103 protein-coding genes and 1 pseudogene (2 of these 104 only partly in view) are annotated in these 114,401 nt (G+C 71.4%); 61 read left to right on the top strand and 43 right to left on the bottom strand.

Annotated features, from left to right (window positions below):
• The 3 genes in view from AB0B57_RS01600 to AB0B57_RS01590 are tightly spaced (at most 11 nt apart) and all read left to right on the top strand, a layout consistent with a single transcriptional unit that may run on beyond the window.
• Window positions 1-351: the 3' end of a S8 family serine peptidase gene (locus AB0B57_RS01600; protein ID WP_357063948.1), read on the top strand. The gene continues 792 nt to the left of window position 1, outside the view; 351 of the gene's 1,143 nt are visible here — the last part of the coding sequence; its start codon lies off the left edge, out of view; it ends in the stop codon at window positions 349-351.
• Window positions 352-362: 11 nt separating this feature from the next.
• Window positions 363-947, top strand: a complete 585-nt coding sequence (locus AB0B57_RS01595) for a sigma-70 family RNA polymerase sigma factor (RefSeq protein WP_357063944.1) — start codon at window positions 363-365, stop codon at window positions 945-947.
• Window positions 944-1,447: a hypothetical protein gene (locus AB0B57_RS01590; RefSeq protein ID WP_357063941.1), complete on the top strand. Its 504-nt coding sequence runs from the start codon at window positions 944-946 to the stop codon at window positions 1,445-1,447. Before AB0B57_RS01595 ends, AB0B57_RS01590 begins: the two co-directional genes overlap by 4 nt.
• Window positions 1,448-1,540: 93 nt before the next feature.
• Here the strand turns inward: AB0B57_RS01590 and AB0B57_RS01585 are convergent, their stop codons facing one another.
• Together AB0B57_RS01585 and AB0B57_RS01580 are read right to left on the bottom strand one after the other, a co-directional pair.
• Complete coding sequence (locus AB0B57_RS01585; RefSeq protein ID WP_357063939.1) at window positions 1,541-1,945, bottom strand: transposase; 405 nt, start codon at window positions 1,943-1,945, stop codon at window positions 1,541-1,543.
• On the bottom strand, window positions 1,909-2,229 hold the full coding sequence (locus tag AB0B57_RS01580) for a transposase (protein ID WP_357063937.1): 321 nt from the start codon (window positions 2,227-2,229) through the stop codon (window positions 1,909-1,911). Before AB0B57_RS01580 ends, AB0B57_RS01585 begins: the two co-directional genes overlap by 37 nt.
• 50 nt (window positions 2,230-2,279) lie before the next feature.
• Between AB0B57_RS01580 and AB0B57_RS01575 the strand changes: the two genes are divergently transcribed.
• Together AB0B57_RS01575 and AB0B57_RS01570 are read left to right on the top strand one after the other, a co-directional pair.
• The gene (locus AB0B57_RS01575) at window positions 2,280-3,152 is read left to right on the top strand and encodes an LLM class F420-dependent oxidoreductase (protein WP_357063935.1); all 873 of its coding nucleotides are present in this window, start codon (window positions 2,280-2,282) and stop codon (window positions 3,150-3,152) included.
• A gap of 56 nt (window positions 3,153-3,208) precedes the next feature.
• Window positions 3,209-3,610, top strand: a complete 402-nt coding sequence (locus AB0B57_RS01570; protein WP_357063932.1) for a hypothetical protein — start codon at window positions 3,209-3,211, stop codon at window positions 3,608-3,610.
• A gap of 119 nt (window positions 3,611-3,729) precedes the next feature.
• Here AB0B57_RS01570 and AB0B57_RS01565 read toward each other — a convergent pair.
• Together AB0B57_RS01565 and AB0B57_RS01560 are read right to left on the bottom strand one after the other, a co-directional pair.
• Window positions 3,730-3,831: pseudogene (locus tag AB0B57_RS01565) on the bottom strand (IS5/IS1182 family transposase); the annotation flags it as partial.
• A gap of 177 nt (window positions 3,832-4,008) precedes the next feature.
• Window positions 4,009-4,401 (bottom strand): hypothetical protein, encoded by a 393-nt coding sequence (locus tag AB0B57_RS01560; RefSeq protein ID WP_357063929.1) that lies wholly within the window; start codon window positions 4,399-4,401, stop codon window positions 4,009-4,011.
• A 388-nt stretch (window positions 4,402-4,789) separates the two neighbouring features.
• On the opposite strand from AB0B57_RS01560, the gene AB0B57_RS01555 reads away from it, so the two are divergent.
• Window positions 4,790-5,032 (top strand): ricin-type beta-trefoil lectin domain protein, encoded by a 243-nt coding sequence (locus tag AB0B57_RS01555; protein WP_357063926.1) that lies wholly within the window; start codon window positions 4,790-4,792, stop codon window positions 5,030-5,032.
• An 84-nt stretch (window positions 5,033-5,116) separates the two neighbouring features.
• Here the strand turns inward: AB0B57_RS01555 and AB0B57_RS01550 are convergent, their stop codons facing one another.
• Entirely contained in the window at window positions 5,117-7,378 is a 2,262-nt protein-coding gene (locus tag AB0B57_RS01550; protein ID WP_357063923.1) for a catalase, read from the bottom strand.
• 183 nt (window positions 7,379-7,561) lie between these two features.
• On the opposite strand from AB0B57_RS01550, the gene AB0B57_RS01545 reads away from it, so the two are divergent.
• From AB0B57_RS01545 to AB0B57_RS01495, 11 genes are all read left to right on the top strand, one after another.
• On the top strand, window positions 7,562-8,452 hold the full coding sequence (locus tag AB0B57_RS01545; protein WP_357063920.1) for an alpha/beta hydrolase: 891 nt from the start codon (window positions 7,562-7,564) through the stop codon (window positions 8,450-8,452).
• 136 nt (window positions 8,453-8,588) lie between these two features.
• Entirely contained in the window at window positions 8,589-9,377 is a 789-nt protein-coding gene (locus AB0B57_RS01540; RefSeq protein ID WP_357063918.1) for an ATP-binding cassette domain-containing protein, read from the top strand.
• Window positions 9,374-10,096, top strand: coding sequence for an ABC transporter ATP-binding protein (locus AB0B57_RS01535; RefSeq protein ID WP_357063915.1), 723 nt, complete (start codon window positions 9,374-9,376; stop codon window positions 10,094-10,096). Before AB0B57_RS01540 ends, AB0B57_RS01535 begins: the two co-directional genes overlap by 4 nt.
• A 30-nt stretch (window positions 10,097-10,126) precedes the next feature.
• Window positions 10,127-11,005 (top strand): branched-chain amino acid ABC transporter permease, encoded by an 879-nt coding sequence (locus tag AB0B57_RS01530; RefSeq protein ID WP_357063912.1) that lies wholly within the window; start codon window positions 10,127-10,129, stop codon window positions 11,003-11,005.
• Entirely contained in the window at window positions 11,002-12,099 is a 1,098-nt protein-coding gene (locus AB0B57_RS01525; RefSeq protein WP_357063909.1) for a branched-chain amino acid ABC transporter permease, read from the top strand. The genes AB0B57_RS01530 and AB0B57_RS01525 overlap by 4 nt, the downstream gene beginning before the upstream one ends.
• A gap of 84 nt (window positions 12,100-12,183) precedes the next feature.
• Complete coding sequence (locus AB0B57_RS01520; RefSeq protein ID WP_357063907.1) at window positions 12,184-13,470, top strand: ABC transporter substrate-binding protein; 1,287 nt, start codon at window positions 12,184-12,186, stop codon at window positions 13,468-13,470.
• Window positions 13,471-13,774: 304 nt separating this feature from the next.
• Window positions 13,775-14,386, top strand: a complete 612-nt coding sequence (locus tag AB0B57_RS01515; protein ID WP_357063905.1) for a TetR/AcrR family transcriptional regulator — start codon at window positions 13,775-13,777, stop codon at window positions 14,384-14,386.
• A gap of 64 nt (window positions 14,387-14,450) precedes the next feature.
• Entirely contained in the window at window positions 14,451-17,276 is a 2,826-nt protein-coding gene (locus AB0B57_RS01510) for an AAA family ATPase (RefSeq protein WP_357063903.1), read from the top strand.
• Between the two features lie 10 nt (window positions 17,277-17,286).
• Complete coding sequence (locus AB0B57_RS01505; protein WP_357063900.1) at window positions 17,287-18,435, top strand: acyl-CoA dehydrogenase family protein; 1,149 nt, start codon at window positions 17,287-17,289, stop codon at window positions 18,433-18,435.
• A gap of 17 nt (window positions 18,436-18,452) precedes the next feature.
• Window positions 18,453-18,914 carry a MaoC family dehydratase gene (locus tag AB0B57_RS01500; RefSeq protein ID WP_357063897.1) on the top strand — a complete coding sequence of 154 codons (462 nt, stop codon included), beginning with the start codon at window positions 18,453-18,455 and terminating at the stop codon, window positions 18,912-18,914.
• 355 nt (window positions 18,915-19,269) lie between these two features.
• On the top strand, window positions 19,270-20,697 hold the full coding sequence (locus AB0B57_RS01495; protein ID WP_357063894.1) for an endo-1,4-beta-xylanase: 1,428 nt from the start codon (window positions 19,270-19,272) through the stop codon (window positions 20,695-20,697).
• Between the two features lie 84 nt (window positions 20,698-20,781).
• Here the strand turns inward: AB0B57_RS01495 and AB0B57_RS01490 are convergent, their stop codons facing one another.
• The 5 genes from AB0B57_RS01490 to AB0B57_RS01470 form a co-directional block, all read right to left on the bottom strand.
• Window positions 20,782-22,008 carry a sigma-70 family RNA polymerase sigma factor gene (locus tag AB0B57_RS01490; RefSeq protein WP_357063891.1) on the bottom strand — a complete coding sequence of 409 codons (1,227 nt, stop codon included), beginning with the start codon at window positions 22,006-22,008 and terminating at the stop codon, window positions 20,782-20,784.
• Window positions 22,008-22,394, bottom strand: a complete 387-nt coding sequence (locus tag AB0B57_RS01485; protein WP_357063888.1) for a YciI family protein — start codon at window positions 22,392-22,394, stop codon at window positions 22,008-22,010. Before AB0B57_RS01485 ends, AB0B57_RS01490 begins: the two co-directional genes overlap by 1 nt.
• A gap of 171 nt (window positions 22,395-22,565) precedes the next feature.
• Entirely contained in the window at window positions 22,566-23,636 is a 1,071-nt protein-coding gene (locus tag AB0B57_RS01480) for a cellulose binding domain-containing protein (protein WP_357064496.1), read from the bottom strand.
• A 391-nt stretch (window positions 23,637-24,027) separates the two neighbouring features.
• Entirely contained in the window at window positions 24,028-25,035 is a 1,008-nt protein-coding gene (locus tag AB0B57_RS01475) for an acetylxylan esterase (protein ID WP_357063885.1), read from the bottom strand.
• Window positions 25,036-25,057: 22 nt separating this feature from the next.
• Window positions 25,058-26,113 carry a substrate-binding domain-containing protein gene (locus AB0B57_RS01470; RefSeq protein WP_357063883.1) on the bottom strand — a complete coding sequence of 352 codons (1,056 nt, stop codon included), beginning with the start codon at window positions 26,111-26,113 and terminating at the stop codon, window positions 25,058-25,060.
• A 318-nt stretch (window positions 26,114-26,431) separates the two neighbouring features.
• On the opposite strand from AB0B57_RS01470, the gene AB0B57_RS01465 reads away from it, so the two are divergent.
• From AB0B57_RS01465 to AB0B57_RS01435, 7 genes are all read left to right on the top strand, one after another.
• Complete coding sequence (locus AB0B57_RS01465; protein WP_357063881.1) at window positions 26,432-28,807, top strand: glycoside hydrolase family 3 N-terminal domain-containing protein; 2,376 nt, start codon at window positions 26,432-26,434, stop codon at window positions 28,805-28,807.
• A 10-nt stretch (window positions 28,808-28,817) separates the two neighbouring features.
• A complete protein-coding gene (locus AB0B57_RS01460; protein ID WP_357063878.1) occupies window positions 28,818-29,807 on the top strand; it encodes an ABC transporter permease subunit in 990 nt (329 codons plus the stop codon).
• Window positions 29,808-29,848: 41 nt separating this feature from the next.
• Window positions 29,849-30,712, top strand: a complete 864-nt coding sequence (locus tag AB0B57_RS01455; RefSeq protein WP_357063876.1) for a carbohydrate ABC transporter permease — start codon at window positions 29,849-29,851, stop codon at window positions 30,710-30,712.
• A 53-nt stretch (window positions 30,713-30,765) separates the two neighbouring features.
• On the top strand, window positions 30,766-32,403 hold the full coding sequence (locus tag AB0B57_RS01450; RefSeq protein ID WP_357063873.1) for an extracellular solute-binding protein: 1,638 nt from the start codon (window positions 30,766-30,768) through the stop codon (window positions 32,401-32,403).
• A gap of 115 nt (window positions 32,404-32,518) precedes the next feature.
• The gene (locus AB0B57_RS01445; protein ID WP_357063871.1) at window positions 32,519-33,205 is read left to right on the top strand and encodes a DUF624 domain-containing protein; all 687 of its coding nucleotides are present in this window, start codon (window positions 32,519-32,521) and stop codon (window positions 33,203-33,205) included.
• Window positions 33,202-33,423 (top strand): hypothetical protein, encoded by a 222-nt coding sequence (locus AB0B57_RS01440; protein ID WP_357063868.1) that lies wholly within the window; start codon window positions 33,202-33,204, stop codon window positions 33,421-33,423. The genes AB0B57_RS01445 and AB0B57_RS01440 overlap by 4 nt, the downstream gene beginning before the upstream one ends.
• Window positions 33,420-35,558 carry an alpha-glucuronidase gene (locus tag AB0B57_RS01435; RefSeq protein ID WP_357063866.1) on the top strand — a complete coding sequence of 713 codons (2,139 nt, stop codon included), beginning with the start codon at window positions 33,420-33,422 and terminating at the stop codon, window positions 35,556-35,558. The genes AB0B57_RS01440 and AB0B57_RS01435 overlap by 4 nt, the downstream gene beginning before the upstream one ends.
• Window positions 35,559-35,598: 40 nt before the next feature.
• On the opposite strand, the gene manD is transcribed toward AB0B57_RS01435, so the two are convergent.
• Complete coding sequence (manD, locus tag AB0B57_RS01430) at window positions 35,599-36,807, bottom strand: D-mannonate dehydratase ManD (RefSeq protein WP_357063864.1); 1,209 nt, start codon at window positions 36,805-36,807, stop codon at window positions 35,599-35,601.
• A gap of 318 nt (window positions 36,808-37,125) precedes the next feature.
• Here manD and AB0B57_RS01425 point away from each other — a divergent pair, with 318 nt between their 5' ends.
• Together AB0B57_RS01425 and AB0B57_RS01420 are read left to right on the top strand one after the other, a co-directional pair.
• A complete protein-coding gene (locus AB0B57_RS01425; protein WP_357063861.1) occupies window positions 37,126-38,502 on the top strand; it encodes a PHB depolymerase family esterase in 1,377 nt (458 codons plus the stop codon).
• Window positions 38,503-38,611: 109 nt separating this feature from the next.
• Window positions 38,612-39,934 (top strand): endo-1,4-beta-xylanase, encoded by a 1,323-nt coding sequence (locus AB0B57_RS01420; protein ID WP_357064495.1) that lies wholly within the window; start codon window positions 38,612-38,614, stop codon window positions 39,932-39,934.
• Window positions 39,935-40,066: 132 nt separating this feature from the next.
• Here the strand turns inward: AB0B57_RS01420 and AB0B57_RS01415 are convergent, their stop codons facing one another.
• Both AB0B57_RS01415 and AB0B57_RS01410 read right to left on the bottom strand, forming a co-directional pair.
• On the bottom strand, window positions 40,067-40,510 hold the full coding sequence (locus AB0B57_RS01415) for a hypothetical protein (protein WP_357063859.1): 444 nt from the start codon (window positions 40,508-40,510) through the stop codon (window positions 40,067-40,069).
• Window positions 40,511-40,610: 100 nt separating this feature from the next.
• Window positions 40,611-41,306, bottom strand: coding sequence for a methyltransferase domain-containing protein (locus AB0B57_RS01410; RefSeq protein ID WP_357063856.1), 696 nt, complete (start codon window positions 41,304-41,306; stop codon window positions 40,611-40,613).
• 43 nt (window positions 41,307-41,349) lie between these two features.
• On the opposite strand from AB0B57_RS01410, the gene AB0B57_RS01405 reads away from it, so the two are divergent.
• Entirely contained in the window at window positions 41,350-41,739 is a 390-nt protein-coding gene (locus tag AB0B57_RS01405) for a MerR family transcriptional regulator (RefSeq protein WP_357063853.1), read from the top strand.
• On the opposite strand, the gene sthA is transcribed toward AB0B57_RS01405, so the two are convergent.
• From sthA to AB0B57_RS01385, 4 genes are read right to left on the bottom strand one after another with little or no spacing between them, the layout of a single operon-like run.
• Entirely contained in the window at window positions 41,736-43,139 is a 1,404-nt protein-coding gene (gene sthA, locus AB0B57_RS01400) for a Si-specific NAD(P)(+) transhydrogenase (RefSeq protein WP_357063851.1), read from the bottom strand. The two genes, AB0B57_RS01405 and sthA, sit on opposite strands and share 4 nt — an antisense overlap.
• 53 nt (window positions 43,140-43,192) lie before the next feature.
• The gene (locus AB0B57_RS01395; RefSeq protein ID WP_357063848.1) at window positions 43,193-44,257 is read right to left on the bottom strand and encodes a cellulose binding domain-containing protein; all 1,065 of its coding nucleotides are present in this window, start codon (window positions 44,255-44,257) and stop codon (window positions 43,193-43,195) included.
• A gap of 46 nt (window positions 44,258-44,303) precedes the next feature.
• A complete protein-coding gene (locus AB0B57_RS01390) occupies window positions 44,304-44,942 on the bottom strand; it encodes a response regulator transcription factor (RefSeq protein ID WP_357063846.1) in 639 nt (212 codons plus the stop codon).
• Entirely contained in the window at window positions 44,939-46,132 is a 1,194-nt protein-coding gene (locus AB0B57_RS01385) for a histidine kinase (RefSeq protein WP_357063844.1), read from the bottom strand. The genes AB0B57_RS01390 and AB0B57_RS01385 overlap by 4 nt, the downstream gene beginning before the upstream one ends.
• 174 nt (window positions 46,133-46,306) lie before the next feature.
• Between AB0B57_RS01385 and AB0B57_RS01380 the strand changes: the two genes are divergently transcribed.
• Together AB0B57_RS01380 and AB0B57_RS01375 are read left to right on the top strand one after the other, a co-directional pair.
• Window positions 46,307-47,065: an ABC transporter ATP-binding protein gene (locus tag AB0B57_RS01380; RefSeq protein ID WP_357063842.1), complete on the top strand. Its 759-nt coding sequence runs from the start codon at window positions 46,307-46,309 to the stop codon at window positions 47,063-47,065.
• A complete protein-coding gene (locus tag AB0B57_RS01375) occupies window positions 47,062-49,593 on the top strand; it encodes an ABC transporter permease (RefSeq protein WP_357063839.1) in 2,532 nt (843 codons plus the stop codon). The genes AB0B57_RS01380 and AB0B57_RS01375 overlap by 4 nt, the downstream gene beginning before the upstream one ends.
• Before the next feature lie 56 nt (window positions 49,594-49,649).
• Here AB0B57_RS01375 and AB0B57_RS01370 read toward each other — a convergent pair whose 3' ends face one another.
• Window positions 49,650-51,260 carry a ricin-type beta-trefoil lectin domain protein gene (locus AB0B57_RS01370; protein ID WP_357063837.1) on the bottom strand — a complete coding sequence of 537 codons (1,611 nt, stop codon included), beginning with the start codon at window positions 51,258-51,260 and terminating at the stop codon, window positions 49,650-49,652.
• A 164-nt stretch (window positions 51,261-51,424) separates the two neighbouring features.
• Window positions 51,425-52,258, bottom strand: a complete 834-nt coding sequence (locus AB0B57_RS01365; protein WP_357063834.1) for a helix-turn-helix transcriptional regulator — start codon at window positions 52,256-52,258, stop codon at window positions 51,425-51,427.
• 212 nt (window positions 52,259-52,470) lie between these two features.
• Between AB0B57_RS01365 and AB0B57_RS01360 the strand changes: the two genes are divergently transcribed.
• The gene (locus AB0B57_RS01360) at window positions 52,471-53,721 is read left to right on the top strand and encodes a DUF222 domain-containing protein (protein WP_357063831.1); all 1,251 of its coding nucleotides are present in this window, start codon (window positions 52,471-52,473) and stop codon (window positions 53,719-53,721) included.
• Between the two features lie 315 nt (window positions 53,722-54,036).
• On the opposite strand, the gene AB0B57_RS01355 is transcribed toward AB0B57_RS01360, so the two are convergent.
• Window positions 54,037-54,768, bottom strand: coding sequence for an SDR family oxidoreductase (locus AB0B57_RS01355; protein WP_357063828.1), 732 nt, complete (start codon window positions 54,766-54,768; stop codon window positions 54,037-54,039).
• A gap of 139 nt (window positions 54,769-54,907) precedes the next feature.
• Here AB0B57_RS01355 and AB0B57_RS01350 point away from each other — a divergent pair, with 139 nt between their 5' ends.
• The gene (locus tag AB0B57_RS01350; RefSeq protein WP_357063826.1) at window positions 54,908-55,756 is read left to right on the top strand and encodes a LysR family transcriptional regulator; all 849 of its coding nucleotides are present in this window, start codon (window positions 54,908-54,910) and stop codon (window positions 55,754-55,756) included.
• Window positions 55,757-55,967: 211 nt separating this feature from the next.
• On the top strand, window positions 55,968-57,548 hold the full coding sequence (locus AB0B57_RS01345) for a DHA2 family efflux MFS transporter permease subunit (protein ID WP_357063823.1): 1,581 nt from the start codon (window positions 55,968-55,970) through the stop codon (window positions 57,546-57,548).
• A gap of 54 nt (window positions 57,549-57,602) precedes the next feature.
• Here the strand turns inward: AB0B57_RS01345 and AB0B57_RS01340 are convergent, their stop codons facing one another.
• The 3 genes from AB0B57_RS01340 to AB0B57_RS01330 form a co-directional block, all read right to left on the bottom strand.
• Entirely contained in the window at window positions 57,603-58,064 is a 462-nt protein-coding gene (locus AB0B57_RS01340) for a DUF5709 domain-containing protein (RefSeq protein WP_357063820.1), read from the bottom strand.
• 111 nt (window positions 58,065-58,175) lie between these two features.
• Complete coding sequence (locus AB0B57_RS01335; protein ID WP_357063817.1) at window positions 58,176-59,060, bottom strand: alpha/beta hydrolase; 885 nt, start codon at window positions 59,058-59,060, stop codon at window positions 58,176-58,178.
• 113 nt (window positions 59,061-59,173) lie between these two features.
• Complete coding sequence (locus AB0B57_RS01330; RefSeq protein WP_357063815.1) at window positions 59,174-60,097, bottom strand: sigma-70 family RNA polymerase sigma factor; 924 nt, start codon at window positions 60,095-60,097, stop codon at window positions 59,174-59,176.
• A 245-nt stretch (window positions 60,098-60,342) separates the two neighbouring features.
• Between AB0B57_RS01330 and AB0B57_RS01325 the strand changes: the two genes are divergently transcribed.
• Together AB0B57_RS01325 and AB0B57_RS01320 are read left to right on the top strand one after the other, a co-directional pair.
• On the top strand, window positions 60,343-61,593 hold the full coding sequence (locus AB0B57_RS01325; RefSeq protein WP_357063812.1) for a winged helix DNA-binding domain-containing protein: 1,251 nt from the start codon (window positions 60,343-60,345) through the stop codon (window positions 61,591-61,593).
• Between the two features lie 14 nt (window positions 61,594-61,607).
• A complete protein-coding gene (locus tag AB0B57_RS01320) occupies window positions 61,608-62,351 on the top strand; it encodes a DUF2071 domain-containing protein (RefSeq protein WP_357063810.1) in 744 nt (247 codons plus the stop codon).
• A gap of 23 nt (window positions 62,352-62,374) precedes the next feature.
• On the opposite strand, the gene AB0B57_RS01315 is transcribed toward AB0B57_RS01320, so the two are convergent.
• Window positions 62,375-63,352 carry an aldo/keto reductase gene (locus AB0B57_RS01315; protein WP_357063807.1) on the bottom strand — a complete coding sequence of 326 codons (978 nt, stop codon included), beginning with the start codon at window positions 63,350-63,352 and terminating at the stop codon, window positions 62,375-62,377.
• A gap of 109 nt (window positions 63,353-63,461) precedes the next feature.
• Here AB0B57_RS01315 and AB0B57_RS01310 point away from each other — a divergent pair, with 109 nt between their 5' ends.
• Window positions 63,462-64,073 carry a dihydrofolate reductase family protein gene (locus AB0B57_RS01310; protein WP_357063804.1) on the top strand — a complete coding sequence of 204 codons (612 nt, stop codon included), beginning with the start codon at window positions 63,462-63,464 and terminating at the stop codon, window positions 64,071-64,073.
• Between the two features lie 42 nt (window positions 64,074-64,115).
• Here the strand turns inward: AB0B57_RS01310 and AB0B57_RS01305 are convergent, their stop codons facing one another.
• Window positions 64,116-67,385 (bottom strand): BTAD domain-containing putative transcriptional regulator, encoded by a 3,270-nt coding sequence (locus AB0B57_RS01305; RefSeq protein ID WP_357063801.1) that lies wholly within the window; start codon window positions 67,383-67,385, stop codon window positions 64,116-64,118.
• Between the two features lie 182 nt (window positions 67,386-67,567).
• On the opposite strand from AB0B57_RS01305, the gene AB0B57_RS01300 reads away from it, so the two are divergent.
• The 13 genes from AB0B57_RS01300 to AB0B57_RS01240 all read left to right on the top strand — a co-directional run bounded on the left by AB0B57_RS01300 (window position 67,568) and on the right by AB0B57_RS01240 (window position 83,884).
• Window positions 67,568-68,836 (top strand): SGNH/GDSL hydrolase family protein, encoded by a 1,269-nt coding sequence (locus tag AB0B57_RS01300; RefSeq protein ID WP_357063799.1) that lies wholly within the window; start codon window positions 67,568-67,570, stop codon window positions 68,834-68,836.
• A 31-nt stretch (window positions 68,837-68,867) separates the two neighbouring features.
• Window positions 68,868-69,215, top strand: coding sequence for a DUF1801 domain-containing protein (locus AB0B57_RS01295; protein WP_357063797.1), 348 nt, complete (start codon window positions 68,868-68,870; stop codon window positions 69,213-69,215).
• A 129-nt stretch (window positions 69,216-69,344) separates the two neighbouring features.
• Window positions 69,345-69,947, top strand: a complete 603-nt coding sequence (locus AB0B57_RS01290; protein WP_357063794.1) for a dihydrofolate reductase family protein — start codon at window positions 69,345-69,347, stop codon at window positions 69,945-69,947.
• 189 nt (window positions 69,948-70,136) lie between these two features.
• The gene (locus AB0B57_RS01285; protein ID WP_357063792.1) at window positions 70,137-71,516 is read left to right on the top strand and encodes a hypothetical protein; all 1,380 of its coding nucleotides are present in this window, start codon (window positions 70,137-70,139) and stop codon (window positions 71,514-71,516) included.
• Window positions 71,517-71,572: 56 nt separating this feature from the next.
• A complete protein-coding gene (locus tag AB0B57_RS01280; protein WP_357063789.1) occupies window positions 71,573-72,799 on the top strand; it encodes a MoxR family ATPase in 1,227 nt (408 codons plus the stop codon).
• Window positions 72,796-74,028 carry a VWA-like domain-containing protein gene (locus AB0B57_RS01275; RefSeq protein WP_357063786.1) on the top strand — a complete coding sequence of 411 codons (1,233 nt, stop codon included), beginning with the start codon at window positions 72,796-72,798 and terminating at the stop codon, window positions 74,026-74,028. The genes AB0B57_RS01280 and AB0B57_RS01275 overlap by 4 nt, the downstream gene beginning before the upstream one ends.
• Window positions 74,029-74,179: 151 nt before the next feature.
• A complete protein-coding gene (locus AB0B57_RS01270; protein WP_357063784.1) occupies window positions 74,180-75,568 on the top strand; it encodes a cellulase family glycosylhydrolase in 1,389 nt (462 codons plus the stop codon).
• Window positions 75,569-75,580: 12 nt separating this feature from the next.
• Window positions 75,581-76,216: an aminotransferase class IV gene (locus AB0B57_RS01265; protein WP_357063782.1), complete on the top strand. Its 636-nt coding sequence runs from the start codon at window positions 75,581-75,583 to the stop codon at window positions 76,214-76,216.
• Between the two features lie 81 nt (window positions 76,217-76,297).
• Entirely contained in the window at window positions 76,298-78,967 is a 2,670-nt protein-coding gene (locus tag AB0B57_RS01260) for a carboxylate--amine ligase/circularly permuted type 2 ATP-grasp protein (RefSeq protein WP_357063779.1), read from the top strand.
• Window positions 78,968-79,066: 99 nt separating this feature from the next.
• Window positions 79,067-80,845 (top strand): N-acetylglutaminylglutamine amidotransferase, encoded by a 1,779-nt coding sequence (locus AB0B57_RS01255; RefSeq protein ID WP_357063776.1) that lies wholly within the window; start codon window positions 79,067-79,069, stop codon window positions 80,843-80,845.
• Complete coding sequence (locus tag AB0B57_RS01250; RefSeq protein ID WP_357063773.1) at window positions 80,846-82,690, top strand: prolyl oligopeptidase family serine peptidase; 1,845 nt, start codon at window positions 80,846-80,848, stop codon at window positions 82,688-82,690.
• Window positions 82,691-82,707: 17 nt separating this feature from the next.
• Window positions 82,708-83,268, top strand: coding sequence for a hypothetical protein (locus AB0B57_RS01245; protein ID WP_357063770.1), 561 nt, complete (start codon window positions 82,708-82,710; stop codon window positions 83,266-83,268).
• 61 nt (window positions 83,269-83,329) lie between these two features.
• The gene (locus AB0B57_RS01240; RefSeq protein ID WP_357063767.1) at window positions 83,330-83,884 is read left to right on the top strand and encodes a dihydrofolate reductase family protein; all 555 of its coding nucleotides are present in this window, start codon (window positions 83,330-83,332) and stop codon (window positions 83,882-83,884) included.
• A gap of 7 nt (window positions 83,885-83,891) precedes the next feature.
• Here AB0B57_RS01240 and AB0B57_RS01235 read toward each other — a convergent pair whose 3' ends face one another.
• Entirely contained in the window at window positions 83,892-86,933 is a 3,042-nt protein-coding gene (locus tag AB0B57_RS01235; RefSeq protein ID WP_357063763.1) for a BTAD domain-containing putative transcriptional regulator, read from the bottom strand.
• Window positions 86,934-86,992: 59 nt separating this feature from the next.
• Between AB0B57_RS01235 and AB0B57_RS01230 the strand changes: the two genes are divergently transcribed.
• Window positions 86,993-87,748 (top strand): alpha/beta fold hydrolase, encoded by a 756-nt coding sequence (locus AB0B57_RS01230; RefSeq protein ID WP_357063760.1) that lies wholly within the window; start codon window positions 86,993-86,995, stop codon window positions 87,746-87,748.
• Window positions 87,749-87,898: 150 nt separating this feature from the next.
• Here the strand turns inward: AB0B57_RS01230 and AB0B57_RS01225 are convergent, their stop codons facing one another.
• Entirely contained in the window at window positions 87,899-88,357 is a 459-nt protein-coding gene (locus AB0B57_RS01225) for a hypothetical protein (RefSeq protein ID WP_357063758.1), read from the bottom strand.
• 175 nt (window positions 88,358-88,532) lie between these two features.
• Here AB0B57_RS01225 and AB0B57_RS01220 point away from each other — a divergent pair, with 175 nt between their 5' ends.
• From AB0B57_RS01220 to AB0B57_RS01200, 5 genes are all read left to right on the top strand, one after another.
• A complete protein-coding gene (locus tag AB0B57_RS01220) occupies window positions 88,533-90,386 on the top strand; it encodes an adenylyl cyclase (protein ID WP_357063755.1) in 1,854 nt (617 codons plus the stop codon).
• A gap of 192 nt (window positions 90,387-90,578) precedes the next feature.
• Entirely contained in the window at window positions 90,579-90,725 is a 147-nt protein-coding gene (locus tag AB0B57_RS01215; protein ID WP_354822298.1) for a hypothetical protein, read from the top strand.
• On the top strand, window positions 90,725-91,960 hold the full coding sequence (locus AB0B57_RS01210) for a putative sulfate exporter family transporter (RefSeq protein WP_357063751.1): 1,236 nt from the start codon (window positions 90,725-90,727) through the stop codon (window positions 91,958-91,960). The genes AB0B57_RS01215 and AB0B57_RS01210 overlap by 1 nt, the downstream gene beginning before the upstream one ends.
• A 159-nt stretch (window positions 91,961-92,119) precedes the next feature.
• Window positions 92,120-94,165 (top strand): discoidin domain-containing protein, encoded by a 2,046-nt coding sequence (locus tag AB0B57_RS01205; RefSeq protein WP_357063748.1) that lies wholly within the window; start codon window positions 92,120-92,122, stop codon window positions 94,163-94,165.
• Window positions 94,152-94,502 (top strand): discoidin domain-containing protein, encoded by a 351-nt coding sequence (locus AB0B57_RS01200; RefSeq protein ID WP_357063745.1) that lies wholly within the window; start codon window positions 94,152-94,154, stop codon window positions 94,500-94,502. The genes AB0B57_RS01205 and AB0B57_RS01200 overlap by 14 nt, the downstream gene beginning before the upstream one ends.
• Before the next feature lie 467 nt (window positions 94,503-94,969).
• On the opposite strand, the gene AB0B57_RS01195 is transcribed toward AB0B57_RS01200, so the two are convergent.
• The 4 genes from AB0B57_RS01195 to AB0B57_RS01180 all read right to left on the bottom strand — a co-directional run bounded on the left by AB0B57_RS01195 (window position 94,970) and on the right by AB0B57_RS01180 (window position 99,044).
• On the bottom strand, window positions 94,970-95,866 hold the full coding sequence (locus tag AB0B57_RS01195) for a Kiwa anti-phage protein KwaB-like domain-containing protein (RefSeq protein WP_357063742.1): 897 nt from the start codon (window positions 95,864-95,866) through the stop codon (window positions 94,970-94,972).
• A gap of 46 nt (window positions 95,867-95,912) precedes the next feature.
• Window positions 95,913-96,434 (bottom strand): hypothetical protein, encoded by a 522-nt coding sequence (locus AB0B57_RS01190; protein WP_357063739.1) that lies wholly within the window; start codon window positions 96,432-96,434, stop codon window positions 95,913-95,915.
• A gap of 649 nt (window positions 96,435-97,083) precedes the next feature.
• On the bottom strand, window positions 97,084-97,644 hold the full coding sequence (locus AB0B57_RS01185; RefSeq protein WP_357063736.1) for an NUDIX hydrolase: 561 nt from the start codon (window positions 97,642-97,644) through the stop codon (window positions 97,084-97,086).
• 41 nt (window positions 97,645-97,685) lie between these two features.
• Window positions 97,686-99,044, bottom strand: a complete 1,359-nt coding sequence (locus tag AB0B57_RS01180) for a hypothetical protein (protein WP_357063733.1) — start codon at window positions 99,042-99,044, stop codon at window positions 97,686-97,688.
• 193 nt (window positions 99,045-99,237) lie between these two features.
• Here AB0B57_RS01180 and AB0B57_RS01175 point away from each other — a divergent pair, with 193 nt between their 5' ends.
• The 3 genes from AB0B57_RS01175 to AB0B57_RS01165 all read left to right on the top strand — a co-directional run bounded on the left by AB0B57_RS01175 (window position 99,238) and on the right by AB0B57_RS01165 (window position 101,322).
• Window positions 99,238-99,399: a hypothetical protein gene (locus AB0B57_RS01175; protein WP_357063731.1), complete on the top strand. Its 162-nt coding sequence runs from the start codon at window positions 99,238-99,240 to the stop codon at window positions 99,397-99,399.
• Window positions 99,386-100,537, top strand: coding sequence for a helix-turn-helix domain-containing protein (locus AB0B57_RS01170; RefSeq protein ID WP_357063728.1), 1,152 nt, complete (start codon window positions 99,386-99,388; stop codon window positions 100,535-100,537). Before AB0B57_RS01175 ends, AB0B57_RS01170 begins: the two co-directional genes overlap by 14 nt.
• 404 nt (window positions 100,538-100,941) lie before the next feature.
• On the top strand, window positions 100,942-101,322 hold the full coding sequence (locus tag AB0B57_RS01165; protein ID WP_357063725.1) for a hypothetical protein: 381 nt from the start codon (window positions 100,942-100,944) through the stop codon (window positions 101,320-101,322).
• A gap of 755 nt (window positions 101,323-102,077) precedes the next feature.
• Here AB0B57_RS01165 and AB0B57_RS01160 read toward each other — a convergent pair.
• The 3 genes from AB0B57_RS01160 to AB0B57_RS01150 all read right to left on the bottom strand — a co-directional run bounded on the left by AB0B57_RS01160 (window position 102,078) and on the right by AB0B57_RS01150 (window position 103,616).
• The gene (locus AB0B57_RS01160; protein WP_357063722.1) at window positions 102,078-102,944 is read right to left on the bottom strand and encodes a metallophosphoesterase; all 867 of its coding nucleotides are present in this window, start codon (window positions 102,942-102,944) and stop codon (window positions 102,078-102,080) included.
• A 70-nt stretch (window positions 102,945-103,014) separates the two neighbouring features.
• Window positions 103,015-103,302, bottom strand: a complete 288-nt coding sequence (locus tag AB0B57_RS01155; RefSeq protein WP_357063719.1) for a hypothetical protein — start codon at window positions 103,300-103,302, stop codon at window positions 103,015-103,017.
• Window positions 103,296-103,616, bottom strand: coding sequence for a hypothetical protein (locus tag AB0B57_RS01150; protein ID WP_357063716.1), 321 nt, complete (start codon window positions 103,614-103,616; stop codon window positions 103,296-103,298). Before AB0B57_RS01150 ends, AB0B57_RS01155 begins: the two co-directional genes overlap by 7 nt.
• Window positions 103,617-103,796: 180 nt before the next feature.
• On the opposite strand from AB0B57_RS01150, the gene AB0B57_RS01145 reads away from it, so the two are divergent.
• Window positions 103,797-104,648, top strand: a complete 852-nt coding sequence (locus tag AB0B57_RS01145; RefSeq protein WP_357063713.1) for an alpha/beta hydrolase — start codon at window positions 103,797-103,799, stop codon at window positions 104,646-104,648.
• Window positions 104,649-104,737: 89 nt separating this feature from the next.
• On the opposite strand, the gene AB0B57_RS01140 is transcribed toward AB0B57_RS01145, so the two are convergent.
• The 7 genes from AB0B57_RS01140 to AB0B57_RS01110 form a co-directional block, all read right to left on the bottom strand.
• Window positions 104,738-105,754 carry a methyltransferase gene (locus AB0B57_RS01140; RefSeq protein ID WP_357063711.1) on the bottom strand — a complete coding sequence of 339 codons (1,017 nt, stop codon included), beginning with the start codon at window positions 105,752-105,754 and terminating at the stop codon, window positions 104,738-104,740.
• Between the two features lie 53 nt (window positions 105,755-105,807).
• Window positions 105,808-106,314 carry a hypothetical protein gene (locus AB0B57_RS01135; protein ID WP_357063708.1) on the bottom strand — a complete coding sequence of 169 codons (507 nt, stop codon included), beginning with the start codon at window positions 106,312-106,314 and terminating at the stop codon, window positions 105,808-105,810.
• 146 nt (window positions 106,315-106,460) lie between these two features.
• Window positions 106,461-107,090, bottom strand: coding sequence for a hypothetical protein (locus tag AB0B57_RS01130; protein ID WP_357063706.1), 630 nt, complete (start codon window positions 107,088-107,090; stop codon window positions 106,461-106,463).
• Window positions 107,087-108,493 (bottom strand): selenium-binding family protein, encoded by a 1,407-nt coding sequence (locus AB0B57_RS01125; RefSeq protein WP_357063702.1) that lies wholly within the window; start codon window positions 108,491-108,493, stop codon window positions 107,087-107,089. Before AB0B57_RS01125 ends, AB0B57_RS01130 begins: the two co-directional genes overlap by 4 nt.
• A 14-nt stretch (window positions 108,494-108,507) precedes the next feature.
• On the bottom strand, window positions 108,508-109,239 hold the full coding sequence (locus AB0B57_RS01120; RefSeq protein WP_357063699.1) for an ABC transporter ATP-binding protein: 732 nt from the start codon (window positions 109,237-109,239) through the stop codon (window positions 108,508-108,510).
• On the bottom strand, window positions 109,212-110,045 hold the full coding sequence (locus AB0B57_RS01115; protein ID WP_357063697.1) for an ABC transporter permease: 834 nt from the start codon (window positions 110,043-110,045) through the stop codon (window positions 109,212-109,214). Before AB0B57_RS01115 ends, AB0B57_RS01120 begins: the two co-directional genes overlap by 28 nt.
• Entirely contained in the window at window positions 110,042-111,019 is a 978-nt protein-coding gene (locus AB0B57_RS01110; protein WP_357063695.1) for an aliphatic sulfonate ABC transporter substrate-binding protein, read from the bottom strand. The genes AB0B57_RS01115 and AB0B57_RS01110 overlap by 4 nt, the downstream gene beginning before the upstream one ends.
• Before the next feature lie 170 nt (window positions 111,020-111,189).
• Here AB0B57_RS01110 and AB0B57_RS01105 point away from each other — a divergent pair, with 170 nt between their 5' ends.
• Window positions 111,190-112,359 carry an LLM class flavin-dependent oxidoreductase gene (locus tag AB0B57_RS01105; protein ID WP_357063692.1) on the top strand — a complete coding sequence of 390 codons (1,170 nt, stop codon included), beginning with the start codon at window positions 111,190-111,192 and terminating at the stop codon, window positions 112,357-112,359.
• 40 nt (window positions 112,360-112,399) lie between these two features.
• Here AB0B57_RS01105 and AB0B57_RS01100 read toward each other — a convergent pair whose 3' ends face one another.
• Together AB0B57_RS01100 and AB0B57_RS01095 are read right to left on the bottom strand one after the other, a co-directional pair.
• A complete protein-coding gene (locus tag AB0B57_RS01100; RefSeq protein WP_357063689.1) occupies window positions 112,400-112,804 on the bottom strand; it encodes a hypothetical protein in 405 nt (134 codons plus the stop codon).
• A gap of 56 nt (window positions 112,805-112,860) precedes the next feature.
• On the bottom strand, window positions 112,861-113,667 hold the full coding sequence (locus AB0B57_RS01095) for a hypothetical protein (RefSeq protein ID WP_357063687.1): 807 nt from the start codon (window positions 113,665-113,667) through the stop codon (window positions 112,861-112,863).
• 326 nt (window positions 113,668-113,993) lie between these two features.
• Between AB0B57_RS01095 and AB0B57_RS01090 the strand changes: the two genes are divergently transcribed.
• A complete protein-coding gene (locus AB0B57_RS01090; protein WP_355029767.1) occupies window positions 113,994-114,296 on the top strand; it encodes an urease subunit gamma in 303 nt (100 codons plus the stop codon).
• A protein-coding gene (locus AB0B57_RS01085; RefSeq protein WP_357063684.1) for an urease subunit beta crosses the window boundary here: on the top strand, window positions 114,293-114,401 show its 5' end (the start). It continues 227 nt past the right edge of the window; the window shows 109 of its 336 coding nt (coding positions 1-109); its start codon is at window positions 114,293-114,295; the stop codon falls past the right edge of the window. The genes AB0B57_RS01090 and AB0B57_RS01085 overlap by 4 nt, the downstream gene beginning before the upstream one ends.

The raw sequence follows: 114,401 nt of genomic DNA, 5'->3' as shown, positions 1-114,401 counted from the left end.
CCCACCTGGCCGGCGGCGCTACCGGGTGTCGTCGCGGTCGCGGCGCTGCGCACGGACGCCCTGCTCGGCCAGGTGCCGACCGAATACAGCAACTTCGGACCCTGGGTCGACCTGTGTGCCATCGGCGGACATCAAGGACCATACGTCACCGGTCTGCTCGCCCCGCCCGACCAGAGACCATTGTCCTTCGACGGTTTCGCAACCTGGTACGGAACCTCGTTCGCGGTTCCGTACGCCATCGGTCGGATGGCCAAGCTGGTCACCAACCTCGGCATCAGCCCGCAGGCCGCCGCCGCCTCGCTGTGCGCCGGACCCAAGCCGTACGCCGGATACGGCGCCGTAGTGCCGTGAGCGGTAAACAGGTGACGCACGTCGATCTGGACGCCACCGTCCGGGCGGCCGCCGGCGGGGACCGGCGGGCATGGGAGGAGCTGGTGACCCACCTGATGCCCATGATCGTCGCGACCATCGAGGAGTGCGGGCTGACCGGCCCGGACGCCGCCGAGGTCAACCAGACAGTGTGGCTGCGCGTGGTGGAGTGGCTGGAGCATCTGCGTCACCCGGCAGCGCTGCCGAAGTGGATCGACACCACCACCCGGCGGGAGTGCCTGCGCGTGCAACGCACCGCGGGCCAGCACGCGCACCTCGTCGGCAGCGAAGACGAGCTGATGAGCCGGGAGACCGAGCCCTTGGACCCGATGGAGGCTGCGCTGCGCGAGGAGCAGTACGCCGCGCTGCGTACCGGCTTCGCCCAACTGCCGGACCGATGCCGTGAGCTGTTGAGCATGCTGCTCGGCGAGCCGCCGATGAGCTACCGCGACATCGTGACAAGGACCGGCATGCGTATCGGCAGCATCGGGCCCACCCAACGCCGGTGCCTTGACAAGCTCCGCGCGAGCCCGACGGTGGCCGCGCAACTCGAGCGTGGCCGGACGGTGACGAGGTGAACGGGCGGCGGTGGGATGACGACCGCTGGTTGGTCACCGATCTGCATACGGCCCTGTCTCCCGGCGGGCTGTCATCAGAACTGCTCCGGCAGCAGGCGTTTTCCGCATTCGACATCGGCCGCACCCACGGCCAGGCCATCCTCGCGGAGCTGGTGTTCGACTCAGCCTGCGATCCCGAGCCAGCCGGTCCGATCCGGGCGGTCGGTTCCGCGCGCCTCCTGGCGTTCCGCACCGACCGACTCGCGATCGACATCGAAGTCACCGAATCCGGCTTGGTCGGACAGGTTTACACCATCGACGGCACCGACCCGGCTGCCCCCGACGAGCCTCTCCTCGAGGTGGTCGGCGAGACCCCCCAAGGCGTCTTCGGCCACTCCCCACTCGCCGAGTTGGGCGGGTTTGAGTTGCCACTGCCTGCGCCAGGGCCGGTGCGGCTGCGGGCGATACTCGCCGAAGGAACCATGGTGACGAGCTGGCTTGTCCTGCGTTATCCGCGCTGACTGACCTGACCTCCCCACCTCGACGATCATCGCGGTCGGCGTGGGGATCTTCCCAGCAGGTCTGGGGCTGTCTCGCTGACGGCACCTCTCTTGTCAACCCGCCGGCAGCAGAGAGGTCTCCGTGTCTTTGATCATGGTGCGATAGACGACGTCGGCCAGGCGCCGTTTCAGGCAGCGCATGGCTTCCTTGTGGGTTTTGCCTGCGGCTCGGTTGCGCTGGTAGTAGTCCCTGCCTGGAGTCGCTCGTTTGATCTGGGCCATGGCCATGACATGCAGCGCGTAGTTCAGTTGCCGGTTGCCGGCACGCGATAGGCGGTGCCGTTGGACGTCACCGGATGACACTTCTATCGGCGCGACGCCGCAGTACGAGGCGAACGCGGACTCCGATCGGAACCTGTTGACGACTCCGGAGCGGGCGAGGATCTTCGCGGCGGTGACGTCGCCGATGCCGTGCAGATCGGTCAGGGTGGTGCCGGACGCCGCGACGGCGGCGGACAACGTTGCTGTTGCATCGGCGAGGTGCGCCGATCGAGGCGGCGCACCTCGCCGAGAAGGTCCACGGCGTGCCCGACCCGTTCGCGTACATATGCCAGGTGCGCGGTGTTGATGCCGTCGGCGAGCCGGCCGGCACAGCCCATGTACTGCCGTTTCACCCCGCACGTCGCGGTGCCCGCCTTCTGCTGACCGGTCTCGTCCAGCGCGGCGATCCGTAGTCCCCGCCGCCGGCGGCGTGCCGCTACCGTGTCCAGACCCGCCACCACGAACCGGCGCACGCCACTCATCGCGGCTGGCGTGTCCCGCTGCCGTACTAGGCTCGTTGCGGAGGTGCCACATGAAGCTTGGGCTGCACTACTGGAACTACTCGACCCCGGCCGACCCGGCCGCGATCGCACCGACCCTGGCGCAGGCGGCGACCACTGCCGAGCAGGCCGGCGTCGCGTCGTTCACGGTGATGGACCACTTCTTCCAGATGGACGCGGTGTTCACGGCCGAGGAGCCGATGCTGGAGGCGTACACCACGCTGGGCTACGTCGCGGCGAAGACCCAGCGGATGACGTTGGGCGTGCTGGTCACCGGTGTGATGTACCGGTACCCGGGGTTGCTGGCCAAGACCGTGACGACCCTCGACGTGCTCTCCGGCGGCCGGGCCCGCCTCGGCATCGGCGCCTCCTGGTACGAGCGCGAGCAGCTCGGGCTGGGCGTGCCGGTGGTGCCGGTGGCCGAGCGGTTCGAGCGGCTGGAGGAGACGCTGCGCATCTGCCTGCAGATGTGGAGTGCCGACGACGGCCCGTTCGACGGGCAGCACTACCAGCTCGCCGAGACCATCAACTCGCCGCAGCCGTTGAGCCGCCCACACCCACCCATCATGATCGGTGGCGGGGGCGAGAAGAAGACCCTGCTGCTGGTGGCGCGCTACGCCGACGCCTGCAACCTGTTCGGCCGTGCCGGCACCGACGACGTGGCGCGCAAGCTGGACGTGCTGCGCGGGCACTGCGCCGCCGAGGGCCGCGACTACGACACCATCGAGAAGACGGTGGTCGCCGCCCGGTCACCGCTGGACGACACCGACGCGTTCCTCGCCGAGGTCACCGACTACGCGGCGCTCGGGGTGACCGAGGTGCAGGTGACGCCGGATCGGCACCCGGTCGAGTTCGCCCAGCGGCTCGGCGACGAGGTGCTGCCGCGGCTGGCCGACATCGGCTGATCCCGCTGCGCGAAATTCGGTGGTCGTAGGCTGTCCGCGGTCTAGCGTGGCCCGCCGTGCTCACCAACGAACAGATCATCGGACAGGCCCTGGATCGGATCGAGGCAGGGTACGTCTTTCCTGCGAAGGTCGTGGACATCGACGCCGCGATCCGGCGCCGTCTCGCGGCGGGCGAGTACGACGGCCTGGCTGGACCAGCGCTCTGCGAGACGGTGATCGCGCACCTTCAAGAGGCGTGCCCGGACAAGCATCTGCGGTTGCTGTGGTCCGACCAGCCGCAGTCGCTGGATCCAGCGGACGAGGACGGAGGACGGGCCGCCTTCCTCGCACTGCTCCGGGCGGAGAACCAGGGCATCCGCCGGGTCGAGCACCTGACGTTGCGCAGCGCTTCAAAGGTCGTCTTGAGCAGGGAGTTCCCGCGTTCGCCAATGGCGCGGACCGCGTTGTGGCCTTGTTGAACTGCTGCTGTACGTCGGTGCAGGCATGGTTGCGTGGCTTCTTGAACGCCACCGTGATGGTGTCGGCCTCGCCTTCGCGGCCAGCAACACCGAGTGCAGGCCGGGCGCTTGGGCGGCGAGCACGGTAAAGCCCTGAACCTGGAGTCCGTGCCGAGCCGTTGCCATTCGGCGTGCAGGAGGCCGGACAGAAACGACACGGTCGCCTCGCGTACGGGCAGGATGGCGGCATATGTGTCGCTCGTAGCGACGCAGAACCTCGATGACGGTGATTCCGGGAAGGACCACCTTCATGCCGAGGTTCTGCGTCTTCTCGTTGCACCGCAACGGATCCGGGCGCGTCCGGCCCGCCGATCGAGCCAGCTACTCCAAGTCCTTGGTCGGAAAGGCCCAGTGGAGGATCAGCAGGGGGTCAGCTGCCAGGTCACCTTCGTCACGTTGACCGGTATATACAGGTCGCCCCCGGTCCCGCCGGCAGGAGCACAGTTTTTGAAGGGAGTCGAGGAGCCGAAAGCGAACCCGGATATTACGGCGTCGCGGCCTGTGCCGTTGTAGAAGTTGAATCCCTGGATGCTGCCGGTCCACTCGCTGTTGGTCGTCAGAGACGGCGTCTCCACGGGACCCTGCGGCGGGTGGTTCCAGTTGGGCCAGATGCAGAGCATGCCCTGCGGGCAGTTCCCGGACCCCCAGCTTTGTATCGACACTCCGGGTGCTGCCGCCGAGGCGGTGGGGGCGGCGGCCAGCACGCCCGCGACGGACGCGGCGATGGCGATGGCGATGGATTTCAACAGCACGGATCACCTGCTTTAGATAGATTCTTGTAGATGCAAATTTAAACTACCGGCGGAAAATTGACACGTCAAGCACCTGAAGCGACGTAGTCCGGCGGGTCAATCGGAAGCCGGCGTACCCTCCCGCCGATCTCGTGGTCTCTCTACCGGGACGGCACCGGGTTCGCCGTGTCGGCGCCACGCGACTGGCGGGTCGTCCGGCACGGCCAGCAAGTCGAGTTGACGCCCGAGGCCACCTGGGCGGCCGGGGTGGAGGCGTTTCGGGGAGGTCACCGCGGGCTTCCGGCCGGGGTCGGCGCCGGGCGACGCCACCCCGTCGGCCAGGCCCGACCTCAGCGTGTCGCCGACGCCGAGCGCACCTGCGGCCCGGTCGGGCCACCGGCTCGTCGGGGTGACGAGCAACAGGTGCCTGGACATCGCGGCGCCGGACTCACCGGATCCGGTCCGGCTCCAGCTCACCACCTGCAACACGACACCGGCCCAGCGGTTCACCCTCGACGAGGACCAGCACCTGGTCAACGCCCACAGCGGGATGTGCCTGGGTGCGGTCGGCCAGAGCACCGCGAGCGGGGCGCTGATCGAGCAGCGGAGCTGTGACGCCGGCACGGACCACCTGCGGTGGACCCGGAGATGACAGCCTGAGCACGGACGAGGGCTGTCCTCCCGTACTGCGGAGGACAGCCCTCGCCGGTGATCGGTCAGGCGACTCGGTGACGGGTCAGGCGACCGAGGCCGGGAACCGCTCCCACACCCGGTGCGCGGCCATCAACTGCTGCACCGCCGCCAGAGCCTCCGGACCGGAACCCGCCGCCACGATGCCGGGGGTGCCGGCCACGCCGGCCTGCTCCAGCACGGTGACGCCGGCGCCCCAGGCGCCCACGGCCTTGGCGTGCCGCCAGGACTCCTCGACGAGGAGCAGCACGCGGGGATCGACGGCGGTCGGCGCCGGCGTACCCGCCTTGGCGTCGCGGGCCGGGACGGCATCCGGCGCGGGCGCCGGCGCTCCGGCGAGCAGGACCGCGTCGAACTCGACGGACCGGCCGGTGGCGAAGGTGCGCTGCACCGGCAGGTCACCGACCAGGCCGCCGTGCGGGGCGATCAGCAGCGGCACCATGCCGGCCGCGAACACGGCCCGCCGGACCTCGTCGACGCCGTCCAGGTCGCCGGCGGGGTCGACGACGATGCCGACGGTACGACCGTCACTCGGCCACTCCCGGCCGACCTGCGACAGCGCCGGGCTGGGCGTGACGTCGGCGAGCGGTACCGTCGGCTGCGGGGCGGGCAGGCCCAGACCGGTGGCGACCTGCTCGCAGAGCACCGGGTCGATGTTGGCGAGGCTCTGGAGCTGGCGTTCCTTGATCGCCTGGTGGTAGCACTTGCTCAGCTCGAAGGTGTACGCCCGGATGATGTGCTCCTTCTCGACCGGCGACATGCTCAGCCAGAACAGGCGCACCTGGCTGTAGTGGTCGTCGAACGAGGCCGGGTTGGCGCGTACCTTCGGCGCCTCGGCCACCGTGACCGGCACGTCGACGAAGGCGTGCTCGGCGTCCCCGGCCGGGAACGGGTTGCCGCCGTCGAGCGAGTTCGGCCGGTACGGCGCCACGCCCGCGTGCACGGCATGCTGGTGGAAGCCGTCGCGCAGCATGTCGTTGACGGCCGCGTGCGGGCGGTTGATCGGGATCTGCGTGAAGTTGGGCCCGCCCAGTCGGGTGAGCTGCGTGTCGACGTACGAGAAGAGTCGGCCCTGCAACAGCGGGTCGTTCGTCACGTCGATGCCCGGCGGCAGGTGGCCCAGGTGGAAGGCGACCTGCTCGGTCTCGGCGAAGAAGTTCGTCGGCGTCCGGTTGAGCACCAGCCGGCCGATCGGCTGAACCTCGGCCAGCTCCTCCGGCACGATCTTCGTCGGGTCCAGCAGGTCGATGCCGGCGAAGGTCTCCTCCGGGGTGTCCGGGAAGACCTGGATGCCCAGCTCCCACTCGGGGTACGCGCCGGCCTCGATGGCGTCGTAGAGGTCCCGCCGGTGGAAGTCCGGGTCGAGGCCGCCGAGCAGCTGCGCCTCCTCCCAGGTCAGGGAGTGCACACCCAGCTTGGGCTTCCAGTGGAACTTCGCCAGCACCGTCTCCCCGGCCTCGTTGACGAGGCGGAAGGTGTGCACACCGAAACCCTCCATCGTCCGGTACGAGCGCGGGATGCCCCGGTCGGACATGTTCCAGATGGTGTGGTGCTGTGCCTCGGTGTGCAGCGACACGAAGTCCCAGAAGGTGTCGTGCGCGCTCTGCGCCTGGGGGATCTCCCGGTCGGGGTGCGGTTTGCCGGCGTGGATGATGTCGGGAAACTTGATCGCGTCCTGGATGAAGAAGACCGGCATGTTGTTGCCGACCAGGTCGAAGGTGCCCTCGTCGGTGTAGAACTTCGTCGCGAAGCCCCGGGTGTCCCGGACCGTGTCGGCCGAGCCCCGCGAACCGAGCACGGTGGAGAACCGCACGAAGACGTCGGTCTCGCGCCCCTTCTTGAGGAAGCCGGCCCGGGTGACCGCCTCGGCGGTGCCGTACGCGGTGAACACGCCGTGTGCGCCGGCACCCCGCGCGTGCACCACGCGCTCCGGGATGCGTTCGTGGTCGAAGTGCGTGATCTTCTCGCGCAGGTGGTGGTCCTGGAGCAGCACCGGCCCCCGTGGGCCGGCCTTGAGTGAGTGGTCCGTGTCGCGCAGCCGGGCGCCGTTCGCGGTCGTGAGGTAGGCGCCCTGCTGACCGTTCGCGGTGCTCGGTGCGCCGGTCTCGGCTCCGGTCGGCGTCCGCGTCTGCGGAGCGCCCTGTTCCGGCTTGGGTGGCAGCGGGTCGTGTGGCGTCGTCGGCTCCTCGACGCTCGGCGGCGCGCTACCCGGTGCGCCGGGGACATCTGGGGTCAGGGCGTCGGCGATCTTGTCCGAGGCCGTCTTCACGGCGTTCTTGACCGCCTCGGCGGGCTTGCTCTTTTCCACTGAACGGACCTCTCGATGGAGCTGTACGGGCAGGCGAGTGCCCTGCTACCCCTGGTCAGGGCGTCGAAACGCGACAGGTGTCGGCAACCTGCGGCGGGACTGGTGATTTCGCCGATGCGCGGATCGGTGGAGAGGAAAAAACTGACTTACGTCGATATCCCTCGACCCTAGGGAGTGCCCGACGTGTCCTCACCAACCACCACCCGTCCCCGTTCCGTGGTAGCCCGTCTCGCGGTGGCCGCCGTCCTGGTCGCCGGCGGCGTCCTCTCCGGCCCGACCGGCGCCGCGCAGGCCGCGGGCCCGTACGAGCGGGGCCCCGCCCCGACCACCGCGATCCTGGAGGCCAGCCGCGGCCCGTTCGCCACGGCGTCGCAGAGCGTGTCGTCACTGAGCGTCACCGGCTTCGGCGGCGGCGTCATCTACTACCCGACAAGCACCAGCGAGGGCACCTTCGGCGCCATCGCCATCTCGCCCGGCTACACCGCCGCCTGGTCCAGCATCAGCTGGCTGGGGCCCCGGATCGCCTCGCACGGTTTCGTGGTGATCGGCATCGAGACCAACACCCGGCTGGACCAGCCGGACAGCCGGGGCCGGCAGTTGCTCGCCGCGCTGGACTACCTCACCCAGCGCAGCTCGGTCCGCACCCGGATCGACAGCAGTCGACTCGCGGTGGCCGGGCACTCGATGGGTGGCGGTGGCACCCTGGAGGCGGCCTCGTCGCGGCCGTCGTTGCAGGCCGCGGTGCCGCTCGCGCCGTGGAACCTGGACAAGAGCTGGTCCGAGCTGCGGGTGCCCACGCTGATCATCGGTGGCGAGAGCGACACCGTCGCGCCTGTCGCGTCGCACTCGGTGCCGTTCTACAACAGCATCCCGGCCTCCGCCGAGAAGGCGTACCTGGAGCTGAACGGGGCGAGCCACTTCTTCCCGCAGACGACGAACACGCCCACCGCCCGGCAGATGGTGGCCTGGTTGAAGCGGTTCGTCGACGACGACACCCGCTACGAGCAGTTCCTCTGTCCGGGCCCGAGCGGTTCGCAGATCGAGGAGTACCGCAACACCTGTCCCAGCGCCTGACGGCGGTCTCGGGGCGGTCGCCACTGGCGGCCGCCCCGTCCACGTGCACTTACCAGCATCGAAGGTCTTGACGCCAAACCCGAGAAACGTACACTGCGAGTGTAAATAAACACCCGCCACGACAGAGGGATGGGTGATGGAGCGCGGCCTCGAACTGCACCACATCGGCGTCCGTTTCGGCGGCCTCACCGCCCTCGACGACGTCTCACTGCGGGTGCCGCCCAACCGGGTGGTGGGCGTGATCGGGCCCAACGGCGCCGGCAAGACCACGCTGTTCAACGTGATCTGCGGGTTCGTCGCTCCGGAGACGGGTTCGCTCACCCTCGACGGCCGACCGCTGCGGCCCCGGCCGCACCAGCTGACCCGGCTGGGCATCGCCCGGACCCTGCAGGGCACCGGGCTCTTCGCCGGTCTGACCGTGCTGGAGAACGTGCTGACCGGCGCCACCCACACCGCCCGTGCAGGTTTCTTCCCGGCCCTGCTCGGGCTGCCGGCCAGCGACCGCGACGAGCGCCGGCTGCGCCGTGACGCCCTGGACCTCCTCGACGACCTGGGGATCGCCGACCACGCCGAGGCCGCACCCACCACGCTGCCCTTCGCCGTACGCCAGCGGGTCGCCCTGGCCCGCGCGCTCGCCGCCCGGCCCCGGCTGCTGCTGCTCGACGAGCCCGCCGGTGGTCTCGGCGCCGACGACATCGCCGAACTGGCCGAGCTGATCCGGCACCTGCCCCGGCGCGACGACAACCCCTGCGCGGTGCTGCTCGTCGAGCACCACATGGACCTGGTGATGGCGGTCTGCGACGAGTTGGTGGTGCTCGACTTCGGCCGGGTGATCGCCGCCGGCACCCCGGACGAGATCCGCGACGACCCGGCGGTCACCGACGCCTACCTCGGAGCCGCCGTCGAGGAAGAGGTGTCCCCATGAGCGGCACCGATCTGCTCGTCGTGCGGGGGTTGGTCGCCGGTTACGGTGCCGCGCCCGTGTTGCGGGCCATCGACCTCACCGTCCCGGCCGGCACGATCGCCGCGGTCGTCGGCGCCAACGGCGCCGGCAAGACCACCCTGCTGCGGGCGCTCTCCGGGATGATCCGCCCGGCCGCCGGCCAGGTGCTCCTCGCCGGGGAGGACCTGCGGGGTACGCCGGTGGAGCAGCTCGTCCGGCGTGGCATGGCGCACGTGCCGGAGGGGCGGGGCGTGATCAGCGAGTTGACCGTCGACGAGAACCTGCGGCTCGGCGGGTTGTGGCGGCGCGACCGGGCCGACGCCGGTCGGGCCCTCGACGAGGTCTACCAGCTCTTCGAGCCGCTGGCCCGTCGCCGGCGGCACCTCGGCCACCAGCTCTCCGGCGGTGAGCGGCAGATGCTCGCACTCGGCCGGGCGCTGGTCGGCCGACCACGACTGCTGCTGCTCGACGAGCCGTCGCTGGGCCTGGCGCCGCGGGTGGTCGCCCGGACCATGGCCCTGCTCCGTCAGCTACGCGACCGCACCGGCCTGACCGTCCTGCTGGTCGAGCAGAACGTGCGCAGCGCACTCGCCGTCGCCGACCAGGGCGTCGTGATGTCCCTCGGTCGGGTGGTGATCGCCGCGCCCGCGGCGGAGCTGCGCGACGACGTCGACCTGCGCCACGCGTACCTCGGTTTCTGACCACCACCTCGTCCCCCGGAGGGAGGACTGTTGGACCGCTTCGTCTTCCTCACCGTCGACGGCCTGTCCCGGGGCGCGGTGTACGCCGCGTTCGCGCTGGCCCTGGTGCTCATCTGGCGGGCGGCGCGGGTCGTCAACTTCGCCCAGGGGGCGATGGCCGTCGCCGCCGCGTACGTCGCCTACACCGTTTCGACCGCGACCGGCTCCTACTGGCTGGGTTTCGTGGTCGCGATCGTCGCCGGCCTGCTGCTCGGCGCGCTCGTGGACCGGGTCGTGATGCGCCACGTCGACCACGCCTCGCCGCTCAACCCCGTGATCGTCGCGCTCGGCCTGGTGCTGCTGATCCAGGCCGTGCTGGGCATGCTGTACGGCAACGAGTTCCGCCCGGCCGAGGCGCCGTTCGACAGGTCCGCGCTCACCGTGGGCGGGGTGGCCGTGCTGTCGCCGTACGACCTGTTCGTCTTCGCCACGATCGGGGTGGTGGTCAGCGGCCTGGCCTGGATGTTCGCGCGTACCCCGGTGGGGTTGCGGATGCGCGCGGCGGCCTTCGCTCCCGAGGTGTCCCGGCTGCTCGGGGTCAACGTCGGTGGCATGTTGACCCTCGGGTGGGCGCTCGCGTCCGGGGTGGGCGCGCTGGCCGCCATGCTGGTCCTGCCGACCGAGTTGGGCCTGCACCCGCACGCGATGGACCTGGTGTTCGTGTCGGCGTTCACCGCGGCGGTGGTGGGTGGGTTGGACAGTCCACCGGGGGCGGTGGTCGGTGGCCTGGTGGTGGGTCTACTGCTCTCCTACGTGAGCGGTTACGCCGGCAGTGACCTCACGCCGCTCGCGGTGCTGGTCCTGCTGCTGGCGGTGCTGCTGGTCCGGCCCGGTGGGCTGTTCGCCCCGGTGGCGGCGAGGCGGGTGTGAGCGCCACGAGGGCGGCCCTGCCGCCGAAACAGCAGCTCGTCGACGCGGGCCGACCCGTCGACCGGCGACGCGGTTCGACCCTGCTGCGCCACCTCGCGGTGGTGCTCGCCGCCGGGCTGCTGCTGGTGGCGGTCAGCTACGCCGTCGAGCCGTTCCGCAACTTCCAGCTCGCCACCGTGGCCGCCTACCTCTGCGCGACCGCCGGGCTGACCGTCCTCACCGGGCTCAACGGTCAACTGTCCCTCGGGCACGGCGCGTTGATGGCCACCGGGGCGTACACCGTGGCGTTGTGCCAGAACGCGTTCGCCGACCGGGGGATGACCGGTGGCTGGCTGCTGCCGCTCTCGTTGGGCGCGGCGATCGTCGGCACGGTCGCGGTCGGCGCGGTGGTCGGTGTGGCGGCGGCCCGGTTGCGCGGCCCCTACCTGGCCGGGGTGACCCTGGCCGTGGCCGTCGTCGTGCCGGCGCTGGCTGTCACCTTCGACGGCGTGTTCAACGGCGAGCAGGGGCTGTCGGTGCCGGTGGAGCCGCCGCCGTTGTCGCTCGGCCCGTACTTCCCCTACGAGCGGTGGCAGCTCTGGCTCACCGGCGCGGCCACCCTGCTCGCGATGCTGCTGCTGGCGAACCTGATCCGCAGCCGGTACGGGCGCACCTTCCGGGCGGTCCGCGACGACGAGGTGGCGGCCCGTCTGGCCGGCATCCACGTGGCCCGCACCCAGGTTCTCGCGTTCGTGGTCAGTGCCGCCACCGCCGGGCTCGGCGGGGCGTTGCTGGCGGTGCTCGCGCAGAGCGTCTCACCCGGGGCGTTCTCGCTGACCCTGTCGCTGTTCCTGCTGATGGCCGTGGTGATCGGCGGTCTCGGCCGGCTCACCGGGGCGCTGTGGGGGGCCGTCCTGCTGGTCGCCCTGCCCGACCTCACCCACTCCGCGACCGAGTTGCTCACGCTCTCGCCCGCGGTGGCGCAGCGGCTGGAGGGAAACCTGCCGCTGGCGATCTTCGGCCTCACCCTGATCGTCGTCATGATCGCCGCACCCGGTGGCATCCAGGGGCTGTTGTCCCGTCTTGGTCGGCGCCTGCGGGCCCGGCGTTCCTGAGCTGCTGCGCGCCCGGCCCTCGGCCGGGAGTACCACCACCCACACCGTTCCCCCGAACCGGACCGAGAAAGGTCGGTGTTCTCCATGCACCGTTTGGCACAACGTGGTCTCGCGATCGCCAGCACCATCGCCCTGTTGGCCGCCGCCGCTGGCTGCAGCGGTGACGACGGCTCCGGTTCCGGCGGCGCGTCGGTGCCGGGCGTCACCGACACCGAGATCGTCGTCGGCACCCACATGCCGCTTACCGGGCCGGCCGCGGCCGGCTACTCGAAGATCGCCCCGGCGACGAAGGCGTACTTCGACTACGTCAACGCCAACGGCGGTGTGCACGGTCGGAAGATCACCTACAAGATCATGGACGACGGCTACAACCCGGCGAACACCCAGCAGGTGGTCCGCCAGCTCGTCCTGCAGGACAAGGTCTTCGCCGTCCTCAACGGTCTGGGCACGCCGACGCACAGCGGGGTGCTCGACTTCCTGAAGAGCAACCGGGTGCCAGACCTGTTCGTCGCCTCCGGCAGCCGCAGCTGGGACCAGCCGGACAAGTATCCGGGCACGTTCGGGTTCAACCCGGACTACACGGTCGAGGGCAAGATCCTGGCCAACTACGCCAAGACGAACCTGGCCGGCCAGAAGGTCTGCTTCCTCGGTCAGGACGACGACTTCGGCCGGGACAGCCTGGCCGGTGTGGAGAAGGTGCTCGGTGCCGGGGCGGTGGCGGTCAAGCAGACCTACGTCACCAGCAACACCAACGTGGCGCCGCAGATCGGCGCGTTCAAGGCGGCCGGTTGCCAGGTCGTCGTGCTCGCCACCGTGCCCGGCTTCACCGCGCTGTCCGTCGGCACCGCCGCGCGGCTGGGTTTCAAGCCGCAGTGGCTGGTCTCCAACGTCGGCGCCGACCACCCGACGCTGGCCAAGCAGCTCGACAAGGCCGCCCCGTTGCTGGAGGGCATGGTCGGCACCAACTACCTGCCGATGCAGCACGACACCGCGAACCCGTGGATCCAGCTCTTCACGAAGGTCAACAAGGAGCACAACGGGGACGCGCCGTTCGACGGCAACACCGTCTACGGCATGTCGGTCGGCTACCTCTTCGTTCAGACGTTGCTCGCCGCCGGCAAGGGCCTCACCCGGGAGAAGGTGCTGGAGGCGGTGCAGAAGGGCGGCTTCCAGGGCCCCGGGCTGGTGCCGCTGCGCTTCTCCGCCAAGGACCACTCCGGGTACGGCGGGCAGCGGCTGAACCGGGTGACCGGGGGAGTGCAGACCTACTTCGGGCCGGCGTACGAGACCGACGAGGCGGACGGCCCGGTCAACGAGTACACCGCCACCCCGCCCGCGCCCCCGGCAAACGGACTACCAACCGCCTCCTGAGCGTCCCCAACCCTTCCTCCCCTCCGCGATCTTGCACTTGCTCTACGGGGCATAACGGCGACAGAAAGTGCAAGATCGGCGCGAACCTGGCTGGTGGCGTCCGGCCGGGCGTGGTCACACGTGACCACGCCCGGCCGGATGTCTGTACGACGTTGACCGAGGCCGATTCGTGCTCCTACTATCTGCATCGTGAGTGCAGATTATGGATGACCGCGCCGGTGGTCGGTCCGGGGCCGCTGATCACCCTCTGTCTAGACTCGGCGGTGCGTCGGGGGACGCCACGGGAGCGAAGGGGCGGGGGCGGATGGACGGGGTCGACGTCGTGGGCCGGGTCGACGGACGCACGGCCCGGGCCGAGCGCACCCGCGCGGCCATCGTCGAGGCGCACCTCGCGCTTATCAACGAGGGTGACCTGCGCCCGACCGGAGAACGCATCGCCGAGCGGGCCGGCATCTCGCTGCGAACGCTCTGGACCAACTTCAAGGACATGGAGACGCTCTTCGAGGCCAGCGGCGCGGAGGTGCTCCGGCAACAGGACGCCGCCCACCGGCGTATCTCACCCGGGCTGCCGCTGGCCAAGCGGGTCGACGCGTACTGCCGGCAGCGGGCCCGGTTGCTCCAGCTCATCGCGGCGTCGGCGCGGGCCGCCCAGATGCGCGAGCCGGTCTCCGAGCAGCTGCACCGCAACCGTCTCAAGCACATCGAGCGGGTCCGCGACGAGGTCGAGGAGCTCTTCGCCGTCGAGCTGGCCGCGGCCGGGTCGGGGCGGGAGCAGCTGCTGCACGCCCTGGTGGCGGCGAGCACGTGGCAGGCCTGGTCGATGCTGCGTTACGGCCTCGGGCTGGGCGTGGACCAGGCCCGCGCCGTGATGACCCGGACGGTGGGCGCCCTGCTGGTCGAGGTCGCGGTCGACTGATTCCCGGCTCGGCCCGATATCGCCAACTCTTTCCATTCGGTTACCAATAGGTGACACTTCATGCATGGTTGCTGCATCGAGAGTGCAACTAACCGTGCTGCATGGCCGGGACGACGAATGCCGCGCCGTCCGGTGCCTGCTCGACGGCGTGACCAACGGTGGGGGTGCCCTGCTGCTGCACGGCGAATCGGGCTCGGGCCGCACCGCGCTGCTGGCCCACGCCCACCGCCACGCCACGGGCTGCACCGTGCTCGCCGCGAGCGGCCTGGCCGAGGAGGCCGCGCTGCCGTACGCGGGTCTGCAACGACTGCTCGACCCGGTGTCGCACCACGCCGCGGCCCTGCCCACGCAACAGCGCGACCTGCTGCGGCGGGCGCTGGGCGGAAACGGCAGCCCGGCCCACCGTCGGCTCGCCCTGTCCATGGCCGTGCTCGGCCTGCTCGCCGACGTGGCACGGGACCGCCCGCTGCTCGTCACCATGGACGACGTCGACCGCGGTGACCCCCTGACCGCGCAGGTGCTGGCCGTCGTGGCGCGCCGGCTGCGCAACCTACCGGTCGTCGTCCTGCTCACCGCGGACGTCGCGGTCACTGTCGACGGGATCCCGGCACACCGCCTCCGGTCGCTCGACCAGGGCGCCAGCGTCGCCGTCCTCACCGACCGGCTACCCGAGCGGCCCGCCGCGTCGGTCGTGACCGCGCTGGCGACGGTCGGAGGCGGCAATCCGCAGGCCCTGGTGGACCTCGCCGAGGTGCTCAGCCCCGCCCAGTGGCGCGGCGAGGAGGCGCTGCCCGCCGAGCCACCAGCGGACGGCGCGTTGGGCCGCGCGTACCGGGCCCGTCTGGACCGGTTGTCGCCGGACACCCGGCGGATGCTGCTGCTCGCCGCGCTCGACGCCGACGGTACGCCGGGCACGCTCATCCGCGCCGCCGCAGCCGCCGGCACCGGGGTCGAGGCGCTCGCCCCGGCGGAGGTCGCCGGCCTGGTCCGCGTCGAGCCGCAGGGCGTCACCTTCCCCCAGCCGCTGGTGCGCACGCTGATCGCGGCCAGCGCGCCACTCGCCGAGCGCCGGGCCGCACACCGTCTTCTCGCCGGGGTGCTTGTCGCGGACGGGCAGCGGCTGCGCCGGGCGATGCACCTCGCCGCCGCCACGGCGGGTGCCGATCCGGCCCTGGCCGCGGAGTTGGAGGAGGCGGCCTCGGGTGGAGCCGGCGGCTGGCCCGTGGCCTCGGCGGCGCTGCGCCGGGCTGCCGAACTCAGCGATCATCCGGCCCAGACGGCCGCCCGGCTGCTGAGCGCCGCCGACTACGCCTGGGTCGGCGGGCAACCCGAGGTGGTCCGGCTGCTGCTCGACCGCCTGCGCACCGTGTCCACGGACCCGGTCGTGCGGGGCCGCGCCGACCTGCTGCGCGGTGAGGTGGAGCTGCGCTGCGGTGCGGCGTCGGACGCGTCGGCGAGGCTGCTGAGCGCTGCCGAAGCGGTGGCCGACAGTGATCGGGCCCTGGCGTTGTCCGGGTTGGTCCGAGCCGGCGAGGCCGTCTGCTTCGCCGGCGACCAGTACCGGTACGCCGAGGTCGGCCGGCGGGCGCTGGCCGTGCGGCGGCCGACCGACCCGCCGGCGATGGAGCTGATGAGCAGTCTGGTCGCCGGGGTGGCGGCGACCCTGCGCGGCGACCATGAGCGCGCCGGTCCCACGCTGCGCCGCGCCGTCGTGCTGGGCGGCCGGCTGAGCGGGTCGGCGGTGACCCCCACCGCGCTCACCTGCGCCGCGGCGGCCGGCCTCGTGGTGGCCGTGGACGGCGCGGCGCACCGGCTCGCCGAGCGTGCCGTCGCGCTGGCCCGGGACCGGGGCGAGGTGTCCATGCTGCCCCGGGCACTGGAGTTGCGGGCGATCGCCGAGTACTGGCAGGGCCGGCACGAGGCGGCGGCGGAGACCTCCCGCGACGGGTTACGGGTCGCCCGTGCCACGGCTCAGGTCAACTACGCCAACGTCCATCTGGGCCTGCTCGCCGTGCTCGCCGCGATCCGGGCCGACCGCGACACCAGCCTGCGGCAGATCCGGGAGATCGGCGAGTCGCCGACGCCGGGCAGCCGTCCGCACGCGCTCGCCGGGTGGGCGCTGGCGGTGCTCGACCTCATCGAGGGTCGGCACGCCAAGGCCGCGGACCGGCTGGCGTCGTTGGCTCGGCTCGGGACGGGCCGAGGCCAGGTTCTCGTGCAGGTGATGGCGACGCCCTACCTGGTGGAGGCGGCGGCGCACCTGGCACACCGACCGGCGGCCGAAGCCGCGCTCGCCGTGTTCGACAGGTGGGCCAGCAGCACGGCGAGCCCGTTGCGCCGGGCCCTGTCCGCCCGGTGTCACGCGCTTCTCGCACCTCGGGGCAGTGCCGAGGCGGAACGGAACTTCCAGGCGGCGCTGCGGCTGCACCCGATGGAGGCCGGCACGTTCGAGCTGGCCCGTACCGAGCTGCTCTTCGGTCAGGAGCTGCGGCGCAGCCGACGCCCGCGCGACGCGCGTACGCACCTGCACCAGGCCCGGGAGATGTTCAGCCTGCTCGGGGTGGCGTGCTGGGCCGAGCGGGCCACCACCGAGCTGCGGGCAGCGGGGGAGTCGGTCGGTCCGCCGGACCTGCCGGCGGCACGGTTGCTGACCGGCCAGCAACTGCGGATCGCGGAGCTGGTCGCGGAGGGCGCCACCAACCGGGAGATCGCCGTCCGGATGTTCCTCTCGATCCGTACGGTCGACCACCACCTGCGCAACGTGTTCCACCGTCTCGGCATCCGCTCGCGGACCGAGCTGGTCCGCGCCTTCGCGAGCGAGCGGCACGCCGGGCTGGCTCCGACAGGTGACCCGGGGGCCGGTCTGGACGACTTAAACTATCACCGCTAGTTTGATGGTCATGGACCTCACCCTCTCCGCCGAGCAGGCCGCGGTCCGCCAGCTGGCCGCCGAGTTCGCCGACCGCGAGCTGGTGCCGCACGCCGCCGCCTGGGACCGACGCGAGTCGGTCGACCCGGCCATCGTCGGCCTGCTCGGCGACCTGGGCTTCCTGGGGCTGACCATCGCCGAGGCCGACGGCGGCTCCGGCGGCGACCACCTGGCGTACTGCCTGGTCCTGGAGGAGCTCGGCCGGGGCGACTCGGCGGTGCGCGGCATCGTCTCGGTCTCCCTCGGCCTGGTCGCGAAGTCGATCGCCGCCCACGGCACGGCCGAGCAGCGGGCCGAGTGGCTGCCCCGGCTCTGCGCCGGCACCGCTCTCGGCTGTTTCGCGCTGACCGAGCCGGACAGCGGCTCGGACGCGGCCGCGCTGCGGACCCGCGCGGTCCGCGACGGCACCGACTGGCTGCTCACCGGCACGAAGACGTTCATCACCAACGGCACCACCGCCGATGTCGCGCTGGTCTTCGCCCGCACCGGCGGTCCGGGACACCGGGGCGTCACCGCGTTCCTGGTGCCCACCGACAGCCCGGGGCTGGCCCGCCGGGAGATCCACGGCAAGCTGGGCCTGCGCGGCCAGGCCACCGGCGAGTTGCGCCTCGACGAGGTACGCGTGCCCGACGCGGCCCGCCTCGGCGCCGAGGGCGGCGGGTTCCGGCTGGCCCTGGCCACCCTCGCCAAGGGCCGGATGTCGGTGGCCGCCGGGTGTGTCGGCATCGCCCAGGGCTGCCTGGACGCGGCGGTCGGTTACGCCGGGCAGCGGACCCAGTTCGGCAAACCCATCGCGGGGCACCAACTCGTCCAGCAACTGCTCGCCGCCATCGCCGTGGACACCGCCGCCGCCCGGCTGCTGGTGTGGCAGGTGGCCGATCTGATCGACCGGGACCAGCCGTACGCCACCGAGGCGTCGATGGCCAAGCTCTTCGCCAGCGAGGCCGCCGTCCGCGCGGCCAACAACGCGGTCCAGGTCTTCGGCGGGTACGGCTACATCGACGAGTATCCGGTCGGCAAGTACCTGCGGGACGCGCGGGTCGCCACCCTCTACGAGGGCACCAGCCAGATCCAGCAACTCCTCATCGGACGCGCGCTCACCGGCGTCAACGCCTTCTAGTGTCAAGGAGACCTGCCGTGCGAGTCTTCACCTCGTTCGACGAGTTGACCGCCGCCGTCGGCGAGACCCTCGGGCCCGGTCCGTGGGAACGGATCGAGCAGAGCCGCGTCGACCTCTTCGCCGACGCCACCGACGACCACCAGTGGATCCACGTCGATCCGGTCCGGGCCGCGTCGGGGCCGTACGGCGGGACCATCGCGCACGGGTACCTGACGTTGTCGCTGCTGCCGGCGCTGGCCGGCCGGCTCTACCGGGTGCAGGGCGTGGCGATGGGGGTCAACTACGGGCTGAACCGGGTGCGCTTCCCCGCCCCGGTGTCGGTCGGCGCCGCGGTCCGGGCCACGGCCACCATCGCCGAGGTGTCCCCGGTGACCGGCGGCGTACAGGTGGTCGCGACGGTCACCGTGCAGAGCGACGGCGGCGGCAAGCCCGTCTGTGTGGCCGAGACCGTCAGCCGGCTCTACCTCGCGACGAGTTGACGGCGGTCCAGCCCGGCTCTGCCTTGCGGAGAAGTTCCGGAATTTGCGGTCCTTCCAGCGCCGCGGCTCCGCCGCGCTCGTCGGCTCCCGACACCGTGCACCTGCCGAATGGCCGCCCACCTGGACGGCTGCGTCTTCGGCTGCTGAACGGCGCCCCTGGGGTCTCGTAAAACTTCCGGAAATTGTTGCTCGTCGATCAGCGGCGCTGACATACTCCACATCCATCGGAGTCGATGATCGAGGGCATGTGCCTCTTCCCGGGCACCCCTTTCGTGCGTGGTCTCGACCCGATACCCCACCACCCACCGGGGTGCCGCGTCAGACACCCCGTCCGGGTCCACCGGAAGGAAGAGACATGACCGAGAGGTGCCACGGGGACACCCGCCCACCGGCGGGCCCACGAGCGCGTACGGCTATCGTCCTCGCCGCCGCGGCTCTGCTCGCCGCGACAGGTGCCGCGTTCCTGCCGAGCACGGCGAGCGCCGGAACCACCCTGGGCGCGTCCGCCGCCGAGAAGGGTCGCTACTTTGGCACCGCGGTGGCCGCGAGCCGGTTGAGCGACAACGCGTACACCACGATCCTGAACCGTGAGTTCAACATGGTCACGGCCGAGAACGAGATGAAGATGAACGCCACCGAGCCGCAGCAGGGCCGGTTCAGCTACGGGGCGGCGGAGCAGATCGTCAACCACGCGCGCAGCCGCGGCATGAGCGTGCGGGGCCACACCCTTGCCTGGCACTCGCAGCAGCCGGGCTGGATGGAGAGCATGAGTGGCAGTGCGTTGCGGCAGGCGATGCTCAACCACGTGACGCAGGTGGCCACGCACTTCCGGGGTCAGGTCGTGGCGTGGGACGTGGTGAACGAGGCGTTCGCCGACGGCAGCTCCGGGGGTCGCCGCGACTCGAACCTGCAGCGCACCGGCAATGACTGGATCGAGGCGGCGTTCCGGGCGGCCGACGCCGCCGATCCGACCGCGAAGCTCTGCTACAACGACTACAACACCGACAACTGGACGCACGCGAAGACCCAGGGTGTCTACAACATGGTGCGGGACTTCAAGGCCCGTGGCGTGCCGATCGACTGCGTCGGTTTCCAGTCGCACTTCAACAACAACTCGCCGTACGTGAGCAACTACCGCACCACGTTGTCCAGCTTCGCGGCGCTGGGCGTGGACGTGCAGATCACCGAGCTGGACATCCAGGGCGCTCCGGCGAACACCTACCGCAGCGTGGTGGAGGACTGCATGGCCGTGCCCCGCTGCAACGGCATCACGGTCTGGGGCATCCGCGACAGCGACTCGTGGCTGGCCTCGCAGACGCCGCTGCTGTTCAACAGCAACGGTTCCAAGAAGGCCGCGTACGACGCCGTGCTCGCCGCGCTGAACAACGGCACCCCGGTCCCGACGACGGCGCCGCCGACAAGCGTCCCGCCGACCTCCGTCCCGCCGACCTCCGTCCCGCCCACCTCGGCGCCGCCGACCACGGCGCCGCCCACCACGCCTCCGCCCGGCGGCGACTGCACCGCGACCCTGCAGGACAGCACCCGGTGGGGCGACCGGTTCAACAGTCAGGTGACAGTCAGCGGGGCGAGCAACTGGAGCGTCGTGGTGGCCGTCACCCCGCCACAGAAGGTGTCCGCCACCTGGAACGGCAGCCCCAGCTGGGACAGCAGCGGAAACGTCATGACGATGCGGTCGAACGGCAGCGGCAACGTCTTCGGCTTCACCACCATGGCCAACGGCAACTGGACACGCCCACAGGTGCTCTCCTGCACCGCCTCCTGAGCACCACCGCACGCTGACGGGGCGGCGACGGGATCCCGTCGCCGCCCCTCCTTCCTCAACGGATCGGGCCGACGGCTGGCGACGTCAGCTCAGCGCCGCCGCCTTGCCCAGGAGCACCGCGCGTTCGCGCTGGTTGGCGCAGAGCCGGGCGGCCAGCTCCAGTTCGGTGCGCGCCTCCGTTCGCCGGCCGAGGCGGGTCAGTAGCTCACCGCGTACGGTCGGGACCAGATGCGAGCCGGGGAGCCGGTTCGCGGCGATCAGCTCGTCCACGATGGCCAGGGCCCGAGCTGGACCCGAGGCCATGGCCACGGCGACGGCCCGGTTGAGCTCGACCACCGGTGAGGGCGTGGCCCGGCCGAGTGCCTCGTAGAGCACCACGATCCGGTCCCAGTCGGTCTCCGTGACCGACGGGGCCGACGCGTGGGTGGCGGCGATCGCGGCCTGTAGGCCGTACGGGCCGAGGCCGCGAGCCGATGCCCTGGACAGCGCGGTCAGCCCACGGCGGATCGCCGAGGAGTCCCACAACCGGCGGTCCTGATCCGCGAGCAGGACCGGCGCACCGTCCGGGCCGGTCCGGGCCGGGAAGCGTGCGGCCGTCAGCTCACACAACGCGAGAAGGCCGTGCACCTCCGGTTCGTCCGGCTGCAACGCGGCGAGCGTGCGGGTCAGCCGGACCGCCTCGTACGCCACGTCGGGGCGCAACAGTCGGTCGCCCGAGGTGGCCGTCGACCCTTCGGTGAAGATCACATAGAGGACGCTGAGCACACCGGCCAGACGGTCCCGGCGCTCGCCGGCCGGCGGCAGCTCGAACGGCACCCCGGCCGCCGCGATCGTCTTCTTGGCCCGGGTGATGCGGGCCTGCACGGTCGGCACCGGGACCAGGAACGCGCGGGCGACCTCCTCGCTGGACAGGCCGCCGACCACGCGCAGGGTCAGCGCCACCCGGCCCTGCGGGGAGAGCACCGGGTGGCAGCTGACGAACATCAGCGCCAGGACGTCGTCGTCGATCCGGTCGAGATCGACGTCCCTGTCGAGCACCGAGTGGACCGCCGGGTCGGCCGCCAGCAGGGCGTACCGGTCGTGCAGGGCGACCCGGCGGCGAATCGCGTCGATCGCCCGCCGCCGGGCGGTGGCCATCAGCCAGCCGGCCGGGTTGGCCGGAGAAGCACGCGGCCACGACACCAGCGCCTCGGCCACCGCCTCCTGGGCCGCGTCCTCGGCCAGCTCGAAATCGCCGGTGAACCGGGTCAGCGCGGCGACGATCCGGGCCGACTCGACCCGCCAGACGGCCTCGACGTCGGCCGTACCCATCAGATCTGGCCGTTGCTCTCGCTGCCCGGCGGAACCTCGTCGGCCTCGGCCACCCGCCGGACCTCGATCTTGGACCCGCGGACCGCCGGGAACCGGGTGGCCCACTCGACGGCCTCCTGTTTCGTGGCGACATCGAGCAGGAAGTAGCCACCGAACAGTTCCCGGGTCTCGCCGTACGGCCCGTCGGTGACCACCGGGGCCTCGCCGCTGAAGTCGACCACGACGCCCCGGCCCGGGTCGTCCAGCCCCTCGGCCGCGACGAGCACACCGGCCCCCATCATCTCCTCGATGAACCGGCCGGTCGCGGCCATCGCCTCGTCGATGGTGGCCATCATGGCCGCGTTCGTCTCGTCGGTGCCCCGCATGATCAGCATGTACTTCGACATCGTGTTCTCCTCGTCCGGCGGGGCCGCCTCCGGGCCCGCACACCCCCATGTCGAACGAGCGGCGCGCGGATCGACACGGCCGGTCAATAATCTCCCGCCGTGACGCGGGCCTGTGCTCTGGACGAGGGGCGCGGTGCCGGGCCCGTGCGGCCCGGCACCGCGACAGAACCGTCAGGCGACCGCGCAGGCGGTGCCGTTGAGGGTGAACGCGGACGGTCGGCCGGCGTTCCCGGTGTGGGTGGCCTGGAAGCCGATGTCGACCGAGGTGCTCGGCGCGATCGTCGAGTTGTAGGAGACGTTACGGGCGGTCACCGCCCCGCTCGACGGGGAGTAGTCGGCGTTCCAGCCGCCGGTGATGGTCTGCCCGCCCGGCAGCGTGAACGCCAGTGCCCAACCGTTGACCGGCGTGCTGCCCGTGTTGGCCACCGAGACCGCCGCGGTGAGCCCGTTGCCCCAGGCGTTGACCGTGTACGTGACGCGGCACCCGCCGGACGGCGGCGGCGTGGTCGGAGGCGGTGTGGTCGGAGGCGGCGTGGTGGGCGGGGGCGTGGTGGGCGGCGGCGTGGTCGGTGGGGGAGTGGTCGGTGGCGGGTCGCCGCCGATGCTGCCGGGCACCGTCCGCAGGGCGTCGTACCAGGCCACGGCCATCTTCCGATAGCCGGTGGCATTGGGGTGCACCCCGTCGGCCAGGTCGCTGAGGGTCAGGGCGCGGTACATGTCGACCAGGTGGACGCGTTTGCCGGCGGCGGCCCTGGTCTGCACGATCCCGGGGATCGCCGCGTTGTATCCCCGGACCTGGTTGTCCGCGCCCGACTTCGGGATGATCGTCGCGACGAACACGTCCGCGTTCGGGACGGTGTTGGTGATCCGGTCGACAAGGGTGGCCAGTCGGCCCGGGGCGCCGGAGGTGTCGCCGTACATGTCGTTGGTGCCGATGTGCAGCAGCACGGTCCGGGGATTCGTGGCCCGCAACCAGTTGACCACGTTGGCGTCGATCTGGGCGATGGTCCATCCGGAGTGGCCCTGGTGGTCGTGGTCGCCGAGGCTGGCCGGGCCGTTGAACTGGGAGCCGACGAAGTCGATCCGGTAGCCGCCGGCGATGAACCGCTGCCAGAGCTCGATCCGGTAGCCGCCCGCGACGTTGAACCCGTCGGTGATCGAGTCACCGAGGGGCATCACGCGTACGCCGCCGTTGGATTCGGCGCTCGCCGGCGTGGTCGCGATGGGTACGGCCGCGGCCATGGCCGCGGCAGCGGCCAGCGCCGCCCACCACCGGCGGGCTCGCCGGGGCCTCGGCGTCGTCGCGGTGGGTGTCGGAGGGACGGGGTGGCCGAGCGGTGCACTGCTCATGGGACATCCTCTGGTGGTGAGGGCGCGCGACAACGGCGACCACCAGGAGACGGCCGCCGCCAGGACGCGGTAGGCGGGCTGCGCGCAACGACCAGGAACCCGGACGTCGACACTGGTGGTCGTGGCGCTGCGGCTGGCACGGGTCATCGAGGGTCGGAGCCGACAGACCGATGATCCGTGGCGGAAGTGTGCCCTGCACCTCGCCTGACGCACCCTAACGTGTTATCGCTAACATCGGCAATAGATCGGCGTCCGGCTATGCATCATGCCCCGGACGGCGCGCCTACCCGCGGGAGGGGACAGCCGGGTGCAGCGTCGAGTCGAGCCAGCGCAGCTGACGCCGGACGTGCACGGCCTCGCCGCCCTCGTGACCGTTGAACGGGTAGACGTGCATCTCGCGCGCGGGCGGCACCGGGAGCCGGGCCGCCGCCCCGTACTGGTTGTAGGCGGCGAAGCCGGTGCTCGGTGGGCACACGGTGTCCCGCAGCCCGATCCCGAAGTGTGCCGGCGCGGTCGCCCGCCGGGCGAAGCTGACGCCGTCGACGTAGGACAGGGTGCGCCAGACCGCGTCCTCCGCCTCCCGGTGCACGGCCAGGTACCGGGCGATCTCGCCGTACGGCGCGGGTTCGCTGAACTGGACGGCCCGCCGCATGTCGCACAGGAACGGGGCGGTGCTCAACACCGCGCGAAGGTCGCCGACCAGGCCGGCCACCGCCAGGGCCACGCCGCCGCCCTGGCTGTTGCCGACCACGGCGACCCGGGCGCCGTCGACCCCCGGCAGGGCGCGGACGGCCTCGACCGCCCGGACCGCGTCGGTGATCAGACGCCGGTAGTGGTAGTCGCGGGGGTCGAGGATCCCCCAGGTAACCGGCCAGGGCCCGCCGGGTGCGCCGTGCGGGTCGGGGGTGTCCCCGGCGCCGTACTGGCCCGCCTGGCCCCGGTTGTCCATCAGCAGGTGGGCGTACCCGGCCGTGGGCCAGGTCAGCCGCTCGTGGGGCAGGCCGCGACCACGGCCGTAGCCGGCGTACTCGACGACGGCGGGCAGTGGCCCCGCCACCCCGGCGGGGCGGGTGTACCAGGCCCGGACCGGGTCGCCGCCGAAGCCCGCGAACGTGACGTCCCAGGAGTCGAGCAGGCGCAGGTCGGTCGGCTCGGGACGGACGTCGACGAGCACCGGTCGGCTGGCCGCCTCGGTGAGGGTGTCGCGCCAGAACTCGTCGAAGTCGTCGGGTTCCACGATCTCGGGCGCGTACCGCTGGAGGTCGTCGAGCAGGGCGGCGGAGTGGGGCACGGGTCCTCGCAGGGGGCTCGGGTCAGTGCGGGCTGGCGGGGGGTGCGGTGCTGGCGGGGGGTGCGGTGCTCTCCCGGACGACCAACTCGGTCACCAGGTCGATCCGGCTGGTCGCCGGCTCGTTGCCCCTGGTCAGGTCGAGCAACATCTGGGTGGCGATGCCCGCCATGTCCCGCAACGGCTGGTTGATCGTGGTGAGGGCCGGGTCGGTCCAGGTGGAGACCGGGAGGTTGTCGTACCCGATCACCGACAGGTCCTCGGGCACCCGCAGGCCGCACTGGCGGGCGGCCCGGAGCACCCCCATGGCCTGGATGTCGGAACCGGCGAAGATCGCCGTGGGGCGAACCGGCCGGCGGAGCAGTTCCAGCCCGTGGGCGTGCCCGGCGCCCGCGGAGAAGCTGCCGTAGCGGATCAGCTCGCGGTCGACGGTGAGCCCGGCCTCGTCGTGGGCCGACTGGAAGCCGGCGGCGCGGGCACGACTGCAGAGCACGTCGGGCGGCCCGGAGATGATGGCGATCCGTCGGTGCCCCAACTCGAGGAGGTGCCGGGCGGCGAGCAGTCCACCGTTCCAGTTGTTCGAACCGACGGTGGGTACGGAGGCCGAGGTCGCGCTGTCGGTGTCGACGACGACGAACGGAATGCCCTGACGCCGCAGGTGTTGTTGTTGGGCCTCGGCCAGGTGGGAGAGGACGAACACCACGCCCAACGGGCGGTCGGCGAGAATCGTGTCCAGCCATCGGGCCGGGGGGCGGTGCGCGCCGTCGAGCTGGGCGACCGACATCCCGACGCCGGCCGCGGTGGTCACCGCCTCCACGCCGCGCAGGATCTCCATGGCCCACCCGGTGTCGAACTCGTGGAACACGAGATGGATCCGCCCCCCGCTGGTCGAGGGTCGCCGGACACGGCGCTGGTACTGGTGGCGATCGAGGCTCGCCTCCACCCGTGCTCTGGTGCCCGGAGCGACATCGCCACGTCCGTTGAGGACCTTGGAGACCGTGGCGACCGAGACGCCGACATCGTGGGCGATTGTCGCGATGGTGGTGGAGGCGGGTGGGTCGAGCGGGCGGTGCTCTGTCATCGCGGCCCCATACGACATCCGAAAATTTCGGGAGACCCTAACACGATTGGCCGATCGCGCCAGCCGTTGCGGCAGTCGACCCGTCCGTTTCGCGGACCATTCTGCCCCCGGTTCGCGACAGAGTGCCGATGGTGGAGTCACCGTGTGCGCCGAGCGACCGCCGGAGTCCAGTTGGGACTCTTGACACCCATCGATGGGGCACTTAGGTTGCCGAAAAGGTCGCGCAGGCTTCCGGAAAGTTTCGGATCGGGTAAACGTCCGCCACCGAACTGGTTCCACCAGGGCACGGGGATGTGGCCGGAGCTAAGGGGTCATGGCATGAGAAGTCAGTTGCCCGTGGACAACGACGGCGCGCCGTGGCGCGATCCCCAGCTGTCGCCGACCGAACGGGCCGAGGCGCTCCTGCCGTTGATGACACTCGAGGAGAAGATCGCGCAACTCATCGGAGTCTGGGTCGGCGCGGACGCCTCCGGCGAGGGTGTCGCCCCACACCAGTCCGACATGATCAGTGAACTCCCGCCGTGGAGCACCGTCATCCAGTACGGGTTGGGCCAGCTCACCCGACCGTTCGGCACCGCGCCCGTCGACCCGGTGCTCGGTGCCCGGTCGCTCGCCGCCTCCCAGGCGCAGATCGTCGCCGCCAGCCGGTTCGGCATTCCGGCGCAGGTGCACGAGGAGTGCCTCACCGGGTTCGCGGCCTGGCGGGCCACCGTCTACCCGACCCCGCTGAGCTGGGGCGCGTCCTTCGATCCGGAGCTGGTCGAGGTGATGGCCGACCGGATCGGGCGCTCCATGCGCGCCGCGGGTGTGCACCAGGGGCTCGCGCCGGTGCTCGACGTCACCCGCGACTACCGCTGGGGCCGCACCGAGGAGACGATCGGTGAGGACCCCTACCTGGTGGGGACCACCGGCGCCGCGTACGTGCGGGGGCTGGAGGGCGCCGGTGTCGTCGCCACCCTCAAGCACTTCGCCGGCTACTCCGCCTCCCGGGGCGGGCGCAACCACGCGCCGGTGCCGATGGGTCGTCGGGAGCTGACCGACGTGATCCTGCCGCCGTTCGAGATGGCCCTGCGCCTCGGCGGCGCCCGGTCGGTGATGAACTCCTACGCCGAGATCGACGGCCTGCCCGTCGCCGCCGACGAGGCACTGCTGACCGGCCTGCTGCGCGACGAGTGGGGCTTCACCGGCATCGTGGTCGCCGACTACTTCGCCGTCCGATTCCTGCAGACCCTGCACGGTGTCGCCGGCGACGCCGCCGACGCGGCCCGGCTCGCCCTGCGCGCCGGGATCGACGTCGAGCTGCCCACCGTGGACACCTTCGGCACCCCGCTGGTCGAGGCCGTCCGCCGCGGCGACGTCGACGAGGCGCTGATCGACCGGGCACTGCGGCGGGTGCTGATCCAGAAGATCGAGATCGGCCTGCTCGACGCGGACTGGCAGGAGCTGCCCGACGACGTGGCGGCCCTGCGGTTCGACGACGAGGTCAGCCAGGACGTGGCCGTGCGCCTGGCCCGGGAGTCCGTCGTCCTGCTGCGCAACGGCGGCGTCCTCCCGCTGCCCGCCGGCAGCCGGGTCGCCCTGGTCGGCCCGGTCGCCGACGACCCGATGGCCATGCTCGGCTGCTACTCGTTCCCCAACCACGTGGGCATCCACCACAGCGAGCACGGGCTCGGCCTGGAGATCCCCTCGCTGCGCGACGAGCTGGCCCGACGCGTCCCGCTGCTCACCCACGAGCCGGGCTGCACCATCACCGGCGAGGACACCTCCGGCATCCCGGCCGCGGTCGCCGCGGCGGCCGCCGCCGACCTGTGCGTGCTCGCCGTCGGTGACCGCGCGGGCATGTTCGGCCGGGGCACCTCCGGTGAGGGCTGCGACGCCGTCGACCTGCGGCTGCCCGGTGTGCAGGCCGATCTCGTCCGGGCCGTCCTCGCCACCGGCACCCCGGTCGTCCTGGTGCTGATGACCGGCCGCCCCTACGCGCTCGGCCCGGAGTTCGACAGCGCGGCGGCAGTGGTGCAGGCGTTCTTCCTCGGGCAGCTCGGCGGGCAGGCGCTCGCCGAGGTGCTCACCGGTGCCGTGAACCCGTCCGGGCGGTTGCCGGTCAGCGTTCCCCGACATGCCGGCGGGTTGCCGGGCACCTACCTGTCGCCGCCGCTCGGGCGCCGCACCAAGGTCTCCTCGGTCGACCCGACCCCGGCGTACCCGTTCGGTCACGGGCTGAGCTACACCACCTTCGAGTGGTCCGACGCCGCCGTGGTCGACCCGGCGGGCGAGACGCGGGACGAGCCGGCGGCGTGGCCGGTCGACGGCGAGGTGCGGGTGCGGATCACCGTCACCAACACCGGTGACCGGGCCGGCACCGAGGTGGTGCAGCTCTACCTGCACGACCCGGTCGCGCAGACCACCCGCCCGGTGGTCCGGCTGGTCGGCTACACCCGACTGCCGCTGGAGCCCGGCGAGGCGGCGCACGTGACGTTCGGCGTACCGGCCGACCTGGCCTCGTTCAGCGGGCTGTCCGGCCGGCGGGTCGTCGAGCCCGGCGAGGTGGAGCTGCGGTTCGGCCGGTCGAGCGGCGACGCGGTGGCGACCCTGCCACTGCGGCTGACCGGCGTCGAGCGCCAGGTCGGCCACCAGCGGGACCTGCTCACGTCGGTGCGGGTGGAGCCCCTCGTGGCCGTCCCGCATCCCGCCTAGGAGACCGAGGATGACATCGACCCTACGGCCACCGCCGCCGGCACCGCCCCAGTCTCCGACGGAGGCCTCCGGCCCCGCCCCGAGAGCACCGCGCCGGCGGCGGAGCTGGCGGCAGGCCCTGCGCCGGGACTGGCAGCTTTACTCGTTGGCCGTCCTGCCGCTGCTGTTCTTCCTGGTCTTCCGCTATCTGCCGATGCTCGGCAACATCATCGCGTTCCGCCGCTTCAAGCCCGGCGGCAACATCTTCGGTGAGTACTGGGTCGGCCTGCGGTACTTCCGGATGTTCCTCACCGACCCGACGTTCTGGGAGGTCTTCACCAACACGCTCGTGCTCGGGACGCTGACCCTGCTGTTCTGCTTCCCGCTGCCGATCGTGCTGGCGCTGATGCTCAACGAGGTGCGCGCCCGCCGGTTCAAGCGGTTCGTCCAGTCGGTGTCCTACCTGCCGCACTTCCTGTCGATCGTGATCGTGGCGGCGATGGTCATGCAACTGACCTCGGTCGGTGGCGCGGCCAACCAGCTCGTCGGCCTGTTCGGCGGGGAGCCGGTGGCATTCCTGCAGAAATCGGAGTGGTTCCGCACCATCTACGTCTCGTCCGAGGTCTGGCAGACCGTCGGCTGGGGGACGATCCTCTACCTCGCCGCGCTCACCACTGTCGACGAGGACCTGTACGAGGCGGCCCGGATCGACGGCGCCAGCCGGTGGCGGCAGACCTGGCACGTGACGTTGCCGGGGATCCGGCCGACGATGATGACGCTGCTGATCCTCAACATCGGCAACTTCCTGGCAGTCGGGTTCGAGAAGATCCTGCTGCTCTACAACCCGCTGACGTACCCGACCGCGGACGTGGTCTCCACCTATCTGTTCCGGATGGGCTTCCAGTCCAGCAACTTCAGCTACGCCGCCGCCATCGGCCTCTTCGAGGCGGTGATCGGGTTGATCCTGGTCCTGACGGCGAACCTCATCTCGCGGCGCACGGTGGGGACCAGCCTGTGGTGATCCTCGGTACGAAAAGCGACGCCCCGAAGACGCGGGGTCCGGTGGACAGCCGGGGCTACCGGATCTTCCGGATCGTCAACACGGTCGTCCTGATCGGCGTCGTGGTCGTGACGCTGTTCCCGTTCCTCAACATCGTGGCCCGCTCGCTCAGCGAAGAGGCGTACATCATCACGGGGAAGGTGAGCATCGTCCCGCGCGGGTTCGACCTGACCGCGTACAAGCTGTTGATGTCCGACGGGTTGTTCTGGACGAACTACCGCAACACGGTGGTATACACGGTGGTCGCCACGCTCATCTCGATCGTGCTGACCACCTGTTACGCGTACGTGCTGTCGAAACCGCAGCTCAAGGGGCGCGGTGTCCTGGTCGGCATCGCGCTGTTCACCATGTTCTTCTCCGGCGGCCTGATCCCCAACTACGTGCTGGTCACCAGCCTGGGGATGAAGAACACCATCTGGGCCGTGGTGGTCCCCAACGCCATCAGCGTGTTCAACCTGCTGGTCATGAAGGCGTTCTTCGAGAGCCTGCCGAGCGAGCTCGAGGAGGCCGCCGCCGTCGACGGGCTGAACACGTACGGCATCCTGCTGCGGATCGTGCTGCCGCTCTCGAAGGCGATCATCGCGACGATGGTGCTCTTCTACGCGGTGTCCTTCTGGAACTCGTGGTTCACCGCGTTCCTCTACATCGACCGGCAGGACCTGCTGCCGGTCACGGTCTATCTGCGCAACCTCATCGCGGGCGCCACCAGCGCCGAGTCCGCCGCCGCCGACGCCGACAAGGTCCAGGCCGCGGCCACCCTCGAGGCCGTGACGATCGTGCTCACCACCCTGCCGATCCTGGCGGTCTACCCCTTCGTCCAGCGGTACTTCGTCCGCGGCGTGATGCTCGGCGCGGTCAAGGGGTGACGCCGGCGCTGCACCGTCCCACCTTCGAATCCCCACCACCGAAAGGACGAGCCATGCTCCACAAGACGTGGCGCCGGGTGGCGATAGCCACCGCGGGTCTGCTCGCGCTCACTCTCAGCACCGCCTGTTCCGAGGACCCCGGCGAGTCGACGGACCTCTCGGAGAACAAGGTCGGGGCGATGGCCACCTACGGCGTCGGCGACCAGTTCAAGGCCACCGAGGCGCTCTCCTTCTCCACCCTCTACAACAACCACACCTTCTATCCGCTCAAGGAGGACTGGGCGTTCTGGTCGGAGCTGACCAAGCGGACCAACGTCAAGATCGAGCCGGTGGCCGTGCCGCTGAGCGACTACGAGCAGAAGCGCAGCCTGTTGATCGGCGCCGGGGACGCCCCGCTGATCATCCCCAAGACGTACCACCCGCAGGAGGACGCGTTCGTGGCCTCCGGGGCGATCCTCCCGGTGAGCGACTACCTGGATCTGATGCCCAACCTCAAGGACAAGATCGCCAAGTGGAACCTCAAGCCGGAGATCGACAACCTGCGGCAGGCCGACGGTAAGTTCTACCTGCTGCCCGGCCTGCACGAGAAGCCCACGCAGGACTACACGGTGCTGGTGCGCACCGACATCATGCAGGAGCTCAACCTCCCCGTCCCGAAGACCTGGGACGACCTGTACACCGTGCTCAAGGCCATGAAGGCGAAGTACCCGAACGTCTACCCGTACTCCGACCTCTTCAGCAAGCCCAACCCGACCGGCGCCCTGCTGAACCTCCTCGGCTCGGCCCACGGCACCTACGCGGGCTGGGACTTCCAGCACGCCACCTGGAACCCGGCGGAGAAGAAGTTCACCTACACCGGCTCGTCCGAGCAGTACAAGCAGATGGTCACGTTCCTGCACAAGCTCGTCGCCGAGGGCCTGCTCGACCCGGAGAGCTTCACCCAGACCGACGACCAGGCCCGCCAGAAGCTCGCCAACGGCAAGTCCTTCGTGGTCACCGGCAACGCGCAGACGCTTGTCAACAACCACCGGCCCGACCTGGCCAAGACCCTGCCGAACGCGAAGATGGCCAAGATCCCGCTGCCGATCGGCCCGGCCGGCGAGGTCAACCCGTTCCCCCGCCTGGAGAACGGCATCATGATCTCCTCGAAGGCCCGAGAGAGCAAGAACTTCGTGGCCATGATGCAGTTCATCGACTGGTTGTGGTATTCGGACGCAGGTTTGGAGTTCGCCCGCTGGGGCGTCGAGGGCACCACCTTCACCAAGGACGCGTCCGGCAAGCGCACGCTCGTCCCTGACGTCAGTTTCCTGGGGCTCAACCCGAAGGCGACCAAGCACCTGCAGAAGGACTTCGGCTTCCAGAACGGCGTCTTCGCCTACGGCGGCGGCCCCGACCTGGTCCGTGGGTTCTTCTCCCCGGAGGAGTTGGAGTTCCAGAAGGTGATGGACGCCCGCAAGCCGCGGGAGGTCCCCCCGCCGCACCCGTTCACCGACGAGGAACGCGAGCAGGTGTCGCTCTGGGAGACCCCGCTGAAGGACTTCGTCACCCAGAACACGCTCAAGTTCGCCCTCGGCCAGCGGCCCCTCAGCGAGTGGGACGCCTACGTGGCCGAGCTGAAGGCCAAGAACTCCGAGCAGTACATCGACGTGGTCAACAAGGCGTACGAGCGGTTCCAGAAGGACAACGGCTGATCAGCGGGGAGTCCGGGCGGGCGGTCCAGCGGGGCCCCCGACCGGACTCCCCGACGACCACCAGCCCGGGGCGGCGCCGCGTCGGCCCCGGCCGTCGCGATCGGAGGGGACAGCGGTGAGCGCTGCGCGCACCTGGCGACAGTTCGGCGACGGACCGCTGTCGCGGATCACCTCGCGTGTCTACATCCTGCTCGTCGTCGAGTTGCTGCTCCTGCTCACCACCCTGCCCGGCCTGCTCCCGCTGCTGCTGCTGGGCCGCGACCCCAGCAACCTGCCGCTGGCCGCCCTCCTCCTGGTGCCGCTCGGGCCGGCGCTCTCCGCTGCCCTGTACGCCCTGCACCACCAGCGCACCGACCTGACCGACCTGCGGCCCGCCAGCGTGTTCTGGCGCGGGTACCGGGCCAACCTGTCCGGCGCGCTGCGCGTCTGGGTGCCGACGCTGCTGTGGCTGACCGTGCTCGCCGTGAACCTCGCCTACCGGGGTGCGGTCGGCCTGCCCGGTTGGTGGGCGGCGCCGCTGGTCCTGCTCGGAGTGGGTGTGACGCTCTGCGCGGCGAACGCCCTGGTGATCACCTCGCTGTTCGACTTCCGCACCCGCGACGTCCTTCGGCTGGCCGTGCACTTCCTCGTGCGTACCCCCGGGGTCACCGTCGGCACCGCGCTGCTGCTGGCCGCGGCGGCCGGGATCACCGCGGTCCTCTCCGAGGCGGTGCTGGCGATGTTCGGTTCGGTCGCGGTCCTGGCGCTCCTGCGCGTCAGCGACCCGATGGTGCGGCTGACCCGGCAGGAGTTCACCCGATGAGCCTGCCCGTCACCGCCGAGATGCCCGCCCGGGGCGACCACAACCCGCAACGGCCGCCTGAAGATCCATTGAAGTGGGGCTATCCTCTCTTCGACACCGTCCGGATCGACCTGGTCGCCATCGGCGTCTTCGACCGGGCGCTGTCCCGCTACGACGTGGCCGGTGCTTCGCAACGACCGCCGTCGTACGGCGTCGTCGTGCTGAAGGAGGATCGGTGAACGCCGAAGAGTCGGTGGAGTTGGAGCAACTGATGTTCGTCGACGAGCCGCTGGAGGGCGACGAGCCGCGCGTGCACGCGGCCTGGCTGCCACCGGAGGCGTTCCGGGCCCTCGGTGCACGGCGCGTTCTCGTCCACGGTGACGGGTTGCTCGTCGACACCGTCCTCGACGAGGTGTCGCGGGCCTGTGCGCGCTACGGCGGGCGGGTCTGGCATTCCCCCTCCTGGGACGTCGACGTCGACCTGGTGCTCGTCCTGCGGGGCGCGAGCGAGTTGCCCAGCCCGGCGGTGCAGGCGGCGCGGTCGGCGGCCGAGGCGGCGCTCGTCGAGCTCGGCGACGGCGGGACGCTCGGCGACGAGGGGTTCCTGCTGGCCCGCGCCGACCAGGTCACCGTGGTGCTGGCCGACGCGCCGGCCGGGTTGCTGTACGGGCTCTTCCACGTGGTCCGGCTCTGCGCGGGGGCCTTCGACCCGGCCCGTCCGCCGGAGCGGCACCGGCCCGCGCTGCGCCGCCGGATGCTCAACCACTGGGACAACGTGGCCGTGCACCCGGTGATGGGCCAGGTCGAACGGGGATACGCCGGCGGCTCGATCTTCTGGCAGGACGGCTGTCCGCGCGGCGACCTGGCCCGGATCCGGGAGTACGGGCGACTGTTGGCCGCCAGCGGCGTCAACGCCATCTCGGTGAACAACGTCAACGTGGCCCGTACCGAGGCGCTGCTGCTCACCGACCGGATCGGCGACGTGGCCGAGATCGCGGACGTGCTGCGCCCGTACGGCATCCGGGTGCACCTGTCGGTCAGCTTCGCCGCACCCGTGGTCCTGGGTGGCCTGCCGACCGCCGACCCCCTCGACGAGACGGTGCGAGCCTGGTGGGCCGCGACCACCAGGCGGGTGTACGAGCGCATCCCCGACTTCGGCGGCTATCTGGTCAAGGCCGACTCGGAGGGGCAACCCGGCCCGTTCACCTACGGGCGCGACCACGCCGACGGGGCGAACCTGCTCGCCGAGGCCCTCGCCCCGCACGGGGGAGTGGTGCACTGGCGGGCGTTCGTCTACAACCACCACCAGGACTGGCGGGACCGGTCCACCGACCGGGCCCGCGCCGCGTACGACCACTTCGCCCCGCTCGACGGGCGGTTCCGCACCAACGTCGTCGTGCAGGTGAAGCACGGTCCGGTGGACTTCCAGACCCGCGAGCCGGTGTCACCGGTGCTCGCGGCGATGCCGGCGACCCGGTTGGCGGTGGAGTTGCAGGTCACCCAGGAGTACACGGGTCAACAGCGGCACGTCTGCCACCTCGGCCCGTGGTGGAGTGAGGTGCTGAGCTTCGCGCCCTGGGGGCCGGGTGGCCGGACGATCGCCGACGTGGTCACGGGAGAGTCGGCGGCGGGCGGTGGGCTGGTCGCCGTCGCCAACGTGGGCGACGACCTCTTCTGGACCGGGCATCCGTTGGCGCAGGCCAACCTGTACGCGTTCGGCCGGCTCGCCTGGGATCCCCGAGCGGACCCGACGACGGTCCTCGACGAGTGGATGACGCTGACCTTCCCGCCGTCGGCCACCGCCGAACCGGAGCTGGTGCGGCGGACACTGCACGAGATCATGGACGACTCGTGGCGCACCTACGAGCGGTACACCGCCCCGCTGGGCGTCGGCTTCATGGTCAACCCCGACGGCCACTACGGCCCCGGCGTCGACGGGTACGAGTACTCGCGGTGGGGCACCTACCACTTCGCCGACCGCGACGGCGTCGGCGTGGACCGCAGCCGCGTGTCGGGCACCGGCTTCGCCGGGCAGTACCCGCCGTACTGGGCCGAAGTGTACGAGTCGCCCGAGACCTGCCCCGACGAGTTGCTGCTCTTCTTTCACCATGTGCCGTACCAGCACGTCCTGCACAGCGGGTCGACGGTCATCCAGCACATCTACGACACGCACTTCGCGGGTGTCGAGGAGGTGACGGCGATGCGCCGGCGGTGGCAGACCCTGAAGGGGATGATCGACCCGGCGGTGTACGAGCGGGTGGCCGAACGTCTCGACGAGCAGGTGCGCTCCGCCACCGAGTGGCGCGACCAGGTCAACACCTACTTCTACCGCAAGTCCGGGGTGCCGGACGAGCGCGGGCGGTGCATCTACTGACCCGGCCGGCCCGAGCGGGCCGGCCGGGTGCGCCACTCGGTCACCAGGGGTGCACCGTGCCGTCCTCCAGCCGGTTCACCGGCAGGTACGCCGGCGAGTACGGGTAGCGGGCCGCTGCCTCCTCGTCGATGTCCACCCCGAGGCCGGGCGTCTCGGCGGGGTGCAGGTAGCCGTCGGCGAAGTGGTAGCCGTGCGGGAACACCTCGTCGGTCTGCTCGGTGTGCCGCATGTATTCCTGAAGGCCGAAGTTGGGAATGGAGATGTCGAGCTGGAGCGCGGCGGCCATGCAGACGGGGGACAGGTCGGTGGCACCGTGTGATCCACTGCGGACGTGGTGCAGCGCCGCGAGGTCGAAGATGCGGCGCAGGTGGGTGATCCCGCCGGCGTGCACCACGGTGGCCCGGATGTAGTCGATGAGCTGCTCCCGGATGAGCTGGGCGGCGTCGAAGATGCTGTTGAACACCTCACCGACGGCGATCGGGGTGGTGGTGTGCTGCCGGATCAGCCGGAAGCCCTCCTGGAGGTCGGCGGGGACCGGATCTTCCATCCAGGTCAGCGCGTAGGGCTCCAGGCTGCGGCCGAGCCGGGCCGCCTCGATCGGGGTGAGCCGGTGGTGCACGTCGTGCAGCAGCCGCAGGGTCGGGCCGAACTCGTCGCGTACCTGGGCGAACACCTTCGGCACGTGCGCCAGATACCGTGGCGTCGACCAGGTCGCCTCGCTGGGCAAGGCGGCGTCGGCCGGCTCGTAGAAGAACTTGTCGGTGCTGACTCCGTACGTCTTGGGCAGGCCCGGCACTCCACACTGCACCCGGACCGCCCGGTAGCCGAGGTCGACGTAGCGGGCGACCTCCACCAGCACCTCCTCGACGGTCTCGCCGTTGGCGTGGCCGTACACGGTGACGCCCTCGCGGGACCGACCACCGAGCAGTTGGTAGACCGGCAGGCCGGCGACCTTGCCCTTGATGTCCCACAGGGCCGTGTCCACGGCGGCGATGGCGCTCATCGTGACCGGGCCGCGCCGCCAGTACGCCCCCTGGTACAGGTACTGCCAGGTGTCCTCGATGCGGGCCGGGTCCCGGCCGATCAGCAGGGGCGCCACGTGGTCGCGCAGGTAGGACGCGACGGCCAGCTCCCGGCCGTTGAGGGTGGCGTCTCCGACACCTGTCACCCCCTCGTCGGTGACGATCTTGAGGGTGACGAAATTGCGGCCGGGACACGTCAGGATGACCCTGACATCAACGATCTTCACTGCTCCTCCTTCGTGCCCACGGCGTCGTCCGCCGGACGCTCGTAGGGGGGGTCGCGCGAGGGAATTGGATGTCCGGCACGTTTCGAGAACATCCCGATAATAGCCCGCGACCGGCCGCCGGTGGTCGGGCCGGTGGTGGTCGCCGGCAGTGCAGGTGAGCCCGGAATCCGTTGCCGCGAAAGGTTTCCGGAAGTATTGACAATCGAGATATCTCGATCGAAGCTGGCTTCGTCACGCGAGCCGGGTCAGGGTCGGGCGAAGGGCAGTCCTCGACTTCAGTCCTCTTCCACGCGCCTATCTCCCGAGGGATCGCGATCGATGACACTCAAGACAAGGCTGCTCGGCGCCGCCATGGCGGCCCTGACGCTGGCCGCCGCCGCGCTGACGTTCGCCACCCCGGCGTCGGCGGCGACGCTGACCCAGGTGACCGGCTTCGGCACCAACCCCACAAACCTCCAGATGCACCTGTACGTCCCGGACCGGGTGGCCACCCGACCGGCGGTCCTGCTCGCCCTGCACTACTGCACCGGGTCGGGCCCGGCATTCCACTCCGGCACCCAGTACGCGTCCCTCGCGGACCGGTACGGGTTCATCGTGATCTACCCGTCGGTGACCCGCAGCAGCAAGTGCTGGGACGTGGCCTCACCGCAGGCCCTGCGCCGCGGCGGGGGCAGCGACCCGGTCGGGCTCATGTCGATGGTCGACTACGTGCGGCAGCGCTACGCCGCCGACCCGGCGCGGATCTTCGCCACCGGCACCTCGTCCGGCGCGATGATGACAAACGTCATGCTGGGTGACTACCCGGACGTGTTCGCGGCGGGCGCCTCGTTCGCCGGGGTGCCGTTCGGCTGCTTCGCCACCGGAGGCAGCTCCGAGTGGAACAGCCAGTGCGCGAACGGGCAGCTCATCAAGACCCCGCAGCAGTGGGGGGACCTGGTCCGTGGGGCGTACCCCGGCTACACCGGCCAGCGGCCCCGCATGCAGATCTGGCACGGCACCAACGACGACACGCTGCGCTACCCGAACTTCGGTGAGCAGGTCAAGCAGTGGACCAACGTGCACGGGTTGAGCCAGACCCCCACGTACACCGACTCGCCGCAGTCCGGTTACACCCGCACCCGGTACGGCAGCAGCGGCCCGACGGCGCCGGTCGAGGCGATCAGCATGCAGGGTGTCACGCACAACCTGCCGGTCGACGCCGCGCAGGTCATCCGCTTCTTCGGCCTGGACGGCACCACCACCCCGCCGCCCACGACGCCACCGCCGACCACGCCACCCCCGACGACGCCACCACCCACCACCCCGCCCCCGACCACGCCGCCGCCGACCACGCCGCCCCCGACCACGCCGCCCCCGACCACGCCGCCGCCGAGTGCGGGCGCCTGCCGGGTCGGCTACACGGTCAACGCCTGGAGCAACGGGCTCACCGCGAGCGTGATCATCACCAACACCGGGACGGCCGCCGTGAACGGGTGGGCGTTGACCTTCACGCTGCCCACCGGGCAACGCATCACCAACGGCTGGAACGCGCAGTACGCACCGGCCAGCGGCGCGGTGACCGCCAGCAACGCCTCCTACAACGCCACCATCGCCCCGAACGCGTCGGTCGAGATCGGCTTCCAGGCCACCCACGAGGGCGGCACCGGCAAACCCTCGTCGTTCGCCCTGAACGGTGCCGAGTGTGCGGTGTCCTGATCTCCCCTTCCACCACCACAGAAGGAGTCGCACGATGAGAAACACCAGATGGAAGGCGGCATCGAGAGCCGTGATCGCGCTGACCGGCGCGGCCGCGCTCGCCGCCGGCATGGCGCTGTTCGTGACGGCACCCGCCTCCGCCGGGACCACGCTCGGCGCGTCCGCCGCCGAGCAGGGTCGCTACTTCGGTACGGCGGTGGCCGCGTACAAGCTCGCCGACAGCGCGTACACCACGATCCTGAACCGTGAGTTCAACATGGTGACGCCCGAGAACGAGATGAAGATCGACGCCACCGAGCCGCAGCAGGGCCGGTTCAGCTACGCCTCGTCCGAGCAGATCGTCAACCACGCGCGCAGTCGCGGGATGCAGGTACGCGGGCACACCCTGGCCTGGCACGGCCAGCAGCCGGGGTGGATGCAGGGCATGGAGGGCACCGCGCTGCGCACCGCGATGCTCAACCACATCACGCAGGTGGCGACCCACTTCCGGGGGCAGATCTATTCCTGGGACGTGGTGAACGAGGCGTTCGCCGACGGCAACTCGGGTGGCCGTCGTGACTCGAACCTGCAGCGCACCGGCAACGACTGGATCGAGGCGGCGTTCCGTGCCGCCCGCGCCGCCGACCCGGGTGCGAAGCTCTGCTACAACGACTACAACACCGACAACTGGACCTGGGCCAAGACGCAGGGTGTCTACAACATGGTGCGGGACTTCAAGGCCCGCGGGGTGCCGATCGACTGCGTCGGTTTCCAGTCGCACTTCAACAACGAATCGCCGTACGCGAGCAACTACCGCACCACGTTGTCGAGCTTCGCCGCGTTGGGTGTGGACGTGCAGATCACCGAGCTGGACATCCAGGGAGCGTCGGCGGACACCTACCGCAGGGTCGTCGAGGACTGCCTGGCCGTGGCCCGGTGCAACGGCATCACCGTGTGGGGCATCCGCGACAGCGACTCCTGGCGGGCCTCGCAGACGCCGCTGCTGTTCAACAGCAACAGTTCCAAGAAGCCGGCGTACGACGCGGTGCTCGCCGCACTCAACAACGGCACCCCGCCGCCCACGACGGCCCCGCCCACAAGCATCCCGCCGACCACCCCTCCGCCGACGACCCCGCCGCCCACCACCCCGCCTCCGGGGGAGGGTGGCTGCACCGCGACGGCGTCGGTGAACCAGTGGACCGGTGGCTTCGTGGCGAGCGTACGGGTGACGGCCGGCTCGTCGGCTCTCAACGGGTGGACCGTGACGATCACCCTGCCGTCCGGCGCGACTGTCACCAACTCCTGGAGCGCCAACCCCAGCGGTAACACCGGCACGACGAACTGGACGAACGTGTCCTACAACGGCCAGGTCGGCGCCGGGCAGTCCACCGAGTTCGGTTTCCAGGGCAACGGCACCGCCGGCAGCCTCAGCCCCACCTGCGCGGCCAGCTAGAGGAACCGGAGGCCTACCCACCCCCGCACCGGCCACCCCCCCAGCCCGTGGTGATCGGGAGATCTGCGTCAGCCTGTGCGGCGTGGCATGACGCAAACCTCTTGATCACCGGGGGTGGGGTGGGGTGGTGGGTTAGTCGCCGGAGAAGCCCCAGAAGTAGATCTCCTCCGGCTTGCCCTGCCCGTCGTGCAGGACGGCGCAACGGCCGAACCAACGCTCTGCGGCCAGCCCCGTGATCGCGTCCAGGTGCGCGCGGGTGAGCCGTTCGGTGCCGGCCTCGCGTAGCGCCTCGGCGGGGCTCACCGGCTCGACAGTGCCGAAGTCGGGCCTTTCGCCCTCGGCCAGGACCCGGTAGACGTCGAGAATGGAATGGGTGCCCGATTCCTGCACCCATTCGTCGTTGAACAACTCTTCCATCGTGGCGGGCCGGTCGGGGTAGTCGCTCGCCGAGTTGGGGGTCTCGCCCCGGGCCCACCAGTACCGTCCCTCGGCGAAGACAGTCTCCCGCAGGGCGTCCAACGCCGCGTCCAGGTCAGGCTGGTACGCCACGAAGTAGCTCCATCCGGATGCGCCCACCAGTGCCTCTTTCCTCCAGCTGTCAACAGTGCCGGCACGGTAGCGGGCAGCACCGACATCACTGGAGGAGCAGATCATCGAGTTCGGTACCGCTTCGGTGTCAAGCCTGGGCGGCGACGAGGAAGATCGGCACGACGACGAGGATCCGGTCCGCGTGTGCGCGCTCGGTCTGCTCGGCGAGCCAGGTCTCCTCGTCGGTGATCCGTTTCAACAGGTCGAGCGCGGTGTCGTCGGTGAGCACCGTGGTGTGCACCTCGACGATCGGGTCGGTGAACCCGGCGTCGAGCAGCAGGTTGCGATACCTACGGGCAACGCGCGGCGACGGCAGCGAGTCCGCCTTCTCGTGGACCAGCCGACGGGTGGTTCCCGAGTCGTCCGAGTCGATGGCGATCAGGTCCCAGTCCTGGCCGAGCAGCACGGCTCGGCCGCCCGGCGCGAGCACCCGCCGGGCCTCGGCCACGGCTCGCGCCGGGTCGTCGAGCACGTGCAACACCTTGTCCGCCCGGTAGTAGGTGACCGATCCGGTCTCCAGCGGCAGGTCGGTGGCGTCACCGACACGGAACTCGCCGGCCGGCCAGCGCTTGCGGGCCACGCCGATCATCTCGGCATCGAGGTCGACACCGAGCGCGTGGGCTCCGCGCTCGGCCAGCTCGGCGACGGCGCGGCCACTGCCACAGCCAACGTCGACGACGGTTCGGCCAGTGAGGTCGCCGAGCAACTCGTAGGAACGGGCGCGCAGTTCGACGGCGGCGGGCTTGCTTTCCATGACATCGAGGACAGCTAGCAGACTGGACATGCCCGCCATGCTCGGACTTAATGTCGACATGAAGTCAAGCACGATGACGATCGGTGCAGTGGCCGACCACTTTGGCCTGCCGACGCACGTACTGCGGCACTGGGAGTCGGTGGGCCTGCTCCGCCCCGCCCGGGTCACCGGCGGTCATCGCCGCTACACCCGCGACGACCTGTTCCGGGTGGCCTCGATCCTGCGCGCGAAGCAGGCCGGCCTGTCGCTGCCGGACATCCGGGCGTTCCTCGCCGCAGGGGACCCCGCCGTGCGCAAGGCCGTGCTGCGCCGCAACCACGGCGCGCTGCGGGCCAGGATGGCGGCCCTGCGGTCGGCGCTCAATCTGGTGGAGGCCGGGCTGAACTGCTCACACGAGGACATCGCGACCTGCCCGAACTACCGCGGCCAGTTGGCGGAGCTGGTGGAGGTCGGCGGTGACTAGCCGTCGATGCGGGTGATGTTGCGGATCTTGTTGGAGGCGTCCAGGGCGGCGACCTTGTACGCCTCGGCCAGCGTCGGGTAGTTGAACACGGCGTCGATGAGGTAGTCGATCGTGCCGCCGCACCCCATCACGGCCTGCCCGATGTGGACGATCTCGGTGGCGGCGGTGCCGAACACGTGCACCCCGAGCAGTCGGCCGTCGTCGGGGGAGACGAGCAGCTTGAGCATGCCATACGAGTCACCGACGATCTGGCCGCGAGCCAGCTCGCGATAACGCGCGACGCCGACCTCGAACGGAGTCGAGGTGTCGGTGAGCTGCGCCTCGGTCTGCCCGACGAAGCTGATCTCCGGGATGGTGTAGATGCCGATCGGCTGTAGGCCGTGCATCTCCCGGATCGGTTCGCCGCAGGCGTGCTGGGCCGCCAGTCGACCCTGCTCCATCGAGGTGGACGCGAGCGCGGGAAAACCGATCACGTCGCCGACCGCGTAGATGTGGTCCACCGAGGTGCGGTAGTTGGCGTCCACCTTGATCCGGCCGCGTCGGTCCGCCTCCAACCCGGCGGCCTCCAGTGCCAGGTCGTCGGTCTGGCCCTGCCGGCCGGCCGAGTACATGACCGTGTCCGCGACGATCTTCTTACCGCTCTTGAGGATGCACAGCGCGGCAGTCTGGTGCTTCTCCACGGCGGCGACCTCCTCACCGAAGCGGAACGCCACCGACAGGTCGCGCAGGTGGTATTTCAGCGACTCGACGACCTCGTCGTCGCAGAAATCCAACATTCGCTCGCGGCGTTCCACCACCGTCACCTTGGTGCCCAGCGCGGCGAACATGGAGGCGTACTCCATGCCGATCACGCCGGCGCCGACCACGACCATGCTGCGGGGGACGGCCTGGAGGTTGATGACGCCGTCGGAGTCCACGATCGTCCGGTCGTCGAAGTCGACGCTGTCCGGGCGGGCCGGGCGGGTGCCCGCCGCGATGACGACCTTGTCGAAGGTCACCTTCGACTCGCGGCCGGAGCCGCCGTCGACCCAGATCGAGTGCGCATCCGCGAAGCGGCCGGTGCCGGTGATCATCACAACCCGGTTGCGGGCCAGCTGGTTGCGGATGACGTCGGTCTGCCGGCTGATCACGTGCTGGGTCCGGGCCGCCAGGTCGCTGACCGTGATCTCTTCCTTGACCCGGTAGTTGCTGCCGTAGAGGTCTCGCTGGCTCAGCCCGGTGAGATAGAGGACGGCCTCGCGCAGCGTCTTGGAGGGGACCGTGCCGGTGTTGATGCACACCCCACCGATCATGTCGCGGCGGTCGACGATGCCGACGCGCCTGCCGAGCTTGGCGGCGGCGATCGCGGCCTTCTGACCGCTGGGTCCGGAGCCCAGCACCAACAGGTCGTAGTCATACACAACCGATAGCGTCGCAAGATGTCGCGACTGGCGCCAGACCCCGGAGCCGAGCGTTATTCGTCTGCCACCACGCAGAGGCCACCGTTGAGCGTGATCTCCTGCGGCAGTTGCGTGCCGGAGGCGACGAGCCCCAGCGACACCGTGCCGCCCGGCGGGATCACCGCGTTGCGACCGGTGTTGCCCACCCGCAGGTAGCTGTTGTTGAGACGGTCGATGACCTTCGCGCCCCAGATGCCCTGGACCTGCTGGCCGGCCCAGAACCGCCACGTCATGGTCCACCCGTTGATCGCTGTGGTGCCGGTGTTCTGCACGGCGAGGTGCGCCACGAAGCCGTCCGACCACTGTCGCACCACGGACCGGACCGCGCAGCTCGGCGGTGGCGGCAGGGTGGTGACGGTGACCGGTGCGGACAGCGGGGACAGGTTTCCGACCTCGTCGCGGGCCTGCACCACGAAGGTGTACGTGGTGTTCGGCGTCAACCCGCTGATCTGGGTGCTGTTGACGGGCGGGTACTGCGACACGTCGCGGACGAAGGTGAGAGCGCCGCCAGCGCCGACCCGGAACACCTGGTACCGGTCGAGCACCACGTTCTCCACCGAGTGCGCCCAGCGCAGCGAGACCTGCGTGGCGGCCACGTTGTACGCCACCGGTTGACCCGGCGCGCCCGGCGGTTGGTCGTCGCCCGGCGGCATGGTCAACCGCAGGGTCGAGCTGGACAGGGAGCGGTTGCCGGCCGCGTCCAGCGCCGCCACGAAGAAGGTGTACGTGCGTGACGGCCGCAGGTCGGTGATCCGAATGCTGTTGGTGTCGGTCGACCAGGTCCTGCCGTTGTCCTCGAACTGCGCGGAGACCGGGTAACTGACCACCCCCACGTTGTCGGTCGAGGCAGCCCAGGTCAGCTCGACCCAGGTGGCGTCGATGGCGGCGACGGTGATCGGGCCGGGGGTGGTGGGGGCTTCGGTGTCGGCGGCGGCGTACGCCGGGGTCGCGCCCGTCGCCACCAGGGCCGCCGTGAGCGCGCAGGCAGCCAGTGCGGCGGCCCTGGACCGGACGCCGCGCCACGGATGATCGCGCAAGATGATCGCCTCGCTTTCGGGTGACCGCAGCGGACCAGTCATCGACTGATGACGATGGTAGGCCAGTCGCGGTCGCGTCGCTGTCCCCTCAGCCGACCAGGCGGCGTTCCCACGCCCACGCGGCGATCTCCACCCGGTTGCGGGCCTTGAGCTTCATCTGCACGCTCGCCAGGTGGGTCTTGACCGTGCCGACGGCGATGAAGAGCCCCGCGGCGATCTCGGCGTTGGTCAGGCCCCGGGCGACGAGCTTCACCACGTCGAGTTCCCGCGGCGACAGCCCGCCGTCGTCGCGCGCCGGGGCGGGTGAGCTGAGGTGCTCCAACAGCCGTACCGTGATCGACGGGCTGATCAGCGCGTCGCCGGACACGGCCGCGCGGACCGCCTCCACCAGCAGGGCCGGGCCGGAGTCCTTGAGCAGGAAGCCGCAGGCGCCGTTGGAGAGTGCGGTGTGCACGTACTCGTCGAGGTCGAAGGTCGTCACCACGACCACCCGCAGCGGGTCGGCGACGCCCGGCCCGGCGAGCAGTCGCAGTGCTTCGAGCCCGTCGAGGCGGGGCATCCGGATGTCCAGCAGCACCACGTCCGGGCGCAGTCGCCGGGCCACCTCGACCGCCTGGACGCCGTCGGCGGCCTCGCCGACCACCTCCATGTCCGACTGGGCTCCGATGATCATGCCGAAGCCGGTCCGGACCATGGCCTGGTCGTCGGCGATCAGCACCCGGATCACCGCGCCACCGCCACCCGCAGCGGGAACGCCGCGTCGAGCACCCAGCCACCCGCGACGCCGGGCCCGGCGGTGATCGTGCCGCCGAGGGCGCGTACCCGCTCGGTCAGGCCGATCAGGCCGAAGCCGTGCCCCCGGGCCGGCGCGGTGCGCGGCGACGCGCCGTCGTCGGCGACCCGGACCAGCAACCAGTCCGGGGTACGCCGCACGGCCACGTGCACCGACCGGGCGTCCGGCGCGTGCTGGCGGGTGTTGGTCAGCCCCTCCATCACCACCCGGTACGCCGACGTCGAGACCTCCACCGGCAGCCCGTGCAGGTCGCCGTCGACGTGCAGGTGTGCCGGCGTGTTCGCCGTGCCGTTGAACCCGGTCAGCAGCGGCTCCAGCTCGGTCACCCCGGCCAGCGGGGCCAGCGGCGCGTCCAGCGGGGCGTCCGGGTCACGCAGGATCCCGACCATCCGCCGCATCGAGGCCATCGTCTCCGCACCGGCCCGCTCGATCTGCGCCAGGGCGACGATCACCCGCTGCGGGTCCTGCTCGGCGACGAACCGGGCACCCTGTGCCTGCACCACGATGCCTGTCACGTGGTGGGCGATGAAGTCGTGCAGGTCACGGGCGAACTCCGCGCGCTGCTCGGCCCGGACCAGCGCGATCGCCCGCTCCCGACCGGCGGCCACGATCCGCAGGTAGAGCCCCACCCCGGCGGCGCCGGCCGCGGCGAGCACCTGGAGCAGTCCGAAGATCACCAGCAGGTTCTCGGTGCCGGAGCGCAGTGGCAACGCGGCCACGGCCAGCCCGACGGCCACCGCCGCCCACGGGGCGAGCCGGGGCGCGCCCCAGCGGGTGACCACGAAGACCACCCCGATCAGCCCGGCCGACTCGGCGAGCCCCCAGCTGCTGCTGAACAGGTAGCTGCCGTTGGAGAAGAGCACGACGGCCGCGGTCACGGCCAGTGAGACGACGGCGAGCCCCAGCGCGGCCAGCGGCAGCAGCCGCGAACCCAGCCGGTGCACCGGCAGCCAGAGCGGCACCGTCGCCACCGCCAGCCCCATGCGCACCAGCAGGAACAGGAGAGCGGCCAGGCTCTCCGGCGCGCCGAACCGGAGGTCGAAGAGGGCCAGCAGGCCCATGGCCAGCAGGCCGGCGGCCTGGGCCAGGCGTACCCACCAACGTCGAAGATCCGGCGTGCTCATGGTGACCCAGCGTAGCCAGCGGACGGCGCGGGCAGATCGGCCGAAAGACAGACCCCGCCCTGCCGATACCCGGCCACCGGCCGATGCGCCCACCCGCCGGTCGCGGCGACGCTTTCCGGGCCACACCGCAGCCACCGGCTGCCCAGCCACACCGCAGCCACTGGAGGAACAACAATGACAACGCACGCCCCGCCGGAGACCAGCCACGCCGCGGTCGCCGCGGTCGACCTGGTGAAGGTGTACGGCAGCGGCGACACCGCCGTCCGTGCCCTGGACGGGGTCTCGGTCGGCTTCGGCCGGGCCGAGTTCACCGCCATCATGGGCTCGTCCGGGTCCGGCAAGTCGACGCTGATGCACTGCCTCGCCGGTCTCGACACCGCCACCTCCGGCCGCGTCCTGCTCGGCGGCACCGAGCTGACCGGCCAGTCGGACCGGACACTGACCCGGGTACGCCGGGAACGAATCGGGTTCGTCTTCCAGTCCTTCAACCTGCTGCCGCAGCTCACCGCCGCACAGAACATCACCCTGCCGCTGGACCTCGCCGGGCGGCAGCCCGACGCCGAACTCCTCGCGCACCTGGTGCGGGTGCTCGGCCTCGGTGACCGTCTGAACCACCGGCCCAGTGAGCTGTCCGGCGGCCAGCAACAGCGGGTCGCGTTGGCCCGCGCCCTGGTGGCGCGACCCGAGGTGGTCTTCGCCGACGAGCCGACCGGCAACCTCGACTCCCGCTCCGGCGCGGAGGTGCTCACCATCCTGCGCGACTCGGTACGCGACCTCGGCCAGACCGTCGTCATGGTCACCCACGATCCGATCGCCGCCGCGTACGCCGACCGGGTGGTGCTGCTCGCCGACGGGCGGGTGGCCGGCGAGATCGACAAGCCCAACCAGGTGTCGGTCACCGACGCGCTGCGGGACCTGGCGGCCCGCCGATGAGGGCGACAGTGCTGCGTACCCAGACGAGCGCCGCCGCCCGGCGGCCCGGGCGGCTGATCCTGACCGGCCTGGCGATCCTGGTCGCGTCGTTCGTCGTCTTCGGCACGGTGCTGGTGCAGCAGATCACCGAACGGACCGTGCGGGACAACCTGAGCGGCACCCCGGCCGTCACCGACCTGGTGATCGGCAGCGTCGACGTGCCGTCACCCACCGTCACGGACCTGCGGCGGATCCGGGCCGTACCCGGGGTGGCCGAGGCGGTCGCCCGGGTGTCGACCGGCGTCTCCATCGGCGAGGGGTACCTCAACCTCCAGTCCGATCCGGGCACCGGCCCGCTGAGCACGGTCCGGGTGACCGAGGGCAGCTACCCGGACCAGCCCGGCGAGATCGCCATCACCCCGCGTACCGCCGAGCGGCTCGGGCTGTCGGTCGGCACCACCACCAGCGGTATGGGTGGCGAACTCACCACGCCGACCCCACTGACCGTGACCGGTGTGGTGAACGCCGGCACCGACGCCGGCTACGACGCGTACGCCCCGGACAGCGCCGTGATCGGCTGGGCGCGCCTGACGTCCGTGGAGCGCGTCGACGTGCGCGTCGCCCCCGGCACGTCGACGGAGAGCGCCCGGCAACGGGTGACCGCGGCGGTGGCCGGCCAGCCGATCCGCTCCGGCGCCGAGGTGCGCCAGGCGGAGGCGAACGCCGCGGCCGACGAGGTCGGGAAGCTCTTCGTCCTGGTCGGCATGTTCGTCTCGATCGCGGTCGTCGCCGCGGCGCTGGTGGTCACCTCGACCTTCCGCATCGTCTTCGCCCAGCGGATGCGGCAGCTCGCGCTGCTGCGGGCGGTCGGCGCGAACCGGGGCACCCTGGTGGGCGCGTTGACCGCCGAGGGCGCCCTGACCGGGTTGGTCGCCGGTGTCGTCGGGGTCGCCAGCGCCCTGGCCCTCGGGTACGCCCTGCCGGCCATCCTGCGTGCGTCCGGCATGGCGGTCTCCTCGCCGGGCCTGCCCCTGACGGCGGCGGTCGCGGTGGTGATCGGCGCCGTCGTGATCACCGTGCTGGCCGTGCTGGCACCGGCGCTCTCCGCCGCCCGGGTCTCCCCGCTGGAGGCACTGCGCACGGCGAGCACCACCGCCGGCCGGCGCGGTATCGGCGTGCCACGTCTGGTCGTCGGGCTGCTGCTGGCCGTCGGCGCGGTCCTGGCGGCGGTCGCCACGATCAGCCGGCTGCCGAAACCGGACCAGTCGAACTACGACCCGTCGAGGCCCCTGTTCCTGCTTGTCGCGTCCGGCACGTTGGCGTTCTTCGCGCAGGTGGCCCTCGGGCCGCTGCTGGTGCGCCCGGTGTTGGCCGTGGTGGGGTGGCCGCTGCGCCAGTTCGGGCCGCTCGGGCGGATGTCGGTCGGTGGGATCGGCGGGACGCCACGCCGGGCGGCGGCGGTCTCCGTCGTGGTCGCGCTCGGCGTGACCCTGATCTCCGGGGTGCTGATCGGCGGTGCGTCGCTGCAGGTCCTCGCCGACCGCGAGATGGCGCTGTCGGCACCGACCGACTTCGAGGTGACCAGCAACGGCGGGACGCTGCCGCCGGCCGTGGTGACCCGGGCCGAGGCGGCACACGCCGCGTTGGCGAGGGTGGTGCCGTACCGGATGGTCGGCGACGCCACGCTGCTGCGCGGTGCCGACCGGCTCGGCGACGTCGAGTCCGGTTACCCGACGAGCGACCTGGACCTGGCGGTGCTGCCCACCACCGGTGACCTGGACGTGGCCCAGGGCAGCCTGGCCGATCGTGGGCCCGGCCGGATCGTGCTCAACAGCTGGGTCGCGCGGGACGCGGGTCTGCGGGTCGGCGACACCGTCACGCTCGCCGTCGGCAGCCGCCGGGTCGACGTGCGGGTGGCCGCCGTCCTACCCGGTGACGGGCCGCTGCACGCGGGCATCCTCGCCGATCCGGCCGACCTGGACCGGCTCGGCGTGCCGGCCGCGTACACCGGTCTGCTGGCCGACGCGGCCGGCACCGGTGAGGACGGTCGCACCGCCGGTGTGCGGGCCCTGCGACAGGCGATCGCGGGCACCGACGGGGTGGGGCTCGCGGTGCTCGCCGACGAACGGGACCGCAACGACTCGTTGGTGCGCACCCTGGTCTGGATCGCCGTCGGCCTGGTCGGCCTGACCGTGCTGATCGCGGTCGTCGGCGTGGGCTCCACGACCGCGCTGTCGGTGGTGGAGCGGGTCCGTGAGTCCGGGTTGCTCCGCGCGATCGGCCTGTCCCGGACCGGCCTGCGCACGATGCTGACCGTCGAGTCCGGCCTGTACGGGGTGATCGGCGCGACCATCGGCCTGGTGCTCGGCATCCCGTACGCCTGGTTGGCGGTGCAGGCCCTCGGGATCGAGGCACCACTGACCGCGCCGCTGCTGCCGCTGGCCGGGCTGTTCGTGGTGCTGGTCGGGCTGACCGCGCTGGCCGGGGTGCTGCCGGCCCGGCGAGCATCGAGGGTCAGCCCGGTGGCGGCGCTGGGCGTGGACGGCTGACCACCACCGTGGGTCGACGCCCGGGACCACGGCGTCGACCCACGGTGGGCCGGGACTCAGTTGGGGTTGTTGGCGTGGGTCAGCGTCTCCCAGGCGACGAAGAGGTTGTTGGTGCCGGCCGGGCGCTGTTGCAGTGTGAGGGTCTGCGTGTTGGTCATGACGTTGCCCAGCCGGGTGCTCATCGCGTTGAAGCCGACCTCGGTGATCGGGCCGAGGCCCCGGGTGAGGCTGCCGCCGCAGAGCCAGGAGGGCGGCGCCTCGCCGAGCTGGTAGCGCGAGTGCAAGCCGAGCGCCTGCCGCAACCGCTCACCGACCTGCGGGTACAGGTCGCGGCCCTGGATCCGGGAGGTCTCCGCGACGTGCGAGATGGCGGAGATCCCGTACCCGGTGTGGACGAAGTCGCGGCAGGTCTCCTGGGCGAGGCCGGCGACGAAGGTGGACTGGCCCTGCCAGTAGCCGATGATCTCCGAGCTGGTGTCCAGGCCACTGCCGGGCACCGTGTACGGCAGCGCGCCGTCGCTGGGCAGGTAGACGAAGGCCCGGGTGCGGTTGAGGAAACGGGTGACCGCCGCGTCGTAGGCGCTGCGGTCCTCCAGGAAGACGGCGATGCCGACGGCGGCCTCCATCATGGTCAGTTCCCAGTTGCCGTTGCTGTTCGAGCCGTTGCGCACCACCGGCAGGTAGACGGTGCGCAGCATGGTGGCGAAGCGGTTGGCGTTGGGCCAGCCGGTGTACGTGTACTTGATGATCTCGGCGGCGCGGGGCCAGACCGAGGCGGCCCAGCCGGTCTGCAACGGGCCGTTGCTGCCGGTGTGCGCGGTGATCGTGGCCGACCAGGCGTCCATGAGCTGGATCGACTTCTGCGCGTACCGGGCGTCGCCGGTGAGGTACCAGGCGAGAGCGTCGGTGTACGCGGCGATCGCGTCCTCGCGCTCGTCGGTGCAGCCGTTGTTCGGGTTGGAGTACGACCCGCACTCGACCACCGACCGGGGTGCCGGGGTGCGCGACAGGGACGCGTACCGGCTGCTCATCATCTGGTTGTAGGCCGACGCCCACGGCTGCGCGCCGGCCTGCACCCGAGCGCGGACGAAGTCGAGCTGACCCCGGCTGACCAACACGCCGGGGTGCGTGAAGCCACCGGACGGGGGTGGTGTGGTGCCGCCGGTGGGCAGCGTCCAGGTCTGGTTGGCGGTGCCGGTGCAACTCCAGATCTGGAGCGGGGTGCCGTCGGCGGAGCTCTGGCCGGTCGCGTCGAGGCACTTGCCGGAGGTCGGGTTGACCACCTGCCCGGCACTGGACGACCACTGCTGCGCCCCGGTGCCGTTGCAGTCGTAGATCTGCACCCGGGCGCCGTTGGCGGTGCCGGCGGCGGCGATGTCCAGGCACTTGCCCAGCGCCCGGATCGTGCCGTCGTCGCCGACCGTCCACTGTTGCGCGGTCGAGCCGTTGCAGGCGTAGAGCTGGACCGCTGTGTTGTTGGCCGGGTTCGCGGCGGCCACGTCGACGCACTTGCCGCCGTACCCGGTGATGGCGCCCGTCGCGGCCGCCACGGCGGGTGCGACGCCGACCACCAGGGCGGTCGGTACGGCGAGCAGGGCCGCCGCGAGCGCGGCGGTCAGTCTGATGCGGGGGCGGCGGGGCGTGGGCCCGGCCAATCGTCGCGCCATGTGGGGTCCTTCCGGGGCGGCGAAGCCAACTGTAAAGTGTGTTAATCATTACAGTCGTGTGCACCGATATCAATGTCTTCGTCGCCGCGGATGCCGTTACGGGTGCATGCACGCACCCCTGAGCGCCTTGTCCACCACGTTGCGCAGGGCTTGGTTGACCGCGATCAGACCAGCTGGCCGCCGACGACGGCGAGCAGCCGCAGTTTCTCGTCGCTCGCCGAGCCGGGCGCGGCGGTGAAGACCAGCAGCGTCTGGGACTCGTCGGGGTCCACCAGGGTTTGACAGTGCAGCTCCAACGCACCGACCTCCGGGTGCAGGAAGCGCTTCGGCGGGCACTGGCCGGCCGGCACCGGGTGCTCCCGCCACAGCTGGGCGAACTCCGCGCTGCGGGCCAACAGGTCGGCGACGAGCGCCGCCGCCCGCGACCCCCGGCCGTCGCGGGTGTACGCGGCGTGCAGGCTCGCCACGAGCAGCCGGCTCTGCGTGGGGTGGTCCTCCTCCGGGCGCAGGTGCCGTGCCGTCGGGTCGGTGAACCAGCGGTGGTGCGCGCTGCGGGCCAACCCGGTGTGCCGGGTCTCGTCGCCGAGCAGGGCGACGGCCGGGGCGGTCTGCGCCAGGGTCTCCCCGAGGTGGTTCACCACCTGTGCGGGGGTGTCGTGCATCCGGTCGAGGATTCGCATCATGCCGGGGTTGACGTGCTCGGCCCGTATCGTCCGGTGCGGGACGGCGTGGCCGGCGAGCTGGAACAGGTGGTCCCGTTCGGCCAGGGAGAGCCGCAGGCCACGAGCCAGCGCGGTGAGCATCTGCTCCGAGGGGCGCGGCCCGCGCTGCTGCTCCAGGCGGCTGTAGTAGTCGGTGGACATTCCGCTCAACGTGGCGACTTCCTCGCGCCGAAGCCCACCGGTGCGCCGACGCGGGCCCCGGGGCAACCCGACGTCCTCGGGCTGAAGGGCCTCGCGGCGGGTGCGCAGAAAACTGGCGAGCTGGACGCGGTCCACGGCGCCTCATCCTTCCACCCGGAGTCGGATCGGTGGGTGCCGGCGGTGACCCCGGCACATCGGGTGCAACAGGCGGGCAGGGGGCCGATGTTCCGCCGACGGACTGCCCGGACCACCGGCGTGTTCCGGGCCGCCCGGCGGGTCAGCGCGCGGGCTGCAGCGGATGGATCATGACGACCGAAAGTGTCGTACACCTGTTCTAATGTCTGGTCATGGTCGAGGAGTTGACGCAGGCAGGCGACGCGGTCGCCGCCTGCGTTGACGACGCCACCTGGGCCCTCGCCGAAGATGAGCTGATCGCGGCACTCGACGCCGCGCACCGCCTTGAGCAACGCCGCGCCGCCGTCAAGCTCGCCTTGGTCCGCGAGATCGACGGTCGCGGCACCGCCCGCGCTCAAGGCGCGTCCAGCACGGCGGTCTGGCTGCGCGAGCGACTCCACCTCACCATCTCCACCGCCCGCCGGCTCGTCGACCTCGCCGCCGCTCTGGATGCCGGCAACCCCGGGATACGCGCCGCTCTGGCAAACGGGGACATCACGGTCGACCAGGCCCGGGTCATCGCCGACACCGTCGCCACCGTGCACACGGCCGCCGACGCGCAAGCAGCAGACAAGGCCGTCGGCGTTTTGGTCGGGTGGGCCGGGCAATTCGACCCCGCCCTCTTACGCAAGCTCGGCACCCGCATCCTCGACCACGTCGCCCCCGACATCGCCGACGCCGCCGCCCAAGCCGCCCTGGAAGCCGAGGCCCGCCGCGCCAGCCGCGACCGCCACCTCACCCTCTCCGCCCTCACCGACGGCCGGCTGCGACTCACCGGCATCCTCGACACCGAGACCGCCGGCCTGCTCCGCGCCGCCATCGACCCCCTCAGCGCACCCTCGGGCCCCGATGACCAGCGTTCCCCTGGGCAACGCCGCCACGACGCCCTCGGTGACGTGTGCCGCCTCGCCCTGCGCACCGACGAGTTGCCCGAGCACGGCGGGGATGCCGCCCAGATCGTCGTCATCACCAGCTACGACGGTCTGACCCGGCAACTGGGCAGCGGCACCCTGGACACCGGCCTACACCTCACCCCCGAGACCGTCCGCCGACTCGCCTGCGACGCCGCCATCCTCCCCGCCGTCCTCGGCAGCGCCAGCCAACCACTCGACCTCGCCCGACAACGCCGCCTCATCACCGGCCCCCTCCGCCGCGCCCTCGTCCTACGCGACCGCGGCTGCGCCTTCCCCGGCTGCGACCGCCCACCCCGCTGGTGCGACGCCCACCACAACCACCACTGGGCCGACGGCGGCACCACCACCCTGACCAACGCCGTCCTACTCTGCGGCCACCACCACCGACACCTGCACCACAGCGACTGGACAGTGCGACTCGGCGGCGACGGCCACCCCGAATTCGTCCCACCCGCCTGGCTCGACCCCGACCAGATCCCCCGCCGCAACCACTACCACCGACGAACGTGAGCACCACCTGCACACAACGGTCACCCCGATCAGCAGGCCGACCGAGTGGCCAACACAGCACGCCCTCATTCCACGCGCCACCGAGGCGGAGAGCGGCGCGCGACCAGCATCCGGCACGGCCGACCAGCTACTACCGAGGCGGTGCGCGGTCAGGGTCTGGCACGCCCTGCTTGCCGGCTGCGCGGCGGTGCGAGGGCGCGCGGCCACGGGCCGGCACGCCCCCGCGCCTGCCCGGATGCGAGGCGGTGAGCGGCGTGCAACCAGGGTTCGGCACTCCCACGCCCGCTCAGCTACTGGTGTCGGCGGACCGATTGATCACCAGGGCACCACACCGGCGTCCTCGAAGAACCCGCCGGTAGGCCCGTCGTCGGGCAGGGTCGCGAGCCGGACCGCGATCGCCGCGCCCTGTTCCGGGGTACGGACGCCGCGGAAGCCGTTGAGGTCGGTCGCGACGAAGCCGGGGCAGGCGGCGTTGATCAGGATGTTCGTGTCGCGAAGCTCCTTGGCGTACTGGACGGTGACGGCGTTGAGGAACGTCTTCGACGGCGCGTACGCGACGGCGAGCGGGCCTGTCGCCAACTCGTCGGTGGAGCCGCTCTGCCGGGTGAGGGAGCCGACGCCGCTGGACATGTTCACGATCCGCGGCGACGCCGAGCGACGCAGCAGGGGCAGCATCGCGTTGGTGACGCGGATGACGCCGATCACGTTGGTCTCCACCGCCGTTCGTACGACCGCGAGGTTGACCGTGGTCGGCTGCTGCGGCACACCGCCGGTGACGCCGGCGTTGTTGACGAGTACGTCGAGGCCGCCGGCACGTTTCTCGACCAGCCGGACGGCGGCGGCCACGCTCGTGTCGTCGGTCACGTCCAGTGGCACACCGAACGCGTCGACGCCGGCCACGCGCAACTTCTCCACCGCGGCTTCTCGGCGCGTGTCGTCCCGAGCGCCGACCCCGACGCTCCACCCGAGGGCGCCCAGGCCGGCCGCGATCTCGTACCCGATTCCCTTGTTCGCGCCGGTGACCAGCGCGATTGTCGTTTGGCTCATGCATCCGATCCTGTCCGCGACCCAGCGGGCCGCCAACACCGCTTGAGTGGGCGTCGATACCTCCCGGGTATCCATCGAGGCCATGCCGTAGGCGCCCGAGCGGGACGGGGCCGTGCCGTGCCGTCGGTACCGTTGCGGCATGGAGACGCGTGAGCTGCGGTATTTCGTCGCGGTCGCCGAGGAGTTGCACTTCGGGCGCGCCGCGCAGCGGCTCGGGATCGCGCAGCCGCCACTGTCGCGGGCGGTTGCGCAGCTGGAACGGCGGCTCGGGGTGGCGCTGCTGGAACGCACCAGCCGCACCGTCGCACTGACCGAGGCCGGCTCGGTGTTACTGGTCGAGGGTCGGGCGGCCCTCGACGCGGTCGAGGCCGCCGAGCGCCGTACCCGCCGCGCGGCCCTCGTCGGGGCCGGCCATCCCGGCCTGGTCCTCGTCACGAAGGCTGGAGCGTCCGGCGAGTTGCTGTCGAAGCTGCTCGACGCGTACGCCTGCGAGCCTGGCGCGGTCTCCGTCGACGTGCTGCTGTGCGGGATCGGCGAGCAAGAGCGACTGTTGCGCGACGGGCGGGCGGACGTGGCGCTGCTGCACCTGCCGTTCGACTCGACGGTCGGACTGGACACCGAGGAGCTGCGCACGGAGGGGCAGGTTGTGGTCCTGCCGGCCGGGCACCCCCTCGCCGCCCAGGCCCAGGTGCGGATGGCCGACGTCACCGCGCTGCCCGACCTGCCGCCGCCCCGCCGCCCCGGCCCCGACGGCACGTACCCGGACGGACCCGGTCCGCAGGTACGGGACAGCACGCAGCTGTACCAGCTGATCGCGCTCGGCCGAGCGTCGGCGGTCCTGCCCGAGTCGTGCCGGGCCGACCTGCGCCGCGATCTCGTCGCCGTGCCGGTGCTGGACGCGCCAACCGTGACGACGGTGATCGCGTGGCCGCCGCACAGTCGATCCCTGGCCCTCGCCGGGCTGATCCGGACCGCGATCCACCTGTAGGGCCGGTGTCAAAGCCCCTGGCCGGCCGCAACCGGACGGCCGATCGCGTTTTCGCCGTCGGGCGGTCACGAAACCTGGCGGCGAACCGTCACAACTGACGGTTAGTCTGCCAGCGCGCGTCGTCCCCGAGTACGTCGCGTCACGCGCCGGTGCAGGCGCGGCACGTCGCCACCGCCCACCATCCGGCGCTCAATCGACTTCAGGAGAGTTAGTGACACAGCAATCCGTCGCGACATCGGACAAACTCGACGGCGCGGTGCTCAAGGTGGCCGGCGTCGTCGTCCTCGGCGCCATCATGTCGATCCTCGACGTGACGGTGGTCAGCGTGGCGCTGCCCAAATTCCAGAGCGAGTTCGACGCGTCCTACGCCCGCGTCGCGTGGACGATGACCGCCTACACCCTCGCGCTGGCCACCGTGATCCCGCTCAGCGGCTGGGCGGCCGACCGGTTCGGCACCAAGCGCCTCTACATGGTGGCGCTGGCCCTGTTCACCATCGGGTCGGGGCTCTGCGCCACGGCCGACACGATCGGCGAGCTGATCGGCTACCGCGTGCTCCAGGGCCTCGGCGGCGGCATGCTCATGCCGCTGGGCATGACCATCATGACCCGCGCGGCGGGGCCGCACCGGATCGGCCGACTGATGGCCGTCCTGGGCATCCCGATGCTGCTCGGGCCGATCGGCGGCCCGATCCTCGGCGGCTGGCTGATCGACACCGCGAGCTGGCACTGGATCTTCCTGATCAACCTGCCGATCGGTGTCGTCGGCCTGATCTACGCGCAGATGGCGCTGCCGAAGGACGCCCCCGAGCCGTCCGAGTCGTTCGACTTCGTCGGCATGCTGATGCTCTCGCCGGGCCTGGCACTCTTCCTCTACGGCGTGTCGTCGCTGCCGGAGGCGGGCACCTTCGCCGCGGCCAAGGTGTGGGCTCCGATGCTTGTCGGCGGGGCACTTGTGGTGGCGTTCGTGCTCTACTCGTTCAAGCCCCGGCACCCGCTGCTCGACCTGCGGCTGTTCCGCAACCGCAGCCTGACCGTCGCGTCGCTGACGCTGTTCGTGTTCATCATCGCGTTCATGGGCGCCGGGCTGCTGTTCCCGAGCTACTTCCTGCAGGTGCGTGGCGAGACGACGCTGACCGCCGGCCTGCTGATGGCCCCGCAGGGCATCGGCGCGATGATCACCATGCCGATCGCCGGCACGCTGGCCGACCGGGTGCCGATCGGGCGGACCGTCCCGTTCGCGCTGGCGCTCATCGTCGCCGGGTTCTTCAGCTTCACCCAGGTCGACCCGCAGACCTCGTACTGGCTGCTCGGCGGGTCGCTGTTCGTGATGGGCCTGGGCATGGGCGGCACGATGATGCCGATCATGACGTCGGCGCTGCGGACATTGTCGGCCAACGACGTGGCGCGCGGCTCGACGCTTGTCAACATTCTCCAGCAGATCGGCGGCTCGGTCGGCGCCGCCGTCATGTCGGTGATCCTCACCAACGAGCTGAACGGTTCCCGGCCGATCCCCGGCCTGGTCGACGAGAGCGGCAAGCCGATCACCGAGGCCGGGCTGGCCATCGCCTCCCAGCAGCGGCCGGAGCTGCTCCAGCAGATGCCGGTGGACCCGTCGATCATCGAACGCGGGCTCGACTTCGCGGCCAAGTCGTTCGCCACCACGTTCTGGGTCGCGTTCGCGCTGGTCGTGCTGACGTTCGTCCCGGCGGCCCTGCTGCCGCGCCGACGTCAGCCGGCGCGGCACGACGACGTGCCGGGCGAGCAGGCCAAGACGCCAGTCATCATCCACTGACCGACCCCGCCGGGCTCGGCACCCCGCGAGGTGCCGAGCGCGGCGGGTACGACATCAGCGCAACGGGCCGTCGCCGGGTCCGTCCGGCTCCTCGACCACGTGGATCGCCGCTTCCTCGGCGCTGGCGGCGCCCGCGTCGATCCCGGCGTCCCAGGCGACCGACTCGGCCTCGTCGTCCTCGCGGACGCCCTCGTCGTAGGCGACGAGACGGCCGGCGCGCGCCTCGCTCTCGTACCCCCGGCGGGTCAGCTCGTCCTCGTCGTCGCCGCCCTCGGCGTACGGGTCGACATCCGGCACCTCCTGGGCGAGGTGCTGTGCCAGGGACTCCCCGGCCCGCTCCTCGGCCGGCGTGGTGCCGAACCGGTTGGCCGCGGTCCAGTGATCCTCGGCGATGATGCCGGTGTCCAGGGGGTCACCGACCCGGTCGTCGTCGAGGGTGTCGGAGGCGTCCAGGACGCCGTCGTCCTCGGCCACGTTCCACTCGTCGACGGAATCCATCCGCTCGGTCTGGCTCACGGCGGTCTCCTCTTCGTCACGGTGCACCAAAGTGCCCAGCCTATGACCGTGCAACGCGAACGCACCCCGAGGCCTGCCCGCTGTGACGAACCGACCTGGGGCCGCACCGGTTCAGCGCCTGAGCAGCTCCACCACGGCCTCGGTGAACTCCACCGGCTGCTCGACGTGCGCGAAGTGCCCGCTGCGCTCCAGCAGCACCAGCCGCGAGTCCTTCAGGCCCGCGTGCAGCTCCTCGGCGCGGTGCGGAGGGCAGATGAAGTCGTACGCGCCGACGATCACCACGGCGGGAGCGGTGATCTCAGCCAGGTTCTCCCGCACGTCGAAGGGCGCCGGATCCTGCGCGGTCGCCGGCGCCAACGAGATCCGGACAGCGGCCTGCAGTGGTGCGAATTCGTCCTGCCGGGCCCAGAAGTCCGCGAAGTAGACCGGAAGGGCGGCGCGCAGGGCGGTCGCCAACGACTCGTCGTCGGTGGCAGCGCCGATCTGCCCGAAGGCGGCCGGCACCGCCGCTGCCTCCGGCCGGTCCGGGTGCCGCTGCGGGTACGCGGCGAGCCCGGCCATCGCCTCGGCCCAGAACTCGGCCCCGGTGACGGGTGAGGTGTCGTACAGGGCGAGACCGGCGACCCGGTCCGGGTGTGCGAGCGCGTAGCGCTGGATGACGAAACCGCCGTGCGAGTGCCCGAGCAGGTACACCCGGGGTTCGCCGAGGTGTTGGACGACGGCGTCGAGGAACCGGACATACGTGTCGAGACGGTAGCCGGTGGGATCGTCGAGCCGTCCCGAGGCGCCCGTGCCGACGGGTTCGACGTACACCATCGTGAAGTGCTCTTCCAGGCTGGGCGTCCGCAGATACGCCCACTCGATGCCAGGGCCGCCGGAGTGCGCCACGCACACCGGGCCGCTGCCGGCGACGTGGTAGACCTGCCGGACGCCGTCGACGAGGAACGTGTGGGCACCCGGTGCGAGGGCGCTGACGTCGTGGCTGGTGGAACCCATGAACTATCTCCCGATCCGCGACCCGTGCGGCGTTTGCCGACACGGCGACTGGTGCATGACGCGAACCAGATGCGGGGGACGACGGGAAAGTTCGCTGGGTCGGGGAGGTCTTTTCAGCGCAGTGCGGGCACGGGGTGGAAGAGGGTGAGTTGGCGCACCCGGCCCTCGCGCAGCACCTGCAACCACAGCGCCGCCGGTGGGCAGTGCTCCGGGTCGTCGGGCGGGCTGATCAGGTCGGTTTCCCAGATCAGCACGTCGCCGCTGGCGACGACGTTGCGCAGCCGCTGGCGTACCCCGGCCGTCAGGTCGTGGCCCATGCCCGCGACGGCCAGGTCACGGCCGCCGCGCGGGCCACCCGGCACGATCATCTCGGCGTCCGGCCACCAGCTCTCGCGGACCACCCGGTCGAAGTCGCCGGCCATCGCCGTGGCGATCATGTCGCGACCCTCCCGCCACCGGGCCGCGTTCGTCGCGGTGACGTCGGTGTGCGCCGCGCCCGCCGCCGCCCGCAGGCCGCCGGTGAGGGCACGGCGGGCGTGGCTGAGGCGGCTGCGGACGGTGCCGACCGGCACGCCGCACACGGCCGCGATCTGTTCGTACGAGGACGCGTCGCTGAAGTACCGCAGCAGCGTGACCAGCCGGTCCGGCTCGGAGAGCTGCCCGATGGCGTGCCACACCCAGTCCCGCATCGCGGCCCGGTCCAGCGCCTCCTCCGGGGTTGGCGTGTCGGCGGGGCCGGCGAACCACTCCGGCTCGGCGACCGGGACGGCTCGGTGCCCGCGCACCGTCATCCGACTGTTGTTGCGCACGATGGCGCGCAACCACGGGCCGACGGCGGCCGGGTCGCGGACCTCGCCGATCCGGCGCAACGCCACCACCATCGCGTCCTGCACCGCGTCCTCGGCGTCCGGTCCGTAGCCGAGGACGCCCAGCGCCACGGCCCGCATCTCGGCCTCGTGGCGGGCCAGCAGCGCACCGAGCGCCGCCGCGTCTCCCGCCTGCGCGAGCAGCACCAGCTCCATGTCACCCTGCGTCACGCGTACGGCCTCCTGCACGTCCCGAGGTGTCCTGTTCGCGGCGGTCTGATCGGTTTGGTGTGGTGCCTGTCGCCGCTACCCAGCCTACGACGGGTAAGGATGCCGATCCCCGGAGCCGGCACCGGGCACAGCCCCGACGCCGGCGGCGGCTGCCGGAAAGTGACGTACGTCGGTCGTAGCGTGGGCGACATGACCAGACGCGCTGTCGAAGCCCCATCCTCGGTCACGGCCGACGGGCGCCTGTCGTGACCGAGCTGAGCTGGGCGCAGGTGTCCGCCCGGCGGCTGGCGCGACACGGGCTCTCGGCACCGGCGCCGTCCGACCCAGCCGCCACGCCAGCCGCCGACCCGGCCGCCACGCCAGCCGCCGACCCGGCCGCCACGCCAGCCGCCGACCCGGCCGCCACGCCAGCCGCCGACCCAGCCGCCGACCGTGTCGCCGACGTGGTGTCGACGATGTGCGGCGCGCATGCCCAGGTCGCCTCCGCCGCCGAGCTGTCCGTCGGCCTACGCGTCCCCGGCGCGACCCGTGCGCTGGTACGCCAGGCGCTCTGGGAGGACCGCACCCTGGTCAAGACCCGTGGGCCGCGCGGGACGGTGCACCTGCTCGCCGCCGCGGACCTGCCGATGTGGACCGGCGCGTTGAGTGCGATGCCCGCCCCGCCGTGGGAGCAGAGCCGCGGCCTGTTGACTCCCGAGCAGCACGAGCAGGTCCTCGGGGCCATCGCCGACGCGTTGGCGGAGGCCGAGCTGACCACGGCCGAGCTGACCGAGGAGGTCGTCGCCCGCACCGGTGCGTGGGCGGGCGAGCGGGTCATGGAGGCGTTCCAGGACCGGTGGCCAAGGTGGATGGCCGCGATGTCGGCCGCCACCCGGTGCGGGGTGATGTGCCACGGCCCGGCCCGGGGACGCGCCACCACCTACACCAGCCCGGCCCGCTGGCTACCCGGGTTCACGCCGCTGGCCGGCCCGGCGGCGCTGGCCGACCTCGTCCGCCGCTACCTGTACGCGTACGGGCCGGCCACCCCGGCCCAGTTCGCCAAGTGGCTGTCGGTGACCGAGCGGTGGGCGACCGAGGTGTTCCGGTCGCAGGATCTCACCGAGGTCACCGTCGCCGGCACGCGGGCGTGGGTGGTGGCCGGCGACACCGACTTCCCGGACGATCCGCCGTCCGGGTTGCGACTCCTGCCCTACTTCGACGCGTACGCGGTCGGCTGCCACCCCCGCGAGCAGCTCTTTCCCGGTGCCGCCGCCGAGCGGGCGCTGGCCGGTGGGCAGGCCGGCAACTTTCCGGTGCTGCTCGTGGACGGGACGGTCGCCGGGGTGTGGCACCAGCGTCGCTCCGGGCGCACGATCCGCATCACCGTCGAGCCGTTGCGGGCGCTCGGCGCCGGTCGCCGCCGGGCGTTGGACGAGCAGGTCGAGCGGGTCGGCCACATTCTGCAAGGCAAGCCGTCGTTGACAGTCGGAACTGTGGACGTCGGCCCGCACGCCTGAGTCAGGATGAGGGCGTGCACATCGAACCGGTCGACCACGCACCCCGGCAGGCGTTCCCCCGGGCGATCCTGCGACAACGCTGGGAAGATCTCACCTTCCTGCACTGGGCCGTCGCCCCGGAGGTCGTCGCGCCGCTGCTGCCGGCCGGCACCCGTCCGGACACGGTGGACGGCGTGAGCTTCGTCGGCCTGATCGGCTTCCGGATGGTCGGGCTGGGCTTCGGCCGCGGTCCGGGTGTGCCCTATTTCGGCACCTTCGCCGAGACCAACGTCCGGTTGTACTCCGTCGACGACACCGGCCGGCGAGCCGTGGTGTTCCGCTCGCTGGACGCGTCCCGCCTGGTGCCGGTGCTGGTGGCCCGGGTGACGCTGCGCCTGCCGTACCTCTGGTCGTCGATGCGGTTGGACCGCGACGGTGACCGCCGCGACTACCGGTGCCGTCGACGCTGGCCCGGCCCGGCGGGTGCGACGAGCCGGATGGTGGTGCGGGTGGGGGAGCGGATCGACGAGCCGAGCCCCCTTGAGCACTTCGTCACCGCGCGCTGGGGGCTGCACACACGGGCGCAGGGGCGCACACTGCACCTGCCGAACTGGCATCCGCGCTGGCCGCTGCACCGGGCCGAGCTGCTGCACCTGGACGACGAGTTGGTCACCGCCGCCGGGTTGCCGGCGCCGGTCGGGCCGCCGGTCAGCGTGCTCTACTCGCCCGGCGTCGGGGTCAGGTTCGGCCCACCGGTGGCACTGCGGCGGCCCGGCTGAGCGGTGCGCGGGCCGCCGCGGCCTCAGTAGCGACCGCCCTCCGGTGCGGGCAGCGCGTCCAGGTCGGCCAGGTCCTCGGCGCTGAGCCGCACGTCGCCGGCGGCGCAGTTGTCCACCAGGTACTTCGGGGTCTTGGTGCCCGGGATCGGGATGACCTGGTCACCCTGCGCGACCACCCAGGCGAGGGCCACCTGCGCGGGGCTGACCCCGGCGCGGTCGGCGATCTCCCGGACCCGGGCGACGATGGCGAGGTTGGCGCGCAGCGCGTCCTGCTGGAAACGGGGCAGGCCACGACGGAAGTCGTCGGCGGGCAGGTCGTCGAACGAGGCGAACCGGCCGGCGAGGAAACCGCGACCGAGCGGGGAGAACGGCAGGAAGGCGATGCCCTGCTCGACGCAGTACGGCAGCACCTCGGCCAGCGGGTCGCGGGTCCACAGCGACAGCTCGGACTGCACCGACGCCACCGGGTGCACCGCCTGGGCCCGCGCGATTTGGGCCACCGTCACCTCGGACAGCCCGAGCTGGCGTGCCTTGCCCGCCGCCACGGCCTCGGCCATCGCACCCCAGGACTCCTCGATCGGCACCTCCGGGTCGACGCGGTGTAGCTGGTAGAGGTCCACGTGGTCGGTGCCGAGCCGACGCAGGCTGTCGTCGATCGCCGCGCGGATGTGCTCCGGGCGGCCGTTGTTGCCGATCTTCGCGAGGTTGCCGGGACCGCCGGTGGGGGAGGTGACCACCAGGCCGGCCTTCGTCGCCAGGACGGCCCGCTCGCGGTGACCCCCGGCCAGCGCCCGCCCGACCAACTCCTCGTTGGTGTACGGCCCGTACACGTCCGACGTGTCGATCAGGGTGGCGCCCAGGTCGAGAGCCTGGTGGATGACCGAGATCGAGGTGTCGTCGTCGCGCGGGCCGGTGACGTCGTACGCGTGGGTCATGCCCATGCACCCGAGGCCGATGACGCCGACGTCGGGACCTGCGTTGCCCAGTGTGGTGGTTCGCATGCGCCCTACGCTACGACCCGGCGCGGCCGACCCGCACCCGGCGTCACCGGCCAGTAGGGTCGGTCCATTGTGGGGAGCACCGCCTCCGGCACACGATTGGAGCTGCCACGTGGCGAGCAGACTGGTGGTGGGGACGTTCCTGTCCCTCGACGGTGTGATGCAGGGCCCCGGCGGGCCCGGCGAGGACGACTCGTTTGGGTTTCCGCACGGCGGGTGGCTGCCGCCGCACGTGGACGAGGATTTCGGCGAGATCATGGGTGGGGTGTTCGACCGGGCGGACGGCATGCTGCTCGGCCGGAAGTCCTACGACACCCTCGCCGGGCACTGGCCCGACGTCTCCGACGAGGACGGCGGGGCAAAGATCAACAGCATGCCGAAGTACGTGGCGACGCGCAGCCCGATGACCGCCGACTGGCGCAACACCGAGGTCCTGGTGGGTGCGGCCGCCGAGACGGTCGCCGCGCTCAAGCAGCGCACCGACGGCGAGCTGCTCGTGCAGGGCAGCAGCGACCTGTTGCGTACGCTGCAGACCGCCGGGCTGGTCGACGAGTACCGCCTGCTGATCTTCCCGGTCGTCCTCGGCCAGGGAAAACGGCTCTTCGCCGAGGGCACCGCCCCGGCGGGGCTGAGACTGACCGGGTCGCGCACCACCACGGCGGGCGTCGTCTACGCCACCTACGAGGTGGCGGGCCAGCCGTCGTACGGCACCGTCCTGCACTGAGGCGGACGTAGGTCTCTGCGTGCTCGGCGCACTGCGCCCTGGTCAACCGCGCAGGGCCGCCAGGCCCGAGCCCCGAACGACGCGACGGACCTCCTCGGGCGACAGTCGCCGTCCCTGCTCGTAGGCCACGGCGAAGTCCTCGACACCCAACCCAGCCACGGCCAGCGCGGTCGCCCGCTCGACGTCGGGTCGGTCGGCCGGCGCCAGCGGGAGGCCGGTCGCCTCCCGGCTCGCCGCCGCCGCGCCGAGCAACCGGGCCGCGTCCTGCGGGCGGTCACCGGCGGCGGCCACACCGACCAGGATCTGCCACGGGTCCTGGTCGGCACCCAGGTCCGCGGCGACCTTGGCCGCCCGCAGGTGCCAACCCAGGGCTGCCGCCGGGTCGCCGCGCAGCTCGGCGACGTACCCCAGCTCGCCGAGGACTCCGGTCAGGTAGAGAGGCTGCCCGGGGCCGTCCTGCTGCCGTGCGGCCGCGTCCAGCAGGTTGCGCAGGTGGGCCTCCGCCAGGTCGAGCAGACCCTCCCGCCGCGCCGCGGCGGCGAGACACAGCTCGGCGAACACGATGCCGAGCGGCGTCCCCTGCTCGGTGGCCAGCCGCAGCCCACGACCGCTGAGCTGCCGCGCCCGCGGGTAGTCGCCCCGTTGCAGGGCCACCCAGCCCAGCCAACACAGGTGACCGGCCAGCTCGAACCAGAGGCCCAGGTCCTCCGCGACGCGCAGGCCCTCCTGGTACAACCGATCGGCCTGCTCGTAGTCCCCGGTCATGCCCGCCTGGGCGCCGAGCCACTCCGTGGCCTGCAACAACCCCCACCGGTCGCCGAGCCGGCGGAACAGCGTCGCGCTCTCCGCTCCGTCGCGCGCCACCATCGACCCGTCGCCCCGGGCGTACGCGTGCTTGGCGCGCAGGCCCAGGGTGGCGGCCACGATCCACTCGTCGCCCAGCCCGCGTGCCTCGGCGAGGACGCGGTCGAGCAACTCGCCGGTGGCCGCCACGTCACCGAGGTCGATCTGCGCGTAGGCGAGAAACCACTGCGCCCGGAGCCGGCCGTGCGGGTCGTCGATCCCCTCGTACCGCCGGATCGCCGCGTGGTGGCGTGTTGCCCAGTCCGCGACGTCGCCGGACAGGAGAGCGAAACCCAGGTGCCACGCCGTTGCGCGGGCTCGCTCGGCGGTGGGCCCGTCCGGCGAACACCCCAGTGCCGCCCCGAGCCGCCGGCGGGCCTCGGTGAACCGGCCCCGGAGGAACCAGTACCAGCTCAGCGCGTTGGCCAGGCGCAGCGCGAGGTCCCCGTCGCGCTGGCGGACCGCGGCGTCCAACGCGCCGCGCAGATTGGCGGACTCGGCGTCGAGCCGCCGCAACCACAGGCGTTGACCCGGACCGTGCAGGTGGTCCCGTGCCCGCTCGGCCAGCTCGGCGAGGTGCCGGTGGGCGCGCGTGCGGATCTGGTCCACCTCACCGGCCGTGCGCATCTGCTCCAGGCCGAAAGCGGCGACGGATTCCAGCAGCCGGTAGTGCGGGCTGCCGTCGCGCGGTGCGACGACGACAAGCGACCGGTCGACGAGGCGGGCCAGCAGATCCGCGACGCTCGCGGCGGGCACGCCGTCGGGCGCGCAGACGGCCCGCACCGCGTCGATCCGACCCCCGTCGGCGTACGCGGCCAGCCGTCGCAACACCACCCGTTCCGGCTCGGTGAGCAGCTGCCAGCTCCAGTCGAGCATCGCCAGTAGCGTGCGCTGGCGGGGAGGTACGCCCCGGTGCCGGGCCCCCAGCAACCGGAACCTGTCTTCGAGCCCGGCGACCAGACCCGGCACGCCCAGCCCACGGACCTGGGTGGCGGCCAGCTCCAGCGCCAGCGGGATCCCGTCGAGCCGACGACACAGGGTGGCGACGGCGCCCGCGTTCTCCACGCTGAGCGTGAACCCCCGGTCCGCGGCGGCCGCCCTGGCCACGAAGAGCCGCACCGAGCTGGAGAGGTGCAGGGCAGCCAGCTCCGTACCGCCGCTCTCCTCGGGGACCGGCAGCGGCGGGACGACCCACACGACCTCGCCGGACAGCCCGAGCGGCTCCCGGCTGGTCGCCAGCACGTGCACCCCGGGTGCCGCCCGCAACAACACGGCGGTCACCTCGGCGACCGGTTCCACCAGATGCTCGCAGTTGTCCAGCACGAGCAGGAGCCGGCGGTCGCCCAGCACCCGGGCGAGCCGGTCGGTCGGCGCGCTGGCCGGGCCCGCCTCGGCGGCGTCGCGGACGTCGAGCACCGCCAGCACCAGCTCCGCCAACGCGTCCACCGTTTCGGGCGCGTCGGACCGGGCGATGCCCGCCAACTCGACCAACACCGCCCCGTCCGGGTACGCGGCCGTCCGGCCGCGGGCGACCGCCAGGGCGAGCCGGGTCTTGCCGACCCCACCGATGCCGACCAGGGTCACCAACCGGTTGTGCGCCAACTCCGCGGTCAGCTCGGTGACGGCCGTCTCGCGACCGATCAGCTCGGTCAACGGGGTCGGCAGGTTCGTCCGCGCGGGAGCGACGTGCTCTGCCGCGCCGACGGCTGCCGGTGGTGTGGTGAGCGTCGGATCGTGCGCGAGGATGGCCCGCTGTAGCGCGACCAGTTCGGGGCCGGGATCAAGCCCCAACTCCTCGCGGAGTCGGACCCGCAGCTCGTCGTAGCTGCTCAACGCCTCGGCCTGGCGCCCCGCCCGGTACAGGGCGAGCATGTGCAGCCCCCGTGCGCGTTCGCGCAGCGGCTGCCGGGCCAGCAGGTCGCCGAGGTCACCGACCACGGCACCGTGCTCGCCGAGTGACAGCCGGTCGTCGAGACAGTCCTCCAGGGCGAGGAGCCGTTGCTCCTCCAGCCCGGCGACCACGGCGGCGGTGAACGGCTCGTCGCGGAAGTCGGCGAAGGCCGGACCCCGCCACAGGGCCAGCGCCGCCGCGAAGAGCGCCACCCGAGATCGAACGTCCCGCGTGGCTCGCGCCTCCGCCACCATCCGGTGGAAACGGCGGGAGTCCACGTCGTCGTGATCGACCAGGAGCCGGTAACCGGGTGGCGGTGACCGCACCAACTCCCGACCGCCGGGCTCGGCCTCGGCCAGCACCCGGCGCAGCTGCGACACCTTCACCGACAGCGCGCCGGCGGCGTTCGCCGGCGGGCTGTCACCCCACAGATAGTCGATGAGCCGATCCGCCGGCACCGGCTGCCCCTCGTGCAGCAGCAACGCGGCGAGCAGGGCCCGGACCTTCAACCCCGGGACGGCCACCACGCCACCGTGCGTGGTCCACACCGTCAACGGGCCCAGCACCCCGAACCGCATGGCGGCCAGGATACGGCCCCGACCTGCGTCACGAGGGCCGGCGCGCAGACCACGCGGCCGGGGGGTGGCAGCACACCGTAAAGAAACGGTAAGGCCGCCCCGGCAGGGTGAATCCCATCGGACGGCCGGCGCGAGCCGGCCCCAACCAGCCACCCACAGTCGTTTCCCGAAGGGGCACTCCCATGTCGACGTCGAACCGCTGCATCCTGCCCGTACTCACCGCCCTGTGCCTGCTGGCGCCGGCCGCCCCGGCCAGCGCCGCGACCACCGACCGCGACGCCCCGGGGGCCTGGTCGGCGGCCTGGTCGGCCGCCCACCACCACCCCGTGCCGGGCAGCGACTGGTTCGGCACCAACTGGTCCATGACCGGCTTCGCCGACGAGTCGGTTCGGCAGGTGGTGCGGGTCAGCGCGGCCGGCTCCCAGATCCGGATCCGGGTGTCCAACCGGTACGGCAGCCAACCGCTGCGCCTGACCGGCGCCACCGTGGGCCGTCCGGACACCGGAGCGGCGGTGCGCCCCGGCACCCTGCTGCCGGTCACCTTCGACCGGCGGCGCTCGGCCACCGTGCCCGCCGGCACCGAGGCCACCTCCGACCCGGTGTTCCTGCCGGTACGGGCGCTGGACGCGGTGACCGTGACGCTGTACTTCGCCGGTGCGACCGGCCCGGCCACCTACCACCAGGACGGGCTCACCAGCACCTACCGCGCGACCGGCGATCACCGCTTCGACCACCGCGCCGCCGCCTTCTCCGGCGAGACGAGTCAGTCGTGGTATCACCTGACGGGGGTGGACGTCACCGGGTCGCCGCGTACCCGGGGCACGGTGGTGACGTTCGGTGACTCGCACACCGACGGATACGGCTCCACTCCCGGTGCCGACAACCGTTACCCGGACCAGTTGGCCGAACGACTGGTCGCCGCCGGCCGCCCACTGGCGGTGGCCAACGCCGGGATCGGCGGCAACAAACTGCTCGCCGACTCGACGTGCTTCGGCGAGCGGGGCGTCAGCCGGTTCCGCCACGACGTCCTCGCACAGCCCGGGGTGCGGTCGGCCGTCGTCCTCGTCGGCATCAACGACATCGTCGGCGGCGGCTACCCCGACTTCGGCTGCGGCGCGTCGCCGGTGGTGACCGCCGCCGCGCTCATCGACGGCCACCGGGCGCTGATCCGGGCCGCCCGGGTCCACCGGGTCACCGTCGTCGGCGCCACGATGCCGCCGATGAAGGGCTCGGCCGGCTACACCGGCGAGAGGGAGGAGGTCCGCGACGAGGTGAACCGGTGGATCCGCACCAGCGGCGAGTACGACGCCGTCGTCGACCTCGACCGGATCCTCGCCGATCCGTCCGACCGGGACGCCCTGCGGCCCGCGTACGCCCACGTCGACTTCCTGCACCTCAACGACGCCGGGGCGACCGTCGCCGCTGCCGCCGTCGCCACCCAGATCCGCTGAAACCAGTAGTCACACCCGGAGGGACCCGAACATGACCAGCCATGACGTCGATGAGTACCTGGGTCGGCTGCCCGTCGAGCACCGCGACATCGTCGCCGCACTGCGTGAGGTGATGCGGGAGTGCGCCCCCGACGCCCGTGAGGTGATCAGCCGGGGCTCGCTCGCCTGGCAGGGTGTCAAACTCCTGGCGATCCTGAGCCTGAGCAAGACCCACGTCACCTTCGCGTTCGCCCGGGGCGCCGAGTTCACCGACCGCCACGGACTGCTCGCCGGTGTGGGAAAGGCAACCCGGCACGTCAAACTCAAGCCGGCCGGCACCCTGGACCGTGTGGCGCTGCGCGACTACGTCCACCAGGCAGTGGTGCTCGACAAGGGCTGAGCGCCCGCGCCGGAAGAAAATCAGGCGCACGTGTCGAGAGCGGGGGCCGCTGCTTCGACCACGGGGTGAGGGCCGGGCACACCCGGTCCCACCCGCGGGCGGACACCGCACGGACCAAGGAGTGGATCGATGACGAAGGTGACGACCGGGGCGACGATGTCGTTGGACGGCTACATCGCGGACGCGTCCCACGGTGGCTTCGAGTACCTCTTCCAGTGGTACAACAACGGCGACGTCGAGACGCCGACGGCCAACCCGAAGATGACGTTCCGGACGTCCGCCACGAGCGCCCGGCACCTGCGGGAGCTCACCGAGCGGACCGGCGCGCTCGTCGTCGGCCGGCGGCTGTTCGACATGACCAACGGGTGGGGCGGCCGGCACCCGTTGGACGTGCCGGTGGTGGTCGTCACGCACCATGTGCCGGAGGGCTGGGAGCCGGAGGGTGAGTCCTTCGTGTTCGTCACCGACGGCATCGCCAGCGCCATCGACCGGGCGAAGGCGCTCGCCGGTGACAAGGAGGTCGGCGTCAACGGCGGCACCATCGCCGCCCAGGTCATCGAGGCCGGCCTGCTCGACGAGGTGCACGTCGACCTTGTGCCGGTCCTGCTCGGCGCCGGCGTCCCACTCTTCGCCGATTTGAAGATCACGCCACTCCAGCTCGACGGCCCCCTGCGCGTCGTCGAGGGCGACGGCGTCACCCACCTGGCCTACCGGGTACGCCCAACAGCCTGAGCGCCCCGGGGACCGGCCATTCAGGTCGGTCCCCGCTCGAGCGCGGCGTACCTCAGGTTCCGGGTCCACCGGTCGTGGCGGGTCGCTCCCGGCTCTGGCGGACTCCGGGCCCAGGGCGGTATGCTCCGCCGCGATGATCACTTCCTCTCGTTTCAGATTGGGGGTCCCATCCGCGAACGGTGAGTGCTGATGCACTCCCGGGCCGCGAATGCGGATTCTCGACTGTCCTTCTGGCGGCGTGTGCGCGAGTTCGCCGTGCCGCAATCCATGATCGAGCGAGCGACCGCTCGTCGCCGGGTCGGTGACTGGGGCGGGGCGTGCGCCGCCGCCCGCGTCGATGCCGACATCAGCCTGCGCGCGGTCGCCAACCAGCACGGCCGAGAGCTGGCGGCACGGCTCCGGGCCGACCTTCGTCACCTGGCCCCTGACCTGCTGCGGTGGCACCTACCGAGGGTCGCCCCCGATGGTCTGCTGCGTCCGGGTCTCACCCTCTCGCTGATCCGGTACGACCCGGAGCAACCCGACGGCAACGCGGTGCACCTGGTGGCCCGCACCGCGCCGGCCTGGGCTGACGCCGGTCAGCGGATCAGCCTCGGGCTGTGGGACCGGTCCCGTCGCGGGTCCGGCCCGCGTTCCCACCCCGACCAGCGCTTCCGCCTCGACCTGCACCGCCACCTGTTCGACGCGCGCCGGACCGCCGAGTTGCGGGCCCGATCAGGTGCGGGCCGGTCGTCGGCCGCCGCCCCACCCGCGGGCGTCCCCGACACTGTGGAAGCGGGCTGCGCGACCGACCGGTGGCCAGCCGAGGCGGCGCTCCTGCTCGCGGCCGACGGGCGGGCCAGCGGTGCTGTCGTGGTGCGTCTCGGCGCCCGACGTCGGCTGGTCCTGGACGTCACCGCGAGCGCGGACGGCGGTCGGTCACCCGTGGCGCGGGTCAGCACGCGGGAGGGCGGGACCGGGCTGCCGGTGCTGCCCGACGCGGCGACCTGGGTGCTGCCCGATCTGGCGCTGCTGCGCGCCGGGCTCGTCGAGCCCGACCGACTGCATCCCCTGGTCACGGCGGCACTTGTGCCTGAGCGGCCGGTGCCTGAGCGGCCGGTGCCGCCCGGTTCGGCGGCGTCGTACCCGGCCGCGGCACCACGCCTGGTGTCGTGCCGAGGCGCCCACCATCGCATCGGCCTGGTCGACGGGGTGCTCGCCACGTTCGACCACAGCCCGGCCGAGATCCGCCGGGAGGAGTTGCTGGCCTCGCTCACCGGGACCCCGCTGCCCTGCCTGCGGGCCATCGACGAGGCGCACCGACAACCGGAGTGCCTTCCCGACGTACGGGCACGGCTCGACCACGGCGACACCGCTGGCGCGCTGGCCACCGTCGAGGCCCTGCTCGGCCCCGACGCGCTGCTGCGCGACGGTGCCCTGCGCGACGAACTCGAGACCGCCGCACAGCGGCGGATCACCCACGCCCTGTTCCGGGCCGGCCTGATCGGGGCCGAGCGCGGCCCCACCGCCGACGCACCTCGCCGCTCGGGCCCGCGCCGGCGGCGCACGCGCCACGCGACATCCGGCTGACCGCCGACCCCACCGCTGCGGTACGGCCTCCGCACCGCACACGAACCCCACAGGTGATGACCATGCCCGCATCCGGTTCTCAGCTCGATGTCGCCGACGACCTGCTCGCACTGCTCGGCGCGACCACCACCGAGCCCCGCGCCGACACCCAGTTGTCGGCACTGACCCTGACCGTGGCCGCGGACCTGCCCGTCCTGCTCTGGGGGGCGCCCGGCATCGGCAAGACGGCAGCCCTGACCCACCTGGCCGAAACCCTGGATCTGCCGCTGACGACTGTCGTCGCCAGCGTCCACGAACCGTCCGACTTCTCGGGACTACCGATCGTCGGCGACGACCCGGCGACCCAGGGCGTTCCGATGGCCCCGCCGGACTGGGCGGTACGCCTGGTACGGGCGGGTCGAGGGCTGCTGTTCCTCGACGAGTTGTCCACCGCGCCGCCCGCCGTCCAGGCCGCCCTGCTGCGCCTCGTCCTGGAACGCCGCGTCGGTGCCCTGCGGCTGCCGCCAGGTGTCCGGATCGTCGCCGCCGCCAATCCACGGTCGTCGGCCGCCGACGGGTGGGAGCTGAGTCCGCCGCTGGCCAACCGCTTCGTCCATCTCCAGTGGACCCACGACCACGAGGTCGTCGTCCGCGGACTTGGCGGCACCTGGCCCCGCGCGGCGTTGCCCCGGCTCAACCCGGACCTGGTGCCGGAAGCCGTCGCCTTCGCCCGCCGGGCGGTGTGCGGCCTGCTGTCCGTCCGCCCGGATCTCGTACACCGGCTGCCCACCACCGACGCCGCCCGCGGTGGGCCGTGGCCGTCGCCGCGGAGCTGGGAGATGGCACTGCGCCTGACCGCCTTCGCCACGGCGGCGGGCGTCTCCCGCGAGGTGCTGTCGCTCCTGGTGCGGGGGACCGTTGGCGACGGCCCCGGGCTGGAACTGCTGGCCAGCGTCGATCGGATGGACCTGCCCGATCCGGAGGAGTTGCTGGCTGACCCGGCGGCGGCGGTGCTGCCCGAACGGGGCGATCTGCGGCAGGCCGTGTTGGACGCCGTGGTGGCGGCGGTCCGCAACCGCCCGGAGCGGTCCCGGTGGGACGCCGCGTGGGAGCTGTTGTCGCGGGCCGTCGAGACCGGCGCGCCGGATCTGGTGGTGGTCCCCGCGACCACCCTGGCCACCCTGCGCCGGGAGGACTGGGACGTGCCCGCCACGATCGAACGCCTCGCCGGGGTGGTGTCGCTCTCCCGGCGAGCCGACCGGGCGGCGACGCGGATCGCGGCCGCCGCCGGTGCGGCACGATGAGCGCGGGCGACCCGGCGACGATGGACGTCGACAAGCTGTACGCCGCCCGCCTGTACGCCGCCCGTGTGCGCCCCTACCTGGCGACCGCGTTGTTCGCCCTGCACCCGGTGGCGTCACGGCGGGTGCCGACGATGGCCGTGGACCGGCACTGGCGCTGCTACGTCTCGCCGACGTTCGTGGACCGCACCCCGCTGGAGGAACTCGCCGGGGTGTGGGTGCATGAGGTGTCGCATCTGTTGCGCGACCACCACGGCCGGGGTGACCGGGTCGCCCGGGACCGGGGGCTCGGCGGCCCGGGGGAGCGGCTGCGCATGAACATCGCCGCGGACTGCGAGATCAACGACGACGTGTTCGGTGACGGGCTGACGATGCCCGAGGGTGCCGTCGAACCGACGTCGCTGGGGCTGCGCCCGGGGGAGTTGATGGAGGACTACCTGCGCCAGTTCGGGCTGGGTCCGCGTACCCAGGATCTGGTCTGGTTGGACTGTGGCAGTGGCGCGGACGGGCTGGCGCGGGAGTGGGACCTGGGACCCGACGGCGCGCACGGCCTCAGCGAGCAGGAGCGCGACGCGGTCCGGTTCCGGGTGGCGGAGGGCATCGCCGGACACCCGGGAACCGTGCCGCAGGGGTGGCGACGGTGGGCGGAACAGGCGTTCCACCCACCGCAGCCGTGGCGTGACCTGCTGGGGGCGGCGGTCCGCTCGGCGGCGGTGGCGGCCGGGACCGGCGCCGAGCACACCTACGGCCGGCCGTCGCGGCGATCCCACGGCGTGCCGGGTGTGGTGCTGCCCAGCCTGCGTCGCCGACCTCCGTCGGTGTGCGTCATCGTCGACACGTCCGGGTCGGTCAGCGACGCCGAGTTGGGTAGTGCGCTGCTTGAGGTGGCGGCGATATCCCGGGCGGTGGGCGGTCGGCGTGACCTGGTGAGCGTGTTGCCGTGCGACGCGGCGGCCCGGATCGTGCACCCACTGTGTCGCGCGCAGGAGATCCCGCTGATCGGCGGCGGAGGCACGGATCTGCGGGCCGGCTTCGCCCGTGCGCGGCGGGTGCGGCCGGACGTCATCGTGGCGCTGACCGACGGGCAGACACCCTGGCCGAGCGCCCGTCCGGTGGCGCGGACGGTGGTGGGGCTCTTTCCCCGGGCCGGGGCGTCGTGGAGCGAGGACGCGGACCGTGCCCCCGTCACGCCACCGGAGTGGGCGCGGGTGGTGACCATCGGGCCACGCTGAGTTCGACCTGCCGCACCCCGCGACCGACGCTCCGGCCGGCCAGAAAATCAGCCGCGCGGCCTTGAACCGCATAGCGGAAGATCGATATTGTCTGCCGCAGGCGCCGCCCCGCCACAGGCCATCACCGTCGATAGACCGAAGCGGGTTCAGCATGCGCACACTGAGACTTGTCACGACTCTGGCCGTCGCCGGCCTGCTCGCCGGTGCGGTGGCGACAGTCGCCACCACACCGGCCAGCGCGGCGACCGCCGTGTTCTCCGTGACGAACACCTGGGGCAGTGGCTATCAGGGGCAGGTCACCGTCACCAACAACACCTCCGCACAGATCAGCAGCTGGCGGGTCGAGTTCGACCTGCCTGCCGGGTCGAGCATCAGCCAGTCGTGGAACGCGCAGCAGACGACCTCCGGCAGCCACTACGCCTTCAGCAACGTGTCGTGGAACGGCACGCTCGGCCCCGGCGCGTCGACCTCGTTCGGCTTCCTCGTCACCGGGTCGGGCACCCCGGTGAACTGCACGGTCAACGGCGACAGCGTGTCCTGCACCGGCGGCACACCGCCGACGACGACTCCGCCAACCACCCCGCCCCCGACCACGCCGCCGCCGACCACTCCGCCTCCCACGACTCCGCCGCCGACCACCGGCACTCCGGTCGAGCGGCACGGGCAGCTACGGGTCTGCGGCACGACGATGTGCGACAGGTCCGGTGCGCGGGTGCAGTTGCGTGGCATCAGCAGCATGTGGCTCAACTGGGAGACGGCCCCGTACGCCGAGAACCTCTCCGCGTTGACCTGGATGCGCGACAACTGGAACCTCCAGGTGATCCGCGCGGCGATGGGCGTGGAGCCGGCCGGCGCGTACCTGAGCAACCCCGGCAAGGCGCGGGCGCAGGTGGAGACCATCATCAACAACGCGGTCAGCGCCGGGGTGTACGTCATCGTCGACTGGCACGCGCACGAGGCACAGAACAACCAGTCCCAGGCGGTGGCGTTCTTCGGCGATCTGGCCCGCCGCTACGGCCACCTGCCCAACGTCATCTGGGAGCCGTACAACGAGCCGTTGCAGGTGAGCTGGACCAACGTCATCAAGCCGTACCACCAGGCGGTGGTCTCCGCGATCCGTGCCGCCGACCCGGACAACATCGTCGTGCTCGGCACCCCGACCTGGTCGCAGGACGTGGACGTGGCGGCGGCCAGCCCGGTCACCGGTACCAACCTGATGTACACCCTGCACTTCTACTCGTGCACCCACGGCGCGTCGCTGCGGGCCAAGGGTGACGCGGCGATCCGTGCGGGCCTCGCGCTGTTCGTCACCGAGTGGGGCGCCAGCAACGCCGACGGCGGCCTCGACGGCCGGGCCTGCCTGCCGGAGGCGCAGTCCTGGATCGACTGGATGAGGGCGAACGGCATCTCCTGGACGGCGTGGAAGCTCGACGTCGGCACCGACACCACAAACCTGCTCAGCCCCGGCGCGCCGGTGACCGGCGGGTGGACCAACTACCTGCACGGCCACGCGCCGTTCGTGGTGGCGAACATGAGGTGACACCATGACGCGGTGACGCGCGTGGACATCAACGGCGAGCCGGCGACCGTCGAAGACCTGCATCGGGCAGCCGTGTGGAACTACGGCCACTTCACCTCCATGCAGGTGCGCGGCGCGGCCGTGCCCGGCCTGTCCCTGCACCTCCGTCGCCTGCACGAGGCCTCGGCGGTGCTGTTTCCCGACGCCGTCCCGCCGTCCGGCGACCAGGTCAGGACCCTCATCGACCAGGCGCTGGGCGGCCGGGACGACGCCTCCGTCCAGGTGACGGTCCTTCCCAACCCCACCCGGCGGTCCAGTACCGACATCATGGTCTCGGTCGACGAACCGGCCGACGACGCTGCACGTGCGCCGCTGCGAGTCCGGACTGTCCGGTACGAGCGAGAGCTCCCGCAGCTCAAACACCTGGCCACGCTGGGTCTCACCCTCCATCGCCGCCAGGCGCGCCAGGCCGGATTCGACGACGTCCTGTTCGCCGGCCGAGACGGCTCCCTCCTTGAGGGCTCGGTCTGGAACGTCGCCGACCGGGAGCCGATCCGGCCAGCTCGCTGGGGGGCGGGCGGTATTTGTCCACATTCTGCGCCGACCCGCGACCGCGCCTGCTCCCACCGCGCGTCGCCGGGATGCCAGCAGAACGGTCCGCCACCTTAACGTGCCAGAAACACCCCCGGTACCAAACCTGGGAACGCTCGTCGGACAGCCACGACCACCGACACGCGAACCGGGGTGACCATGGCCGACAACACCACCAACGTGCCGACGTTCGACGGGGCGATGGGCCGGTCCGGCAACGGCCGGGCCCTGCCCACACCACGCGCCAACCCGACCGTGACCCTCGACGACGGCGACCCGGCGGATCTGGCCACGATCGGCGTCGAGGAGGAGTTCCACGTCGTCGACCTGCACACCCGGGAGTTGGTGCCCCGAGCCGGGGAGTTGCTCGACCGGCTGCCGGCCGACTCGTTCACCGCGGAGTTGCACCGCAGCGTGGTGGAGACCAACACCGCGGTCTGCCGCACCCTGGACGAGATCCGCGCCGAGCTGACCCGGCTGCGCCAGCTGGCCGTCCAGGTGGCCGACCGGGCCGGGCTGGGCATCGTGGCGGCCGGCACGGTGCCGCTGCGCGCCGACGGCGACCCGAGCGTCACCCCCACGTCCCGGTACCGGCGGATGCTCGACGAGTACCAGTTGCTCGCGCGGGAGCAGCTGATCTGCGGTGCGCAGGTGCACGTCGGGGTGACCGACCGGGACCTGGCCGTCGCGGTCACCCGCCGGGTCCAGCCGTGGCTGCCGGTGCTGCTCGCCCTGTCCACCAGCTCGCCGTACTGGATGGGTCAGGACAGCGGCTACGCCAGCGTCCGGTCGCTGGTCTGGCAGCGCTGGCCCACGGCGGGTGACCCGGGCGAGGTGACGAGCGCGGCGGATCACGAGGCGCTGGTCGCCGAGTTGATCTCCTCCGAAACGATCACCGACCCTGCCATGATCTATTTCGATATCCGGCCGTCGGCGCACGTGCCCACCGTGGAGTTGCGGATCACCGACGCCAACGCCGACGTGGAGACCATCGTCCTGCTCACCGGCCTGTTCCGGGCCCTGGTCCGGCGGGAGGTCGCCGCCCTGCGTGCCGGGGTGGAACGCACCGCCGTGCGACCACCGGTGCTGCGCGCCGCGGTCTGGCGGGCGGCCCGCTCCGGGCTGGAGGGCGACCTGCTCGACCTGCCCCGCTCGGCCCGGCCGGTGCCGGCCGCCGAGGCGGTCCGCCGCCTGGTGACCGACCTGCGCCCGCAGTTGGAGGCGACCGGCGACTGGGAGCAGATCCGCGAGCTGACCCGGTACGCCCTGGAGCGCGGCAGCTCCGCGGCGCGGCAGCGCCGGGCGTACGAGCGTCGCGGCCGGTTGGCCGACGTGGTGGATCTGCTCCTCGACGAGACCCGGGGCCGGGTCCGCGAGGCACCGCCGGGTGCGTCCGCACCGCCGGTGCTGCCCACGTACGCCGATGCCGGTGACGAGGTCTTCGGAGCGAGCGGGCCGGCACCGGCGTACGGCCCGATCCTGGCGGCCCTGCGCCGACTCGGTGCCGGCGCCCTCCGACAGCGCGAGCACGACCGGGACGAGGAACAGCGCGCCCGCGGCGTGACGTTCAGCGTGGCCGGCGAGGCGAGCACCCGGCTCTTCCCGGTCGACCTGGTGCCCCGCGTGGTGCCGGCCGCCGACTGGCGGACGCTGCGCACCGGCCTGGTGCAACGCGCCCGCGCCCTGGACGCGTTCCTGTGCGACGTCTACGCCGACCGGGCCGTGGTGGCCGACGGCGTGGTGCCGGCGTGGGTGGTGGAGTCCTCGCCCGGCCTGCGCCCGACCGGCGCGCTGATGGGCCGTCGGGGCACCCGCGCCCAGGTGTCCGGGACCGACCTCGTCCGGGACCCGGACGGCGGCTGGTACGTCCTGGAGGACAACCTGCGGGTGCCCTCCGGAATCGGCTACGCGGTGCAGAACCGCCGGCTGACCCAGGCGGTGCTGCCGGAGCTGCCGGTGCCGCAGGACCTGCTGTCCGCCGACGAGACGCCGGCGATGCTGTACCGGGCGCTGATCGCCGCCGCGCCCCCCGCGGCCGACGAACCCGCCCTGGTGGTGCTCAGCAGTGGCCCGGGTGATCCCGCCTGGTTCGAACATCGGCTGCTCGCCGACGAGATGGGTGTGCCGCTGACCGAGACCAGCGACCTGCTGGTGGAGGAGGGCCGGGTCTGGCTGGTCCGCGCGGGCAGCCGCAGCCGGGTCGACGTGATCTACCTGCGGATGGACGAGGAGGCCCTGCTGCACGCGCCGGGCGCCGACGGGGTGCCGCTGGGCTGGCCGTTGCTCGCCGCCGTGCACGCCGGGCGGCTCACGCTCGCCAACGCGCTGGGCAACGGCGTCGGCGACGACAAGGCGCTGTACGCGTACGTGCCCCGACTGATCGAGTACTACCTGGGCGAGAAACCCCTGTTGGGGGACGTGCCGACGTACCTGTGCGGGCTGCCCGAGCAGCGGGCCGAGGTGCTGGACCGGCTCGATGAGTTGGTGCTCAAGCCCGTCGACGGGTACGGCGGCGACCGGGTGGTGATCGGCCCACGGGCCGAGGCGGAGGAGTTGGACGCCGTCCGGGAGCAGATCCTCGCGGCCCCGCACCGGTGGATCGCCCAGGAGATGGTGTCGCTGACCACCCACCCGGTCTTCGACGGTACGGCTCTCGCGCCCCGCCACGTCGACCTGCGGGCCTTCGTGTTCCTCGGCGAGCAGGCCGAGGTCGCGCCGGTGGCGCTGACCCGGGTGGCCCCGGCCGGCAGCATGATCGTCAACTCTTCGCGAGGCGGTGGGTCGAAGGACACCTGGTTGCTCGGCGCGGCCGAGCAGAATTCGGTGTAACCCACGCTTGACCATCCCGTCATCGGTACGCAACCCGGTCCGCCAAACCTGGACCGGTCAGCGGCCCGAGCGGATCCGAGCCGATGAGAGGTGTGTGCCATGTGCGGTATCGGAGGCGAGCTACGCCTCGACGGGGCGTCATCGGATCTGGCCGCCGTCGAGCGGATGCTCCCCGCCCTGGCCTCCCGGGGTCCGGACGGCGAGGGGCGGTGGCAGCACGGGCCGGTGGCCCTGGTGCACCGCCGGTTGCGCATCATCGACCTCTCCGACGGCGGAGCCCAGCCCATGGTCGACCCCGAGCTGGGTCTGGCCCTGGTCTTCAACGGCTGCATCTACAACTACCGAGAGCTGCGCGACGAGCTGACCGGCCTGGGCTACTCCTTCCGCTCGACCTCCGACACCGAGGTGATCCTCAAGGCGTACCACAGGTGGGGCACGGCCTGCGTCGAACGGTTCTACGGGATGTTCGCGTTCGCCCTGGTCGAGCTGGCCACGCACACCCTGGTGCTGGCCCGCGACCGGCTCGGCATCAAGCCGCTCTACCTGGCCCAGGGGCCGGGCCGCATCCGGTTCGCCTCGACCCTGCCGGCGTTGCTCGCCGCCGGTGACGTGGACACCGACCTCGACCCGGTGGCGCTGCACCACTACATGAGTTTCCACTCGGTGGTGCCGGCACCGCGCACGATCCTCGCCGGGGTCCGCAAACTCCCGCCGGCCACCGTGCGGGTGATCACCGCGGACGGCCGGAGCACCGACACGCTCTACTGGCAGCCGGAGTTCAGCCGGGCCGCCGCCGATCCGATGTCCGCCGACGAGTGGCAGGAACGGATCATGGCGGCGTTGCGCACCGCCGTACGCCGACGGATGGTGGCCGACGTGCCGGTCGGGGTGCTGCTCTCCGGCGGGCTCGACTCCAGCCTGATCGTCGCGTTGCTGGCCGAGCAGGGCCAGACCGGGCTGGCCACCTTCAGCATCGGGTTCGAGGCGGCGGCGGGGGAGAGCGGCGACGAGTTCCACTACTCCGACCTGGTGGCCCGCCACTTCGACACCGACCACCACCAGATCCGCATCGGTGCCAGCCGGTTCGTCCCCGCCGTGCACGACGCCATCGCGGCGATGAGCGAGCCGATGGTCAGCCACGACTGCGTCGCGTTCCACCTGCTGTCCGAGGAGGTCTCGCAGCGGATCACGGTGGTGCAGTCCGGGCAGGGCGCCGACGAGATCCTCGCCGGCTACGACTGGTACCCGCCGATGGCGAACGTGGCCCGCGCGGACGCCGTCGAGGCGTACGCCCGGGTGTTCTTCGACCGTCGGCACGACGCGCTCGCCGGGCACCTGGCGCCCGAGTGGATGCTCGACCACGACGCGAGCCTGGAGTTCGTCACCGCCCACTTCGGCGCGCCCGGCGCGGACACCGCGCTGGACGCGGCACTGCGCCAGGACAGCCTGGTCATGCTGGTCGACGATCCGGTCAAACGGGTCGACAACATGACGATGGCCTGGGGGCTGGAGGCCCGGGTGCCGTTCCTCGACCACGAGGTGGTCGAGCTGGCCGCCGCCTGCCCGCCCGCGTTGAAGCTGGCCCAGGGCGGCAAGGGCGTGCTCAAGGCGGCGAGCCGGGGCATCGTCCCGGACGAGGTGATCGACCGGCCGAAGGGCTACTTCCCGGTGCCCGCCATCCGGCACCTGTCCGGCCCACTGCTCGACGACGTCCGGGACGCGCTGACCGCCCAGCCGGCGCGCGAGCGGGGCCTGTTCCGCAAGGACTACCTGGAGGAATTGCTGGACGCACCGAACACCCGGCGGACCACGCTGGGTTCCAACGCGCTCTGGCAGCTCGGGCTGCTGGAGCTCTGGTTGCAGCGGATCGGGGTTTAGATGAGCGTACGGACCGAGGTGCCGCGTACCACCCGGCGGACCCGACCCGCCAGCCCTCGGCCGGTGGTGCCGGTGCCCGTGGTCGAGGAGTACCGTCCCGCGCCGTCGCCCGACGGCCGCCGGGTGGCGTACCTCTCCGACCAGGGCGGCAGCCCGCGCGTCTGGGTTCGCGACGTCGACACCGCCGAGGCCGTCGCGCTGCCCACCGGCGACGAGCCGGTGTTGGCGCTGAGCTGGTCCCCGGACGGGCGGTGGCTGGCCTGCGTCATCGCACCCGGTGGCGCGCCCCGCACCGAGCTGTGGGTGCTGCGCCCGGACGGTACGCGACGCCGCCAGGTCGCCGGGTTCGGCCGGCGCAGCGCCGCGCTGGCCGGCTGGCTGCCCGGCGGCGCGGTCCTGATGGTCACCGAGACCGACGATCACGGCCGGGCCGTCCTGATCGACGCGGACACCGGGCACCGGCGGGTGCTCGCCGAGGGTGACCTGCTCACGCTCCTGGACGTGACCCCGGACGCCGGCGCCGTGCTGCTGCGCCGGGGCCCCCGTAACGCCCGGTGGTTGGAGTTGCTGGACGTGGCGACGGGCGGGCGGCGGCGGCTGTTCCCGGACACCGGGCGGGGCAGCACCGACCAGGGCTGGTTCGGCCCGGACGGCACGACCGTGCTGGCCCGCACCGACGCGTTCTCGGAGCTGGCCGCGCTGGTGCGGGTCGACCTGACCCGACCGGAGCGGACGCCGACCCGGCTCGCCGGGCGACCGGACGCCGAGTTGGAGCACGTGGCGCCGAGCCCGGACGGGCGCCGTGCCGCGCTGCTGTGGAACACCTACGGCGGGCGCAGCGAGCTGAGCCTGCTCGACCTGGCCGACGGCGTGCAACGGGCCGTCGCCGCCCCCGGGGAGGTGCTCGACGACGCCGTCTTCGCCGCCGGCGGCGACCTGCTCTGCGTGACCGCGCAGGGGCCGGTGCAGCCCCGGGAGGTCTGGCTGGTCGACGCGTCCACCACGGCGCCGCGCCCGCTGCGGCCGAGCACCACGACCACCTCTACGAGCGGCAGCGGCGTCGCGCCACAACTCGTCGACCTGCGCGCCCACGACGGGTTACCGCTGTCCGGCTGGCTGTACCGCCCGGCCGGGCCGGGTCCCTGGCCGACCGCCATCAGCCTGCACGGTGGCCCGGAGGCGCAGGAGCGCCCCGGTTACCACCCGCTGTTCCAGGCCCTCGTGGCGCAGGGCGTGGCCGTCTTCGCACCCAACGTCCGGGGGTCGTCCGGGTTCGGCCGCTCCTTCGTCGCCGCCGACAACCTCGCCGGCCGCTACGGTGCGATCGCCGACGTGGCGGCCTGCGGTGAGTACCTCGTCGACGCCGGCATCGCCCGGCCCGGTCAGCTCGGCTGCCTGGGCCGTTCCTACGGTGGTTACCTGGTCCTCGCGGTGCTGGTGAACTTCCCCGGGCTGTTCGCCGCCGGGGTCGCCGAGTGCGGCATCTCCGACTTCCACACCTTCTACGCCGGCACCGAGCCGTGGATCGCCGCCGCCGCCGTCAGCAAGTACGGCGACCCGCAGCGGGACGCCGAGCTGCTGCGTGACCTGTCGCCGCTGACCCACATCGACCGGCTGGACGTGCCGGTGCTGCTCATCCACGGCGCGAACGACACGAACGTGCCGGCCGGCGAGTCGGCCCAGGTGGCGCGGGCCCTCGCCGCCCGGGACGTGCCGCACGGGCACCTGGTGCTCGCCGGCGAGGGGCACGACTTCCTGGCCCGGGCCAACCAGGAGGCGGCCCGTACGGCCACCACCGCCTGGCTCACCCGGCACCTCGCCGCGACCGCGACCACCGTCGGCTGAGGCGTTATCCTGCGCCGGTGGAGGTCACGACGCAGGGCGAGCGGTTGGCCGCGGACCTCAGTCGGTGGCTGGCCGAGGTGACGTTCGTCGACCTGGACGTCGACGCGGTCACCGCCCGGGTGATCGACGCGGTGGTGGGGTGGGCCGAGGCCCAGGGCTGGCGGGTCTACCGGCGCGCGCCAAGCGTGCTGCCGTTGCCACCGCCGCTCCAGCAGCGGCACTCGGTCCTCGACGTGGCGTGTGCCCGCCCGGACGGCCCGCCGGTCGTCGTGGAGGTCGACCACACCGACCGGGCCCGTACGGTGCAGAAGCTGCGCGCCGAGGCGGACGCCGGTCGCATCCCGCTCTGGGTGCGGTGGGGAGTCGGGCGGTTCATCGCGCCGCCACCGCCGGTGCGGATGGTGACCGTCGAGGTGACCCGGCGGGCCGGGCCCGCCGGGCGGGGACGCCTGCACAGCCGCACCGGGGACCGCCCCGCGCCGGCGCACTCGACAGGCGGTGCCACGGTGGCCACGCCGGCGCTGCCCCTGCCACTGACCGACCCGGGCGACGGTAAGGGCATTGCAAGCGAATCGTAAGTGGAGATCGGCAGAGTTCTGGGTGTCACCGGAGAACACGACGAAAACCCAGGAGATCCCGATGCGCAAGCTCATCAACTCGACCTACCTCACCCTCGACGGCGTCATCGAGAACCCGATGTGGACCGCGCCGTACTTCGACGAGGAGGCCGCCAGCCTCGCCGGGGCGCAGACCACCGAGGCCGACGCGATGCTGATGGGACGGGCCACCTACGACGGCATGTCCGCCGCCTGGCCGAACATGGACGAGAGCGACCCGACCACGGGCGCCGCGTACTTCAACAACGTCAAGAAGTACGTCGCCTCCACCACCCTCACCGACCCCACCTGGAAGAACACCGAGGTGCTCCAGGGTGACCTGGTCGAGGCGGTCACCGCGCTCAAGGCCCAGGAGGGCAAGAACATCATCCAGTACGGCTTCGGCTCGGTCACCGCGCAGTTGATCAAGGCGGGCCTGGTGGACGAGGTCCGGTTCTGGATCCACCCCGTGTTGGAGGGCGGTGCCAACCTGACGGTGGCGCTCACCGACTTCAAGGCCTCGTTCGACCTGGTCGACACCCGGGTGCACAAGAGCGGCGTGATCGTCGCCTCGTACGCGCCGAAGGCGACCGCCTGAGCGTCGGTCAGAGCTGAGCCCGGGCCTCGCCCGGGCTCAGCTTCGCGCCCTCGGCGAGCAGCGCGTCGAACCGTTCCGGCCCGAGTTCGGCCCGCAGTCGTGCGGTCGTCCGGTCGGTGTCGTCGCGTTCGGCCGGCGCGGCGGGGGACTGCGTGGCGAGTCGGGCGGCGGCCGCGGCGCCCAGCAGCCGGGCGGCGACCTCGGGGGAGGGCACCGCCGCCGCCATCCCCTCCAGGGGGCCGACCGCGTCGCGCATCGTCGCCATCGCCTCGGCGGCCTCGAACGCCTCGATGTGCAGGACCAGCGCCGCGTCCGGGTTGCCGCCCTGCTCGACCGCGTAGCCCAACTCGACCAGGACCATGGGCAGGTAGAGCGCCGGCTGCGTCTCGCCACGGCCCAGGTCGACGAGTCGGGTGAGGTGCGTGACGGCCAGGTCGAGCTTGCCGTCACGGCGGGCGGCCATCCCGAGGCTCATCTCCGCGAAGACCAGCGCACCGGGCGAGCCCTGCTCCACCGCCAGCGCGTACGCGCGTTCGGCCAGCTCCCGGCCCTGGGTGTAGTCGCGGGTCTGCACGGCGAGCCACGCCAACCAGGACAGCTCGGCGCAGACCTGCGGCCAGAGCGCCAACTCCTCGGCCCAGCGCAGCCCCTCCCGGTGCAGTGCGACGGCGCGTTCGTGCTCGCCGCGCATGTCGGCCAGCCCACCCACCCACTCGGTCGCCCGGAGCCGGCCCCACCGGTCGCCGAGGTCGGCGAAGAGGGCCGCGCTGCGGGTCGCGGTGCGCTCCAGGGTGGCCTGGTCACCGTTGGCGTGCGCGAGGTGTGCCCGGGAGGTGAGCACCGCGGCTTCGGTCCACCTGTCGACGACGGCGGTGGGCAGCAGCTCCGAGGCCAAAGCCAGGTTGCCGTGCTCGATCACGGCGTTGGCCGCGAACCAGGCGGCGTGGCCGTCCGGTTCGACAGCTACCGCGGCGCGGACGTCGTCCGGTGCGATCGCCTCGCCCTGCGACAGGGCGAAGCCGACCCGCCACGGGGTCGCGCGGGCCTCCTGCACCGGGTCACCGGCCACGGCCAGGGCCCGCCGTGCCTCGGTGAGCCGTCCGCGCAAAAACCAGTACCAGCTCAGTGCGACCGCCAACCGCAGCCCGCCACCGTTGACCAGCGCCGAACGCAGGTTGGCCGTCTCCGCGTCCAGCAGCGCCAACCATCGTTGCTGGTCGGCGCCGCGCAGCTCGGGGTCGGCGCGTTCGGCCAGCTCGGTGTAGTAGTCGGCGTGCCGCGCGCGTACCTCGTCGGCGTCGGTCAGCCGGGCCAGGCCGAACGCGGCGACCGATTCGAGCAGCCGGTAGCGCGGCTGCGCACCGGAGTCGTCGAGCACCACCAGCGACCGGTCCACCAGCCGCGCGAGAGTGTCCAGGTCGGTGCGGCAGACCCGCTCGGCGGCCTGCGGGGTGCAGCCGTCGCGGAACACCGCCAACCGGGCCAGCACCTCCCGGTCGGTCGCGTCCAGGAGGTCCCAGCTCCAGCCGATCACCGCGGTCAGCGTCCGCTGTCGCGTCGGCACGTCCCGTTGCGCGGTGGTGAGCAACCGGAAACGGTCGTCGAGCCGTTCCACCACGCCCCGCACACCCAGCGCGCGGACCCGGGTCGCGGCCAACTCCAGTGCCAGCGGCAGCCCGTCGAGGCGGCGACAGAGCTGGGCCACCGCCGGCGCGGTCTGCTCGTCGAGCCGGAAACCGCGCTGTTGCGCGGCGGCGCGGGCGGCGAACAACCGGGCCGCCGCCGAGCGCCGGACCGTGTCCAGGTCACCGTCGCCCGGCACGGGCAGCGGGGGTACGTCCCAGAGCAGCTCACCGGTCAACCCGAGCGGCTCTCTGCTGGTGGCCAGCACGCGTACCCCCGGCACGTCGCGCAGCAGCCGGGCGACCAACTCGGCGGCCGACTCGACCACGTGTTCGCAGTTGTCCAGGACGAGGAGCACCTGCCGGTGTTGCAGGGCCGTGACCAGGCGATCGGCGGCCGACCGGCTCGTGCCGGCGGCCTCGTGGGCGCCCAGCACGGCGAGCACCTGCTCGGCGACGCCCGGGTCACCGGCCGGCAGCGGGGCCAGCTCCACCAACTGGACACCATCCGGAAAGGACTGGGTCCGGGCCGCCTCGGTGGCCAGCCTGGTCTTGCCGACCCCACCCGGCCCGATGAGCGTGACCAGCCGCTGCCGGGGCAGCAGCGCCCGCAGCTCGGCCAGCGCCTCGGCTCTGCCGACCAGCTCGTCGAGTTGCGCCGGCAGGCTGTTGCGGATGAGCGCGGCCTTCGGCGGTGCGCTCAGGCCGGCGTCCTGTTCGAGGATCCGGCGGTGCACGGCGACCAGCTCCGGGCCGGGGTCGAGACCCAACTCCTCGGCGAGGCGTTCCCGCAGGTCGGTGTAGCTGTCCAGCGCCTCGGACTGGCGGCCGGCCGCGTACAGCGCGCGTAGCTGCACCGCCCGCAGACCCTCGCGCAGCGGATGCCGGGCGATCAGCTCGGCGAGGTCGGCGGCGACCAGGTCGTGCTCACCGCGGGCCAACCGGGCCTCGGCCAGCCGCTCGTGCACGACGAGGCGCTGCTCGGCGAGGCGGGCCGCCTCGGCGCGGACGAATTCGGAGTCGGCCACGTCGGCGTACGCCTCGCCGCGCCACAGCCCGAGCGCCTCGGTCAACCTGTCGACGTCGTTGCCGCGGGCCAGCTCGGCGAACCGGTCGGCGTCGACCGCGGCGGTACGCAGCAGGTAGCCGGGCGGCCGGGACTCGACCAACTCGCGGGCCCCCGGCTCGGCGTCGTTGAGTGCCTTGCGCAACTGGGACACCCGCACCTGGAGCGCGCCGAGCGGGTTGGCGGGGGAGTCGTCACCCCACAGGTCGTCGACGAGGCGGTCGGCCGAGACCACCTGGTTGCGGTTGGTCAGCAGGTCGGCCAACAACGCGCGCACCTTTGCGCCGGGCACCACCACTGGCTCGCCGTCGTCCGTGGTCACGGCGAGCGGCCCGAGCACCCCGAACTGCACGGCCGACATCTTAGCGCCGGTAAGGCGACCGGAAGTCAACCGTAAGCGCGTCGGCGCACCGTGTGGTCATGGACATCTACTCCGAAACACACGGCAACGGTCCGGGTCGCCCGCTGGTGCTGATCCACGGCGCCCTCTCCGGCATCGACACCTCGTTCGGCACGATCCTGCCGCTGCTGGCGAAGACCCGACAGGTGATCGCCGTCGAGTTGCAGGCACACGGCCGTACTCCGGACGTGGACCGTCCGCTGACCGTGGAGCACTTCGCCGCCGACGTGGTGGAGTTGCTCGACCGGCTGGGCATCGCGCGGGCGGACGTGTTCGGCTGGAGCATGGGTGCGGCGGTCGCGCTGCGCCTCGGCACCGATCACCCCGATCGGGTCGGGCGGTTGGTGCTCGCCTCGGTGAGCTTCGACGACGACGGCCTGCACCCCGGCCTGCTGGACGGGATCCAGGACCTGCAACCCGAGCACCTGCACGGCTCGGAGTTCCACGAGGAGTATCTGCGGACCGCGCCGGACCCGGCGGGCTGGGCCAACCTGGTCACCAAGATGAAGGTGCTGGACGCGAACCTGCCGCAGTGGACGCCCGAGCAGATCCGTGCGCTGGCCGCGCCCACCATGATCGTGCTGGCCGACTCGGACATCGTCCAGCCCGAGCACGCGGTGCTGATGTTCCGACTGCTCGGCGGCGCGGTGCCCGGCGACCTGACCGGTCTGCCGGTGTGCCGGCTGGCCATCCTGCCCGGCACCACGCACACCTCGATCCCGCAGCGCGCCGACTGGCTGGCACCGATGATCGACGAGTTCCTGACCGAGGAGTAGAACGGCCCCCCACGCAGCGTCGATCATGGACTTATGGTGCCCACCTTGTCGGCCCGATACCCTTTTGTGCACCACCACAACTCCATGATCGACCGAGCGGGGCGGGGGCGGGGGCGCGGGGCCGAGCGGGGCGGAGGGTGGGGTGGGGGGTTATGGGGTTTGTTCGGATTTTCGGCGGACTGTGGCCAGCATTCGGCGGATGCCGATGGCGTGACCGCCCGAGGCCAGCAGGATGTGTCGGTAGAGGCCGCCGGTCAGGCCGGGGAAGACGGCGCACGTCTCGGCTCGGAGCCGGGATCGGCCCGGCCCGGCTGGTTCGAGGCGGAAGATCAGCGCGTAGGTGGAGAAGCGGTGGCTGCCCCGGAGAGTCAACTGTCGGCCGGGGATCGCGGTGGTCACCCGGAACCCGGGGAGCGTCGAGCCGGTGACGAGTGGTCGTGGCCCGGACGTGACGGGGTCGGCGGCGCTCACCAGCCGGGCGTACCCGGTCATCCCCGGCCGTGAGAAGGACCGCTCGACGACGTCGGTCAGGTGGGGCCAGGCCCGGTCGGTGTCCGCCGCGATGAGAGTGGAGTGTTCGTCCAGGTGGGGCAACGAGTCGATGGGCATCAGCGTCTCCTCGCGTCGGCCTCCATTCTCACCCGCCCCTGCCGAACTTCGCCGTCCCCGGTCATGGCGTGTGGTCGATCCAACGGGTAGAAACATGTCTACCCGTCAGAGAGCGCTCTCACCGCCCCCAGCTGTGCCGGCAGGACGCCTCCGGCCAGCGGAGAGGACGAACCACATGACAAGCCCGTCCCGACGTACCCTCCTGCTTGCCCTTCTGGTGACCACCGCGGTCGTGACGACGAGCACGGCCGCCACCGCCGGCCGCCCCACGCACGGCGCACCCGACTTCGGGCCCAACGTGACGATCTTCGACCCGAGCATGCCGGTCGGTGAGATCCAGCAGACCCTGGACGCGGCGCACGCCCGGCAGGTCGACAACGAGATGGGCACCGAGCGGCACGCCTACCTGTTCAAGCCGGGCACGTACGGCACGGCCGAGCAACCGTTGCAGGCCAAGGTCGGTTACTACACCGAGGTCTCCGGCCTGGGCGCCTCGCCGACCGACGTCACCGTCAACGGCAAACTCGAGGTCTACAACCGCTGCCTGGCCGACGGCGGCACCGGCAACTGCCTCGCCCTGGTCAACTTCTGGCGCACCCTGTCCAACCTGTCGCTCACCATCAACGCCGCCGGCCAGGACGACTGCCGGTCGACGGCGAACTTCTGGGCGGTGTCCCAGGCGGTGTCGATGCGCCGGTTGAACATCGGCGGCGGTGGTCTGTCGCTGATGGACTACTGCACCGCCGGCCCGCAGTACGCCAGTGGCGGTTTCATCGCCGACTCGCGGCTGCCGGCCACCACCAACGGCTCGCAGCAGCAGTGGCTGACCCGCAACAGCGAGGTCGCCGGTTGGTCCAACGCGGTGTGGAACCAGGTCTTCGCCGGCGTCGAGGGGGCGCCGGACGACGCCGCGTTCCCCGACCCGCCCTACACCACCCTGGAGACCACCCCGCTCAGCCGGGAGAAGCCGTACCTCTTCGTCGACGGCAAGGGCCGCTACCAGGTACGGGTGCCGGCCGCGCAGCGGGACAGCCGGGGCATCTCCTGGGCCGACGGCATGACGCCGGGGCGGACCCTCGACATCGGTGACTTCTTCATTGCCAAGCCGACCGACCCGGTACGCGTCATCAACGCCCAGCTCGCGCGCGGGAAGCACCTGCTGCTCACCCCCGGCACGTACGACATCGCCCGCAGCATCGAGGTCCGGCGGCCCGGCACCGTGGTGCTCGGCATCGGGCACGCCACCCTCACCGCGGTGAACGGCGCCATCCCGCTGGACATCGACGGTGTCCCCGGCGTGATCGTCGCGGGCGTCACGATCGACGCCGGTCTGGTCGAGTCGCCGGTGCTGCTGCGGGTGGGTCGCCAGCACGGTCACAATGCCAGCAGCCCGACCAACCCGACCACGCTGTCCGACGTGTACTTCCGGGTCGGTGGCCCGCACATCGGGCGGACGAACACCGCGTTGGAGGTCAACAGCGACAACGTGCTGATCGACCACACCTGGGTCTGGCGCGGCGACCACGGCGTGGAGGGCTTCACCGAGGGCGTCAACGGCGACACCGACCGCTGGCGCACCAACACCGGTCGCTACGGCGCCGTCATCAACGGCGACCACGTGACCGCGACCGGCCTGTTCGTCGAGCACTTCCAGCGCTACAACACGGTCTGGAACGGCGAGCACGGCACCACGATCCTGTACCAGAACGAGCTGCCGTACGACCCGCCGACGCAGGCCGACTGGATGAACGGCGCGGTGCGGGGGTGGGCCGGTTACAAGGTGGGTGACCGGGTGCGGCACCACACCCTGCACGGCGGCGGGGTGTACGTCTTCAACCAGAACAACCCGTCGATCCACACCGAGAACGGCTTCGAGGTCCCGAACCGGCCGGGGGTGCGGCTGCACCACGTCATGACCGTCAACCTCAGTGCCGGCACGATCGACCACGTGGTCAACGGTGTCGGCGCGGCGGCCGACATGACCAAGGTCGGCGCGCCGGTCTACCTCGCGCGGTACCCGGCCCCGTAACAGGTCTGGTGGAGCGGACGGGGGTCGGAGCCGAGGAGGCTCCGACCCCCGCTGTCGTCCCCGCCACGCGCACACCCTTGTATTCCTATCGGTTAGGTAGGAAAATTGGCCGGCGTCGCTCCACACCCCCCGTCCACGCGCTGTCCACCGATCCGGCCCGGCCGGATCGGTCCACCCCCATGGAGGTACGCCATGACAACCGATCAGCCACCGCCCACCCCGCCAACAGCCGGGGAGTCCCGGCTCGCGTTCAACGAGGACTGGGTGGCGACGATCCTCGGCCTCGCCCTGCTCGCCCTGGTCCTGCTCGGTGCCATCCCCGCCGGGCTGGTGCCCTGATGGCCACGGACGAGACCCGCACGGCCGACCCGGCCGCGACGGCTGTCGAGCCCCGCACGACCGACGGCACCCGCACGCCTGACGGCACGGCTGATCCCGCGCCGGTCAGTGGGCCACCGACGACAGTCGACCCGGCCGGCCCCACCGGCACGGCGCGTGACGGCCGGTTCTGGGCCTGGACGCTGCTCGGTCTGGTGATCGTTGTCGGTCTCGGCGCGCTCACCCGCTACCTGGAGCAGAACGTCCCCGGGTGGGCCGAGGGCACCGCCGTCGAGGACATCGGGGCGGCGATCGAGTACCCGGTCTACGCCATCCTGCTCGGCCTGCTGGGCAACGTCGCCGTCACGCTGCTCGGCTGGCGCGACCGGATCGCCGCCGCGTTCCGCACCGAGTTCTTCATCAAGACCGGCCTCGTGCTGCTCGGCGCGTCGATCAACCTGGCCGTCATCGCCAGTGCCGCCGGCCCGGCGATCGCCCAGGCGATCCTGCTGATCAGCGGCGTCTTCTTCTTCACCTGGTGGCTGGCCGGCAAGTTCGGCCTCGACGACAAGCTGCGCGCGCTGCTCGCCTCCGCGGTGTCGATCTGCGGGGTCAGCGCGGCGATCGCCGCCGCCGGCGCGGTCCGGGCCCGGCGGGAGCAGTTGGCCTACACGGCGAGCCTGGTCATCATCTTCGCGCTGCCGTCCATCTTCATCCTGCCCTGGCTGGCCGACGTGTTCGGGCTGTCCGACGCGGTGGCCGGCGCCTGGATCGGCGGCAACATCGACACCACCGCCGCGGTCACCGCCGCCGGGGCGATCGCCGGCGAGGAGGCGCTCCAGATCGCCAGCATCGTCAAGGTCACCCAGAACGCCCTGATGGGTGTGGTCGCGGTCGCGCTCACCGCGTACTTCACCCTGCGGGTGGAGCGGCGGCCCGGCGCGGAACGGCCGGGCCTGCGCGAGTTGTGGATCCGGTTTCCCAAGTTCGTCCTGGGCTTCATCGCCGCCTCGGTCATCGCCACCTGGTATCTCGACGGGGCCGGTGCGGACGGCAAGGCCACCATCGCCATCGTCAACGACCTGCGCGTCTGGTTCCTGATCCTGGCGTTCGTCAGCATCGGCCTGGAGGTGCGGGTCGCGTCGCTGCGGGAGGCCGGTTGGCGGCCGGTGGCGGTCTTCGCCAGCGCCACCGTGTTCAACCTGGCGTTGGCGCTCGCCTTGGCGTCCCTGCTGTTCCGCAACTTCTCGGTCTGACCGGGCCCGCGCCCCGCCCCTCGATGCCCGGGGGCGGGGCGCTCGACTCCTTCCGCTTCGCTGACGAATAATTTCATCGATCAGTCGTACTCTTGCGGTGCGGCAACCACTCCTGCCACGATGGCCGTCAATGCCTTCCGTCCCGAAGGAGTGGTCGTCATGGCGGTCTCCCGCCGCAGGTTCGTCACGTCGGTGTTGGCCGGGTCCGCCCTCGCCGCCACCTCCTCCGCCACCGAGTTCTTCGCCAGCCCCGCACAGGCCGCCAGTCCCCCCGGGGACGTGGTCGGCAAGGTGACGGTCGGCTACCAGGGCTGGTTCAGCGCGCCCGGCGACTCCGCGCCGATCGGTGGCTGGTGGCACTGGAGCCGCGACCGGTTCCAGCCGCCCTCGCCCGCGAACACCACGATCGTGTCCTGGCCGGACATGCGCGAGTACACGCGCAGCTATCCCACCGCGTACCCCAATCTGGGCAACGGCTCACCGGCCAGCCTCTTCTCCTCCTACGACCAGCAGACGGTGGACACCCACTTCCGGTGGATGCAGGAGTATGGCTGCGACACCGCCGCCCTGCAACGGTTCAACCCGACCGGCGACGAGGGGCCGACCCGCGACGCCATGACGCTGAAGGTCCGTGCGGCGGCCGAGCGCTACAACCGCAAGTTCTACATCATGTACGACGTCACCGACTGGTTGACGATGCAGTCGGACATCAAGACCGACTGGACGACGAAGATGTCCACGCACACCGCGTCCAGCGCGTACGCCCGGCAGAACGGCAAGCCCGTCGTCTGCATCTGGGGCTTCGGCTTCAGCGAGTCGAGCCGCCCCTTCGCCCCCGGGCCCTGCCTGGACGTCATCAACTGGTTCAAGGCGCAGGGCTGCTACGTCATCGGCGGCGTGCCCACCTGGTGGCGGCTGGGCAGGGAGGACTCCCGCCCCGGCTTCCTCGACGTCTACCACGCGTTCCACGCGATCTCGCCGTGGATGGTCTACCGGACCGACACCCTGGAAGGGCTCGACTCGTACTACAACAACGTCAACATCGGCGACCTGGCTGACTGCGCGGCGCGCGGCATCGACTACCTGCCCTGCGTGATGCCCGGTGACCTGGCCGGTGGGCACCGCCGGCACGGCGACTTCTACTGGCGGCACATCTACAACATGGTCCGGCTCGGTTCCCAGGGCCTCTACGTGTCCATGTTCGACGAGTACAACGAGGGCAACCAGATCGCCAAGACGTCCGAGACGCAGGCCACCACCCCGGCCGGGGCGAACATCCGCGCCCTGGACGAGGACGGTGTGGCCTGCTCCTCCGACTACTACCTGCGCATCACCGCCGACGGTGGCCGCATGCTCAAGGGGCAGCTCGCGCTGACCGCCGTACGCCCGACGTCACCGATGGTCGGCACCTCACCGCCGGCCACCGGAAACCTCGCCGCCGGCAAGTCCACCTCGGCGAGCAGCCAGAACGGCTCGTTCGCGGCGTCGAACGCTGTCGACTCCGACGCCGGCAGCTACTGGGAGAGCAGCGGCGGCGCGTTCCCGCACTGGTGGCAGGTCGACCTCGGCGCCAGCCACCCGGTCAACAAGCTCGTGCTGCGGCTGCCCGCCGGCTGGGGCGCGCGCACCCAGACCATCACCGTGCAGGGCAGCGTCGACGGCAGCTCCTTCTCGACCATCGCCGGGGCCTCGGCGTTCGCCTTCGACCCGGCGACGGGCAACACCGTCACCCGCACGCTGACGACCACCACGGCCCGCCACATCCGGCTGAGCATCGCCGGCAACACCGGCTGGGCGGCGGGCCAGCTTTCCCAGGTCGAGGTGTACGCCGCCAGCGGCACCACGGACAACCCGCCGACCGCCCCGAGTGGCCTCACGGTGACGGGCAAGACGTCGAGCAGTGTGTCCCTGGCGTGGGCGGCGTCCACCGACGACAACGGGGTGACCGGTTACCAGGTGAGGCAGGGTGGCGCGGTGGCCGCCACGGTGACGGGCACCACGGCGACCGTGAGTGGGGTTGAGCGCGTCCACCGCGTACACCTTCACGGTCACCGCACGCGACGCGGCCGGCAACACCTCCGACGCGTCCGCCGCGGTCACGGTCACCACGGACGCCCCGGCCAACGCGGACCTCGCCCGGGGTCGGTCGACCTCGGAGAGCAGTCACGTCCAGAGCTACGGGTCGGGGAACGTGGTCGACGGTGACGCGAACAGCTACTGGGAGAGTGCGAACGGCGCGTTTCCGCAGTGGGTGCAGGTCGACCTGGGTTCGGCGCGCACGGTCGGGCGGGTGGTGCTGAAGCTGCCGCCGTCGTCGGCGTGGGGCAGTCGGACACAGACTGTCGCGGTGCAGGGGAGCGTGGACGGGGGGAGCTTCGGGACGTTGGTCGGGGCGGCGGGGCGAACGTTCGACCCGGCTAGTGGCAACCAGGTGACGATCACCTTCAGCGCCGCGCAGACGCGTTACGTGCGGGTCACCGTCACCGGCAACAGCGGGTGGCCGGCTGGGCAGTTGTCGGCGCTGGAGGTGTACGCGAGCTGACCGGTTGGGTGGCCGCCGATCGGCGGCCACCCACAACCACAAGCGCACCTCGCCAAGGTCCACGCCACCCGGTTAACACTGACCCAAGCTAGTGCTCGGCGTTCAGCAGCTTCAATGCCGTGTGCTCGCTCGGCACTAGAAGGGCTTACCGGCCGTGCAGATCTGCCGGGATTCCTATGCTGACTATGCGCACGTGGCGACGATCGCAGCATGACCAGTCACAATGGCGAGCCATGTCTGCAGTGCGGGTGCGCGCCCGAGGGGCCGCAGATCTAAGGGCAGAGCCTTTCTAACTGCGCGGCCCTGCGTCTACGAGGAGGACGATGGGCTATCGGATTTCCGCAGACGATGTCATCAGTATGCTCAATAACTGGCGGTCATGCTGCACTCAGCCCTCATTTGGCTTCGCGGGCCTGCCGTCTACTGCCACTCAAGGAGGGCGATGTGACTCCTAGCGCAGGCCAAGTTCAGGCTGTACGGGCAGCCTTCTTGCTTGCCGCATACGAATCCCCGGAGAAGTCACCTTTGAAAAGATCCTCGTTGAGGAGCAATAGCAAATCCGTCTTGGTTTGAGCGTTGAACACCAGCTCGCCATCGTCAAGCAACAGGTCAGGCTCCAAGTCGTGATTTTTCATCTTCTCGACAAGCGCATCCGGCGTAAGCTTCATTAGATGCGGTTTTCGAAGTATCGCCTGAATCTTATTGCGGAGGATGGAATTCTTGCGAAGCTGCTCAGCTAGGTATACCTTGCTTCCCGCTTCGATTGGAAGTACCCCCGACAGTTCCTCCACCCATTCGCTAGTCTTTGCCAGAACAACCTCGGTGTCCTTGAAAAGAGCGTTGAAGCCCTTCTGGTTTAGGACAGTCACTGCGCCGTCGGGCGCGATGATTACGTCGAAGAACCGATCGAAAGCGAAGATCGGCTCGGTAACTTTGTCAAGCGATTCACGCAAGAAGGCCACGAGGCTTTTATCTCCCAACTTTATGGGAGTACCTTTCCTCACGAAGAGCGACTGCTCCTCGACCTTATCTCCGACGAGAACTGCGTACATCTGGAGCTTCTTCATCTCGTCTCGTTCGGCCGTAGGCTGCGACGGCCCTCGGCGGAGCGCTTCTATGACCTTATGGTCAATAAGCTCGTCGCCCGGCACCCTCAGGAAAGGGGCATCACCCTGATCGTCGTCAGGGGTGTAGTCACGCCCACCTTCCTCCTTGAGCTTCTCTGCATTCTCCATCACATATTCGCGAAGCGTCTTGGCGACAGTTCCGGCAACTGCGACGTGTCGACTGTGAACCGTTTTACCCGATCGCCAGGCGACCACCAAGGAAAGTGCTGCACTCGGGGAAACCATCAAGTCCGACACGGGCACACCTCTCGAAACTCAGGGAGAACCAATCCAGGATCTTGCGTTAGCCCGCCGCTACCTCAGTAGCGGCCTTACGTCTGGAGATTAAGACATTATCGCCGAAGCGAGTGGCAAGGAGGTCGTCGCCCACTATTACCCGCCTACGACTAATGACGAATCCTCTAAACGTCTGGCTATCCTGGACTTCAAATACTTGCCAACCAAATAAGTATAAGACGGGATTGATTTGCATTAAGTTTGTTCTGATATAAACGGCAGCCACGACGAGCAGGAAAAGAACGTAGGCAGCCAGGTCTTTGGGGGTGGGGATGGAGACAGTAAGGAATGGTAGTAAATAGCTAGCAAGGTAGCCGGCAGCCTGACTTCCGGCATCGCCGACCGAGCTTACATGGTACGCGCCAGGCGACTTGCCGGCGTCAAGTTTGAAGATGAGCCAGAACGCAAACATCCCAAAAACGGATAGACCAATACAGGCCAGGCGTAGCCAGAGTTGATCGAAGCGTATTGCCAGGAGCGCAAAAAGGGGCGAATAGGATGAAATGAACAGGAGGAACCTGATTACCACCCTGACCTCCAGCTCTATCCAGTCGACCTATCACTTAGTCTGTGTCAGATATCTGCCACGGACCCGCAGTGCCTGTTGCGAAGTTCAAGTAGCATCTTGCCTTGCCGGTACGACATGCCCGAACACCACTTAGGGCTCTGTCAAATTGCCCTATTCTGATCAAGGCGCAGCGCTCCACGGTAGGGGGGCGGCAGGCCCGGTCGGTGGCTCCCGCCCCGCTGGCCAGGTGGCCTGCCCACTGAGCCCTTGGCGGAAGTCGACGGGTCTGGCTGATAGCGCTCGGGGCTTCCGGCTGCCGCGCCATTTCAGCTCCCCGGAGACTGGCTTGTCGCCGGGGACCAGGGCCGGGTCGAGGCGCAGCTCCACCGCCTGGGCTACCGGCTGCACGACACCGGCAGCGTCGCCAGAAGCCCCGCCAAGCCAGCGAACGGCCCTCAGAACGAGGCAGTACCTCGGCCGCGTTCGAGGCCTACTGAGCCTCCGATCAGACGTGGCGAGGCTGTCAAATGCCACCCAACGACGACGAAGGTCAACTACAGCCGGGGACTCGGCCCGTTGGCGTCCTCGCTGGCGGGCATCCGGGTCGATGGCATCCGGCAAATCGTCCAGCTCAGAGTCTTGGTCGGCTCCCCGAATGGTGCACTACGGACTAGCCCACCCGTCCGCCGGTTTGTTTTGCAGTCCGTGACCGGGGCCCTGCTTTGTGTTCAGCTTCATCGACGGTGGAAGGTAGGACGACCGCGCCGCCGGCAAGGTACAGCGGAGCGTTTAGGTTACGAACGTTCATCGCCGCCTGGACTCGTGTGGCGACGTTGTCGGGAAGGCGCTGCTCGGCTTCTGGGGGCGAGAAGAAGGCGGCGTCCTCCAACTCCTGCCCTGGGAGATCGAGACCATCGAGGTTGGCGATCGACCCGCAGTCGAACGTGAAGCTGATGATCGCGCGTGGCCGCTGACCGGCGGGCGGTGCCCAGTCGACGACGAGAAGACTGCCCACGGCCATCGAGATCCCCAACTCCTCTCGGATCTCACGGGCGCAGGCATCATGTGGGTATTCGCCCTCGTCGACATAGCCGCCGGGGAAGGCCCAGTGGTCGCGGTACGTGGGCTTGACGAGCAGCACGTTGCCGTCGGGATCGGTGATGAAGGCTGCGGCAGCGGCATAGAAGGAAGCCAGGTTGGCGTACCAGGTGGCGGGCTCCGTCCAGGTCACCTCGGTGACGCTAGCGGATGGGCCGAGGTGGGGCTCTCGCGCTATGCGGCCGTCGGCATGGTCGCGAGCGTGTGGAGGACTTCGTTGACCTGGGGCGATGCCCGCTGCGGGCTGAGGATGGTGGTGATTTCGCGGACGCGCTGTTGAACACGCGCCGACTGGATGCCCGCAGCGTGCTGCGCCAACTCCCGAGCCCAGTTGCAGGCGGCGTCGGTGTCTCCGGCGCGGGCATGAGTCATGGCTACAAGCGCGGTGTGCAGGGCACGCGTCCGGATGTTCTTGCTGGCGAGGCTCAGAGCATCGGGAGCGTGGCCGAGGGCCTGCGCGTACAGATGCAGGTCACCCAGGCACCTCAGCGAGGCTCCGGCGAGGTGGGCTGGGCTGAAGTAGGTGACCCAGCGTGGGCCGGGGTCTGGGCCTGTGCGGTCGAGAGCATGCTCGGCTCTGGCGAGCGCGAGCTGGCAGGCACGTCGCTCGCCTGACTGGCCGTATGCGGTGGCGGCGGTGGCGTGCAGCCGAGCGAGTACGGCCGCCGGTGCACGCCCTGCCCCGTCGATGGCCGCTTCGGCGAGGCGGGCCGCGTCCCGGGCGTGGCCCAGGTGTACGGCCTGGGTGGCGAGGTTGGCCAGCAGGTGAGCACCGTACAGGCGATCATCGGCGGCCTTGGCGAGCCGCAGGGCGACGGTCACGTGTTGTTGGGCGCTGGCGTGGTCGCCCGCGTCGTACGACATGAAGGCGAGTTGTCCGCAGAGCGTCGCGGCTGCGCGCATGAGGTCGCGTCCCACGGCTTCGGTGTAGGTGCCGTGCATCATGAGGGTGACCTGGCGTACGAGGAAGTCGGCCATAAGTGTCCGGGTGCGCGGCGAGCCGCTGCCGTGACGTCGGTCGAGATCGGTGAAGTGATCGGCCAGCGTGTAGAGCGTTTGAACGTCGGTGCCCGTGACCTGCTGTCGGCCGTTCCGGCTGACCGTCTCGTCGCGGAGGTCGTACCGCCAACCGAGCGCCGCCTGTAACGCCTTGCCGCTGTCGAACGTTCCGTTGGCCTGCTGGTTGAGGTGCTTGGCCAGCGTCGTCCAGATCTGCTCGGCGGTGTCGATCGCGCCACCGACCGACGCGGGGTAGATACACGTTCCGATGCTGTTGGACGCACCGAAGCCCAACTCTGTGGCGGCAACCGATCGACCGAGCTTGCGGGCAAGTATTTCCGCCATGGCTGCCTGGACGTGCTCGCCGGGTCGGCGACCGCGCAACCACCAGTAGACGCTGGCCGCGTCGTAGCGCCAGGTGCCCTGGTCGCGACCGGCGTGGTTGAGTTGGCGAGCGAATGCGGCGTGTGAGTTGCCGTAGCCGGCGGCGAGCAGCAGCCCTTCGAACGCCGCGTTCGTCACCGGTCGCGCCACGGTTCAACCTCCAGGCATCAGCCAACTACAACTAGTGACGAGCCTATGGGTTGATTCGGTCCTTTGGGGACCGGCGCAACCCCGCGCAACCCGCGTCCTGAGCAGCGCAATGGCGCGCATCGCTTGCCATCTGGTCCATCCCCTGGTGGCGGGCTTCGCTGATCACCGGAGGCCATGGGCGACGGAGGTGGGAATGCGGGGCGACGAGCCGGCAAGCAAGGGCGAAGAGTCGGACGCGGTTGAGCGGGAGGCGGCCAAGCAGCGCCTCCTGGCGCAGGCCGAGGCGGAGCGCGTACCGGTGGAGGACACGACCCGTGCGGTCCCGGATCGGCGGTGGCGGCGTGACCAGCGATGACCTGCCGATCGGCCGCCGGGTCGCGCGCTGGCGGGTACGGCGCTCGATGACGCAGCAGCAGCTCGCCGACCGTCTCCGTAGGTCGAAGAGCTGGGTCGACAAGGTTGAGCGGGGTGTGCGCGCCCTGGACCGGTACTCGGTGATCCACGAGGTGGCCGAGGTGCTGCGGGTCGACCCGGAGGTGCTGCTCGGCCAGCAGCCGCAGCGGACGCCGGTCGGCGCGCTCGGCGGGGTGGACGACATCCGGGCCGCTCTCGCCCGCTACGACACACCGGAAGTCACCCGGCAGACGACGGAAGAGGCGAGAAGGCAGGTCGGGCACGCCTGGTTGACCTACCAGCATGCGCACTACGCGCAGTTGGTGCGGGTGTTGCCGGGTCTGCTCGATGCCGTGCAGGGCGTGCGGGCACCGGAGTTGCGGGTGCAGACGTACCGGATCACCTCAGCATTGCTGGTCAAGCTCGGTGAGGCCGACCTCGGGTGGCTGGCCGCCGACCGGGCGATGGCCGTGGCGGGTGACGATCCGGCGCTCGCGGCGACGGCGGCCGTGTCGGTCGGGCAGGCGTTGCGCGCATCGGGCCGCGACCGTCTCGCCCTGGCCGCGACGCTCGCCGCCGCGAACCGCATCAGGCCGCAACGGTCGCCGGGGGAGTGGGCCGTGGGCGGGACGCTGCTGCTCCAGGCGGCTCTGGCCGCCGCCGGCTCCGGCGAGCACCGCCGCGCCGACGAGCTGACCGACCGGGCCGCGGGCGTCGCCGCCAACCTTCGGGGGTACGACGATGAGCACCGCACCAGCTTCGGGCCGGTTGCCGTCGACCTGGCGCGGGTGCTGGTGGCGGCGCAACGGGGGGACGCCGACGAGGCGGTGCGTCGACATGTGAGTGTCGTCCGGCGGGAGGCGTGGCGACGGCTGCCGGCCGAGCATCGGGGCTGCTACCTGCTCGACGCCGCGCGGGCGTACCTGCAACTGGGTGACCTGCGTGGCGCGGCACGCGCCCTCGTCGACGCGGACCACGTCGCGCCGGCCGAGGTTCGGTGCCGGCCGTTGGCGCGTACCGTGATCGCCGAGATCGCCCGCGCGCAGCCTGCGCCGGCTGGCGTGGCGCGACTGGCGACGGTGGTCGGTCTGACCCGCTGACGGACGAGCACCGGCGCAGGGCGGCGGCCGGATTGATCCTGCGCACCCCATCGGGCACCGAACCGCCCGCCACTCGCGCGGGTAACCCAGCTTCGGCACCCTCGCCGGGTCGGCGGGACGCACCTTCGACCCGGCCAGCGGCTCCTGCGGCATCCACCCCGGCATTGGGGTGCTCCTGTCCGCCATCCCGGGCCGGGATGTGGTCCTCGTGCATCCGTCGCACGCCAATCCATGACGATCATCAACCCTCGTCCGGACGCCAAGCCGACAGAAGGGGATTGCCGAGACGGCCGACAGGAATCGGGGTAGAAAAATGCCAGCGGGCCGGTTACATTGTCACAATGTAAGCCGGCCTTCGTCTCATCGGCAGCGGGGGGCGGTCGTCAGATCGACGAGGAGGACGAATGATCGTCAAGCGAAGGCTCATGGCAGGGCTGTCCACTTTCTTGCTGTCGATCGGAGCTGGCGCCTTCGTGGCGGCAGCTCCGGCTCAGGCGGCTCTCGCGGACTGCTCTGACAGCCCCCAGTTCTGCCTGTATGACTATTGGCTCAGTCCCTCCGAGCCGCCGTACCCCGGGAACACGCCCCGCAATACGTGCATCAAGCTGCAGAGCTTCGACGACGACTTCGTCATTAACCTGACCAACACGAGGTGGTACGTGTTCCGCACCACCACCTGCAACGGCTCCCACGGGGAGATTCCCCCCGGCTATGCGGGCCTGCTCCCGGCCGGATACGACTTCGGACAGACCCACGCGATCATGCGAACCAGCAGTACCAGCTAACCCCGAGATCACATTCGTCGTGCCGCCACCTGGGTGAGTGGCACTGAGTGTCGCCCATTGGATAATCATTTATGACGTTCAATCAATAAACGTTCGGGTGGCATCGGTTCTGTCAAGACGATGGCTGATGGCGACATTCGACGACGGCGGCGTGAGCACGTGGACGTCTCCGAATTAGCTGACCTTCCACCGGATCCGCACCCGGTGCCGGATCACTGCGACGTGCCATTGGCGACGAGGGGCGGCAGAAGTTTGGTTCTCCGCTCAGACTGCATCGACAGTAGGCGAATCGCGTCCGGTCGCTCGCCTACTGTCGTATGTCTGCGCGAGTCGCTGCTCTGGTTGCCCCTCACTCCCGCGCTGCCTACGAAGCAGACGAGCGCGGTCTGGGCCAGGCGCCGCGCGGGCGTACCTGCAACTGGGTGACCTGCGTGGCGCGGCACGCGCCGTGGTCGACGCGGACAGTGTCGCGCCTGCCGAGGTTCGGTGCCGGCCGTTGGCGCGTACCCTCATCGCCGATGTCGCCCGCGCGAAGCCGGCGCCGGCCGGCGGGACGCGACTGGCGACGTTGGTCGGCCTCATGGGCCGTGAGTGGCCGGGTCAGCGTCCCGACTGTTGGGAGAGCGCTGATGATCGACTCGGGTTTGGTGAACTCGCGGTGTCCGAGCCGCTCGGACACCGCGAGTTCCTGAAAACCGAGTCGATCTTGGGCCCGCGCGCCGACCGCGCGCCGGCGTGGCGCGACGGTGTCGGTCTTACCCGGTGACGGACGCGCGTCGGCGCAGGTCCTCGGCCGGGTCGATGGTGCGCACCGGGTCGGGGACCGAGCCGCGTCGCCGCCACTCGCGCGGGTAGCCCAGGGAGACCTCTTCGAACCGCACCCCATCGTGGAACGTCGTGCGGGGGATGTGCAGGTGCCCGTAGACCATCGTCGCCGCGCCGAAGCGCAGGTGCCAGTCGCGGGTGCGGACGGTGCCGCACCACTGGGCGAACTCCGGATACCACAGCACGTCGGTGGGTTCGCGCACCAGTGGGTAGTGGTTGACCAGCACGGTCGGCAGGGCCGGGTCGCGCTCGGACAGCCGGCGCTCGGTTTCGGTGACCCGGGCGTCGCACCACGCCTCCCGGCTCGGGTAGGGGTCGGGGTGCAGCATCGCCTCGTCGGAGCAGACCACCCCGGCCTTGTACGCCAGATCCAGCGACTCCTGTTTGGTGCGCGCGGCGGGCACCCGGAACGTGTAGTCGTAGAGCACGAAGAGCGGGGCGATCGTGGCGGGGCCGCCCACGCCGTCCCAGACCGGGTAGGGGTCTTCCGGGGTGACGACCCCCAACTGTCGACACATGCGGACCAGTTCCTGGTAGCGCGCCTCCCCACGGAGTTGCACCGGGTCGTCGGGCGGCGTCCACAACTCGTGGTTGCCCGGTGCCCAGACGACCTTCGCGAAGCGGGTGCTCAGCAGCGCCAGTGCCCACTCGACGTCGGCGTACCGCTCGGCGACGTCACCGGCGACGAGCAGCCAGTCGCCGTCGTGGTCCGGGTGTAGCTCCTGGACGAACGAGCGGTTCTCCGGGTACGCGATGTGCAGGTCACTGACGGCCCGCAGCCGAGGCGAAAGACTCACCCTCCGAGGCTAGGCCGTCGCGAGCCGATCCGGACACCCCTGTCCTGCCGTCTCGCGCCAGCGGAGGCGGTCAGCAGAACCAGCCGTCCTGCACCCAGCCGCGTCGGTTGATATACCCGTACGCGAAGCCGTAGACGTAGCCGCCGCTGCGGGGACCCTCGACCAGGAAGGTCTGCCCCTGGTAGAGAGTGCCCATCCAGGCGCCGTTGGGTTGGGTGCGGACGAACAGGTCGCTCGCGCACACTGTCTCCCGTTGGCCGATCGTGCCGTTGGCGGCCTGCGCGGGGGACGGCAGGGTCACGGTGGCGGCGACGATCCCGGCCAGCAGGCCGGCGACCGTCCGACGTCGGGTCACCATGAGTCGTACCCGCCGATGCACTCGGCGCGCAGGTAGCCCCAGTCGTTGGGGCCGAAGTCGAACGACGCCGCCCACCCGTTGTAGACCGGGTGCGCCCCCGGCGTGTGGCCGATCTTGTTGCCGTAGACCAGGGTGCGCTTGAGGCCGGTCGGCCCGCCGGCCGAGTCGTAGTTGGCGTAGAAACTGGCGCTCTGACAGACCACGATGGCGTGCCGTGGCACCACCGGGTCGGCGTGGGCCGGCGTGGCGCCCACTGCGACCGTGGCCGCTCCGATGGCCAACGCGGCGACCCTCGTGCGCATTCGTCGGGGCATGCCCACCTCCCGTACGCCGAAACTTTCCTACCGGCGAGCGTACCGATGAGGTTGATAAATGTCGATGGTGCGGTGGTCGGGTGAGCGCCTGCCGGGGTGCCTTCGGTGGCCCGCATATCCGGCGACCCGACGGGAAAGCGCGGGGGGTCCGACAGCCCGAGACCGGAGCAGGAGACAAACATGCCTTTCATCACCGTGGGGACGGAAAACTCCGCACCCATCGACCTGTACTACGAGGATCACGGATCCGGTAAGCCGGTGGTGCTGATCCACGGCTTCCCGTTCAACGGGGCGACCTGGGAGAAGGAAACCAGGGCGTTGCTCGAGGCCGGATACCGGACGATCACCTACGATCGCCGCGGTTACGGCAACTCGGCGCAACCAGCCTTCGGGTACGACTACAACACGTTCGCGGCGGACCTGGACGTGCTGATGACCGAGCTGGACCTCAGCGACGTGACCCTGGTGGGGCACTCGATGGGCACCGGCGAGGTGATCCGCTACCTGGGTAACTACGGCTCCCAGCGAGTGAGTCGGGCCGTGGTGCTCAGCCCGCTGCAACCCATGTTGGCCAAGGCCAGCGACAATCCGGAGGGTGTCGAGCGGAGCCTCTTCAAGGGCTTCCAGGACGCTATCATCAAGGATCGCTTCGCGTACCTGACGTCGTTCTGCGACGCGTTCTTCAACCCGGATCAGAACATGGGCAAGCGGGTCAGCGAGGAGGCGTACCGGGCGCACTGGCAGATCGGCGCCATGGCCTCCGGTAAGGCCACCCACGACAGTGTGGACGCCTGGCAGGAGGACTTCCGCCCGGACCTGCCGAAGATCGACATTCCGGTGTTGATCGTGCAGGGTGACCAGGACCGGGTGCTGCCCTACCCGGTGACCGGCCAGCGACTCGGGCCGATGATGCCGACCGGCAAGCTCATCACGCTCAAGGGCGCGCCGCACGGCATCCCGTGGACGCACGCCGAGGACGTCAACAAGGCGATCCTGGAGTTCATGAAGCAGCCGGCGAAGGCTCGCGCCTGACCCGTACCGGTAGCCGATCGGACGCCGGCACCGTGCGGTGCCGCGACACCCGGCCCACGGTTCGCACCGGGGCCGGGTGTCGCCGGCGGTCAGGGCCGGAGGGCCACCACCGCGCCGTTGGCGCCCGGGGCGTCGAACGGCACGGTACGCACGTCGACGAAGCCGGCGTCGGCAAGCCAGGTCCGGTATTCCGCGCCCGAGTAGTTGCGCCCGCCCTCGGTCTCGACGAGCATGTTCATCCCCATCAGCGCCGCCTCCGGTGGCCCGGTGCGTTCGTCGTTGAGCAGCAGCTCGCAGACGACGATCGCCCCACCGGGCGGCAGCGCCGCGTGGCAGCGGGCCAGCAGCGCCCGGTTGGTGGGCTCGTCCCAGTCGTGCAGGATCATGCTGAGCAGGATGACGTCGTGCCCGCTCGGCAGCGCCGGATCGACGAGGAAGTCACCGGCCACCGCGTCGATCCGCCCGGTCAGACCGGCCTCGGCGATCCGCTCCCGCGCCCGGACGCACACGTGCGGCAGGTCCAGCACCGTCGCCCGCAGGTCGGGCAGGCGGCGGCAGACCTCGATCGGGAACGCGCCCGCCCCACCGCCCACGTCGAGCAGCCGTTGATGGGCGGAGAAGTCGTACGCGTCGGCCAACGCGCTGGCGGTGAAGCTGGACGTGGAGAACATCGCGTCCCAGAACTGCGCCAGCATCGCCGGGTCGGCGGTGTCGAACATCGACTGCTGGGACTCCGGGTCCCAGGTCAACGGTCGATCGGTGCGCAGGGCCTCGCCGATGCGATGCCAGGGCAGGTAGGTGCGCAGGTCCGAGTAGCGCACCTGCGCGCCGAAGTAGTAGGGGCGGCCCTCGACCAGGAACTGCTCGGCCAACTCGGTGTTGCGGTAGCCGGCGCCGGCCTTCTCCAACAGGCCCAGTGAGGCACTGGCGGCCAGCAACAGGTCCGCGGGCCGGTCGGGTAACCCGAACTCGGCGGAGACGTCCTCCACGGTCATCGTCCGCCCGCCGGCCAGCCGGGTGAACAGGCCGAGCTCGACGCCGACCGCGAGGGTCTTGAACCCCCACACACCGGCCACCAGGCGCATGAGGGGAGTCGGAGTGTTCATCGCGACATGAGATCACAGATCGACTCCCTCCACTATGGGCGCGGGTGGCCGGGTCAGAAGGCGCTGATGTCGAACCGCGTAGCCGTGGCGCTCACCGGGCCCCGACCGACCTCGTTGCCGTCGATGTCGAGCGCCCGGTAGGTGCCCTCGCTGGTCAGCCTGTCGCCGTTCACCTGGGCGTGGTGCAGCGCCCGAACCTCGCCGTTGTAGCGCAGCGGCTGCCCCTTCAGGTCGTGCGGCAGCACCTGCCACAACAGGAACGTGACAGTCCGTCGGCCGGTGGCCTCCCACCGGCCGGTGGCGATGTGGATGCCCTGCGCGAACGACAGGAAGAAGCCTCCGGGCAGGAAGGTGAACAGGGCGACCTCATCCTCGTGCGGCAGGGTGACCACACCGCGCCAGGTGCCCAGCACCGGGCTGCCGGACACCCCGTGGCCGGGCGGGGCCGCCTCGGCCACCCCTCCCGTGCCCATCGCGGCACCGAGTGCCAACGCGCCAACCCCGGCGCCCGCACCGGCGGCACGTCGCAGAAACCGCCTCCGGTCAACGTCATCTGTCATGGGAAACACCTCGCGGATCGCTCGAACGGTCAGGACCGAGAACGACCGTATGGCGGTGGCCCGCCCTCCCACATCGATCGATGGAATGCGAGTCCCGCGTAGCCTGTCCGTCCTTCGGCTGAGCCGGCCGGCCGAAGGACCGACGTTCACGCGCGGATCAGCGTCACCAGCCCCGCCGCGACAAGCACGCCGGCCCACAGCCGATCGACGTTGAACCACGCCCGGCGCAGCACGCCGACCCCGAGCACCTGGTAGACGAGCATCGCCACGGCCACGGCAACGCCGAGCATCGCCGCGGTGTGCACCCCGGCCGCGGCGAGCCCGGTCAGCGCACCCACCGGTGCGGCGGCCAGGTGCCCGGCGTGGCCCCCGGGCACCGGCTCGGCCACCAGCACCGGCAACAGCATCAGCCCCGCGCCGTGCGCCGACGACATGAGAAACGACCAGCCGGCGAGCTGCGCCGAGGACAGTCGCATCCCCGCCCAGCGGAAGTGCCGCTCGGACAGCAGCCGCCACAGCCCGAAGGCGACGAGCAGCACGCCGCCGACCACCGCGAGGGCGGTACTCGCCGTCACCGACCGGGTCGCGGTCACCAGCGCCGCGACGATGGCCACCGAGGCGAGATGCCCCGCCGCGATCGGCGGCAGCGACCGCAGCAGCGCCGCGCGGCTGCGCTCCTGCAAACCCCGGGCCACCGCGAACAGCCACCCCATCGCCGGGTTCAGACCATGGAACGCGCCGAGCGCGGCGAGCGTCGCCAGGGTGGCGACGGTCACGGAAAGCAGTACGAGTCGGAGGACGCGTCCCCGCCCTGCAACCGGGTCTGGTGCACCCGCAGCCCGCGGAACTCCTCGCCGTGCGGGAAGAACCGCTCGTCCGGGGTGAGCCCACCGGCGTCGGTGTCGACGTCGAGCTTCGCCAGCCAGGCACCCACCCCGTCGGGGTAGAACTGGTCGTCCCAGGCGCCGTAGAGGGAGTTGCTGACGTAGACCCGTCGGCCGTCCCGGCTGACCTCGACCATCTGCGGGCCGCCCGCGAGGGCCTCGTCCGGTGCGGACGGGTGGGCGGTGCGGCGGACGATGCCGCCGAGGTGCACCGAGCCGGTGTGCACCGGGTGCAGCGGGTCGCTCACGTCGTACTGGCGCAGCTCACCGGTGCCCCAGCAGGAGACGTAGAGGAACCGGTCGTCCACTGACAGGTCGATGTCGGTCACCAGTGGCGGCACCGCGCCGAACGGCTTGAGCAGGTCGGGCAGGTCCGCCGGGTCGGCCGGCTCGGCCGGGATGTCGATCACCTTGGTGACCGCCCAGGCGTCCCCGTCGCGGTGCCACAGCCAGACCGAGGCGGACAGGTCCTCCACACTGATCACCACCCCGACGAACCCGTACGACTTCGTCGGGTCGTGCGCCGGGCGCAGCTCCAGCGGCATCTGGTATTGATCGCCCAGGTCGACCCGCTGCACGTGGCGACGTTTCGCGAGGTCCCAGAAGTGGATGGCGTGGCCGTAGCGGCGGCCCAGCAGCAACTCACCGATGATGCCGTCCTCGATCATCGACGGGGTGCCCCACTCGCTGGTGACCAGCACGTCCTGGGTCAGGTGCCACCACACGTCGTACGCGAGGAACTGCGGACCCCGGTCGGCCTCCCACGCCCCGCGGACCTCGAACGTGGTGTGGTCCAGGATCGCGATGCCGCCCGGCCCTTCCGCGCCGTCCGCGCCGCCGAGGGCGGACAGGTAGATGCCGTCCGGGCCACAGTGCACCGTGTGCGGCCGGGAGTAGCCGGCCCGCTTGGCCAGCTCCTCCGGCCCGATCACCTTGACCACCTGCGGCTGGCGCGGGTCGGGCTGGGTGTCGAGCACGTGGATGCGCGACGACCGCAGGCCGGGCACGATCAGGTAGCGCCGCTCGACGTGCGGGTGCGGTGCGGTCGGGCAGAGCGCGCTGCTGCACGCGTTCCAGCCGAAGTGGTGCAGCTCGTCGCCGAGGTGCGGCAGGTCGGTCCAGCCCACGACCCGGCCGTAGTCGGGGGAGTCGGGGTCGGTGTCCAGCACCACGATGGCGTCCGGGCGGCTGGCCGTCCGGTCGAAGGCCGCCACGTAGGCCAGCTTCTCCGCCGGTGCGGTCACCGCCTCGCGGGGTGAGGGATAGAACGTGGGGTCGGGGGTCCAGCGGGTCATCACAGCTCCGCTCGTCAGGTGGTGGGAACGCCGAGTCGGTCGAGCAGGTGCCGGCGCAGCGCGCCGAAGGCCGGGTCGTCCGGCGTACGGGTGGGGGCCAGGTCGACGGGAAGGTCCGCGGCGATGCGGCCCTCGTCCAGGAGCAGGATCCGGTCGGCGAGCAGCAGTGCCTCCTCCACGTCGTGGGTGACGAGCAGGGCCGCGAAGCCGTGCTCGGCGCGCAGCCGGCGCAGCAGGACCTGCATCCGCAGTCGGGTCAGCGCGTCCAGGGCGCCGAACGGCTCGTCGAGCAGCAGCAGGTCTGGTTCGCGGACCAGGGCCCGTGCGACGGCGACCCGTTGCGCCTGCCCACCGGAGAGCTCGGCCGGCCAGGCGCGGTCCCGTTCGGCGAGCCCCACCTCGGCCAGCGCCCGCTGGATCCGGCCGGCGGTGTCCGCTCCGGACAGCCCGAGCCCGACGTTGGGTGCGACCCGTTTCCAGGGCAGCAGCCGGTGCTCCTGGAAGACCACCGCGGCGGTGCCGTGCACGACGATCTCGCCGCTGGCCTCGCCGTCGAGCCCGGCGAGAATCCGCAGGAGGGTGCTCTTGCCGGAGCCACTGCCGCCGAGCAGGGCCACCACCTCGCCACGGGCGATGGTCAGGTCGACCCCGGCCAACACGACGGTCGGCCCGAACGCCCGGTGCACCGCGTGCGCGGTCAACACCAGCGTCGTGCCGCTCAGGTGGCCCGCAGTCCGCGACGCCATGTCAACATCCTCCTCTCCAGGACCCGCAACGCAAGGTCGGATATCAGCCCGAGCAGCGCGTAGACGAGCAGGCCGAGCACCACCACGTCGGTCTGGCTGAACTCCCGTGCCTCCATCATCAGAAAGCCGATCCCGGTCTGGGCGTTGACCTGCTCGCCGACGACCAGGCTGAGCCAGGCCGCGCCGATCGCCAGGCGCAGGCCGAGGAACAGGGACGGTAGCGCGCCGGGCAGCACCACGTGCCGCAGCCGGGCGGCCTGCCCCAGCCCGCAGGTACGAGCGGCCTCCACCAGCCGCTCGTCGATGTCCCGGATGCCGGCGTAGGTGTTGAAGTAGATGGGGAAGAACGCGCCCAGCGCCACCAGGCTGATCTTGAGTGACTCACCGATGCCGACCCAGATGATCAGCAGCGGGACCAGGCCCAGGTGCGGCAGCATCCGGGCCATCTGCACCGGTGGGTCGACCAGGTCGTCGCCGAGGCGCAGCAGACCCGCCACCGTGCCCAGGACCAGCGCCAGGACGCCGCCGATCAGCAGACCCGCCCCGGCGCGGGTGAGGGAGTCCAGGAGGTGCACGAAGAGCGTCCCGTCCCGGGCCAGCCGCCAGCCGGTGGCCAGGACGTCACTGGGCGCGGGCAGCTTCTCCGGTGCCAGCAGCCCGGTCCGGGCGGCCAGCTCCCAGCCCAGGACCAGCGCCACCGGGCTGATCAGCCGCCGGTAGCGCCGGGCCACCCCCGGGCGCCGCGGCGCGGCGGGCGCCGCGGTCACCACCTCGCTGGGGGCCTCGGCGAGCGTCGTGCGGCTCACTGGAAGACCGCGCTGAACCGGTCGTCGACCCGGGACCGCAGGTCGACCGGGCCGGGAATGAGCTCCAGGGCGATGAAGCTGTCGGTGATCGCCTGGAGTTCGTCGCCGATGGCCGGGGTGACCGGGGCGAGCGGCTTGGCGCTGCGGGCCAGGGCACGGCTGGTGACGTCCTGCGGGATCTTCAGCTCCGGCGCGAGGGTGCTGGCCCGTTCCTCGGGGTGGGCGATCCCCCAGTCGGTCACCTCACGGTAGCGCTGGAGGAACGCCCGGATGTCGTCCGACCGCTTGTCGACCGCGCCGGGGGCGGCCAGGACGTACTCGCGGTTGCTGGCCAGACCCGTCGCGTCCGCGAGCACCTGCACCCCCGGTTGCTCGGCCAGGGCGAAGTACGGGTCCCAGATCACCCAGGCGTCGATCTGCCCGCCGTCGAACGCGGGCCGCCCCTCGGCGGGCTTGAGGTACTTGACCTGGATGTCCTTCAGGGTCATGTTGTTCGCCTTGAGGAGCTGGACCAGCAGCCAGTGCACGTTGGAGCCCTTGTTGAGGGCGACCGTCTTGCCCTTCAGGTCGGCGAAGCTGCGGTAGCCCCGATCGGCCTTGACCAGCACGGCCTCACCCTGCGGGATCGGCGCGGAGGTGCCGATGACGGAGAACGGGATCTTCCCGGCCGCGGCGAAGACGGGCGGGGCCTCGCCCACCTGTCCGATGTCGATGGACCCGGCCTTGAGCGCCTCGGTGAGCGCCGGGCCACTCTCGAACAGCGACCACTCCACATCCGGTGCCGCGCCGCGCGCCTTGACCAGGCTGAGGCCACCGAAGCGCTGGTACCCGATCCGGAGCTTGCCCTTGGTGCCGCCCGCATCGGCGGTCCCGCCGCACGCGCTCACCGCGACCGTGGCGAGCAGCACCATGGTGGTGAGCGCGGCCGTCAGGAGGCGGCGACGCGGAGGGCGGCTCGTTGACGGGGTGGGCATGGCGGCTCCTCGGGTCGGGCAAGCGGGGGTGGTGGCGCATCGACAGGTGGTGAGTAGCCTACTAACCCGATAGGTTTTATGGGTAGGCTGTCGGCGCGATCGTCCCACCCCTCAGGAGGTGCCCGCCTCGCCGCGTGCGCCGACCGTCCCCGCTGGAGGAAAGAGCCGCGATGACCCTCACCTTCCACTGGTTCCTGCCCACCAACGGCGACAGCCGGGACATCGTCGGCGGCGGACACGGCGTGCCGACCGGCGCCGCCGGGGGAGCCCGTCCGGCCAGCGTGGCGTACCTGGGGCAGATCGCCCGCACCGCCGAGCAGCTCGGCTTCGTCGGCGCGCTCACCCCGACCGGCGCCTGGTGTGAGGACGCCTGGCTGAGCACGGCGATGCTGACCGAGGTGACCGAGCGCCTCAAGTTCCTGGTCGCCTTCCGACCCGGCCTGACCTCACCCACCCTCGCCGCCCAGATGGCCTCCACCTTCCAGCGGCTGTCCCGGGGCCGGCTGCTGCTCAACGTGGTCACCGGCGGCGAGTCGCAGGAGCAGCGCTCCTACGGTGACTTCCTGGACAAGGACGCCCGGTACGCGCGGGCCGACGAGTTCCTGCACGTCGTGCGCGCGCTCTGGCGCGGCGAGACGGTGGACCACGCCGGCACCCACGTACGCGTCGAGCAGGCGCGGCTGCACCGGCTGCCCGACCCGGTCCCAGCCGTCTACTTCGGTGGCTCCTCGGCCGCCGCGCTGCCGGTGGCGGTGCGGCACAGCGACGTCTACCTCACCTGGGGCGAGCCCCCGGCCCAGGTCGCCGAGAAGGTCAGCCGGGTCCGGGCACTGGCCGCCGACGCCGGGCGCGAGCTGCGCTTCGGCATCCGGTTGCACGTCATCGCCCGGGACACCGCCGAGCAGGCCTGGGCGCAGGCGCACCGGCTGCTCGACGGCATCGCCGAGGCCGACATCCGGGCGGTGCAGGACGGGCTGCGCCGCAGCGAGTCCGAGGGGCAGCGCCGGATGCTCGACCTGCACGGCGGGTCCCGCGACGGCCTGGAGGTCGCACCCAACCTGTGGGCCGGCGTCGGGCTGGTCCGCGGCGGCGCCGGCACCGCGCTGGTGGGCAGCCACACCGAGGTCGCCGACCGGATCGCCGAGTACCACGCGCTCGGCATCGACGAGTTCATCCTCTCCGGCTACCCGCACCTGGAGGAGGCGTACTGGTTCGGGGAGGGCGTGCTACCGATCCTGCGCGACCGCGGCCTGTGGCGACACCCCGACGGCCAGCCGACGGACCACGTCGACGTCCCGTTCGCCGGTGTGCCAGCGCCGCAGCCCGCCGGAGCCCGCTGACCAGCCGACCCGCGGCAACCGGCGCCACGGCCGGCATGCCCTAGGCGGATCGGCCGGCGGACCGCTGGCCGACCCGCCGCCCGACGAGGCTCACCAGGGCGCTGCCGACCGCCATCCCGACCAGCACCAGAATCCCCCCGACCGCCCACAACCCGCTGTCGTCGGTCCCCGCGGCCCGCCACGACCAGACCGCCGTGAACGTCACTGTCATCACCGGCGCCACCAGCCACGGGCTGAGCCGCGTCCCGGCGAGCGCGGCCAGCAGCACGAGCGTCAACACGCAGCCGATCACCTGCCACGGCTCGTACGGACCGCTGCTCGCGCCGGTCCGCGCGTCGACCGTGTACCGGGTGTCCCAGCCCAGCCAGAGGATCCACGCCCCGACCGTGGCCACCGCCAGGAACAGAACACCGAACAGTGCGCGGGTACCCCTCGTCGCCGTCATCCGGTGATCATCCCCTGCGTACCACCGCACCGGAACGGCTGTCCCGACCCCCGACCTCAGGCGCCGGTGGCGTCCCAGACCAGGACGCGCACGACGAACGTCGGGTCGCTGCCGGGCGAGGTGATGGTCGCGAACCCGACGCGCCCCTCCGAGGTGCGGAAGCAGAAATCCGCGCCGGGCGTGAACAACGCCCGGGGGGAGCCCGGCCCGCCGGCGGCGCACGTCGCGTATCCACGACGTGGGTCGCCGCCGGAGTACTGGTACACGTTCGGCGGGTTGGCCACCTGGACGTTGTCCGACCGCAGATCTCCCCAGTCGTGGTACAGGTCGAGCCCGTCGGTGGCCCCGGTGGTGTGGTGCGCGACGACCCGCTGATCCGGTTGGTCCACGTCGACGGCCGAGCCGCGCGGCAGCACGACGCTGCCGTCCACGAGCGTCCGGGGCGCGTCCGGGTCCGCCGGGGTGCCGCTGGCGATCGGGGTGGCCCCCGCCGACGGCGGACCCCCGGTGCCGCTCGGCGGGGGAGCACCGCCCGGTGCCGACTGCGTCGACGGTGTCGCGGTGGCGTGCGCGACGGGCGATGGCGTCGACTGGCGACCGAGTTGGGTCGCCACGACCGCGCCGAGCAGCACACAGCCGAGTGTGAGCAGGGTGATCGCCAGCCGGGTCCGCTGGTACCAGAACCAGAACCCGCCGAGCAGCAGGACGGCGGTGACAGCGAGGGCGATCAGCAGCGCGTCCCGCCGCAGTGCGCTCTGCACGGCGGTGACGACGCCGAGCACGTTCGCCGCCACACCCACCACGGCGAGCGCCCGGATCCGCCGTTCGCGGTCATCGGTCGCCGTGGACGCTGACTCCTGCATGGGCGCTGTCCTCCACAGTGCTCGGGTTGTGCTCATGCTCTCACCGACGCGCACACCAGCGGGGCCCCGGACACGCGGTCGAGTGTTGCCTCGGCCGGTGGCGATCCTCTACGGTCTGCTCAGCGGTGGGCGGTGCGGTCCGCATCCGACCGGACACCGCCGGTTGCCCGTTGCGCGGGCCGGGATGGTGGAGTCCCGGGTCACCCCGTCGGCGGTGGTTCCGGCGGTCCTGTGACTCCAGCTCGTACCCCGGGCAGTGCTGCCTGGCGCGGCTCCGTGCGGAGCCGACGACGAGCCGGGCACGCCGATCCCACCGGGAGAAGCCCGTGTTCCTCAGCCCGCACGAGCAGGATCGTCTGCTCGTCCACGTCGCGGCCGACGTCGCCCGCCGCCGCCGCGAGCGCGGCCTGCGCCTCAACTATCCCGAAGCGGTCGCGCTGATCACCGCGTTCCTGCTGGAAGGGGCCCGCGACGGCCAGTCGGTGGTCGACCTCATGTCGACGGGCCGGACCGTGCTCAGCCGCGACGACGTCCAGGACGGCATCCCCGAGCTGCTGAGGGAGGTGCAGGTGGAGGCGACGTTCCCGGATGGCACCAAGCTGGTGACGGTGCACCACCCGATCCCGTGATCCCGGGGGAGATCCTGCCGGCCGCCGGCCCGGTCGAGATCAACGTGGGTCGTCCGGTGACCACCCTGCTCGTGGTCAACACCGCCGACCGGCCGGTGCAGGTGG

The sequence above is a fragment of the Micromonospora sp. NPDC049101 genome (genome assembly GCF_040648675.1).
Classification (GTDB): domain Bacteria; phylum Actinomycetota; class Actinomycetes; order Mycobacteriales; family Micromonosporaceae; genus Micromonospora.
Note: the sequence above shows the minus strand (reverse complement) of the source record. Positions and strands in the feature narration are given on the sequence as shown.

Coding starts and splice junctions, on each gene's coding strand:
- AB0B57_RS01235 (WP_357063763.1), bottom strand. CDS start 86,933: ATGTCGGCCGTGCAGTTCGGGGTGCTCGGGCCGCTCGCCGTGACCACG.
- AB0B57_RS01505 (WP_357063900.1), top strand. CDS start 17,287: ATGGACCTCACCCTCTCCGCCGAGCAGGCCGCGGTCCGCCAGCTGGCC.
- AB0B57_RS01110 (WP_357063695.1), bottom strand. CDS start 111,019: ATGCCCACCCCGTCAACGAGCCGCCCTCCGCGTCGCCGCCTCCTGACG.
- AB0B57_RS01210 (WP_357063751.1), top strand. CDS start 90,725: ATGGCCACGGACGAGACCCGCACGGCCGACCCGGCCGCGACGGCTGTC.
- AB0B57_RS01495 (WP_357063894.1), top strand. CDS start 19,270: ATGACCGAGAGGTGCCACGGGGACACCCGCCCACCGGCGGGCCCACGA.
- AB0B57_RS01470 (WP_357063883.1), bottom strand. CDS start 26,113: ATGACAGAGCACCGCCCGCTCGACCCACCCGCCTCCACCACCATCGCG.
- AB0B57_RS01135 (WP_357063708.1), bottom strand. CDS start 106,314: ATGACAGATGACGTTGACCGGAGGCGGTTTCTGCGACGTGCCGCCGGT.
- AB0B57_RS01440 (WP_357063868.1), top strand. CDS start 33,202: ATGAGCCTGCCCGTCACCGCCGAGATGCCCGCCCGGGGCGACCACAAC.
- AB0B57_RS01250 (WP_357063773.1), top strand. CDS start 80,846: ATGAGCGTACGGACCGAGGTGCCGCGTACCACCCGGCGGACCCGACCC.
- AB0B57_RS01580 (WP_357063937.1), bottom strand. CDS start 2,229: ATGAGTGGCGTGCGCCGGTTCGTGGTGGCGGGTCTGGACACGGTAGCG.
- AB0B57_RS01255 (WP_357063776.1), top strand. CDS start 79,067: ATGTGCGGTATCGGAGGCGAGCTACGCCTCGACGGGGCGTCATCGGAT.
- AB0B57_RS01350 (WP_357063826.1), top strand. CDS start 54,908: ATGGAGACGCGTGAGCTGCGGTATTTCGTCGCGGTCGCCGAGGAGTTG.
- AB0B57_RS01375 (WP_357063839.1), top strand. CDS start 47,062: ATGAGGGCGACAGTGCTGCGTACCCAGACGAGCGCCGCCGCCCGGCGG.
- AB0B57_RS01425 (WP_357063861.1), top strand. CDS start 37,126: ATGACACTCAAGACAAGGCTGCTCGGCGCCGCCATGGCGGCCCTGACG.
- AB0B57_RS01105 (WP_357063692.1), top strand. CDS start 111,190: ATGACCCTCACCTTCCACTGGTTCCTGCCCACCAACGGCGACAGCCGG.
- AB0B57_RS01145 (WP_357063713.1), top strand. CDS start 103,797: ATGCCTTTCATCACCGTGGGGACGGAAAACTCCGCACCCATCGACCTG.
- AB0B57_RS01575 (WP_357063935.1), top strand. CDS start 2,280: ATGAAGCTTGGGCTGCACTACTGGAACTACTCGACCCCGGCCGACCCG.
- AB0B57_RS01490 (WP_357063891.1), bottom strand. CDS start 22,008: ATGGGTACGGCCGACGTCGAGGCCGTCTGGCGGGTCGAGTCGGCCCGG.
- AB0B57_RS01220 (WP_357063755.1), top strand. CDS start 88,533: ATGACAAGCCCGTCCCGACGTACCCTCCTGCTTGCCCTTCTGGTGACC.
- AB0B57_RS01230 (WP_357063760.1), top strand. CDS start 86,993: ATGGACATCTACTCCGAAACACACGGCAACGGTCCGGGTCGCCCGCTG.
- AB0B57_RS01300 (WP_357063799.1), top strand. CDS start 67,568: ATGTCGACGTCGAACCGCTGCATCCTGCCCGTACTCACCGCCCTGTGC.
- AB0B57_RS01295 (WP_357063797.1), top strand. CDS start 68,868: ATGACCAGCCATGACGTCGATGAGTACCTGGGTCGGCTGCCCGTCGAG.
- AB0B57_RS01225 (WP_357063758.1), bottom strand. CDS start 88,357: ATGCCCATCGACTCGTTGCCCCACCTGGACGAACACTCCACTCTCATC.
- AB0B57_RS01280 (WP_357063789.1), top strand. CDS start 71,573: ATGACCATGCCCGCATCCGGTTCTCAGCTCGATGTCGCCGACGACCTG.
- AB0B57_RS01450 (WP_357063873.1), top strand. CDS start 30,766: ATGCTCCACAAGACGTGGCGCCGGGTGGCGATAGCCACCGCGGGTCTG.
- AB0B57_RS01155 (WP_357063719.1), bottom strand. CDS start 103,302: ATGGTGACCCGACGTCGGACGGTCGCCGGCCTGCTGGCCGGGATCGTC.
- AB0B57_RS01315 (WP_357063807.1), bottom strand. CDS start 63,352: ATGCGAACCACCACACTGGGCAACGCAGGTCCCGACGTCGGCGTCATC.
- AB0B57_RS01150 (WP_357063716.1), bottom strand. CDS start 103,616: ATGCCCCGACGAATGCGCACGAGGGTCGCCGCGTTGGCCATCGGAGCG.
- AB0B57_RS01460 (WP_357063878.1), top strand. CDS start 28,818: ATGACATCGACCCTACGGCCACCGCCGCCGGCACCGCCCCAGTCTCCG.
- AB0B57_RS01140 (WP_357063711.1), bottom strand. CDS start 105,754: ATGAACACTCCGACTCCCCTCATGCGCCTGGTGGCCGGTGTGTGGGGG.
- AB0B57_RS01260 (WP_357063779.1), top strand. CDS start 76,298: ATGGCCGACAACACCACCAACGTGCCGACGTTCGACGGGGCGATGGGC.
- AB0B57_RS01385 (WP_357063844.1), bottom strand. CDS start 46,132: ATGAGCACGCCGGATCTTCGACGTTGGTGGGTACGCCTGGCCCAGGCC.
- AB0B57_RS01095 (WP_357063687.1), bottom strand. CDS start 113,667: ATGCAGGAGTCAGCGTCCACGGCGACCGATGACCGCGAACGGCGGATC.
- AB0B57_RS01485 (WP_357063888.1), bottom strand. CDS start 22,394: ATGTCGAAGTACATGCTGATCATGCGGGGCACCGACGAGACGAACGCG.
- AB0B57_RS01120 (WP_357063699.1), bottom strand. CDS start 109,239: ATGGCGTCGCGGACTGCGGGCCACCTGAGCGGCACGACGCTGGTGTTG.
- AB0B57_RS01215 (WP_354822298.1), top strand. CDS start 90,579: ATGACAACCGATCAGCCACCGCCCACCCCGCCAACAGCCGGGGAGTCC.
- AB0B57_RS01270 (WP_357063784.1), top strand. CDS start 74,180: ATGCGCACACTGAGACTTGTCACGACTCTGGCCGTCGCCGGCCTGCTC.
- AB0B57_RS01410 (WP_357063856.1), bottom strand. CDS start 41,306: ATGTCCAGTCTGCTAGCTGTCCTCGATGTCATGGAAAGCAAGCCCGCC.
- AB0B57_RS01405 (WP_357063853.1), top strand. CDS start 41,350: ATGACGATCGGTGCAGTGGCCGACCACTTTGGCCTGCCGACGCACGTA.
- AB0B57_RS01355 (WP_357063828.1), bottom strand. CDS start 54,768: ATGAGCCAAACGACAATCGCGCTGGTCACCGGCGCGAACAAGGGAATC.
- AB0B57_RS01240 (WP_357063767.1), top strand. CDS start 83,330: ATGCGCAAGCTCATCAACTCGACCTACCTCACCCTCGACGGCGTCATC.
- AB0B57_RS01165 (WP_357063725.1), top strand. CDS start 100,942: ATGATCGTCAAGCGAAGGCTCATGGCAGGGCTGTCCACTTTCTTGCTG.
- AB0B57_RS01515 (WP_357063905.1), top strand. CDS start 13,775: ATGGACGGGGTCGACGTCGTGGGCCGGGTCGACGGACGCACGGCCCGG.
- AB0B57_RS01335 (WP_357063817.1), bottom strand. CDS start 59,060: ATGGGTTCCACCAGCCACGACGTCAGCGCCCTCGCACCGGGTGCCCAC.
- AB0B57_RS01420 (WP_357064495.1), top strand. CDS start 38,612: ATGGCGCTGTTCGTGACGGCACCCGCCTCCGCCGGGACCACGCTCGGC.
- AB0B57_RS01275 (WP_357063786.1), top strand. CDS start 72,796: ATGAGCGCGGGCGACCCGGCGACGATGGACGTCGACAAGCTGTACGCC.
- AB0B57_RS01380 (WP_357063842.1), top strand. CDS start 46,307: ATGACAACGCACGCCCCGCCGGAGACCAGCCACGCCGCGGTCGCCGCG.
- AB0B57_RS01360 (WP_357063831.1), top strand. CDS start 52,471: ATGGTCGAGGAGTTGACGCAGGCAGGCGACGCGGTCGCCGCCTGCGTT.
- AB0B57_RS01125 (WP_357063702.1), bottom strand. CDS start 108,493: ATGACCCGCTGGACCCCCGACCCCACGTTCTATCCCTCACCCCGCGAG.
- AB0B57_RS01305 (WP_357063801.1), bottom strand. CDS start 67,385: ATGCGGTTCGGGGTGCTGGGCCCGTTGACGGTGTGGACCACGCACGGT.
- AB0B57_RS01465 (WP_357063881.1), top strand. CDS start 26,432: ATGAGAAGTCAGTTGCCCGTGGACAACGACGGCGCGCCGTGGCGCGAT.
- AB0B57_RS01285 (WP_357063792.1), top strand. CDS start 70,137: ATGCACTCCCGGGCCGCGAATGCGGATTCTCGACTGTCCTTCTGGCGG.
- AB0B57_RS01520 (WP_357063907.1), top strand. CDS start 12,184: ATGCACCGTTTGGCACAACGTGGTCTCGCGATCGCCAGCACCATCGCC.
- AB0B57_RS01205 (WP_357063748.1), top strand. CDS start 92,120: ATGGCGGTCTCCCGCCGCAGGTTCGTCACGTCGGTGTTGGCCGGGTCC.
- AB0B57_RS01395 (WP_357063848.1), bottom strand. CDS start 44,257: ATGACTGGTCCGCTGCGGTCACCCGAAAGCGAGGCGATCATCTTGCGC.
- AB0B57_RS01540 (WP_357063918.1), top strand. CDS start 8,589: ATGGAGCGCGGCCTCGAACTGCACCACATCGGCGTCCGTTTCGGCGGC.
- AB0B57_RS01510 (WP_357063903.1), top strand. CDS start 14,451: ATGGTTGCTGCATCGAGAGTGCAACTAACCGTGCTGCATGGCCGGGAC.
- AB0B57_RS01535 (WP_357063915.1), top strand. CDS start 9,374: ATGAGCGGCACCGATCTGCTCGTCGTGCGGGGGTTGGTCGCCGGTTAC.
- AB0B57_RS01175 (WP_357063731.1), top strand. CDS start 99,238: ATGCGGGGCGACGAGCCGGCAAGCAAGGGCGAAGAGTCGGACGCGGTT.
- AB0B57_RS01370 (WP_357063837.1), bottom strand. CDS start 51,260: ATGGCGCGACGATTGGCCGGGCCCACGCCCCGCCGCCCCCGCATCAGA.
- AB0B57_RS01290 (WP_357063794.1), top strand. CDS start 69,345: ATGACGAAGGTGACGACCGGGGCGACGATGTCGTTGGACGGCTACATC.
- AB0B57_RS01480 (WP_357064496.1), bottom strand. CDS start 23,636: ATGGCCGCGGCCGTACCCATCGCGACCACGCCGGCGAGCGCCGAATCC.
- AB0B57_RS01100 (WP_357063689.1), bottom strand. CDS start 112,804: ATGACGGCGACGAGGGGTACCCGCGCACTGTTCGGTGTTCTGTTCCTG.